The 115,343-nt window shown below is 26.4% G+C and carries 101 protein-coding genes, 6 tRNA genes, 1 rRNA gene and 1 pseudogene (2 of these 109 cut by a window edge); 59 read left to right on the plus strand and 50 right to left on the minus strand.

From position 1 onward, the window contains the following. The 7 genes from EXC66_RS00270 to EXC66_RS00300 all read left to right on the plus strand — a co-directional run. A protein-coding gene (locus EXC66_RS00270; RefSeq protein WP_006886343.1) for an ATP-binding cassette domain-containing protein crosses the window boundary here: on the plus strand, positions 1-1,098 show its 3' portion. It extends 987 nt beyond the left edge of the window; only the last 1,098 of its 2,085 coding nucleotides appear in the window; its start codon lies beyond the left edge, outside the window; the stop codon is at positions 1,096-1,098. Beyond that, the gene (locus EXC66_RS00275) at positions 1,082-2,140 is read left to right on the plus strand and encodes a carbohydrate ABC transporter permease (protein WP_006886342.1); all 1,059 of its coding nucleotides are present in this window, start codon (positions 1,082-1,084) and stop codon (positions 2,138-2,140) included. Before EXC66_RS00270 ends, EXC66_RS00275 begins: the two co-directional genes overlap by 17 nt. Next, on the plus strand, positions 2,079-3,098 hold the full coding sequence (locus tag EXC66_RS00280; RefSeq protein ID WP_006886341.1) for a carbohydrate ABC transporter permease: 1,020 nt from the start codon (positions 2,079-2,081) through the stop codon (positions 3,096-3,098). The genes EXC66_RS00275 and EXC66_RS00280 overlap by 62 nt, the downstream gene beginning before the upstream one ends. Positions 3,099-3,101: 3 nt before the next feature. After that, positions 3,102-3,377, plus strand: coding sequence for a hypothetical protein (locus tag EXC66_RS00285; protein WP_006886340.1), 276 nt, complete (start codon positions 3,102-3,104; stop codon positions 3,375-3,377). A 1-nt stretch (position 3,378) separates the two neighbouring features. After that, positions 3,379-4,770, plus strand: a complete 1,392-nt coding sequence (locus EXC66_RS00290; protein WP_040544298.1) for a hypothetical protein — start codon at positions 3,379-3,381, stop codon at positions 4,768-4,770. 114 nt (positions 4,771-4,884) lie between these two features. Beyond that, positions 4,885-4,959, plus strand: a tRNA-Cys gene (locus tag EXC66_RS00295). Positions 4,960-4,961: 2 nt separating this feature from the next. After that, positions 4,962-5,038: transfer RNA gene (locus EXC66_RS00300), tRNA-Arg, on the plus strand. A 60-nt stretch (positions 5,039-5,098) separates the two neighbouring features. On the opposite strand, the gene EXC66_RS00305 is transcribed toward EXC66_RS00300, so the two are convergent. After that, positions 5,099-5,782 carry a DUF402 domain-containing protein gene (locus EXC66_RS00305; RefSeq protein ID WP_006886338.1) on the minus strand — a complete coding sequence of 228 codons (684 nt, stop codon included), beginning with the start codon at positions 5,780-5,782 and terminating at the stop codon, positions 5,099-5,101. An 11-nt stretch (positions 5,783-5,793) separates the two neighbouring features. Next, a complete protein-coding gene (locus tag EXC66_RS00310; RefSeq protein ID WP_006886337.1) occupies positions 5,794-7,728 on the minus strand; it encodes an MYPU_1760 family metalloprotease in 1,935 nt (644 codons plus the stop codon). A gap of 162 nt (positions 7,729-7,890) precedes the next feature. On the opposite strand from EXC66_RS00310, the gene EXC66_RS00315 reads away from it, so the two are divergent. From EXC66_RS00315 to EXC66_RS00355, 11 genes are all read left to right on the plus strand, one after another. Further along, positions 7,891-8,106 carry an MAG6790 family protein gene (locus EXC66_RS00315; RefSeq protein WP_006886336.1) on the plus strand — a complete coding sequence of 72 codons (216 nt, stop codon included), beginning with the start codon at positions 7,891-7,893 and terminating at the stop codon, positions 8,104-8,106. A gap of 50 nt (positions 8,107-8,156) precedes the next feature. Then, positions 8,157-8,774, plus strand: a complete 618-nt coding sequence (gene trmB / locus EXC66_RS00320; RefSeq protein ID WP_006886335.1) for a tRNA (guanosine(46)-N7)-methyltransferase TrmB — start codon at positions 8,157-8,159, stop codon at positions 8,772-8,774. 181 nt (positions 8,775-8,955) lie between these two features. Next, positions 8,956-11,550 (plus strand): DNA gyrase subunit A, encoded by a 2,595-nt coding sequence (gene gyrA, locus EXC66_RS00325; RefSeq protein ID WP_223213199.1) that lies wholly within the window; start codon positions 8,956-8,958, stop codon positions 11,548-11,550. A 66-nt stretch (positions 11,551-11,616) separates the two neighbouring features. After that, positions 11,617-13,182 (plus strand): MAG5620 family putative phospho-sugar mutase, encoded by a 1,566-nt coding sequence (locus EXC66_RS00330; RefSeq protein WP_006886333.1) that lies wholly within the window; start codon positions 11,617-11,619, stop codon positions 13,180-13,182. Between the two features lie 18 nt (positions 13,183-13,200). Continuing rightward, a complete protein-coding gene (locus tag EXC66_RS04280) occupies positions 13,201-13,362 on the plus strand; it encodes a hypothetical protein (RefSeq protein ID WP_006886332.1) in 162 nt (53 codons plus the stop codon). Between the two features lie 7 nt (positions 13,363-13,369). Further along, entirely contained in the window at positions 13,370-13,504 is a 135-nt protein-coding gene (locus EXC66_RS04460) for a hypothetical protein (protein WP_268812170.1), read from the plus strand. Between the two features lie 49 nt (positions 13,505-13,553). After that, positions 13,554-14,768 (plus strand): IS3 family transposase, encoded by a 1,215-nt coding sequence (locus EXC66_RS00335; RefSeq protein ID WP_129622285.1) that lies wholly within the window; start codon positions 13,554-13,556, stop codon positions 14,766-14,768. Positions 14,769-14,808: 40 nt separating this feature from the next. Further along, positions 14,809-15,411: a hypothetical protein gene (locus EXC66_RS00340; RefSeq protein WP_006886203.1), complete on the plus strand. Its 603-nt coding sequence runs from the start codon at positions 14,809-14,811 to the stop codon at positions 15,409-15,411. A 4-nt stretch (positions 15,412-15,415) separates the two neighbouring features. Continuing rightward, positions 15,416-16,951, plus strand: coding sequence for a hypothetical protein (locus EXC66_RS00345; protein ID WP_006886202.1), 1,536 nt, complete (start codon positions 15,416-15,418; stop codon positions 16,949-16,951). An 11-nt stretch (positions 16,952-16,962) separates the two neighbouring features. After that, the gene (locus EXC66_RS00350; RefSeq protein WP_006886201.1) at positions 16,963-18,267 is read left to right on the plus strand and encodes a hypothetical protein; all 1,305 of its coding nucleotides are present in this window, start codon (positions 16,963-16,965) and stop codon (positions 18,265-18,267) included. A 149-nt stretch (positions 18,268-18,416) separates the two neighbouring features. Next, the gene (locus EXC66_RS00355; RefSeq protein ID WP_006886200.1) at positions 18,417-19,703 is read left to right on the plus strand and encodes an aldehyde dehydrogenase family protein; all 1,287 of its coding nucleotides are present in this window, start codon (positions 18,417-18,419) and stop codon (positions 19,701-19,703) included. 355 nt (positions 19,704-20,058) lie between these two features. Here the strand turns inward: EXC66_RS00355 and EXC66_RS00360 are convergent, their stop codons facing one another. Next, positions 20,059-21,240, minus strand: coding sequence for an IS30 family transposase (locus EXC66_RS00360; RefSeq protein ID WP_129622287.1), 1,182 nt, complete (start codon positions 21,238-21,240; stop codon positions 20,059-20,061). A 145-nt stretch (positions 21,241-21,385) separates the two neighbouring features. Between EXC66_RS00360 and EXC66_RS00365 the strand changes: the two genes are divergently transcribed. From EXC66_RS00365 to EXC66_RS00385, 5 genes are all read left to right on the plus strand, one after another. After that, the gene (locus tag EXC66_RS00365) at positions 21,386-21,850 is read left to right on the plus strand and encodes a hypothetical protein (protein ID WP_129622290.1); all 465 of its coding nucleotides are present in this window, start codon (positions 21,386-21,388) and stop codon (positions 21,848-21,850) included. Next, positions 21,777-22,184: a hypothetical protein gene (locus EXC66_RS00370; protein ID WP_006886680.1), complete on the plus strand. Its 408-nt coding sequence runs from the start codon at positions 21,777-21,779 to the stop codon at positions 22,182-22,184. Before EXC66_RS00365 ends, EXC66_RS00370 begins: the two co-directional genes overlap by 74 nt. Positions 22,185-22,252: 68 nt before the next feature. Continuing rightward, positions 22,253-22,483, plus strand: coding sequence for a hypothetical protein (locus EXC66_RS00375; protein WP_129622292.1), 231 nt, complete (start codon positions 22,253-22,255; stop codon positions 22,481-22,483). A 205-nt stretch (positions 22,484-22,688) separates the two neighbouring features. Next, positions 22,689-22,794, plus strand: a 5S ribosomal RNA gene (gene rrf, locus EXC66_RS00380). A 30-nt stretch (positions 22,795-22,824) separates the two neighbouring features. Then, positions 22,825-23,487, plus strand: coding sequence for a hypothetical protein (locus tag EXC66_RS00385; RefSeq protein WP_006886682.1), 663 nt, complete (start codon positions 22,825-22,827; stop codon positions 23,485-23,487). A gap of 44 nt (positions 23,488-23,531) precedes the next feature. On the opposite strand, the gene EXC66_RS00390 is transcribed toward EXC66_RS00385, so the two are convergent. Beyond that, on the minus strand, positions 23,532-24,650 hold the full coding sequence (locus EXC66_RS00390) for a DnaJ domain-containing protein (RefSeq protein ID WP_006886683.1): 1,119 nt from the start codon (positions 24,648-24,650) through the stop codon (positions 23,532-23,534). A 95-nt stretch (positions 24,651-24,745) separates the two neighbouring features. On the opposite strand from EXC66_RS00390, the gene EXC66_RS00395 reads away from it, so the two are divergent. From EXC66_RS00395 to EXC66_RS00405, 3 genes are all read left to right on the plus strand, one after another. Next, the gene (locus tag EXC66_RS00395; RefSeq protein ID WP_006886684.1) at positions 24,746-25,738 is read left to right on the plus strand and encodes a phosphatidate cytidylyltransferase; all 993 of its coding nucleotides are present in this window, start codon (positions 24,746-24,748) and stop codon (positions 25,736-25,738) included. A 72-nt stretch (positions 25,739-25,810) separates the two neighbouring features. Beyond that, positions 25,811-30,178 carry a PolC-type DNA polymerase III gene (locus EXC66_RS00400; protein ID WP_112579188.1) on the plus strand — a complete coding sequence of 1,456 codons (4,368 nt, stop codon included), beginning with the start codon at positions 25,811-25,813 and terminating at the stop codon, positions 30,176-30,178. Positions 30,179-30,230: 52 nt separating this feature from the next. After that, positions 30,231-30,557: a hypothetical protein gene (locus tag EXC66_RS00405; RefSeq protein WP_006886686.1), complete on the plus strand. Its 327-nt coding sequence runs from the start codon at positions 30,231-30,233 to the stop codon at positions 30,555-30,557. Positions 30,558-30,634: 77 nt separating this feature from the next. On the opposite strand, the gene EXC66_RS00410 is transcribed toward EXC66_RS00405, so the two are convergent. The 4 genes from EXC66_RS00410 to EXC66_RS00425 are packed head-to-tail and all read right to left on the minus strand — an operon-like array spanning position 30,635 to position 34,581. Further along, positions 30,635-31,759, minus strand: a complete 1,125-nt coding sequence (locus EXC66_RS00410; RefSeq protein ID WP_006886687.1) for an anhydro-N-acetylmuramic acid kinase — start codon at positions 31,757-31,759, stop codon at positions 30,635-30,637. Then, complete coding sequence (locus EXC66_RS00415) at positions 31,749-32,840, minus strand: DUF871 domain-containing protein (RefSeq protein ID WP_006886688.1); 1,092 nt, start codon at positions 32,838-32,840, stop codon at positions 31,749-31,751. The genes EXC66_RS00410 and EXC66_RS00415 overlap by 11 nt, the downstream gene beginning before the upstream one ends. Further along, positions 32,840-33,187, minus strand: a complete 348-nt coding sequence (locus tag EXC66_RS00420) for a hypothetical protein (protein ID WP_006886689.1) — start codon at positions 33,185-33,187, stop codon at positions 32,840-32,842. Before EXC66_RS00420 ends, EXC66_RS00415 begins: the two co-directional genes overlap by 1 nt. Before the next feature lie 2 nt (positions 33,188-33,189). Next, the gene (locus tag EXC66_RS00425; protein ID WP_158525047.1) at positions 33,190-34,581 is read right to left on the minus strand and encodes a PTS sugar transporter subunit IIC; all 1,392 of its coding nucleotides are present in this window, start codon (positions 34,579-34,581) and stop codon (positions 33,190-33,192) included. Between the two features lie 100 nt (positions 34,582-34,681). Between EXC66_RS00425 and EXC66_RS00430 the strand changes: the two genes are divergently transcribed. Continuing rightward, positions 34,682-35,896 carry an IS3 family transposase gene (locus EXC66_RS00430; protein WP_112579108.1) on the plus strand — a complete coding sequence of 405 codons (1,215 nt, stop codon included), beginning with the start codon at positions 34,682-34,684 and terminating at the stop codon, positions 35,894-35,896. Positions 35,897-35,964: 68 nt separating this feature from the next. Here EXC66_RS00430 and EXC66_RS00435 read toward each other — a convergent pair whose 3' ends face one another. From EXC66_RS00435 to EXC66_RS00455, 5 genes are read right to left on the minus strand one after another with little or no spacing between them, the layout of a single operon-like run. Continuing rightward, on the minus strand, positions 35,965-36,273 hold the full coding sequence (locus tag EXC66_RS00435) for a PTS sugar transporter subunit IIB (protein WP_006886700.1): 309 nt from the start codon (positions 36,271-36,273) through the stop codon (positions 35,965-35,967). Beyond that, positions 36,273-36,812 (minus strand): hypothetical protein, encoded by a 540-nt coding sequence (locus EXC66_RS00440; RefSeq protein WP_112579184.1) that lies wholly within the window; start codon positions 36,810-36,812, stop codon positions 36,273-36,275. Before EXC66_RS00440 ends, EXC66_RS00435 begins: the two co-directional genes overlap by 1 nt. An 11-nt stretch (positions 36,813-36,823) precedes the next feature. Then, positions 36,824-37,159: a PTS lactose/cellobiose transporter subunit IIA gene (locus tag EXC66_RS00445; RefSeq protein ID WP_006886702.1), complete on the minus strand. Its 336-nt coding sequence runs from the start codon at positions 37,157-37,159 to the stop codon at positions 36,824-36,826. After that, a complete protein-coding gene (gene murQ, locus EXC66_RS00450; RefSeq protein ID WP_006886703.1) occupies positions 37,140-38,009 on the minus strand; it encodes an N-acetylmuramic acid 6-phosphate etherase in 870 nt (289 codons plus the stop codon). The genes EXC66_RS00445 and murQ overlap by 20 nt, the downstream gene beginning before the upstream one ends. Before the next feature lie 17 nt (positions 38,010-38,026). Further along, positions 38,027-39,313: an N-acetylmuramoyl-L-alanine amidase-like domain-containing protein gene (locus tag EXC66_RS00455; RefSeq protein ID WP_006886704.1), complete on the minus strand. Its 1,287-nt coding sequence runs from the start codon at positions 39,311-39,313 to the stop codon at positions 38,027-38,029. Between the two features lie 284 nt (positions 39,314-39,597). Between EXC66_RS00455 and EXC66_RS00460 the strand changes: the two genes are divergently transcribed. Together EXC66_RS00460 and EXC66_RS00465 are read left to right on the plus strand one after the other, a co-directional pair. Next, complete coding sequence (locus EXC66_RS00460) at positions 39,598-40,779, plus strand: IS30 family transposase (protein ID WP_129622294.1); 1,182 nt, start codon at positions 39,598-39,600, stop codon at positions 40,777-40,779. 121 nt (positions 40,780-40,900) lie between these two features. Further along, positions 40,901-42,661, plus strand: coding sequence for a hypothetical protein (locus EXC66_RS00465; protein ID WP_112579180.1), 1,761 nt, complete (start codon positions 40,901-40,903; stop codon positions 42,659-42,661). Between the two features lie 237 nt (positions 42,662-42,898). Here EXC66_RS00465 and EXC66_RS00470 read toward each other — a convergent pair whose 3' ends face one another. From EXC66_RS00470 to EXC66_RS00490, 5 genes are all read right to left on the minus strand, one after another. After that, the gene (locus tag EXC66_RS00470) at positions 42,899-44,326 is read right to left on the minus strand and encodes a transglutaminase domain-containing protein (protein ID WP_129622296.1); all 1,428 of its coding nucleotides are present in this window, start codon (positions 44,324-44,326) and stop codon (positions 42,899-42,901) included. 131 nt (positions 44,327-44,457) lie between these two features. Then, complete coding sequence (locus EXC66_RS00475) at positions 44,458-45,864, minus strand: hypothetical protein (protein WP_129622299.1); 1,407 nt, start codon at positions 45,862-45,864, stop codon at positions 44,458-44,460. Between the two features lie 81 nt (positions 45,865-45,945). Then, positions 45,946-49,620: a coiled-coil domain-containing protein gene (locus tag EXC66_RS00480; protein ID WP_006886957.1), complete on the minus strand. Its 3,675-nt coding sequence runs from the start codon at positions 49,618-49,620 to the stop codon at positions 45,946-45,948. A 243-nt stretch (positions 49,621-49,863) separates the two neighbouring features. Further along, on the minus strand, positions 49,864-50,724 hold the full coding sequence (locus EXC66_RS00485) for an uL4 family ribosomal protein (protein ID WP_006886956.1): 861 nt from the start codon (positions 50,722-50,724) through the stop codon (positions 49,864-49,866). Positions 50,725-50,778: 54 nt separating this feature from the next. After that, entirely contained in the window at positions 50,779-51,990 is a 1,212-nt protein-coding gene (locus EXC66_RS00490; RefSeq protein ID WP_006886955.1) for an Mbov_0401 family ICE element transposase-like protein, read from the minus strand. A 746-nt stretch (positions 51,991-52,736) separates the two neighbouring features. Between EXC66_RS00490 and EXC66_RS00495 the strand changes: the two genes are divergently transcribed. Beyond that, on the plus strand, positions 52,737-53,075 hold the full coding sequence (locus tag EXC66_RS00495; protein WP_006886954.1) for a hypothetical protein: 339 nt from the start codon (positions 52,737-52,739) through the stop codon (positions 53,073-53,075). A 179-nt stretch (positions 53,076-53,254) separates the two neighbouring features. Here the strand turns inward: EXC66_RS00495 and EXC66_RS00500 are convergent. Further along, a tRNA-His gene (locus tag EXC66_RS00500) sits at positions 53,255-53,330 on the minus strand. Between the two features lie 70 nt (positions 53,331-53,400). Between EXC66_RS00500 and EXC66_RS00505 the strand changes: the two genes are divergently transcribed. The 3 genes from EXC66_RS00505 (at position 53,401) to EXC66_RS00515 (ending at position 58,394) form a co-directional block, all read left to right on the plus strand. Further along, a complete protein-coding gene (locus EXC66_RS00505; protein WP_006886953.1) occupies positions 53,401-54,525 on the plus strand; it encodes an Mbov_0401 family ICE element transposase-like protein in 1,125 nt (374 codons plus the stop codon). A gap of 160 nt (positions 54,526-54,685) precedes the next feature. Further along, positions 54,686-55,327 carry a restriction endonuclease subunit S gene (locus EXC66_RS00510; protein WP_112579178.1) on the plus strand — a complete coding sequence of 214 codons (642 nt, stop codon included), beginning with the start codon at positions 54,686-54,688 and terminating at the stop codon, positions 55,325-55,327. A gap of 13 nt (positions 55,328-55,340) precedes the next feature. Then, a complete protein-coding gene (locus EXC66_RS00515; RefSeq protein ID WP_006886951.1) occupies positions 55,341-58,394 on the plus strand; it encodes a type I restriction endonuclease subunit R in 3,054 nt (1,017 codons plus the stop codon). Positions 58,395-58,488: 94 nt separating this feature from the next. Here the strand turns inward: EXC66_RS00515 and lepA are convergent, their stop codons facing one another. Beyond that, the gene (gene lepA, locus EXC66_RS00520) at positions 58,489-60,285 is read right to left on the minus strand and encodes a translation elongation factor 4 (protein ID WP_006886950.1); all 1,797 of its coding nucleotides are present in this window, start codon (positions 60,283-60,285) and stop codon (positions 58,489-58,491) included. 166 nt (positions 60,286-60,451) lie between these two features. On the opposite strand from lepA, the gene EXC66_RS00525 reads away from it, so the two are divergent. After that, positions 60,452-63,739: a DEAD/DEAH box helicase gene (locus EXC66_RS00525; RefSeq protein WP_006886949.1), complete on the plus strand. Its 3,288-nt coding sequence runs from the start codon at positions 60,452-60,454 to the stop codon at positions 63,737-63,739. 143 nt (positions 63,740-63,882) lie between these two features. Here the strand turns inward: EXC66_RS00525 and pfkA are convergent, their stop codons facing one another. The 3 genes from pfkA to EXC66_RS00540 all read right to left on the minus strand — a co-directional run bounded on the left by pfkA (position 63,883) and on the right by EXC66_RS00540 (position 66,271). After that, positions 63,883-64,860 (minus strand): 6-phosphofructokinase, encoded by a 978-nt coding sequence (gene pfkA / locus EXC66_RS00530; RefSeq protein WP_006886948.1) that lies wholly within the window; start codon positions 64,858-64,860, stop codon positions 63,883-63,885. 230 nt (positions 64,861-65,090) lie between these two features. After that, positions 65,091-65,543, minus strand: coding sequence for an IS30 family transposase (locus EXC66_RS00535; protein ID WP_129622301.1), 453 nt, complete (start codon positions 65,541-65,543; stop codon positions 65,091-65,093). After that, the gene (locus EXC66_RS00540) at positions 65,441-66,271 is read right to left on the minus strand and encodes a hypothetical protein (RefSeq protein WP_112579176.1); all 831 of its coding nucleotides are present in this window, start codon (positions 66,269-66,271) and stop codon (positions 65,441-65,443) included. The genes EXC66_RS00535 and EXC66_RS00540 overlap by 103 nt, the downstream gene beginning before the upstream one ends. A gap of 208 nt (positions 66,272-66,479) precedes the next feature. On the opposite strand from EXC66_RS00540, the gene EXC66_RS00545 reads away from it, so the two are divergent. The 14 genes from EXC66_RS00545 to EXC66_RS00610 all read left to right on the plus strand — a co-directional run bounded on the left by EXC66_RS00545 (position 66,480) and on the right by EXC66_RS00610 (position 79,417). Further along, on the plus strand, positions 66,480-67,475 hold the full coding sequence (locus EXC66_RS00545) for a heat-inducible transcriptional repressor HrcA (RefSeq protein ID WP_006886612.1): 996 nt from the start codon (positions 66,480-66,482) through the stop codon (positions 67,473-67,475). A 2-nt stretch (positions 67,476-67,477) separates the two neighbouring features. Continuing rightward, complete coding sequence (locus tag EXC66_RS00550; protein WP_006886611.1) at positions 67,478-68,341, plus strand: nucleotide exchange factor GrpE; 864 nt, start codon at positions 67,478-67,480, stop codon at positions 68,339-68,341. A gap of 54 nt (positions 68,342-68,395) precedes the next feature. Next, on the plus strand, positions 68,396-70,174 hold the full coding sequence (gene dnaK, locus EXC66_RS00555; RefSeq protein ID WP_006886610.1) for a molecular chaperone DnaK: 1,779 nt from the start codon (positions 68,396-68,398) through the stop codon (positions 70,172-70,174). Between the two features lie 120 nt (positions 70,175-70,294). Further along, positions 70,295-71,701 (plus strand): glutamate--tRNA ligase, encoded by a 1,407-nt coding sequence (gene gltX, locus EXC66_RS00560; protein WP_006886609.1) that lies wholly within the window; start codon positions 70,295-70,297, stop codon positions 71,699-71,701. After that, on the plus strand, positions 71,692-72,108 hold the full coding sequence (locus EXC66_RS00565; protein ID WP_006886608.1) for a hypothetical protein: 417 nt from the start codon (positions 71,692-71,694) through the stop codon (positions 72,106-72,108). The genes gltX and EXC66_RS00565 overlap by 10 nt, the downstream gene beginning before the upstream one ends. 1 nt (position 72,109) lies before the next feature. After that, positions 72,110-72,415, plus strand: coding sequence for a 4'-phosphopantetheinyl transferase superfamily protein (locus EXC66_RS00570; RefSeq protein ID WP_006886607.1), 306 nt, complete (start codon positions 72,110-72,112; stop codon positions 72,413-72,415). A 1-nt stretch (position 72,416) separates the two neighbouring features. Beyond that, positions 72,417-73,169: a lysophospholipid acyltransferase family protein gene (locus EXC66_RS00575; RefSeq protein WP_006886606.1), complete on the plus strand. Its 753-nt coding sequence runs from the start codon at positions 72,417-72,419 to the stop codon at positions 73,167-73,169. Next, the gene (locus tag EXC66_RS00580) at positions 73,162-73,893 is read left to right on the plus strand and encodes a segregation/condensation protein A (RefSeq protein WP_006886605.1); all 732 of its coding nucleotides are present in this window, start codon (positions 73,162-73,164) and stop codon (positions 73,891-73,893) included. Before EXC66_RS00575 ends, EXC66_RS00580 begins: the two co-directional genes overlap by 8 nt. Beyond that, positions 73,883-74,458 carry an SMC-Scp complex subunit ScpB gene (gene scpB, locus EXC66_RS00585; protein WP_006886604.1) on the plus strand — a complete coding sequence of 192 codons (576 nt, stop codon included), beginning with the start codon at positions 73,883-73,885 and terminating at the stop codon, positions 74,456-74,458. The genes EXC66_RS00580 and scpB overlap by 11 nt, the downstream gene beginning before the upstream one ends. Next, the gene (locus EXC66_RS00590) at positions 74,458-75,312 is read left to right on the plus strand and encodes a pseudouridine synthase family protein (protein WP_006886603.1); all 855 of its coding nucleotides are present in this window, start codon (positions 74,458-74,460) and stop codon (positions 75,310-75,312) included. Before scpB ends, EXC66_RS00590 begins: the two co-directional genes overlap by 1 nt. Before the next feature lie 15 nt (positions 75,313-75,327). After that, on the plus strand, positions 75,328-75,633 hold the full coding sequence (locus EXC66_RS00595; RefSeq protein ID WP_006886602.1) for an Asp-tRNA(Asn)/Glu-tRNA(Gln) amidotransferase subunit GatC: 306 nt from the start codon (positions 75,328-75,330) through the stop codon (positions 75,631-75,633). Beyond that, positions 75,633-76,964: an amidase family protein gene (locus tag EXC66_RS00600; RefSeq protein WP_006886601.1), complete on the plus strand. Its 1,332-nt coding sequence runs from the start codon at positions 75,633-75,635 to the stop codon at positions 76,962-76,964. The genes EXC66_RS00595 and EXC66_RS00600 overlap by 1 nt, the downstream gene beginning before the upstream one ends. Then, a complete protein-coding gene (gene gatB / locus EXC66_RS00605; protein ID WP_006886600.1) occupies positions 76,951-78,387 on the plus strand; it encodes an Asp-tRNA(Asn)/Glu-tRNA(Gln) amidotransferase subunit GatB in 1,437 nt (478 codons plus the stop codon). Before EXC66_RS00600 ends, gatB begins: the two co-directional genes overlap by 14 nt. Positions 78,388-78,556: 169 nt before the next feature. Beyond that, complete coding sequence (locus tag EXC66_RS00610; RefSeq protein ID WP_223213200.1) at positions 78,557-79,417, plus strand: YhjD/YihY/BrkB family envelope integrity protein; 861 nt, start codon at positions 78,557-78,559, stop codon at positions 79,415-79,417. A 26-nt stretch (positions 79,418-79,443) separates the two neighbouring features. Here the strand turns inward: EXC66_RS00610 and EXC66_RS00615 are convergent, their stop codons facing one another. Beyond that, entirely contained in the window at positions 79,444-80,397 is a 954-nt protein-coding gene (locus EXC66_RS00615) for a DNA-methyltransferase (RefSeq protein ID WP_112579171.1), read from the minus strand. A 102-nt stretch (positions 80,398-80,499) separates the two neighbouring features. Between EXC66_RS00615 and prfA the strand changes: the two genes are divergently transcribed. From prfA to EXC66_RS00635, 4 genes are all read left to right on the plus strand, one after another. Then, positions 80,500-81,576, plus strand: a complete 1,077-nt coding sequence (prfA, locus tag EXC66_RS00620; protein ID WP_006886597.1) for a peptide chain release factor 1 — start codon at positions 80,500-80,502, stop codon at positions 81,574-81,576. Between the two features lies 1 nt (position 81,577). Next, complete coding sequence (locus EXC66_RS00625) at positions 81,578-82,300, plus strand: peptide chain release factor N(5)-glutamine methyltransferase (protein ID WP_006886596.1); 723 nt, start codon at positions 81,578-81,580, stop codon at positions 82,298-82,300. Between the two features lie 427 nt (positions 82,301-82,727). Further along, complete coding sequence (gene def / locus EXC66_RS00630; protein ID WP_006886595.1) at positions 82,728-83,276, plus strand: peptide deformylase; 549 nt, start codon at positions 82,728-82,730, stop codon at positions 83,274-83,276. An 11-nt stretch (positions 83,277-83,287) separates the two neighbouring features. Further along, positions 83,288-84,544: a CvpA family protein gene (locus tag EXC66_RS00635; protein ID WP_006886594.1), complete on the plus strand. Its 1,257-nt coding sequence runs from the start codon at positions 83,288-83,290 to the stop codon at positions 84,542-84,544. A gap of 100 nt (positions 84,545-84,644) precedes the next feature. Here the strand turns inward: EXC66_RS00635 and EXC66_RS00640 are convergent, their stop codons facing one another. The 7 genes from EXC66_RS00640 to EXC66_RS00665 all read right to left on the minus strand — a co-directional run bounded on the left by EXC66_RS00640 (position 84,645) and on the right by EXC66_RS00665 (position 91,729). After that, complete coding sequence (locus tag EXC66_RS00640) at positions 84,645-84,992, minus strand: ArsR family transcriptional regulator (RefSeq protein ID WP_006886593.1); 348 nt, start codon at positions 84,990-84,992, stop codon at positions 84,645-84,647. 2 nt (positions 84,993-84,994) lie between these two features. Next, positions 84,995-88,516, minus strand: a complete 3,522-nt coding sequence (locus tag EXC66_RS00645) for an AAA domain-containing protein (protein WP_006886592.1) — start codon at positions 88,514-88,516, stop codon at positions 84,995-84,997. Between the two features lies 1 nt (position 88,517). Beyond that, positions 88,518-88,877 carry a PTS transporter subunit EIIB gene (locus EXC66_RS00650; RefSeq protein ID WP_040544412.1) on the minus strand — a complete coding sequence of 120 codons (360 nt, stop codon included), beginning with the start codon at positions 88,875-88,877 and terminating at the stop codon, positions 88,518-88,520. A gap of 96 nt (positions 88,878-88,973) precedes the next feature. Continuing rightward, positions 88,974-89,049: transfer RNA gene (locus tag EXC66_RS00655), tRNA-Thr, on the minus strand. 125 nt (positions 89,050-89,174) lie between these two features. Continuing rightward, entirely contained in the window at positions 89,175-89,312 is a 138-nt protein-coding gene (locus EXC66_RS04285) for a hypothetical protein (protein WP_006886590.1), read from the minus strand. A 220-nt stretch (positions 89,313-89,532) separates the two neighbouring features. Further along, positions 89,533-91,017: a glycoside hydrolase family 1 protein gene (locus EXC66_RS00660; protein ID WP_006886589.1), complete on the minus strand. Its 1,485-nt coding sequence runs from the start codon at positions 91,015-91,017 to the stop codon at positions 89,533-89,535. Then, the gene (locus EXC66_RS00665) at positions 91,010-91,729 is read right to left on the minus strand and encodes a PTS sugar transporter subunit IIA (RefSeq protein WP_006886588.1); all 720 of its coding nucleotides are present in this window, start codon (positions 91,727-91,729) and stop codon (positions 91,010-91,012) included. The genes EXC66_RS00660 and EXC66_RS00665 overlap by 8 nt, the downstream gene beginning before the upstream one ends. Positions 91,730-91,793: 64 nt before the next feature. On the opposite strand from EXC66_RS00665, the gene EXC66_RS00670 reads away from it, so the two are divergent. Then, positions 91,794-93,455, plus strand: coding sequence for an IS1634 family transposase (locus EXC66_RS00670; protein ID WP_006886587.1), 1,662 nt, complete (start codon positions 91,794-91,796; stop codon positions 93,453-93,455). A 43-nt stretch (positions 93,456-93,498) separates the two neighbouring features. Here the strand turns inward: EXC66_RS00670 and EXC66_RS00675 are convergent, their stop codons facing one another. Together EXC66_RS00675 and EXC66_RS00680 are read right to left on the minus strand one after the other, a co-directional pair. Beyond that, positions 93,499-95,322 (minus strand): glucose PTS transporter subunit IIA, encoded by a 1,824-nt coding sequence (locus EXC66_RS00675; protein WP_006886586.1) that lies wholly within the window; start codon positions 95,320-95,322, stop codon positions 93,499-93,501. Positions 95,323-95,353: 31 nt separating this feature from the next. Continuing rightward, positions 95,354-96,178 carry a PRD domain-containing protein gene (locus tag EXC66_RS00680; protein WP_006886585.1) on the minus strand — a complete coding sequence of 275 codons (825 nt, stop codon included), beginning with the start codon at positions 96,176-96,178 and terminating at the stop codon, positions 95,354-95,356. A 580-nt stretch (positions 96,179-96,758) separates the two neighbouring features. Between EXC66_RS00680 and EXC66_RS00685 the strand changes: the two genes are divergently transcribed. Then, entirely contained in the window at positions 96,759-97,337 is a 579-nt protein-coding gene (locus EXC66_RS00685) for a type IV toxin-antitoxin system AbiEi family antitoxin domain-containing protein (RefSeq protein WP_006886584.1), read from the plus strand. Between the two features lie 102 nt (positions 97,338-97,439). Continuing rightward, complete coding sequence (locus EXC66_RS00690) at positions 97,440-98,522, plus strand: M42 family metallopeptidase (protein WP_006886583.1); 1,083 nt, start codon at positions 97,440-97,442, stop codon at positions 98,520-98,522. 41 nt (positions 98,523-98,563) lie between these two features. Here the strand turns inward: EXC66_RS00690 and rbfA are convergent, their stop codons facing one another. The 4 genes from rbfA to EXC66_RS00710 are packed head-to-tail and all read right to left on the minus strand — an operon-like array spanning position 98,564 to position 101,231. Further along, positions 98,564-98,902 (minus strand): 30S ribosome-binding factor RbfA, encoded by a 339-nt coding sequence (gene rbfA, locus EXC66_RS00695; protein ID WP_006886582.1) that lies wholly within the window; start codon positions 98,900-98,902, stop codon positions 98,564-98,566. An 8-nt stretch (positions 98,903-98,910) separates the two neighbouring features. Continuing rightward, entirely contained in the window at positions 98,911-99,915 is a 1,005-nt protein-coding gene (locus tag EXC66_RS00700) for a hypothetical protein (RefSeq protein ID WP_006886581.1), read from the minus strand. Positions 99,916-99,961: 46 nt separating this feature from the next. Then, positions 99,962-100,678 (minus strand): CDP-diacylglycerol--glycerol-3-phosphate 3-phosphatidyltransferase, encoded by a 717-nt coding sequence (pgsA, locus tag EXC66_RS00705; protein WP_006886580.1) that lies wholly within the window; start codon positions 100,676-100,678, stop codon positions 99,962-99,964. Beyond that, positions 100,656-101,231, minus strand: coding sequence for an MHJ_0274 family protein (locus EXC66_RS00710; protein ID WP_006886579.1), 576 nt, complete (start codon positions 101,229-101,231; stop codon positions 100,656-100,658). The genes pgsA and EXC66_RS00710 overlap by 23 nt, the downstream gene beginning before the upstream one ends. Positions 101,232-101,410: 179 nt before the next feature. Between EXC66_RS00710 and EXC66_RS00715 the strand changes: the two genes are divergently transcribed. Both EXC66_RS00715 and EXC66_RS00720 read left to right on the plus strand, forming a co-directional pair. Continuing rightward, positions 101,411-101,494, plus strand: a tRNA-Tyr gene (locus EXC66_RS00715). 3 nt (positions 101,495-101,497) lie between these two features. Further along, a tRNA-Gln gene (locus EXC66_RS00720) sits at positions 101,498-101,572 on the plus strand. 300 nt (positions 101,573-101,872) lie between these two features. Here the strand turns inward: EXC66_RS00720 and EXC66_RS00725 are convergent. From EXC66_RS00725 to EXC66_RS00735, 3 genes and pseudogenes are all read right to left on the minus strand, one after another. Further along, complete coding sequence (locus EXC66_RS00725) at positions 101,873-103,054, minus strand: IS30 family transposase (RefSeq protein ID WP_129622304.1); 1,182 nt, start codon at positions 103,052-103,054, stop codon at positions 101,873-101,875. A gap of 298 nt (positions 103,055-103,352) precedes the next feature. Next, positions 103,353-104,311, minus strand: a pseudogene (locus EXC66_RS00730) (IS30 family transposase). A gap of 208 nt (positions 104,312-104,519) precedes the next feature. After that, positions 104,520-104,714, minus strand: coding sequence for a variable surface lipoprotein (locus tag EXC66_RS00735; protein WP_006886499.1), 195 nt, complete (start codon positions 104,712-104,714; stop codon positions 104,520-104,522). Positions 104,715-104,827: 113 nt separating this feature from the next. On the opposite strand from EXC66_RS00735, the gene EXC66_RS00740 reads away from it, so the two are divergent. Next, positions 104,828-106,519, plus strand: a complete 1,692-nt coding sequence (locus EXC66_RS00740) for a hypothetical protein (RefSeq protein ID WP_006886501.1) — start codon at positions 104,828-104,830, stop codon at positions 106,517-106,519. Between the two features lie 380 nt (positions 106,520-106,899). Here the strand turns inward: EXC66_RS00740 and EXC66_RS00745 are convergent, their stop codons facing one another. Next, positions 106,900-107,445 (minus strand): hypothetical protein, encoded by a 546-nt coding sequence (locus tag EXC66_RS00745; protein WP_006886503.1) that lies wholly within the window; start codon positions 107,443-107,445, stop codon positions 106,900-106,902. Positions 107,446-108,083: 638 nt separating this feature from the next. Here EXC66_RS00745 and EXC66_RS04290 point away from each other — a divergent pair. Further along, on the plus strand, positions 108,084-108,242 hold the full coding sequence (locus EXC66_RS04290) for a hypothetical protein (RefSeq protein ID WP_158004704.1): 159 nt from the start codon (positions 108,084-108,086) through the stop codon (positions 108,240-108,242). 540 nt (positions 108,243-108,782) lie between these two features. Here EXC66_RS04290 and EXC66_RS04295 read toward each other — a convergent pair. From EXC66_RS04295 to rnr, 9 genes are all read right to left on the minus strand, one after another. Beyond that, positions 108,783-108,923 carry a hypothetical protein gene (locus tag EXC66_RS04295; RefSeq protein WP_006886507.1) on the minus strand — a complete coding sequence of 47 codons (141 nt, stop codon included), beginning with the start codon at positions 108,921-108,923 and terminating at the stop codon, positions 108,783-108,785. Continuing rightward, on the minus strand, positions 108,917-109,195 hold the full coding sequence (locus tag EXC66_RS00750) for a hypothetical protein (RefSeq protein ID WP_129622308.1): 279 nt from the start codon (positions 109,193-109,195) through the stop codon (positions 108,917-108,919). Before EXC66_RS00750 ends, EXC66_RS04295 begins: the two co-directional genes overlap by 7 nt. Positions 109,196-109,725: 530 nt before the next feature. Continuing rightward, positions 109,726-110,325, minus strand: coding sequence for a transcription termination/antitermination protein NusG (gene nusG / locus EXC66_RS00755; protein WP_112579163.1), 600 nt, complete (start codon positions 110,323-110,325; stop codon positions 109,726-109,728). 13 nt (positions 110,326-110,338) lie between these two features. Next, a complete protein-coding gene (gene secE, locus EXC66_RS00760) occupies positions 110,339-110,566 on the minus strand; it encodes a preprotein translocase subunit SecE (protein ID WP_006886511.1) in 228 nt (75 codons plus the stop codon). Position 110,567: 1 nt separating this feature from the next. After that, entirely contained in the window at positions 110,568-110,717 is a 150-nt protein-coding gene (gene rpmG, locus EXC66_RS00765) for a 50S ribosomal protein L33 (protein WP_083815535.1), read from the minus strand. A 74-nt stretch (positions 110,718-110,791) separates the two neighbouring features. Next, on the minus strand, positions 110,792-111,076 hold the full coding sequence (locus tag EXC66_RS00770; RefSeq protein WP_006886512.1) for a hypothetical protein: 285 nt from the start codon (positions 111,074-111,076) through the stop codon (positions 110,792-110,794). Positions 111,077-111,084: 8 nt separating this feature from the next. After that, positions 111,085-112,620 carry a methionine--tRNA ligase gene (gene metG / locus EXC66_RS00775; RefSeq protein ID WP_006886513.1) on the minus strand — a complete coding sequence of 512 codons (1,536 nt, stop codon included), beginning with the start codon at positions 112,618-112,620 and terminating at the stop codon, positions 111,085-111,087. Continuing rightward, positions 112,613-113,404: a tRNA1(Val) (adenine(37)-N6)-methyltransferase gene (locus EXC66_RS00780; RefSeq protein ID WP_006886514.1), complete on the minus strand. Its 792-nt coding sequence runs from the start codon at positions 113,402-113,404 to the stop codon at positions 112,613-112,615. Before EXC66_RS00780 ends, metG begins: the two co-directional genes overlap by 8 nt. A 1-nt stretch (position 113,405) precedes the next feature. Then, positions 113,406-115,343 carry the 3' portion of a ribonuclease R gene (gene rnr, locus EXC66_RS00785; RefSeq protein WP_006886515.1) on the minus strand. Its footprint extends 264 nt past the window's final position, so the window shows 1,938 of its 2,202 coding nt (coding positions 265-2,202); the start codon falls outside the window, past its right edge; the stop codon is at positions 113,406-113,408.

The raw sequence follows: 115,343 nt of genomic DNA on the forward strand, positions 1-115,343 counted from the left end.
TCATTAGTTATGAAATATAAATACCAAATTAATTCTTTAAAAATTAGAGAAAAATATAAAGAAGAAAAAATAAAAGAAAAAGAAAATTATGAAAAAGCTAAAGAGGATTACAAATTAGCATATTCAGAAAATGAAGAGCTTAAAACATTGAAATCTTATGACAAAACCTTAGCTAAACTAGTAAAGAATAATTATAACCACATTAAAAAAACCTTATTATCAAAATATCCAACATTAGACAAAGTTATGAAGGAAGATGCTTCACAAGGTCGTAAAATGTTAGATATTAAAGAAAAAGAAGCAATTAAAGAATTAACAAAAGACATTATTTCTATTCGTCAAGCTATCCATAATGAAGTTATGGAAGTTGCTAAACGTGTTGAAATAATTCCTATTCTTCAAAAGAAACCTACCCGTTTATCAGGTGGTCAACAACAACGTGTTTCTATTGCACGTGCAATTGTTAAAAAACCACAGATTCTATTAATGGATGAACCTCTTTCAAACTTAGATGCTAAGTTACGTATCTCTACACGTCAATGAATTCGTGAAATTCAACAATCTCTTGGAATTACTACAGTGTTTGTTACTCACGATCAAGAAGAAGCTATGAGTATTAGTGATATTGTTATCTGTATGTCGATGGCTAGAGTACAACAAATGGGTTCACCAATGGAACTTTACAACAAACCTAAAAATCAATTCGTTGCTAGATTCTTAGGTATGCCTGAAATGGGTCTTTTCCCTGCTAAATATGAAAAAGGAAAGATCTTTATCGATCAGACAGTAATATCAAATATTAATATTAAAGATAAAGAAACTGCACAACTAAATGTTGGTGTGCGTTCAGAAGATTTTGAAATAGTTAAAACAAAAGCAACAGCAGACTTTACAGGAATTGTTAAAGTTGTTGAAAACTTCGGAAAAGAAAGTAAATTGATTGTAGAAATTCCTAATATTGGAAAAATTAATTTCCTTCTAGATAATAAAATGCATTATGAATTAGGACAAGAAATTTTCTTTAATCTTCCAAAAAATAGACTTCACATCTTTGATGCTATAACTGAAGAGAGATTAGAATATGAAGTTAAAAAGTAACTCCACTTATGCTAGAATCGGTGAAAAAGTTAAACCATTATTTAACTGATCCGTTAGAAAGCAATCAGTTTCAAAATCAAATTTATCAACAACAGTATTAGATAAAAGGACACCATTTTATGTACCTTTTATACTATTACTACCTGCTTTAATATTAATTTCAATGTTTACAATTGTTCCGATGATCTATAACATAATAAATTCATTTTCGGACAGTGTTACATTAAAATTTACCCTTAAAAACTATATTGAAACATTTACATCATTAGAATATGCTATAGGATTTAGAAACTCATTTATTTATGGAATTTTAGTATTACCATTTGTTTTGATGATATCTTTAGTAGTTTCATCTGTTATAGCTAAACTTTATAGAAAATGAGCTAGAGGATTCTGACAAACAGTATTCTTCATGCCATATATTACTAACGGTGTTGCCATCTCACTTACATTTATTCAAGTATTCGAACAAAAAGGTGTTCTTAACCAAATTATCGGTACAGATATAGCTTGATTAAAAGAAGGTTCACAAGATGGTTTCCATGCAGTTGTTGCATTAATTATTAATGGTGTATGAGGTGGTCTAGCATTTAACATTCTTATATTTACCACAGCTATGCTTTCGGTCGATAAGAATTTATACCACTCAGCTTCAATTGATGGAACTGGAGGAGTTAAACAATTTTTCTCAATCACATTACCATCAATTAAATCAACAATTAATTTCCTAATAACACTGGGAATAATCGGAGGGATTAAAGTCTTCCCACTTGCATTGTTTGAGAATAAACCTACAGACGCTATTGCTAACGGTGCTTCTACATTGATGTTATACATCTTCCAAAAAACTAAAGAAGGAAACTTATATCTTTCAGGTGCATCAAGTATAGCATTATTCGTCATAGGAGTTACATTCTCTTCAATTATTCGTGGAGGATTCTTTGCGGCACAAACTACATTAAATTACTTAGGAGAAAGAAATGTTTGAGTTAAAGTTGAAATGACAAAATCTACTCATAAAGAGACGCTTAAGAAAAAATAAAGAAAGAGTAAGCGGTCAAGTTAGAGAAAGCTCACTTTTTAATGTCGCAACAATTTCACTCCTTAAATTATTATTATTATGTTTATTCGGGGTAATGATCTTATTCCCATTCTTCTTGATGATTTCGTTTTCATTTTTCTCATGAAAAGAAGCAGAAAACTTATCTAACAACTTCAGAATTTTACCTTCGTTTGAACCATCATATTTCAAAGTTGATAATAAAGACGTATTATTAACATGAAGTGAAGGAATAAAATTTAACTATATTTCAGCGATGAGTAACGAAGGATATTGAATCGCTGTTTCACTCACAAGTCTTAACGTATTACTTTCAGTTGTTTTAAAAGTGTTTATAACAATTTTAATGGGTTATGCATTCTCACTTAGAAGTTGAAGAGGTAAAGAATTTGTTTGATTCTGTGCCTTAGCTCTTCTGGTTTTACCTGAGGTTGCACTTCTTTCTGGACAATATAAAGTTGTTCGTGATACTCACATGAATGAAACCACAATAGGATTCTTATTCACAATTGCTTTACCGTTTGTTGCTTCTATCTTTAATGCAACAATGTACAAAAATGCTTTCGAATCAATTCCTGGAAGAATTAAAGAAGTTGCTCTAGTTGACGGTGCTGTTGGTGCTAAATATTTATTCAAAATAGCCATTCCAATGGTAACACCAACTACTTGAACAATTATTATTCTTACAGCAATCGCTTCATGAAATACTTATTTATGAGCTTCAATAGTTGTTTTTGGAGACGCTGACAGTCTTAAGGTTGTATCTGTTTGATTATTCAAAGCTGGTTTAGTACACTACGGTGATGAACAAATTACACTTCAATCTGTTAAAATGGCAGGAGCAATTCTTGTTAACGTTCCAATGTTTCTTGCTTACTTTATTTTTAGAAAAAGAATTATGAATGCAGTTTCTAGACAAGGTTCAACAATTAAAGGATAAAATATGAAAAATTATAAAGTTAAAATTATTATCTGAAGTGTTGTATTACTAGTATGTTTAGTAGCTATTATTCTTCTTTCTATAAGTATTCATCAATTAAAATCTACAATGGATTTATTCAATGTTGTAGAATTGGATAAAAAAATTCAAGATACATATAAACTAATTAGATCATATTGTATAGGGGGGTTAGCATTCGCATTGATTCTATTTGTATTATCAAGTATTATTACATATGCTGGATTCAAATCTTGAAGATATGTCGAAATGTTTGGTTAAGATGAAAAGAAAAATTAATAAATTTTGATTTTTACTAGGAGCAATTTCAGTTTCTTCAACACCTATTATTGCAAGCTCATGTGTCTATGAGAATCATCCATCTGTAATTTATGCAAAAGAATTTGTAAATTCAAATTACTGAAAAAATAATAAAGAGAAAATTGAGAAAAAAGTTTCTCCATTGCTTGTTAATGAACAAATCAAAATGTTTTATAACAAGATGATTAACGAAATTAAATTGCAAGCTACATTTAATAGTTATGATATCTTCACTCCTGAAAACCAAATAGAAATTGATGTAACTGGAATGAGCGAAGAACAAATTCAATCATTATTACATTCAATTGATTTAGTTGTGAAAGCGGTTCTTGAAGATACACCATTCTATTCACTTTATTTAATGAGTAAAAATTCTATTCTAAAACATGAACTAAATAAAGTTATTTTTAACTATAAAAAAGGAGAAGCTCTTTATAACTATATATTAGCATCAGATTTTCTACACTTATTAAAACAATATAAATATTCATCTGATAAAAGTATCGCTAATGTATATAAAAATATAGTGTTTGATTACTTTAAAAATAAACCATTTTCTTTTGCTGCATTTAGTCCATATTATAATGAATATAAACAAGAAATGTTGGTAACTTACTCGATGGTTACAGGATTTGGTCCAGTATACATACTAAGAAATACTGATAAAATTGGTAATAGTTCAGATGAAACAAAAGTATTTGCTCAAGAACTTGCTAATAGCACTGAGTTATCTGAAGAATTTATGAACTCACCAGTTGAATTTGTTGAAGAACATCCTGATTTACTTTACTATGATAGTTATCATGGAGAAATTTCTAGAGTTAAAGCCGGTAAGTCATTATACAAAAAAGATAGATCAGATAAAATGATTAATGAAACTCTTGTAGAAATTGAAGAAATAACAAAAATTGCCCAAAAATATAGAGAACTTAAAGCCGTTAATAACTTAGAAGAAGCTCAAAAAATCAAAACAGAAATGTTTAACTATATCAACAATAGTAAGTATTTAAAATCATCATATAAAAAGCAAATTGAATATGTTAAGGCTAAAAAGTCAGAAACTATTTCAAACATATATCATTACGTAGAAATTTATGCTCTTTCATTATTCTTATTAGGATATGAAAATATTGAACTTATTTCTCTTAACTGACCTGAAGGAATAGAACAAAATAATTTTAATAAAACAAATTTAAGATATTTCGTACTTAAAATAACTGATTCTAACGGTCAAACTAAGTATCTTGATCCTTATAGAGATTATATGAAATATACTGAAGATAAAAACTATGAATACGGTAAGGTTTATGATAACATACCTGAAGGATTCACGATTTCTGAAGAATTTAAATAATATAAAAAACTTACAAGCTTTTGAAGCTTGTATTTTTATTTTCTTTAAAAAAATAACCGATGTGGTAGAATTAATAAGCACAAAAAAGTTTTTATGGTATAATTGCTAAGCAATGGCACCATAGCCAAATGGCCAAGGCATGAGTCTGCAAAACTTTGATTACGGGTTCGAATCCCGTTGGTGCCTCCAGTGCGCTCGTAGCTCAACTGGACAGAGTGTTAGGTTACGGCCCTAAAGGTTGCGGGTTCGACTCCTGCCGGGCGCGCCATATAATTTTTATTACCGATAAATCTCCTTTGGAGATTTTTTTATATAAAAAAATGCCATATTAGGCATTTCTAAGAGTAGAGTTAATGAATTTTTCTCTATTATTAAAATTTCTTCTACCTTGCTTTGAAAATGTTTTATTTGAATTAATATTAGTTTTCTTATTTTTAATTATTGGTGTTAAGTAATTTTTTACATTTAGTAAAATTTTGTCATTTTCAGCAATTTTTAAGTAGTATTTAATAATTTCATCACTAAAAAAGTATTGAAAATTATTGTACATTTTAATAACATTTGATAATTCATCTAAAATTTTATTTTTTAAACTATCTGGATATTTCATTAATTTTCCATTTGTATTAAACTCATCTCTATCAACTATTTTTAATTCTTTTTGTGGATAGCATTTAACATCAAGATCATAATCAATAAATTTAATTGTATCATCTTCAAAAATTGGTGTTGATGCTAAATTTATATATCTATAAAATCCATTTTTCTTAATTAGAATTAAACAGTTGAAATTTTGTTTTTTAGGCATAAATCAAATAACAGGCTCTTTATAAACTCAACCCGACCCATTTAATTCAGTAACTTTAGTTTTATATAAAATTAGAACTATATGTTTTTCATTGTTGTAAATGATTTTAGCTTGATTCCATTGTCTATATAAAAGGCCGTTAAATTTATACGCTTGTACTTTAAGAATAGTACCTACTCTTAAATCATTTATTTTTACATGCATTTTAACATCCTTTAATAGTTAAAGATTTTAACATTTGTACTTAAATCTTTATCATCTAAATTTGTTTTATTTTTTATTATTATATAACTATTTTCTTTCTTGAGGTTATAAACTTCTACGGCAACGTCTCTATTTTCTGGTAAAGTAATTACATCATCCACTATTTCATCATTTTGCAATTTTCCATCATTATTTTTATCTAATCAATAGTGAATCACTGAAGAATTTTTAATTTTAGAAGTATCAACAAATTCTTTTGTTATATAAGATTTAAATTCTTCTGAGAGTTTAACATCAGTTGGACTTAAATTAAAATATCTATCATTGTTGCTCTTATCAAATATAGAACCACTATAACCTTGAAATCTAAAGATTTCATGTGTGTCAAATTCAGCCAATATGTATGGATTTTTAGAATCAGTAGATTCAAAAACAAAACCTTTATATTGCGAATCAGTTGGTAAATAACCAACTAATCTAATTTTTTTAGTCTCTTCAGGTTGTATAGCAACAGTATCATCATAGGGATTGATTTTATTAGTATTATTTTTAGCAACATTAATTACTTGAGAAATGGTTTTTCCATAACCCATTGTTTCAAGTAATAATTTATAAAATTGTTTTGCCTTTTCTTTATTAGTTTGTAAGTAATTTTGATAAACAACTGAAATTTTATCATTAGTGTTAAATCAATTACTTCCAGCATATTTAACAACGGGATTTAAAATAGTTTTAGAATAATCTACATAAAGAGAATTAGGAGTAAAATCATTATAATAACTACCATTTTGGTATATCAATGATTCTAAACCATATCAATTACTTCTATAGATCACATTTTCAAATGTTGATGAATCTTTGATAACAGTTTCCTCATAAGGGAAATAATATGGAATGAAAAAATATTTAGTTAATTCTCTAGGAATTAATTCATCTATTGAGTAGTAATATTTAATTTCCTCAGTGCTAATATCAAATAAATATCCATCTGACTTCTTGTGAGATATTTGAGATACAAAATAATTTTTATTTGGATATACACTACTTGGGCCACCATTTGCTATATTCCACAAATCATTTAGACTTAAATTACTGAATAGACTTTGTTTGTTATTAACTGTTGGATACTTTTTTGTAGAGTTATATCCAAGTTGTTCCTTGAAATTATTAACAAAATTCTTATTTCATGCTGATGTCTGATAACCTTCATCACTTTTAGAACTAATTAGTAAGGTATTTTTATTTAACTCACTATTCTTTGAGTCAATTCCCACTTCAGCATAAGTTTTTGCTCAATAATGGAGATATTCATGAAAAATGGTTGGAATTATATTTTGAACTTTTGTTTCAATATCATAACCATTTTCACTCAAAAAATTAGCATTAATGTAAATAGTATTAACATTAGAAATAAATAGTCCTCTTACTTTATCATCAACAATATTAAAGTCATTAATATGTATAGCATTTAAATTAAAAACTTCAGGTCCAAATGGTACCTTATTCTTAAATTCTCTTGCCAAGTATTTCAATCCCTCTTCCCCTAGAAGAAATCTAGGTCCATTTTTATCCTCATAATAAGCAAAATCGACAAATTTGATTTTTGTATATGGATCAATATATTCAATAACTTTATTTGATTGAATTTGTTTATCATACTTAAATTTAGTGGTTTTAATTTCACCATTACTATCATTAAATATTAAGCTTTCGCTTAAGTAATCTTCAGTGTTTTTATGATTATTATCAAAGATAGGTTTTTTAATTAACTCAGAATCTATATCATAGTTATCTTTTTTATTAACATTTACATTAATCGAAGGTTTCTTTTTATTTGCTAAATCATAAGTAATGAATTTAGCTAAACTAAAACTTATTAATACAATTGATGCACCAATTAAAGTTCCGATTAAAGTTCATAAAATGACTTTCTTACTCTTTTTCATGAAAATATTATAACCTCATTTTTATTAATTAAGCTTATTCTTGTTAAGTAATATTTATTGAACATTAAAAACAAAGAAATAATGTGGAAAAACATGAAAATATAAAATTTTTACACATATTGATTTAAAATTTAAATGTAAAGATATTTATTCGGAGGTTTTATGTACAAATACAAAGCAATTTTAGTTTCATCAAGAGAAAAAGTAGCAGAAGCTAACACACTCATGGAACTTGAAGGACAAATAAAATCTTTTAGAAGAGGACAAAAGAGAGGTGAACATACAAGAGCAAACGAAAAAATTGAAATAATTCACACTGAAAGAAATAATTTAGAAGGTAAGAGAAAATCTAAAGAAGAATTAATTAAAATTGTGTAAAAATATATTAATTAAGTAGCGATTGCTACTTTTATTGTACAATTGTTTCTATGAGAATTAGAAACAATCCTAAAGCAACAGTTATCTTAGACAATTGCGAATTTGTTATTAAAAATTTTCCATTTACAATTAAAGAAGACGATGTTTTAGAAATTGGAGCAGGTAAAGGTGAAATGATTTGCAAACTTGCTCAGTTAAATCCAAACATTCGTTATATTGCATTTGAGAAATTTGAAACAATTGCAGCAATGATAGTTAAAAAAATTAATGAATTAGAGTTAAAAAACCTTTATGTAATTTGTAAAGATGCAGCTACAATAAATGAACTAATAAAAGGTCAAACTAATAATATTTGATTAACTTTTAGTGATCCATGACCTAAAAAAAGACATGCAAAGCGCAGATTAACTAATAGAGAATTCTTAAAACAATATCAAGAATTATTAACTAAAAATGGATTGCTAAAGTTCAAAACAGATAATGATAAATTATTTGAATATTCTATTGAAGAGTTTAATGATCAAAAATGAGATATCATAAATATAACTAATGACTTACACAATTCAGAATTTAATTTAAATAATATAAGAACAGGATATGAGCAAAAGTTCGCCTCTATTGGAAAAAATATTAATTACTTAGAAGCGAAAAAACCTAATAAAATCTAACTGAATAATTCAGTTTTTTTATTGCATTTTTGTGCTGTAATTTTGTGTATGTAATTTAAAAAAATAAGGAAAATGGTAAAATTTAATATATTATATATATTAAATAATCTAAGGTGGTTTTTATGGCTGAGAAAGAAAAAATAATCTACTTGAAAAAGAATTAGAAGTTAAAGAACAAGAATTGGAATTTATAACTGATGATGATTTCGAGGACGAAGAAGAATCAATAGTATTTAAGAAAAAACCAAAAATAATTAAAGAGGAAGATGAAGAAGTAGTTCCCCAAAATAATGAAAATTATGTAGTGCAGTCTCAAATAATCGAAGAAAGCATTGATGGACTCCAACCAAGAGAACTTGATACTGAAATCAAAACATCATTCCTAGAATATGCCATGAGTGTTATTGTTTCAAGAGCATTACCTGATGCTAGAGATGGTTTAAAACCTGTTCATAGACGTATATTATACGATATGTCAGAATTAGGTATTACCCATAATACTCAGCATCGTAAAAGTGCAAGAATTGTAGGGGATGTTTTAGGGAAATATCACCCTCATGGTGACACTTCCGTTTATGAAGCAATGGTTCGTTTAGCACAAGATTTTAGTATGAGATATCCACTTGTTGATGGACATGGAAACTTTGGTTCTATAGATGGTGATGGCGCTGCTGCTATGCGTTATACTGAAGCTAGACTAAGTAAAGTTGCTTCTTTAATGCTTGAAGGAATTAAAAAAGATACTGTTGACTTCGTGGATAACTATGACGCCACTGAAAAAGAACCTACAGTTCTACCTTCTAAATTCCCAAACCTTTTAGTTAGTGGTGTTTCTGGTATTGCCGTTGGTTTAGCAACAGAAATTCCACCTCACAATTTAAGTGAAACTATTGATGCGACTATTGCACTTGCTAAAAATCCAGAATTAAATACTCTTGAATTAATGCAATATATTAAAGGACCAGATTTCCCAACTGGTGCAACAATTTTAGATATTGATGCTATTTATAGTGCTTATGATACAGGTCGTGGTTCAATTCCGATGAGAAGTAATTGTGAAATAGAAGAATTCACTAGTGGTAAGTCAAGAATTATTGTAACTGAAATTCCGTATGGAATTAGAAAAACAACAATAATAGAAAAAATTGCAAAACTTCATAAAGAAAATGTAATTCAAGGTATTAGTGAAATAAGAGATGAATCTAACAGAGAAGGTATTAGATTAATAATTGAAATCAAAAAAGGATTTAATCCTAATATTGTTCTTAATATGCTTTACACAAAATCTGTTTTACAATCTAATTTTAATGTTAATATGGTTGCTTTGGTTGAAGGTGAACCAAGAACAATTACATTAAAAGAAGCATTAGAGATTTACTTGAAACATCAAAAAGATGTTACAACTAGAGGTCTAAAATTTGATTTAAATAAAGCTGAAGATAAGTTACACATTCTTTTAGGTCTAAAAATTGCAATTCAATTTATCGATGAAGTAATTGAAATTATTAAAAAATCAAAAACTGACAGCGAAGCTCAAGAAAAATTATCAACTAAATTTGATTTAAGTGAAAGACAAACTAAAGCTATTCTTGATATGTCTCTTAGAAAATTAACTGGATTAAATGTTGAAAAGAACGATGAAGAAATCAGTGAACTTCAATCAGAAGTTGCAAGAATTAAAGAAATTCTATCAGATGAAACTAAATTGATTGATTTAATAATCAGTGAATTAGAGGAAGTTAAGAGGCTATTTGGTGACACACGTAGAACAAAAGTTGATCCTACAAGTTCAAGAAAAATTTCAAATGAATCATTAATCCCTGAGAGTGATATTGTAATCACTTTAAGTGTTAAGGGATATGTTAAAATATTGAATCTTGAAGAATACCGTGAACAAAAAAGAGGCGGAAAAGGTTCATATTCTGCTAAAACGTATGATGACGATGATATTTCATTAATTTTACAAACAAAAACTCACACTGACTTATTACTTTTTAGTAACTTCGGTAAAGTTTACAAAAAAAGAGGACATGAAATTCAAGAAGGAAACAAGCAATCTAAAGGGATTCCCTTCATTAATTTAATACCAACCTTAAGAGTTAACGAAGGTGAGAAAATCATTTCAATTCTTCCAGTCGATTCATACGAGGAGAATAAATTCTTAACTACAATTACAAAAAATGGAATTATTAAAAAAACTGATTTAACTTTATTTAGTAATATTAATCGTTCTGGTTTAAACGCTTTTAAACTTAAAGACGAAAATGATGAACTTTTAACAGCATTTATAGTGGATGAAGAATCTACAATTCTTGTTGCAAACAATACCAATAATGCAATAAGATTCAAATCTTCTGATGTTAGAGCTATGGGACGTAATGCTGTTGGAGTTAAAGCTATGAACTTAGATGATAACACTATAGTTTCAGCTTCTTCAGAAAAAGATGGTGATTATATTCTTTCGATTGGAAGTGAAGGATACGGAAAATTAACACACAAAGATGACTTTAGAATAATCAAAAGAGGCGGAAAAGGTGTAACAGCTATAAATGGTGAAAAAGCCGGAAACTTAATCTTTGCTAAATTCGTTTCAAAAGAAGACCAAGCTTTAATTATTACTAAACTTGGCTTAACAATTAGATTGAATTTGGAAAATGTTAGTGTAACTTCAAGAAACACTAAAGGTGTAAAAATCATCGACATTAAGAATAATGATGAAATTGTAAGTGTAGAAATTATAAAATCAGATGAAATTTCTGAAAACGAAATGAACTAGAATTAATTTCTAGTTTTCTTTTTTAAAATTAATAAACTTTTTATTTTAATATTTTAAAATATTGATATGACTAAAGAATATTATCAAAAGAAATGACTTAATTTTTACACATCTAACGAATACATGCAAAATAAAGTTAATATCGTATTCAATAATTGAGAATTAAACAAAGAAAGTTTCTTAAAAAGTCCTGAAGTAACTAATAAAGGGATTAAATTTAGTAAAGATTTTGGTTATTCGTACTTTTGCGAGTTTTCGGTAGAAATTATAATAATGATTTTCTGTACTATGTTAAAACCTAATATGAAAATTGGACTAGGCTTTGATATTGAAACACCAGAACAAATAAGAAAAAATGTATTGAATTTATTTGCTCAACAAGGTGTACAAGTATATGTTTTTGAAAAAAATAGTCCTTGTTCGGAAACTAATTTAAGAGATTTATTAAAAATTGATCGAAAACTTAATGGTGGAATTTACTTTGATTATGATCGAATTGAAGAAAGTTGATATATTAAATTTTTAGATGTTGAAGGAGTTTTGGTACCTATTAAAATTCAACAAAAACTTGTTGATTCTTTAAGTGAATTCAACTTAAGTTTAGGTAACTATTTAAATTTAAATAATTCTATTAATGTAAGTTATGATAAAGTTTTTGAAAATAGTTTTTCAAAACATAAATTATTCAATTTTTTACAAGTAGATGATTTCTTTTCAAACCTAAAAATCGAGTATGCAATACAAAATGAAATTTTTGAAAAGAAATTCAATACAGTTACTAAGTTATTAAATTTAAACACCACTAATTCAAAGGTTATGATGTTAAATCATAATATTTCACTATTAAAGAGTAAATTTAAGTCTAATGATGAAAGAAGTGATCTCCTTGTTTTAGTCAACAAAAAAAATCAATTAAAGATTTACAACAAAGTAAGCGGAAAACTAATAGAAATTGAAAATGATTTAATAGCATTTCTATATATTGATTTTATGATTGGTTACTGAAGAAATGCAAAAATTGATAACAAATTAGTAGTTTTACCATTGAATGCTAAAAAATATGTCATTAACCTACTCGAAAGTTATTCAATTAACTATGCTTACGAAAATCAAATTTACAACGAAAGAGATGTTTTATTTTCATACAATCAAGGTCTTTTTAGCACTGGTGTAAATGATGGTTTTAACTACGATAACTTAAAATTCCTTTTTTACTACATTTATATGACAAACGAATATAAGATAAAAGGTGATTTTATAAATTACAAAACTAATCAACTATTAAATGTATATAACCTACATTTATATGATCAAATAAAAATTAGTTTCGATAAAATATTCCTAAAAAAAATGGACTTAATTTTTAGTGTGGGACAAAAATTTACTAAAACACAAGAAATAGTAAAAATTATTAAGCATAATTATGAAAGTTATGGTTATTTCTATCTTTATACAATTATTTTAAGTGACGATTCTAGAGTAATTTATTTTTATGACATCGATGATGCAAAAATGATTATAAATGTTGAATTTATGAATAATATGAATAAAATGAAAGTACAAAATAAGATCAAATTTGAAGAGTTGAAAAATAAAGCTACTGATGCTGTAAAGTTTGCGAAAAAATTTTAATTTAATATGAAAGGAATTATGGAAAAGAAAAAGAATAATAATATCGAGTTTAACTTTAGTTGATTTGCTATTATCATAGCAATAATAATTATGGCTTTTGTAACAACTGTATTAATCTTTTTATATTTAAAATATGATATAAATATATTGGATTTTACAGGTTTACATCAAAATTTATAGGACTATTATGTTTAACAATAAGAAAATAAAATTTATTCTTTTACCAACTACAGTTTTAAGTGCTTCGTTAGCAATAATAACAATGAGTTACAAAAACGATAATAGCAATATTAATAAAAAAAACATTGAAACTATAAACTAGGACACAAAAAGTTGACAAATAAATGTCAACTTTTTTTATTGGAGGAAATATGGGAAAACATTTATCTTCCAATCATTGATTCGAACTCATCAATGATTGGAATAATGGATTATCTAGAAAGATAATCCTTGAAAAATATATTAATTTTTCTGGGCACTGAAAGTTAAAAGCCAACGGGATAAGAACTTTTTTTAGAACATTAAAATATAGAGCAAAAGTTTATAATAAAGGTATGGAATACATTTTAACAAGCAAAAAACATCCTAGTGAGATGAAGAAACGTGGAAGACCCAGAAAAGAAAATAAAGATCAAGAAATTGATTGAAGTGATTTTAAGAGAGAAGAATTGATAGAAATTGCTAAAAGATATGTTGAGATAACTAAAGACATGCCTAAAAGAGAAAAAACAAAAGAATCAAAAGCATTAACTGAAACATCAATTACTAAAATTTCTAAATTATTGAAGATTTCAAGACAATCTATTTATAATACAAGAAAAAGAGATTGTTCAACTAAAAAATGAAATTCTACAATACCTGAAAAATATAGAGAAGAGATTTTAGAAGCTAGAAGAAAACATAAAAATGCAGGCAGAACTAAATTATCAAAAATCATGCAAAATGACTTTAATATAGTATTAAATGAAAGAACTTTAGGGAGATTTCTTAGCAAAAACAACTTAAATTCAGAAATAAGAAAACGTAGAAGAACAAAAGAAATAAAAGATATTAATTACATAGGAGAAGACTTAGTTAAAAGAGATTATAACGATTCTCAAAATCTCAATATTAAGTGTACTGATATAACATACTTACCTGCTACAAAAGATGCAATCCAAAACCACGTTTATCTTTCTGTGATTATTGATCATAGATCTAAATTAGTTGAATCATTTCAACTATCTTTTTACAATGATCTTGACTTAGTTATGGATAATTTAAATAAAAATAATTTCAATAATAAAACTTTTATAGTTCATTCGGACCATGGATTTCAATATACAAACGAAAGATTTATAGATAAAGTCAAATCATTGAATGGAAGAACTTCATACTCAAGAATTGGTAATAGTCTGGATAATAGAGAAGCAGAATATTGGTTCTCGGTGTTGAAAACTGAATTCATTAGAGATTTGAATGTATGAAATTTAACGTTAAAAATGTTAAATGATGAAATAAAAAAATTCATAAATTATTATAATAATGAAAGAATACAATCAAATTTAAATTGAAAAACACCAAAGCAATTTGCAATGATGTCTTAAAATATTTTTTTGTCAACTTTCGTTGTCCTAGTTTACTATTTTGAGTGATTTAAAATATAATAACGAATATGTATCCAAAGTTGATTACAAAAAAGGTAACTTTATTTTTGAAAAGTTAAAAAATAACAAAGGTGTTAACAATTTAATTCATTCATTATCTTTCAATCTTAACAAAAATGAGTTAATTGATGAACTATATAAACTCAAGTTAAATGAAGAAGAAATGCGATTCTTAATTTATAAAGTTTCGCCATTTTTATCTAGTATAAAAAATGATTTCCAAAAAAATACGACAATAATTTATATCAAGAAACAAAATGTTTTCAAATCAAAAAACTTAATGAATGATGTAGAAATCGTAAATGAAAATTTTAATGATCATGTGCTTAATGATTGAGATTTTCAGATGAAAAATAATGAAGAAACCATGTACAAAATAGCATTTAATTTTTCAGATAATTTTAAAAAAGGTATTGTTTGAAAAGTAACAGACGGATGATTTAGTTACCCAGAATTATATATCGCTCCAACTAATGAATATATTAAGGACAGCATTGAAGAACCTAGTGTATCATCCTTTAAACACTTATCACCTGGAACAAGTTTTAATTTTGGAAATAAAATAAAAGAAATTTCGAAATAATAACATGAAAAATATTAAACCTAAATTTAGGCTAATAACATCTCTTTCGTTAGGGATAATAACCGTTCCAGTATCAATTTATTTATTTACAAATTGACCATTAGATCCTACTAATTCTTCAATGCCTAATTCTGCCAAATACAGAGAAAATTTTAAAAAAGCTTCTGAAATTGCTAAAATGTACAAAAATAATAATATTGAAGATATTTTATCGAATGAAAATTATGGTAATTTCTTAAAAGAAATAGGGATAGAGATTGATAAATCTAAAATTATTGACAAAAAAATAAGTGAAATAGATTTTGACATACATGATCTTATTAAATTTAAATACAAAAAAGTAAATTTTAAAATAACAAAGTACTTTAAACTACCCGAGCTAGGTCGTTTGATAGTTTATATAAAAGCCTCTGAGCAAATTATTTCTGATCCAGAAAATAACCAAATTTTTGTAATCATAGATGGCTTTCAACCGGAGAAATTAGTACAAAGTGATGACATTTCTAAAGAAAGTACTAGAAAAATCAAAAACAATATTGGCATTAAAATAATAAATAATGAATCACAAACTATAACCAATAGCAATGGTTTTTTCTTTGACTATGCAATTAATGAAGAAGAAAACTATCCTAAAACATGATATTTGCTTGTTCCAATTCACTCTCTAGAATATTTTAGCAATATAAATAATTATGAGCCAACATCAAAATATTTGAATAATACTTATGAACAGAATTCAGAATTACATTTATTTAATTCAAATGAGTCAATAAGCTTAAAAGATGTTAATTTAGTTTTTGCTGGTTTTGATATATTCAAGTCAAACTTAAATTATCTTAAAAAATTCTCTAACAACTTTAATGAACATGATAATCTAGAAGAGTATATAGATTTTGCTGTTTTGGAAGTTAAATTTGATAATGAAGAAGACGCTAAAAAGTTTACATCTATATCAGAAGTGAATTATTTTTCCAAAATATTCCTCAAAAATGACATTAATTTTAAAGTTTTTGACAAATTTAATTTTCAATTTATAAATAGTGATAAAAACAGCAGAATTTTCAATGCTAAATATTGGCCTGAATCAGTAATATACAAATATAACCCATATATTATTTTTAATTCTGAAACTTTCAATACATCCTTACTTATAAATAATAATTTTATAAGTAAATTAAATTTTAACAATATTAATGGAAGTAAATATATAGACATAACTACTGGTATAGGATTTTCTGAAACAGGATTTAATGATGGTTCATCAGGTTCTATTATCTTTAATAATGATTTCTTCGGGTATAAAGTTTCTAATTATAGAAATCTTAATGTAGGAATCTATGTTCCGTTAATATGAAACAATATTGAAATTTTTAAAAATGATATAGTTGATAAGTTCAGCAACAGCACAGTCTTTGATAATTTTGTATTAGAACCTTACGATCTAATTTATGGAAATGAACAAACTCAAAAGAATTGATATTTAAAGTCATTAAAAATGATAAATCCAACAATAAAAACATACTTATCTAGCTTAAAGTAAAATAGGGGATTATGAGAATAAAAAGTAATAAAACATTGAAATCAATTGTATTTTTTCTGAGTCTAGCAGCATGTATTTATACATATTCATTTATAGTTAGCTCAACATACAATAAAAAGAATTGACTATTGATTAATCAAATTGAAGAGAAATATTTTGAATTTGATGAACAAAAAATTAATATAAATGAGTTAAACAAGCAACCTAAAAATAACTTCTCAATTAAATACGGTTTAAAAGTTGGTAGCAAATTAAATCGTAATCAATTAGCTTCGCAAGTTTCCATAGATGAAATCAATAAAAACGTTAAATTCGATATTAAGGTAAATATTAAATTGATAGATCTTAAACCTTTTGATGATTCTGGTCAATTGATTTTAACTTATAAATTTATGAATAAAGAGATAGATATATTAATTGATGGATTCGTGAAGAAAAAATCAGAGCTTATAATTACTGATGATCCAATAAATAGTGCATATATAGAAGTGCTAAATGATAGTAATGAGTATTTTAATGGCTATTTCATTGACTATGAAGTTGTTGAAAATAATAGGTATCCTTTAAAATGATTTTTATTAATACCGGATGATAAATCAAGAATTATAAATAGCTCTTCAAGTGTGTTTTTATTAAAAGGTGATAAAAAAATAAAAGTAAATAATATTCAAAATATTATTTCAGGAAAAAATGTTGTAATTGGTAATTACGTAAATTTAGCTGTTGTTGAAGTTAATTTTGAAAATGAAGCGGAAGCTAGAGATTTTACTAATAATAACTTTAATTTAATTCCAAGCAATTCATATCCCTTTTTTAAAAAATTTGATGGTAATAATGTTAAGTCTTTTGCGTTTGATGGGAAGATTGAAAAAGAATTTTGGTTTTATACAGATAGTAGAGATTTAAACTTGTATTTATACAATATCTCTACGCATAGATTATCAAATGAGTATAAAGAAGGATTTAACCGAATTAAGAAACTTCGAGTAAGAAATTCTTATTTTGATGGAGATGAAGCTAACGGTAGTTCATTTCTCAATAACGGATATTTATTTTTATATGATAATAAAAAATATGAACATAATAACTTCGATGAAAATAACGTAGGTTTATATACACCAATTTCAACTATTTTTAACAATAAAAATAGTCATTTGGAAAACTATAGCTATGATTTTATTTATGGAAGTGATAATTTATTACAACAGTCATGATATTTGAAATCTCTAGTTGAAAAATATCCTAAAATTCAAACTAAATTGTTAAATGACTATAAATTTAATAACAAAAAATGATTTGTTGGAGAAGAGAAATAAGAACTTTAGTATTTAATATAATAAACTTATACACTAATGAAAAATTTAAAAAATGCATTATAGCGTTATAAAATACGTTATTTTGCATTTTTTCATAAATATTTACGTAGTAAATTATTAATAACCGTTTGATTTGATATAATAAAACTATGAAAGTTCAAATTAAAAAAAGAAAAGAGCAACTAAAATATCTTAAAAATATAATAATAAAATATGAGACTCAATTAATTGATGCGATTTATAAAGATTTATCAAAACCCAAAGAAGAATTTATATTAAGTGAATTATTTGGTGTTTATGATGAATTTAATTTCTTTATAAAAAAGCTAAATAAGTTAATTAAGTTAAAAAAATTAAAAAATGGTTTTTATGACTTATTTTCTGAAACTGGTTATATTTATCAACCAGTTGGTAAAGTTCTTATATTAAATACATGAAATTATCCAGTAAACTTGCTTTTTATTCCCCTTGCAGGTTCATTAGCTTGCGGGAATGAAACAACATTAAGACTTCATCCATTTACACCTATGACTAATGAAGTTATAAAATTAATTGTTGACCAGTATAATAAGCTTTATGCAAATATCCAACTAGTAGATAATAAAGGTGATTTGTTAGAATATATCAAAAGTAATGAATGAAACTTTATTTTTTATACAGGTTCAACAAATACAGGATACCAAATCAAAAAAATTGCTGATAGTAAAAACATTTCTTGTTGTCTTGAATTAGGTGGTAAATCACCTTCTATTATTTTTAAAGATTGTAAAAAAAATAAAGCAATCCAAGAGATTATTTTTGGAAAAGCACTAAATATGGGACAAACTTGTATTGCTCCTGACTATTTGCTAGTTGAGTCTAGTATTTATGATGAGTTTATATTAGATTTACAAAAAGCTTTAAGTAAATTTAATAATACCATTCAAACAAGCAGAATAGTTAATAAAAATTCCGAAGAAAGAATTAAATCTTATCATCATCATATTGTTTTAACCAAATTGCAACTATTAGAATTAAAAAATATCGATTCTCCAATTATGGAAAGCGAAATTTTTGGTCCAATTCTTCCAATTTTAAAATTTGAAAATTTTAGCGATATTAGTGAGATTATTAATAAAAATAAAGATCCTCTATCTATTTATGCTTTCACCGAAAATAAACAAAATATAGAATTTATTAAAACAATCTCGACAGGTAATATTATGATAAATGCGACAATGTCGGTGTTAAACAACAATAGATTATCTTTTGGTGGAATTGGAAGTAGTGGAATTAATAGATACCGTGGCAAAGCATCCTTAGAACTTTTTTCAAACAAAATATCATTCAACAGAAATATTTTTGATCCTTATTTAATTGTTAAAAAGAACCTTCACTCAAAATTTTCTAAATCTGTGATAAAAATAATGCATAAAATTAAATCAAGTTTCACTTAATTAAATTTTATTCTAATAAGAAAATTGTTTCCAATTTATAATTGAAAAAAATACGTAAAATAGAAAAGTCATGCGACCATTATCGCATGACTGTTTTTATTTATTGGGTCTTTTAGTAAAATAATAGTGCAAAAATAAGAAAGGACCCAATATAATTATAGCAAATATTAAAAAATCTTTAGAAGAAGTTGTATGTATAAAAACTATATAAAGTGGAAAAGTCATGCGACCATTATTTTTATTTAAAGAGCTTGAAGTACAATAGTGCTTCAATATTTATAATTATATTGCTTTTTTATATAAAAAAGCACACCAAAAGAATCGGTCATGACCGATTTTAAAATTTTTTTCAATATTATTTTGAGATAAGTAATAAATATTTGTTAATTCTATTGATCATTATTTGAATTTGTTCATCAGAAAATTTGTCCATTGAAATACCTTTAGCAATATATCTTCTGATATGTCTATGAATGTTCTCGATAGAACCTTTTTGATATGAGCAGTACGCGTCACATTTGTATAAATTGTTTTGATTAATAACTTCGTGCAACAACACGTTCTCGGAGCCGTTGTCAATTGTTAAAGTTTTGATTTTTAATGCGTTATTTTCAATAATTTTAATCAATGATTTTTTAACTGCTAATGAAGTTTTTAGTGACCTAACTGAATAGAGTCTTCTAGATTTTCTATCTAAAACAGTAACTAAACAATACTTGTCCTCACGTTTACCAATAACTGTATCAAGTTCATAATGACCTTCCATAGTTCTATTGTTAGCTTCCTCAGGTCTTTGATGAATTGGAATTGCATTTTTAAGAGAACTTTTTTGAGTTTTAACAGTTCTCTTTCGGTATTTTCCTACCGAAAGAAATTGTAAAATATCTATAGATAATGAAAACTCATTTGACTTTAAGCACTTATATACAGTGCTTGTCGTAGGACAAGGACTATTAGGGTAATGTTTTTTAAATTTATTAACAAGTGCTTTAGCAGAAACTTTTATGGCTCTTTTTGTAAAATCCTTACTAAATCGATTTTTTCTAAAATAGTCAACTTCTTCATTTCAAAATCTAATAAAATCTTTTCATTTGTTTTGAATAGTTTTTGAGTGAAGTCTAGTTCTTCTTGACCTATAAAATATCAAATGTTCAGCTAACAAATTAAAATCTATATAGTTAACATAGTTAATATAATTGTCGCAATTGCGACAAACTTTCTTAAATTTCTTAACAAAATCACCTTGATTTGTTGCAGAAATTTTTAATAGTTTTTTAATAGTTTTTGGTTGAAATCTTACAATGTTTGAAACTTGAGAAATGGTTTTATTTTGCCCTATTAACCTTAAACATTCATTAAAATGAAGAATACTCATTTGATTCTCTTTCAATAGTCTTGTTTTTAAGACTTTCGAATGTAATAACCTAATTTCTTCATCAGAATTCTTTATCAAATAATGATTGTTAGGAAGATGTTTTCGTTTAGTTTTTATACACACAACTTTTTCAAGAGAATTTTTAATATTTGCTATAATCATACTGGGTCCTTTCGTATTTTTTGGAGCAATATTATTTTACTAAAAGACCCAATAAATAAAAACAGTCATGCGATAATGGTCGCATGACTTTTCTATTTTACGATGTATAAAAACTAAACAAAAACATCTTTATAATAATCATTATTTGATAAAAAATTCTGACGAAGAAATTAGGCTATTGCATTCAAAAATCATAAAAACGAGATTATTAAAAGAAAACCAAATGAGTATTATTCATTTCAATGAATGTTTAAGATTAATTAAAGAAAATAAAACTATTTCTCAAGTTTCTAACATTATAAAATTTCAACCAAAAACTATTAAGAGGTTGTTGAAAATTTCAACAACTGATAAGGGTGATTTTGTTAAGAAATTTAAAAAAGTTTGTCCTAGTTGTGACAATTATATTAACTATGTTAACTATTTAGATTTTAATTTATTAGCTGAACATTTAATATTTTATAAATCAAAAAGAACTATACTTCATTCCAAAACTATTCAAGATAAATGAAAAAGTTTTGTCAAATTTTGAAATAATGAAGTTAAATACTTTAGAGAAAATCGATTTAGTAAGGATTTTACAAAAAAGAGCTATAAAAGTTTCTGCTAAGGCACTTGTTAATAAATTTAAAAAACATTATCCTAATAGTCCTTGTCCCACTACAAGTACTGTATATAAGTGTTTAAAGTCAAATGAGTTTTCCTTATCTATAGATATTTTGCAGTTTCTTTCAGTAGGAAAATACCGAAAGAGAGTTATTAAAACTCAAAAAAGTTCTCTTAAAAATGCAATCCGAATTCATCAAAGACCTGAGGAAGCTAACAACAGAACAACTGAAGGACATTATGAACTTGACACAGTTATTGGTAAGCGCGAAGATAAATATTGCTTAGTTACTCTCTTAGATAGAAAATCTAGAAACTTTATTCAGTTAAATCCTTAAAGACTTCACTAGCAGTAAAAAACTCACTGATCAAAATTATCAAAAATAATGCATTGCTAGTCAAAACTTTGACAATAGACAATGGCTCCGAGAACGTGTTGTTACACGAAGTTATTAATCAAAATAATTTATACAAATGCGATGCATATTGTTCATATCAAAAAGGTTCAATCGAAAATATTCATAGACATATCAGAAGATATATTACTAAAGGAATTTCGATGGATAAATTTTCGGATGAACAAATCCAAATAATGATCAACAGAATTAACGAATATTTATTACTTATATCAAAATAATATTGAAAAAAATTTTAAAATCGGTCATGACCGATTCTTTTGGTGTGCTTTTTTATATAAAAAAGCAATATAATTATAAATATTGAAGCACTTTCATACTTCAAGCTCTTTAAATAAAGATAATGGTCGCATGACTTTTCCACTTTACAAATTAAAAAAATATTAAAAAAATACTTGGAAAAATTATAAAACATGTTATCATATTATCAGTGGTTATAGCAAGAGGGATCACCTGATACCATTCCGAACTCAGTAGTTAAGCCTCTTAGTGCCGACGATAGCCGAAAGGTGAAAATAGGGCGCCGCTGTTTTTTTATTTTAAATTTTTATATAATTAAAATATGAAAAGAAAAAACAGTTTATTTTATGTTCATTTATTCGCATTATTCTTAAGCACAATAATTATTTTATCTTTCACTATTATCACAATTCTTTACAAAACTGTACTTTTTGATATTAGTAATTTCAATAAATCTATAATTTTATTAATTGTAGAATTTATTTTACTTATATTAATTTGTATAACATTAACAATTTGTTTTATTTTAATTAAGAGAAGCATTTATAAAATAACTAAAGGTTTTAATATCAATCATCACATTAAAATATTAGCTACTTCTTCCCAAGATAACACAATTTCTAGAGATGTATACAATATTTTAGGATGAAATAAAAACAAGTTAATTGTTGTTTCTAAATACATGTTTTACATATCTATAATTTCTTGAACTGTTTTAACGTTTATTTTAGTAATTTATACAGGATTAATTTTTGATAAATCGCTAGTTAGCTCAGATCCGTTATTTTATGTATTTGGTTTAAAAGTGAATTTAGTTATTAATAAATTAAATCTTTTTGTGTTAATTCACATTATTTTAGAAATTGTTTTACTAACTATTTTTAATTTTATTAATAATAAATATAAAAACTTGTATGATTCAATTTTTAAAGATATAAAGAGCAAGGTTAATCAATACAGAGAAAACCCAAATATTCTTTTTTAATGTTATTATTTAAAAATAAATCACAGACTAAACCTGTGATTTATTTATTTTTCTTTAAGTATATTTTCAACTTCTTTTTCTGTTGTTTTATCTTCAAAATCTTTAGAAATTTCAACTAATTTTTTAAAGTCACCACGTTTGATATCCGGCATTTCCAAAATAAATTTAACGTAGAATGTTCCTTCATAAGTAGATGTTTTAATTCCATAACCTTTAAATGGAATATAGGTGTTAAGTTTAAGATTATGCTTTAATTTATATTTAAATGTTCCATGAACAGAAGGAATTTCGATCTCTTTTTCTTGTAATAAATCTATAAAACCAATCTTAAGATCTAAATAAAGGTCCAACCCTTCACGTCTGTAATTCTTACTTGGAATTACATTTAAAACAATATATAAGTCTCCAGGCTCTCCACCATTAAGACCAGGACCACCGTAACCCTTAACAGTTATAATTTTACCTGTTGATGTTCCTTTAGGTGTTTTAATTGTAACTTTCTTCTCAGTCTTGATATATGAATTTCCGTTACAACTTGAACATTTTTTCTTAATAATTTTACCCGTTGATTTACATACATTACATGGTTCATTGTTTATGATTTCACCGATAATTGTTCTCATCTTAACTTTTCTGCTACCAGTACCTGAACAAGTTGAACATGTTTCTATGTCGCTACTTGATTGCGCTCCAGAACCATTACAGTGTAAACAAAGTTCAAATTTATCTAATTTTTCAGTGAATTCAGTACCATGAATCGCTTCCATGAAAGTAATTTTTTTGTTAATTTGATAATCTTCACCTTTAACTGCCCTGTTTCTATTTTTTCTTGAACCACCAAAACCCATTCCACTAAAGATATTTTCAAAGATATCTCCAAAATCAGCACCAAAACCACGTCCGTTAAATCCACCAAAACCACCAAATCCAGCTTGACCGTTTACACCATCGTGACCATAGTTATCATAATTTGCTCTTTTTTGTGGATCTGAAAGAACTTCATATGCTTCATTTATCTCTTTCATTTTCTCATCAGCACCAGGTTCTTTGTTTTTATCCGGGTGATATTTCATAGCTAATTTACGATATGCACTTTTAATTTCTTTTTCATTAGCTTTTTTGTTTATTCCTAATATTTCATAATAGTCTCTTTTGTTACTCATGTTATATATTTTAGCACAAAAATCATTTAATTGCTAATTTTTAAGTGCTATCTCTATATTCTTAGTATAAATTAAAATTTTAATATAATTGAATTATGAAATTTACTGATAAAAGTTTTATTAAAAATAGACTAATACCTGGGATAGTTTTCTTACTGGTGACTTTAATTGTGTTAACCTTAGTTATTTTATTCAACAATCCTAATATTTTGAGTGTTGATAATACTTTTAAAACTATAATTAAGATATTATGTTTTGCTGTTTTTGCAGCATTTGGTGGGTTTATTTTTTATGAATTTATTTCAAGTTTTCACCTCAAAAAGATTGAGAGCATTTTTCTAGCAATTTTAATGTTGATTACTTTAATTTTTCCATTTCATTATTTTATGATAGGTATTGTTCATAATATTTCAAGTAATGATATGGAATTTATAAAAATGGAAAATGTCGCTTTTGTAGTTGTTACTGACTATTATTCAATATTGATATGAATTTTTACTTCACTTTGCTTCTTTGTCATGAAGATTTTTTCAGTAGATAATCCAGATTATAGATCTATATTACTTAAAAGCTTTATTTTTCTTGCAGTAAGTTATTTATTGATGATATCATCTAAGATATTGATTTATTCTGTTTATTCAGAATATCAATACTTTATTTTATTTGTAGTGGTTTCTTTTGTGACAGACACTGGTGGCTATATTGGTGGTTCTCTTTTTGGAGGTAAAATTATAAAGAAAAAACTAGCTCCTAAAATTTCTCCTAAAAAAACTTGAGAAGGTGCTATAGTAGGTTTTGTATTATCAGCTATTGTTATATCAATTTTAATTTACTCTCTAGGATTATTTCAATTACATGATACAACTAAATTAAGTGCAAAAATAATACAAAATTTCTTTAGAATTTTATTAGTTATTTTTTTACCAGTCGCTGCAATTATTGGTGATTTAATCTTTTCATGCATTAAAAGATTAAACAATATTAAAGACTTCTCTAAAATATTAAGAGGTCATGGTGGATTTTTAGATAGATTTGATTCACTTTCATTAATAACTTTTGTAGGATTTACAATCCTATTGTTAATTTAAATGACTCTCACAAACGTGTGAGATTATTTTATTTAATTACATTAAATGCGAAAATATTCAAAAGAGGTAAATATGAACTTTTATAGAGATAATCATTTAGCAAGTTTCTTTAAGATGTTAAATTTGGATGATATGAAGAGTTTTAAGGATTCATTTATTGTAGATGATGAAATTATTTTTAATGAAAATAATTCAGGAATTCCTGTATATAAATTTACCATAGGTTCTTATTCAATGCCCTCTGTTGAGGACTTTTTCACATTATTACTAAAAGTATCAGAAATTAAAAACCAAATTTTCAAAATTAAATTTCATATTACCAGCAAATTTTTTGAACCAAGCGAAATAAAGAAATACATTATACGCATTCATGAAATTTATGGAGGATTAAACAATCTACACGCTTACCTAACAAAAATTGGTGAAATTAAATCTAATATAAATAATGAAAGTTATATTATAGAAGTAAAAGAGACAATAAACAAAGATCAAACCACTAAAATTTATGAAGCAGAGATTGAAAAAGTAAATAATTTTTTACATAAAATTGGATTAAAATGGTTTAAATTAATCCTACATGTGAATGAAGTTATTGATGTTGATGAATATAATAGAAAAATGAATGAAAAGAAAAAAGAAGAACTAGAACTTTTCATGAAGAAAATTGAAGAAACTGAAAAAAAGGATAACTTAATTACTTTTAATGCACCTAAAGTAAAATTTAATAGACCCACAAAAAACTATGTAAAAATGAAAATTAATGAAATTAATTCTGATCAGTCTCTTTACAATAAAACTGATGTTAATACAGTAGGAGAAATTTTTAATACAGATTATTTAGTTTCAAAAAATGGATTTCATATTTACACTTTTGTTGTAACTGATTATAACGATGCTATAGAAGTTAAAAAAATATCTAAAGCTGTCATTGAAAATACCCCTAAAATAGGAGATACTATTGAAATTTTCGGAACAATAGAGAACGACTTTAGAAATAGACGTTTCATAATGTTGGATAATTTTGTGAAAACATCTAAGCTCTTTGAGGATAAAAAAGATATTTATGAAAGAAAAAGAGTTGAATTAAACACAAGAAGTAAAATGAATACAATGGATGGTATTTTGGAAGCTAAGGAAATTTTAGATATCGCTTCAAAATATGGGCACAAGGCTGTAGCTTTGGTTGACAACACCAGTGTTCAAAACTTTCCTAAATTCTTTTATGAATCAAAAAAATCTGGAGTAAAGCCAATTTACGGTGTAACTTTTAATGTCATTCATAAAAACAATATGGCAGTTATAGGAAATGTTCTGGATGCACAATTGAGGGATGTTGAATATGTTTCATTTGATATTGAAACCACACATTTAAGTCCTCATATCGGAGATATAATTGAGTTTGGTGCTTCAATAGTAAAAGATGGTAAAATAGTTGAAAAAATTCAATTTTTCCTAAAAACTGAACAAAAACTATCAGATTTTACTAAAGAACTTACGAAAATTACCGATGATATGCTTCAAAAACAAGGTGTTGAACAAATCACAGGATTATTAAGAATTAGAGAAATTTTACACAATAAAGTAGCAGTAGCTCACAATGTACAGTTTGACTATAACTTTATTTTTGAAAAACTAAGACAAAATAATATCGAATTACCAAATACTACTTTTATTGACTCATTAGTTATTTCTAGATTACTTTTTCCGAATAAATACAAACATAAACTTGAAAACTATTGTTCATATTTAGGAGTTGAGTACTCTAGAGATATAGCTCACCGTGCGGACTATGATGCAGAGGTTTTAGCAAACGCATGAAGAGGGTCATTTCAAAAATTACAAGACTTACAAATAACAAGTTTTAAAGAATTATATGAATATAAGGATAATTCTTTATATGAAAAGACAAGAGCAGCAAATATTACTATTTTAGCCCTTAATCAGCAAGGATTAAAAGAGTTATTTGAATTAGTGACTTTTGCACTAACTGATAATTTTTATAAAGAACCTAAACTTTTTTATGAAGATTTACCTAGAAGCAAAAATTTATTAATTGGTTCATCCGGAATACAAGGAGATTTAATCGATTCATTACTTTATTCTTCAAAGGATAAAATTGATTATTACATCGACCTATTTGATTATATTGAAATACCAGCACCACAAAATTTAAAACATAAAGTTGGTTATGGTGAATTTACCGAAGAAGAAATTCAAAGACTACTAAAATATTTAGTTTTAAGGTCAAAACAAAAACAAAAAATGGTAGTTGCAATTGGTGATGTTAGATATGAATCTAAAAAAGACTTGTCGGTTTATTCTATTTTAGTTAATTCTAAAGGTATAGGTGGAGTTTCTCATTATCTATACAATTACGATAGAGATGTTAAATTACAACTTCCTTATAATGATTTTTTAACAACTGATGAAATGATTCAAGAATTTAAATTTCTAAATGATATTAAACTAATTGAAGAGATAGTGATTGATAATCCAAATAAAATTGCTGATTTAGTTGAAGAAATTGAAGTTATTAAAAAAGATTTATATACACCAAAATTTGATGATTCAACAATCAAATTACCTGAATTAGTATACAAAACTGCTCATGAGATATATGGTGAGAAATTGCCTGAAATAGTTGAAAAAAGAATAAAGAAAGAAATTGAACCTATTCTTAAATATGGTTTTGACGTTGTTTATTGAATTTCTCATATTTTAGTTAAAAAATCTTTGGATAATGGTTATTTAGTTGGTTCGCGTGGATCTGTTGGTTCTTCACTAGTTGCTACTTTGAGTGGAATAACAGAAATTAACCCTCTAGAACCGCATTATATTTGTGAAAATTGCAAGCATTTTGAAATTGCTAATGTTCCTGGTATTACTTCAGGGTTTGATCTAGAAGCTAAAAATTGTCCAAATTGCAGTATCTCTATGAAAAGAGATGGGCAGTCAATTCCTTTCGAAACTTTCTTAGGTTTTAATGCTGACAAAGTTCCTGACATCGACTTAAACTTCTCTGGCGATTATCAACCTGTTATTCATGATGAAGTTAAGAGACTTTTTGGAGATGGACATACATTTAGAGCAGGTACTATATCAACAATAGCTGAAAAAACCGCTTATGGTTATATTAAAGCAGTTAATGAAGAACAAAAATTAAACTATTCTCCTTTATTTATTGAATTTCTTTCTAAGAAACTTGAAGGTGTTAAAAAAACTACAGGTCAACATCCAGGTGGGATTATCATTATTCCTAAAGAATTTAGCGTAGAAGATTTTACCCCTGTAAACTACCCAGCTAATGATATGAGTAGTACTTGAAAAACGACACACTTTGAATATCGTGCTATACATGATAATGTGTTAAAATTAGATATTCTAGGTCATGTTGATCCGATGGCTATTAAAATGTTGGAGAGATTAACTGGTTTAAATGTTAAAAAAGATATACCGGTAAAGGATGAAAATGTTATAGGTATTTTCTCAAATACCAAATCATTAGGAATTAAACCAGAAGATATTGGTGGTGAACCTACTGGTGCTTTAGGAATACCAGAATTTGGTACAGGTTTTGTTAGACAGATGTTAAGTAAAGCAAACCCAAGCAGCTTTGCTGATTTAGTATCTCTATCAGGTCTTAGTCATGGTACAAACGTATGATTAAATAATGCACATGATTTAATAGTTAATGAAGGGCTAACTCTTAAAGACGTCATTTGTTGTAGAGATGACATTATGATTTATTTAATGTCTAAAGGAATTGAACCATCTTTATCTTTCAAAGTTATGGAACAAGTTCGTAAAGGTAAAAGCATAACTGCTGAGCAAGAAAAAGAATTGTTAAGCAAAAATGTTGAAACTTGATATATAGAAAGTATGAAAAAAATTGAATATATGTTCCCTAAGGCTCATGCAACTGCATATGTTTTAATGGCTTGAAGAATTGCGTGGTTTAAGGTTTATTATCCATTGGAATTTTATGCAACATTCTTTACAACACGTTGTGAAGCTTTTGATTTAGTCACGATGATGAATGACTATGGAGCAAATAAAATTAACAATAAAATTACCGAAATAAATTCAAAAGATAAAAAAGATAGAAGTACAAAAGAACAAAATTTAATTCCTACACTTGAATTAGCCAGAGAGATGTATAGTAGAGGTTATAAAATAAGTAATATAAATATTTATAAGTCTCTTGAAATTGAATGAGTAGTTGATAAGGAAAACAAAGCATTAATTCCACCATTTAGTGTAATTGACGGACTTGGATATAACGTTGCTCATACGATAATAAATGCTAGAAATGAAAGACCATTTCTTTCAGTTGAAGATTTTAAAAGACGTACTTCTGTTAATCAAACTCAATTCAAAGATATGCAGGAATTAGGAATTTTTGATGAGTTGGATGAAACTGACCAAATGAGATTGTTTTAACAAAAAATTATTTTTAGTATAATATCCTAGATATTATTAAGGAGACATACAAATGTTAAATACAAAAGAACTCAAACAAACAAGAACAATCTCTCTTGTTCTAATCATTTTAGCAGTAATTTCATTCCTTGTTGTTATTTTAGGATGAATTTTACCTATATTACGGATTGCTTCATGAATATTTTCAATTGTTAATTTAGTTTTAATGATTGTTGCTGCAATAAAATCAAGCAAAATCGATAGAGTGTCAATGATTTTAATTATTGTTGGAATTTTTATCAGTATTGTGGGAATTATTGGATTAATTTTATTGATTTTAAAAATTAACAAACTTTTAAGTGAAAATGAAACAAGCGAACACGTACAAATCACCGAATAATATTAATAATAAAGGTTGGAGTTAAATCTAACTTTTATTTTTATACAAAAAACCGACAAAATTAATGTCGGTCTTGTTTAATAAGATATTTTTCCTAAAATAACCTCTTCGAATGCTCCTGTTGAGCTAGTTAGATTACCACTTTGTTTTGTATATGTAAGGTAACCTAATAAAGCAAACTGAGCAGCCTCTTTTGAATCACTAGTAATACCTAGTTTTCCAAAATCGTATACTTTTATTGGTTTCAATAATTTTTGTAAAGTTTTAACTATAAATGGATTATTCGCTCCACCGCCACATACATAAACTTCATATTTTTTATCATCTTTAATAATAAATTTATTATATGAATCAGCAATTATATATGCTGTAAAAAAAGTAATTGTAGTGATAATATCTTTAGGAGAAACATAATTGAATTTATCTATAATTTGTTTGAAGTATATGTCACTATATTTTTCTCTTCCAGTGGATTTGGGTGGTTTTTGCTCATAGTAAGGATCATTTTTTAAGAATTCAAGAAGCTCTTTATTCACCTTACCACTAAGAGCTATTTTAGCATCCTTGTCATAGTCTTGATTATAAAAGTATTTCATACATTTATCAATTAGAACATTTCCTGGACCGTTATCAAATGCAAGCGGATGATCGCCAATAACTGATACATTACTCATTCCGCCAATATTTTGAAATAATCTAATTTTATTTTTATCTTTATACAAGATTTGATCAAGTTTAGGAACTAAAGGAGCTCCTTGACCTCCAACTGCAATATCTGCAGGACGAAAATCTCCAATAGTAGTAATTTTAGTTTTTTTAGCGATTACACTAATATCACCCAATTGTAAGGTTGATTTCACTTCTGTGTCATTTGGGTCTATTAAATGATAAATTGTTTGTCCATGACTTGAGATAAATTTAATTTCTTCCTTATTTAATTTGTTCTCTTTAATGAATTTATTAACTTCGTTTGCGTAAAAATTTGCTATTTCAAAATTTAATGAACATAAAAATCTGCTGGTGATATTTTGTTCAAATGACTTCATTATTTTATTTTTTAACTGTGATGGAATAGGAACCATTTTGAAGTTTAATAAATTCATTTTTATTTTTTTACCATCGCTAATTTCAACATGAGCAATATCGAGTGCATCAACACTTGTGCCACACATTAAACCGATAGCTTGAATTTTATTTTTCAAATGTAAACCTTTCAAGAGGTTTTAAATAATCTAATAAGATCAACTCTTCATCTACTATTTTACCTACAACACTTTTACCGCTGTCGATATTTTTTTGTTCCTGTAAAATAATTTGTAATTCACCTTTATATTGACCGTAGTTGTTATTGCAAATTACAACATCACCTTTTGTGAGTACCTCTGGTGTATTATGGGCAGGAAAATCTTCAGATTTATATTTAACTCTTGATTGGGTTGATCTAACACTATATGAATTTGTGTCTCCGCGTCTAAAATGTGGATTATTAAATAAAATAGTATTTTCTATTTCTGAATTATTTATTAACGAGTCTCTTTCAAGTCTAAAACTAATGATTGGATTTTGGTGAACTTTTGCAAGAAGTTTTAATTCTTCTTCACTGGCAAAAGAATTACCAATAATTGTGTCATCAATTAAACCTGTAGCTCTATAAAACTTATATTGCGAATCAATTCTCATGTTTCTAAGTAACTCAAGTGATACTAGTCCATGTGATAACACTCATGGACCAACTTTTGCTGAATGAGAAGTAATAAATGCTGCAGTTTTAATATTATTTTCCTTGAATTTTTGGGTAATTTTGTTAAAGAATTCTAATGAAAGACCTGTGTACGCTTGAGGATAGAAATTATGTGATGCAATCAGCATCTCTTTGTTAGGATTGTATGAAAGGATATTATCAAAGTATTTGTTATCATTTGAAATATTAATTTCTATCATTAAATTTTGCGGATTATATGTCATGTCCGCTTCTTTTTTACCGTCAAAGCCCATATCTAAACGAATTCCATCAGCGTTAAGTTTGCTAAAGAATGTTAGATCATCATAAGATGCACCAAATTGTTCAAAAACTCTTGGATTTACATCCAGGATTATGATAAAGCCAAGTTTGTGTGCATATTCATTAATTTCACTAAAGATTTTTATGGTTTCCTCTTTATCTGTTGTAGCAGAAAGAAGACATGAAAAAACTCTTTTAAATCCATATTTATGAGCTAATTCAAGGTATTTGAATATATCATTTTTATCTTGTTTTTCAGGATAAATTGAAATTCCAAGCATTATTTTTTTCCTTTCCTTTCTTTTGTGTCATATTTGGTTCAACCCGCTGCTTTTTTAGCTTTATCAATACGTAATTTTCTTCAGATATCTCAACGATTTAAGAAAACACATACACTAAAACCCATAAATAAACAAGTAGGAAAACCAGCACTATACAAGATGATTTCGCCATTGACATTTTCGATAATCATTGGTGTTGCAATTAATAGTAAAACTATAAATGGAAGTGGAACAATAATTCAAGAAGAAATTTTTTTAATTCATTTTAGTTCTCAAGTGTAGAAACCAATAAAGTAACCAATAATAGCAGTTAACATTAAGGTTATTGTAAATCAAAATTCACTCATTTTTAAGCTTTTACTTTATTTTTTCTTTTGAATATACTTCTTGAATTAATTTCTTTTCTTACTTGTTCACGAATTAATTCTTCATTATATTCAACATTATCTTTTTTAGCTTGTTCAATTCTTTCTTGAGTTTCTTGTTCAATTTCTTCTCTAACCATTTTTCTATCATATGCTTTAGCAAATGGGAATCATATTAATGCACTAACGAACATTAAGAAGAATGTAAATACACAAGCTTGTCAACTAAGCCCAGTTGCCAATAGCGCTCCCACTGGTGTAGGAAGAGTTCAACCTGCTGTTTGTGTTGCAACAGGGATAATATTAAGTTGCATGCAAACAAAGGTTATTGTTCCTAAAGCGATAGGTGAAAGAATTGCTGGTAAAGCTAAATATGGGTTAAGAACTAATGGATATCCAAAGATAATTGGTTCATTAATATTGCAAATACCTGGGATGATTGATGGGTATGTAATAGCTCTTATATATTTAGATTTAGCAAATAACAACATTACTAAAATTAAACCAAATGTAGCTCCATCTCCACCAATTCATACGAATCATTGATAGAATGGTTCGGTAATAATTATTCCACCATCTTTTGCAAATAATTGAGTAACTTTTAATGTTGTAAGTAATTGAGTGTTTTGTCCAATTGCAACTAATCAGAATGGTCTAGCTAGTGCACCAACAACAGATACACCGTGAATTCCAGCGATTCAAAGAATCATAATTAGTAATACAACTAAAACAAATCCTAGATAGTTATTTCCTGCAAATAATCCTTGTAAAGGAGCTAGAATGTAGTTTGCATATGAGTGAATGTTAAATTCCAAGAAGTTGAAAACAACTAAACAAGGAATCATAACAAAAATCATTGGTATTAAAGCGTTAAATGGTTTTGCAACAACTGCTGGAACGCTTTTTGGCAGTCTAATCATAATGTTGTATTTAGTACAAATTCTGAAGATTTCGACTGAAAAAATTGAAATTAAGATTCCTCCAAAAACTGTAGCACTACCAAATGATGCTGTTGTAAATTGTGGGTTTCCTATAGTTTTGTATGTAGGTCCTGTAATACTAATAAGATAAGCAATTAAAGTCATTAAAATTGCTTGTTGTTCATCTAATTTGTATGTTTTAGCTAGGGAACGTGAAATACCCATAACTGCAAAAAGTCCAAGCATTGGATAAGTTAGACGATATGGAAGCATAAGTAAATATGCTCACTTACCACCTGCTTTTTGCATTAAGATATCTATACCTAATGTAGCGGTTGCTCCAATAGGGAAGAAAAAGATAATCATGAATGTAGAACCAATTAGAAGAATAGGAATGATTGAAATCATACCATTTCTAATTGCATTAATGTATCTGTTTTCACCAATTTTAGCCATGATTGGCATAAAAATACGTTCGATAGATTTAAGAAGATTTGTGTAAACTAGGACACAAAAAGTTGACAAATAAATGTCAACTTTTTTTATTGGAGGAAATATGGGAAAACATTTATCTTCCAATCATTGATTCGAACTCATCAATGATTGGAATAATGGATTATCTAGAAAGATAATCCTTGAAAAATATATTAATTTTTCTGGGCACTGAAAGTTAAAAGCCAACGGGATAAGAACTTTTTTTAGAACATTAAAATATAGAGCAAAAGTTTATAATAAAGGTATGGAATACATTTTAACAAGCAAAAAACATCCTAGTGAGATGAAGAAACGTGGAAGACCCAGAAAAGAAAATAAAGATCAAGAAATTGATTGAAGTGATTTTAAGAGAGAAGAATTGATAGAAATTGCTAAAAGATATGTTGAGATAACTAAAGACATGCCTAAAAGAGAAAAAACAAAAGAATCAAAAGCATTAACTGAAACATCAATTACTAAAATTTCTAAATTATTGAAGATTTCAAGACAATCTATTTATAATACAAGAAAAAGAGATTGTTCAACTAAAAAATGAAATTCTACAATACCTGAAAAATATAGAGAAGAGATTTTAGAAGCTAGAAGAAAACATAAAAATGCAGGCAGAACTAAATTATCAAAAATCATGCAAAATGACTTTAATATAGTATTAAATGAAAGAACTTTAGGGAGATTTCTTAGCAAAAACAACTTAAATTCAGAAATAAGAAAACGTAGAAGAACAAAAGAAATAAAAGATATTAATTACATAGGAGAAGACTTAGTTAAAAGAGATTATAACGATTCTCAAAATCTCAATATTAAGTGTACTGATATAACATACTTACCTGCTACAAAAGATGCAATCCAAAACCACGTTTATCTTTCTGTGATTATTGATCATAGATCTAAATTAGTTGAATCATTTCAACTATCTTTTTACAATGATCTTGACTTAGTTATGGATAATTTAAATAAAAATAATTTCAATAATAAAACTTTTATAGTTCATTCGGACCATGGATTTCAATATACAAACGAAAGATTTATAGATAAAGTCAAATCATTGAATGGAAGAACTTCATACTCAAGAATTGGTAATAGTCTGGATAATAGAGAAGCAGAATATTGGTTCTCGGTGTTGAAAACTGAATTCATTAGAGATTTGAATGTAAGAAATTTAACGTTAAAAATGTTAAATGATGAAATAAAAAAATTCATAAATTATTATAATAATGAAAGAATACAATCAAATTTAAATTGAAAAACACCAAAGCAATTTGCAATGATGTCTTAAAATATTTTTTTGTCAACTTTCGTTGTCCTAGTTTAGTGACTTTTGAGTTTTTTATTTTCTCTTTTTCATTATTCCTCCATTAATCTTTTAATATTTGTTAATAATTTATTAGCTCCAAGCGGAGTATACTCAGCCATTTGGATTTGATAAATTAATTTATTTTTGCTTTTAGCGAATTGCTCTACTTGATCGTATCTATATTTCACTTGTGGAGCTACTAAAACAATGTCAAAATCATTTTGATATTCATCCATTTCAGGTAGTCCAATTGCATTAGCACTAAAATTATTTATTTGAAGATTTTTTGCCTCTTTTTCAAGTGAATTTATTAGTATTTGTGTACTCATTCCACCTGAACATATTAATAAAACTTTCATTATTTTACTTCCTCTTTTTTAGATTTTTTAAGTACTATTAATAAAATTAGAAGTACTGCTACAAAAGCGAAGTAAACGAATACAACTGATAAAATGATATATTTAATTTTATCGTTATTAGCTGTTAAAACACTTAGCTGGCTATCAACTAAAGGTTTACCATTTTGTAGTAGATCATATACTAAACTTGGTTCAAAAGCCTTATAGCTTATAGCACTAAAGATTGCTGTAATAACTGCAAGAACAGTTAAAAAGATTACTAAAATAGATAAAATATTATCTTTTTTTGATACAGTAACGTTATCTTTTTTGTTTTTAATTAAGGCTTTAAGAACATAATAAAGAGCTAAAGCAGCAAAAAGAATCATGATAATTACTGTAACATTCATATTCATATCACCATATTTGTGTGCTTGAATTGCAAAATCAGTTTTTCCCGATTGAATAATTTTAGGAATAAAAGATAATGTCCCAGTTATAGAAAATATCACACTTAATAATGAAAGCACGAATGGACGGATCATTTTCCCTTTTAACATGTTTTTCCTTTCTATTTACTATTTAATTTTCTAAATATTTTTATTGTTTTTTCAGCACTTATTAATGCACTTTCAGCTTGCATGAATTGATCCTCTGCATGAATTAATAATAAAGGTATATTATTAATTTGTTTATTAGCTTCAGCTGTTAGTAATTCTGCATGTGAGCTGTGTACATTTTGTAATAATTGCTTTCCTTCTTTTATTTTTTGTTCTGCTAGTTCAAAATTGGATTCAATTGCAGCGTCTAACGCTTCCAAGAATAGAGCTTTTGCTCCACCACTATTCGCAATTAGTTCAAAGGCAATTAATTCTACATTTATTTCTTTATCCATAAATTTTTTCATATTCCTTTTTAGCTTGTTCATAATTTCAGTTATTTTCAATCATTAAAATTGATATTTTTACGTTGTTTGCAACCTTGAAAATTTCCTCAACAAAATCACGAGGTTTTTTTGTTATTTGCATAATCATGTTTATACATCTTTCACGTAACTTTTGATTTGAAGGAACTACGTTAATCATAAAGTTTTCTTCAACATATCCCAGTTTAATCATTACTGATGATGAAATTATGTTGCATACTAATTTTTGAGAAGTACCAGCTTTTAATCTAGTTGAACCAGTTATAGTTTCTGCTCCAGTTTCGATTTCAACAGCAACATCTACTAATTTAGAAGTTGGTGAATTAATACTGTTACATACAAATGCTGTTTTGGCTCCAATTTTTTTAGCATACTCTAGCCCAGAAACAACATATGGTGTTCTTCCTGAAGCTGTTAAACCGATTAAAATATCGTTCTGTGTTAAATTTATATTTTGTAAGTCTTTTATCGCTTGTTCAGTATCATCTTCTGAGCCTTCTTGAGGTGTGATAATTGCGTCCATTCCACCAGCAATTATTCCTATAACTTTATTTTTAACCCCAAAAGTTGGATATATTTCAGAAGCATCAAGAATACCAATTCTTCCACTAGTACCAGCTCCAATGTAAATAATTCTTCCATCGTGCTCCTTAAGCTGTTTATAAGCAATTTCAATTATTTGAGAAATTTGTTCTTTATTTTTAAGTACAAGTGGGGGTACAAGCGAATCTTCGTAATTAAATTTTTCTACAATCTCAATAGTAGAAACTTTCGATAAATTTGTGGTTCTTTGATTCCTTTGTTCTGTATCAAGTTTAGAAATTTCATTCACCTCAAATTCCTCCGATTCTACACAGCTCTATAAATTAGAATTCCAGGTACTTTTGCTGGATCATAATAGACTGTTTTACCTTGTGCATTACTTTCTTTAGAGTTGATATTTCTATCTTGTAGGTATTCTACAAGTGGTGTATCAACAACTTTCATGTTTTTAGAACTTGATGAAGCATTTCTATAGTATGCTTTTTTGAATGTTTGACCATTTTGATCAACTTCATCCTTAAACACTAATAAACCACAGTGTGTTACATCTAATCAATCATTAAGTGATGAAGGAGCAGCTAATGTAATGATGTCTCCTTCCTTAAAGTGTTCATAAAGTAATGCATCTGTAACACTATTGTAGTTAATATAACTTATTTCTCTTTCTTCACTTCCAGCACCCGCAAGAACTTCTTTACCTGTTGATGCTTTAATATTTCTATTAAATCTTAGTGTAGTAACTTTATCTGCACCTATAACATTTTTATCAATGACATTAGTCATTTGTAGTCCTGTTGGTGAGAATTTTTCACTAGCTCAGTCTGTGAAAAAGTGTTTTCTAGTATTGTAACTTACCTTTCCACCGACATATCTAGTATTAACTAAATTTTTAATAAACTCATCTTCTGTAGTTGAATTTACTAGTGCATAAATATAATCTAAATATGTAAAACAATCTAGATTATCAAGATCAACAACTAGAATTTCTGCTGTATCTGGTGAACCGATCAATCTTTCAGCGGTATATTTCACGTTCATGAACTCATTAGAAACCTTTACTAATAATTCATTCTTTGAAATATTTTCTTTTTTTCATTCTGTTATTTTACTTAATACTTCTTTAACCTTATTCATTGTAGATGGATAAGTTAAGATTGCATAATCGTTTTCACTAAGATATTTTGAATAACCATTTACTAATTCAAATGATGCTCTAGCTTTAACACTTTGAATGAATTTGTCAAATTCATCAATTTTTGTTTTAAGATCAGCGTTATTTTCATAACTTTTATGTTCAGCGATTGCAGCATTTACTAGATTTAGAAGCTCTTTTGCTTTTGCTATTTCTGCTCTAGATTCTTTAAGTAAATGTGCTCTTTTTCCACCACCTAAACTTTCTTTATTGAATTTTTCAATGTCATCAATTTTAGCCTTTAATTCGTTTGAATAAGCTATTGATACATTTATTTCTTTGTTAGAATTTTCAATATTTTTTACTTGTTCAGATTTTTGGACGCATGATACTAATGGTAAAGTTGTTAGTATTGTAGAAGCTCCAAAAATTAAAGTGGTAATTTTTTTGTTTAACTTCATTAAACCTCCCTATCTCTACAACTAAATTTTAATATTTAATAGCATGAAATTAAAAATATTTTTACAAATCTTTTAATTATGTTAAAATATTTTGAAATTTATCTAAAAAAGCAATTTTGGTTATCTTTTGTAGTAGAAAATCGATTTTTTATACAAAATCAAAATTTATGGAAATATGTTTTTCCGTAAAATAGAAAAGTCATGCGACCATTATCGCATGACCGTTTTTATTTATTGGGTCTTTTAGTAAAATAATAGTGTCCAAAAATACGAAAGGACCCAATATGATTATAGCAAATATTAAAAATTCTCTTGAAAAAGTTGTGTGTATAAAAAATAAACAAAAACACCTCACAAATACTCATTATTTGATAAAGAATTCTGATGATGAAATTAGACTATTACATTCAAAAGTTATAAAAACTAGACTATTGAAAGAAAATCAAATGAGCATCCTTCATTTTAATGAATGTCTAAGATTAATCAAAGAAAATAAAACCGTCTCTCAAGTTTCAAGTATTGTCGGATTTCAAACAAAAACTATTAAAAAACTATTAAAAATTTCTACAACAAATAAAGGCGATTTTGTTAAGAAATTTAAGAAAGTTTGTCGCAACTGCGACAATTATATTAACTATGTTAATTACATAGATTTTAATTTATTAGCTGAGCATTTGATATTTTATAAATCAAAAAGAACTAGGCTTCATTCAAAAACTATTCAAAACAAATGAAAAAATTTTGTTAGATTTTGAAATGATGAGGTCAACTATTTTAGAAAAAATAGATTTAGTAAGGACTTTACAAAAAGAGCTATAAAAGTTTCTGCTAAAGCGATCGTTAATAAATTTAAGAAACTGTATCCTAACAGTTCTTGTCCTACTGCAAGCACTGTATATAAGTGCTTAAAGTCAAATGAGTTTTCTTTATCTATAGATATTTTGCAATTTCTTTCGGTAGGAAAATACAAAAAAAGAATTAAAAAAACTCAAAAAAGTTCTCTTAAAAATGCTATTCCGATTCATCAAAGACCTGAGGAAGCTAACAATAGAACTACAGAAGGCCATTACGAACTTGATACAGTTATTGGTAAACGTGAGGACAAGTATTGTTTAGTTACTGTTTTAGATAGAAAATCTAGAAAACTTTATTCAGTTAGATCACTAAAGACTTCTCTAGCAGTAAAGAAATCGCTAATTAAAATTATCGAAAATAACAAATTGAGAATCAAAACTTTAACGATTGACAATGGCTCCGAGAACGTGTTGTTGCACGAGGTTATTAATCAAAACAATTTATACAAATGTGACGCATACTGCTCATATCAAAAAGGTTCTATTGAGAACATTCACAGACATATCAGAAGATATATTGCTAAAGGAATTTCTATGGATAAATTTTCCGATGAACAAATTCAAATAATGATCAATAGAATTAACGAATATTTATCACTTATCTCAAAATAATATTAAAAAAATTTAAAAATCGGTCATGACCGATTCTTTTGATGTGCTTTTTTAATTAAAAAATCAATATAATTATAAATATTGAAGCACTATCGTACTTCAAGCTCTTTAAATAAAAATAATGGTCGCATGACTTTTCCACTTTATAGAATTAAAAACATTCATTAATAATTTTGATGAATTAGAATATTTTGTTAAAATCAATTTATATAATTGCTTTAAATTTATTTGTGAAAATAAAAATATAAATGATATTAAAAATGAAATTGTTGAATATGTCAATTCACACAATAAATTAATATCCAAACAAATCAATTGTATTAATCTTGATAAAATCACAGTGCCTTTTGATAATTTATTTTTATTCTCTTTGTATAGTATTCATAATTGCTTTAAAAAACAAGTAATATTTGAATACCTAAACAATATTAACGAAAATAAACTTGATAAAGAAATTGTTGATATTTTAATAAATTATTTTCGCAATTATGAATTAGAATTTATAATATATGAAACACAAAATGAAATAAACAATGAATTAATAAAACCATTATTTAAAAAATCAAAAAGTTCATTTAAGCTCAATTTTGGTGTGTTTTCTAATATGTTTAATAAAAAAATTTCAACGCATCGATTAAAAAGTATGCTAGAAATTGAAAAATATGTACTGGAAAACAAGAATAAATCATATTTATTAAGTATGGAAAACAATACAAAAGAAATATATAAAATTGTACAAAATCATTCTTTTGTGTCACATTTTTTATCTCCAAACACTATTAAAAATGCTAAGAAATATTTATTGAGTAAAAATTACTGAATGAACATTTTTAAAATTTTAATTGATTCATTACCTTTTGATATACCTGAAGATGATAAGGAAATAAGTATTAAATATGATGAGAGTAATTTTAAAATAGTTGAAATTTCATCAAAAATAATAAATTTTAGTGGTTCAATTCAAAAATCCATAGAAAATTTAATTTCAAATAAAAATATTAATTCAAAAGGTATCGATATACAAAAAACTTTAGAAATTTTTGTTTTAGATAATATTATTGATATAGGTAATTTTATTAAAATATATAAATTTAATAATAGTAAATTGGTTAATTGTTCATATAAAGTTTTAGATAAAATAAAAATATTAAATAATAAATTTGAATCTGAGGTTAATTTAGAAATTACTAATAAAAAAATAACTAACAAATTAGAAGAAATAAATTGACTTTCAACAACTAAATTAAATTTTTTAGAGCACTCATTAATCGTCGGAAATAAGAATGACATTGATATATTCTCGACAGCTAGGTCAGTTAGAACCTTTATTGAATTAGTTTCCAAAATGTTTATTATTGATCAAATTTTTAAGTGTTATAAAGAAGGTATTAATAATAAATATCCTAAGAGGATTGAAGAAGTTTCTAAAATTTTAGATGTGGATTTATCCATTCGTTTACTTGAATTTTCTATAAACACTAACCATAAAAACTTAGAAAATGTTAGAGAAAAAATAGATGCAAATAAACGATCATTAGAAATATTACATTTAAAATATCATTTATTTAAGTTTGATAGAAAATTTCACTTTCCTGAATTTAGATTTAGTTTTACTGAAGAAGTATATGAAAACTTTATAAAAAAGTTAGTAAAAATATTTGATAATGAAATACTAAATATTTTTGCTCACTCTTTTCATTGACTTCATAATAGTGTTGAAATTGATGAATTAACAGATGAATTTATTAATGGATTAAAAAATCTCATAAATTTATTAAAAAGCGATTTGTATAATGATTTTATATATCAATTAAACTCTATATATGAATTTGTATCAAATAAAGACAATTCTTTAGAAAAGTTTTTTAACACAAAAAAATAAGTAATTCATTGAGATAATAAATTTTTTATTATATAAAGCACAAAAATAGAATGAATTTAATCGTCTAAAAAGCTTAACATTCACCTAAAAATATAACATAATTGGGAGAATGGAACTTTTAATTATGATTTTGGAATCACAAAAGTAAAATTCTTCAATAACTCCTATTAAAACATGAGTTTTATTTTTTATTATTATTTAATTGAGACAAATAAAAACACCCAAATGGTGTTAATATTAGTTAGTTTTGTATTGCTTACGTAAAATTGGTAGCATATTTTCTCATTTTAGTTCATTTTCAGGGTCTGTTGAATAATGAGTAGGTAAGGCAACGTAATTATGCACATAATTACCATTCTCATCTTTATTTAGGTATTTAATGATAGTTGTGATGTATGAAGTGTAATCAAGTCTAAATTTTCTTCTGCTTCCAGCATCACGGTCTAAGAAGATTTCGTTAAGATTAAGTTCACCTATGAAATTTGGGTTAGTTTCACTATAATCAGCAAAAGTTAAATCTACACTAACTCATTTATTATCAACAAATACTTCATTTCAAGCATGCTCACCTGAAGCTACTAAAGAATTTGGATCACCATAATAACTTCCACCAACTATTCTTACTGGAATATTAAGTAGTGAAAGCGACATACTAAGATTTTGACTGTATCCATAGCATTGAAGCGTTCTATCAATTTCAAAAAGGGAAGACGGATTATAAAAATCATTACCGTCTGTATTGAAAGGATATTCAAAATTATTATACATATAATTTACGTTAGATGTTATAAAGAAAGACAACGCTTTAATAATTTGTTTAGTGTTTCAATTTTTAGAGATATATTTAGGTAAAAAGGTAATTCAGTTTTGCAGTCATTGTTTCATTTGATTTTTTACTACTTCCTTATCTTCTCTTATTGAATAATCAGCATCATTATTATCATTTAATTTCGATGGTTTAGGGTAATCGAAATTCTTTTCTGCTATTTTTAAAATACCTGTAGCTTTAATTTTTAAGGTTCCAATAGGATTTTGTTCAAAGATAGAAAAATAATTAGGTTGTTCAGTTAATAATTCATAGTATAAGGTTGGTCTAGATACTTCAATTGTTCTCCTTGGTTTTAAAGTATATTTTTTATATAAATCAAAATCTAGTTTTGGTGTCATTGGATTCAAAATAAAATCAATTATAGAGTCTCTATTATTTGGTTGAAAATTATTCATACCATATATTTCAGATAATTTATTGAATTGCTTTTCTAATTCAAATTCAGCTTTATTAACATCATATTTTGGAAAGTGATATTTTCAGTTATTTACATTAATATTAAAATTTTCGTAATCTTTAAAAGTTTCAGCAATATAGCTATCACTAAAATCTTTATAGTGATTAAACATTTTAACATTTGCTAGATTAATTGATTCGATTTTAGGATCATCATTAATGACTCACAGCCATTCATCATAACTTTTCAATCAACTAAATATATAATCAATGTTTAACGATAAATCATTTTCTAGTAAATATGGTAGACGTCATTCTATATTTTCTTCATTTCCTGGATTTAGTGTATAGCGTTTATCTTTAGTGATAAATCATTGACGTCTATGGTTTTGGTTATTGTCTAGATTGTTTTTAAAATAATTTAATCTATCTACTACCAATGGAAAATAGTCTACTTGATTAAAATAATCTATGTATTTTTGGATTTGTTGTTTAGTGATTTCATTTTTAAAAGTATTAATACTTTTGTAATTAATATATAAATTATTGTCTATAAAGTCATAAAAAGTTGTTAAATCTGGGTTATAAAAAGTTTTAGTTGACTAAGTTGAGATTTAAATTTACTTATAAGGTTATTGATTTCATTGATTTTGTTCTTTAATTTTATATATTCATAATATAAACTACCAATATTCCCATTATCATTAAAATCTTTTAATATTTTGTTAGTTGTAGTTGAAATAACATTTGCAATGTTAGTATTTAGATTAATTTCTTTAATAAAGTCTTCAGATAAATGTTTTTTGATTGATTGTTCAATTGTTGCATAAATATGCTTTGATTTATCAAAAAGATCATTTAATTTATTAGTATCAAAAGAATTTGTTTGGTTAATTATAAAAGTAAATAAGTCAAAATATGAGTCATCATTAATAATGTCTCTTGGAATTTTGTTGCTTATTAATTGATTATTTATTTCAAAAATATATTTATATTTATTATTTATATTTCTTAATGTAATATCATCAGTAGTAATATCTATTATTTTTTTAATTTCAGTAGGAATAAATTCATACTCTGCAAATTTATTTAATCGATTTTCTTGTCTTTGAGATTTTGATAAAGTAAGTGTAAAAACAGTCGCACCTGAAGCAATTGAAGCTGTTGAAAGTAAAAAAAGTATTAAATATAAAAATTTACTTATTTTATTTTTACGATTTTGCCTTGCTAGAATAAAAAAGAAGTTATGTATCTGATCAAAAACTTGAATTTCATTTAAATCACTTTTTTTATCTTTAATAAAGTTTTTGATATCTTTAATCAATGAGATTTTATTTTTATTTATATATTTATATAATTTATTTATATTAACACTAGTTTTTTTAAAAAATAGATTATTAATGTTAATTTTACTTTGAATTACTCAAAAGTAAAACTCCATCAAATTATTTATTTCAAAATTTATTAAATAATTATTTATAGTCTCTATTAATATATTTTTATTGATTTCTGTAAAGATATTTATAGATTTATTATCAATTGTTTTGTAGGGGTATGTAATTTTGAAAAAATCTATAGTTTCTCTAGGTAAAATATTGATTGTTAATTTTGTGTTATGTTCAGAAAACACTATTTCAACTTCTAAAGATTTGTTGAGAGTATTGGATTTATAGTTTGTTTTTAAAGAGGTATTTAAATAATCAGTATTAATTAATTTTATTACTTTGTTTAATTCGTTTAAGATATTTTCAACTTGATAAATGTCAGTATCATAATACATTTTAAGTTCATTAAATGAATAGTTTTTCATGAAGCAATTATCATCTATAAACTGATGATCTATTGTTAAATATTTCAAATTTTCAGACTTATAAACTTCAGAAATTAAGGTATCTAAAAATAATCTCTTAATAGCTTCTTCACTGCTAAGTTTATTCATTGTAGATATTTGACTAATATTAATTAGCGATTTTTCCATTTTGCCTCCAATTTAATTATATTATTTTATAAAAAAAGAAACTGGGATTATACATAATATTGTAAATCTCAGTTTCTAAAATTATTCTCATTCTAAATCTAATAATACAACTGAACCTAAGTCTTCTAAAGGTTTTAACATAGAATCAACTTGTACTATTTTTTTACCAGCTCCGGTTTGACCTGCAACATCTAATTCTAAATTATATCTAAGCTTAATTCGTCATGTCGATGAATCGGTTTGTAAGAATTGAATAAGTCGATCTTTTACAATACCATTTCAATACGCTTCTTCAACAATCCCTGGTATAGTTTGGGTTGATGATCCACTATAATTTGAGAAATAGTTATATCCAGTACTTACAGTACTTGAAGATTTGGCTTCATATTTTACTTTCAAAATATTAATTTTTGGAGAGGAAAATGGAATTGATAACTGTCCAAATCAACCTTTTTCAGTTTTTTTAAATTGAATTGTTTCAAGACGAGAATTTACTATAACATGTGCAGTTAAACTTGTTGCTGAAGAAGGAATACCTGAGAATATCTCTTGTATTGGTGCAAGTTCTTCAGGACTGTTATCATACAATCAATGAGTTAATCTGTTTATTGGGGATTGACCTGGATTATATGTTGAATAAGGATCCATTTCATAATAGATAGGTTCTAAGCTTTCATTATCAAATCAATTTTCGAAATTACGGTATGAATGATTTTGTAAGTTTTGATTAATTCATTTTTTTGCTTCTGTTGGATCATGTAATAAGGTTGATGGTTGCTGTCTGTAACCAACGAAATCATAAATTACTAGTTTTTTATTCTTTTTAGTATTTTTGGATTGAATGTTGTTTAATTTTTTTAATGCTGTTTGAAGTTTATTTTGGAGTTCTTCAATTATTTGATCCTTAGCTAGGTTATCTGCTTTTACTCTAGATAATTCACTAGTTAATCTAGTTTTTTCACTTTCTAAAGTTCTTTTTTCGGATTCTAGTGTTGAAATTTGTGAATTTAATCTTTGAATTTCTTCAGAGTTGGAACTAGAACTTATTAATTCTTGAATACGTCTTTCTTTTTCTGCAACTAATTGACTTTGTCTTCTAGTTTCTGCATTAGCATTTACCAATTGAGCTTGTAGCTCTTGAACCTTAGTGCTTTGATTTTTCTTTAGTTCTGTGTTTTCGTCAGAAACCCTAGTGAATGCTTTGTTTAACTCTTCCTTAGCATAATTAGCTGCATTTAATTGGGTATTTAGCATCTTAGCATAATCATCTTTTGCCTCAATTTTTTTATCATAGTTAGTTTTAATTAACTCTTTCATTAATCCAACTAAAGATATATTGAAATCACTAATATTGTTATTTTGTTCGACTATACCTGATAATTCTTGAGATTTATCTAAATTAACTGTTTCACTTAATTTATTTTGTAATTGAGTTTTTTGTTTAGATTCTTCTGAATTTTTTAATAATTCCTCTGCTTGTTGTCTTAATTGATTGTATTTAGAAACTAATTCATCAAATTTAGTACCTTGACTTTCAATAATAGTGTTTTGTGCTTGAATTAAATTTGTTAATTCTTCAGAAATTGAAGTATTCTCTGCAACTTTAGTTCTTAATTCATTTTCTAATGAATTTTTAGCTTGCTCGATTTGATCTTTTTGTGCTGATATTTGTTCAAGTTCTGAAATTTTTTCACTTAATTTATTATCATAATTTGCTTTTAATACTTCGTTGAATTTATTAATCAATGCAAGAGATAACTCAGTGTTAAATTTAATTCTTGCATTAACTGTATTGATATCTACTGGAATTTCAGTAGTAAATTCACTATTGATTAAGTTTTGAAGTTTAGTTTTTGCTTCACTTTCAACCGAATCGATTAATAATTCATTTGACTTAGTGATTAATGTTTCTAATTTGCTGTTAACTTTTGCTAGTTCATCTTGTTGAGAAGCTAATAAAGAAGCGTTAGCAACTTTAAGTGAATTTAATTCGCTATTAGTTTGATTTAATTGCTCGATAGTACTATTTAATTGGGTTGTTAAACTCTCTTTTTCTCTCTGAAGTTCAGCAATTTGCTGTTCATATTGTTTAATAAGTTCATTTTTTGCTTCAAGATTTTTATTTAATTCAGCAATAGTTGTATCCAATTTTGTAATTTTAAGGTTTAACTCAGCAATTTCCCCTTCAAGAGGTATTATTCTTGTGTTTTGATAATTTAACAATAAATCACTAATTAATCCTAAAGCGTTTTTACTACTATCTTGATAGTTTTCCACAAAATTCTCTTCAAATGAATGAGTAAGAACTTCAGTGATGAATTCTTTTTGTTCTTTTAGTGGTTCTACTAATGAACTGTTATCCACAGAATCATTTTCTAAAGCATTAATATTTGAATCTAACAATGATTTAACTTCAATTAATGAGTTAATTAATTTATCTTTAAGTTCTGTTTTTTTAGCTTCAAGTGCATTTTGAAGGTTTTTTATATTTTCGTTTGCATTAGAAAGTTGAGTGTTTAAATTACTAATCTTATCTAAATTAGATTTATTTTCTAAATCTAAATCTACTAATTCTTTTGATTTTAGTGAATAATCTTTCATAAGAGAAATATATTTATTGTATAGTATCTCAAAATCTTTATTAACTAATGAATCAAACTCATTTAACAAGTTTTTATTTTTGATGCCAAAACTTTCAACATTAATACTTGTGAAGTCTTGAATATTCTTAGTTTTAAGAGCTCTATCATAATCTAGTTTTGCTTGTTCAATTGCAATAGTTAATTCACGAATATAACTATTGATATCATCAATAAGTCTTTGAGCACTTGATTTGATATTATTAGCAAATTCAACAGTAGCATATTGAGTATAATCCTTGTTTAAGTAAGAACTAATTTTATCTCTTAAAGAGATAACATATTCAATTTGATTATCTGAAGCAGTAATGATTTGTTTAATTAATCCTTTTGCATTTTCGAATGCATTTTCTAATTGAATTTCTTTGTTCTTAATGCTTTCTTTTTTATTTGCAATTTCACTAGTTAATTGAGCTACTAAATTAAAGTATTGTTTATTAATTTCAGTTTCAGTATCATTGATATTATTTATTAAATCAGTAATAGTTTCTAAACTGTTAGCACTTAAACTATCAATTAAAGTTTCCTTAACATTTAAGTTCTTGATAAATTCATCAATGTATCTTTGAGTATCAGAATCATTAGATTCACCTTTAAGAATGTTAAGTTGTTCTTTTAATTCATTTAACTTAAGTTTATATGCTTCTTTTGATTCAGTTGCTTTTGTTTTAAGAGTTGAAACTTCTTCTTCAAGAGAGATATCTGTTGAATTTTCAGGATTTTCTGGAGTGATAGTTGGTTCAAAGCGATTATCAGAGCTATTAATTTTATTATTTAACTGATTAATTTTATTTAAGTAGTTATTGGTTGTACTCTTTCAAGCATTTCTACTTTTATCATATTGTGATTGTAAAACACTTAAACGTTCTCTTAAAATTCCTAATTCTTTGTTTAATTGTTCTTTCTCTTCTTTTAATTGTTGATTTTGCTTTTCTAAGTCAGAGATTTTGAGTTTAAGAAGAATTATTTCTTTTTCTTTTTCTCTAACTTGTTTAACAGAACTGCAATATTGTGCTGTTAATGCAATAAAACCTATCGAAGCAACACCTAGAGCTGCTCCGCCTCCAACAATTAACCATTTTTTCTTATTTTTTTGGTTTTCTGTTTTTAAATTCATATTTATATATTCCTTTCTAAGATATTATAAACTAAAATGGAAATGTTTTCATATTATTTATAAATAAAAATTAATAACATTTGCGATTTTCTAGATGACAAATTTTATACATATCATTACGACGTTTTTGTCTAAATGTCGTAATTCTTCTTATATGTTTAATGTGTTCATTAGCAAAGTTATTAATATTAAAAGCTCTATTAAATGAATCAGAAATTAGAGCTTCATACCACAGTTAGTCTTTTATTTCCTTTTATTAATTTCGGTTTTAAATAATTTTATAAATTCTTTTTCATATTTATTTTTTGTCAAATTATCTAATTGAATTAACTCATTTAAGCAATTCTTAATTATTTTTATTGATTCAGTTGGACTAGACATATTTTTAACACCATTAACAATTTTAACTATGTTGCTTCAATTTTCTTCGCTGAATTTATATCCATTTGCAAGTTTATAAACATTCTCAAGATTTCAATTTATTAATTCTTTCCTTGGTAAGTTATTTAAGTCAATAACTTGATCGATGTATGGGATATAATGACTTTCAAATGTTGAAGTATCATATGAACTGAAAATTAATAAAATGTTTTTCCCTAATGAATTTAACTCATTTTTTAAATAATTCATAATTTCTTTATCATAGATATTGATCTTATTAAAATTTTCTAGTAAAACTATTATTGGCTTATCAGCATTAGCTATTTTAATTTCATCAATTAATTTTTTGATGTTTTTAATTGAAGATTTATCATTATCGCTAAAAATAGATTTTAAATTAACACCATAAAACTCATAAGATTTAGTTAAATTAGCGTTCAGAATATAAATAAACTCGCTAAAAATATACATATCTTTAGAAATAATTAAATACTTATTTTTATGTTTATTTTTAACATTTAATCTTATACTTGAAATTGAATTATTAATAGTTTCTGAAACAGATTTTCATCTAAATTTGTCTTGAAAGATAATCAATTTTTCTAAAAAGTTTTTTCCATTTATTTCATAAGTTTTAAATGCTGATGGTTGCCGAGAATTGGTTAATAAGTACTTTGATATTTGAAATGATAAAAAGTCAATTTCCTTTTTATATTTAGTCATATATTTCCTTTTTTACATAAAAAATAACTGTATATGCATACAGTTATAAACTTATTATCTTAATTTTAGAATTTTCTTTATTTTATCTTCATCATAAAGTTTATAAAAGTTATTTTCATTGCACTTAAATTTCAACTTAAACTTTATATTATTTAAACTTGGACAACCTTTATTATTAAAGCAATCTGTTTTAAATTTTGAAATTATTGACTCAGCTTTTGCAGTTCTATTTTCAAAATGCGATTTTAATGTTGGTGTTTTAACTAAAAAGTTGTATGCCTTAATCAAGTCATAAAATAAAATTTCTGATTTTAATTCTTTAATTTTATTCAATAACTCAGAAATAATTTTTAATAAGATATTATAATCTTGAACTTCTAAAGCATTAATAATTTGCCTAAAAATTTCCTTAAAATTAATGTATTGACCTAAGTAGGTTCAACGTTTATAATTCTTAGAACTTTTTCAACGCCGATCATAGTTAAAAATGTTTAGAAAGTATTTTTTTAAGTGATATCAGTCATAAATCAGTGTGAAATTATTATTTACACACATATTTTTGAAAATTCTTGCACCATCGCAAAATAAGTAGATTTTGGAATTATTTTTATCATAGTTAAAATGTTCTTCCAAAATATTTTCGATTAATTTATGTGTTTGTTTGGAGTTAATATTGAAATCATTAACTCTTGTTGCAACTGCTACAGTTAGTTGTTTTTTAATACCTTTCTGTTCGATATTAATAACTCTAAAGCGCATTTTACTTGTCTTACCATTTTTTCTTATTGTCTTAAAAGTATCATCAATATTGATAAAATAAACGCAAGGAGTAAATAAAACATTTAATGGTGCTGTTTCAACTTTTATTCAATTGGTGACTTCGAAGAATTCAGAATGTTTTTTTAAATAGTAATCAATCATGCGATAATCAATTTTAGGAATAACTGTTAATTTGTGCAATGCAGTTGTGTTAAGAACATATCTAAGCTCAACATATAGTTTTAATAAAGAAATATCAATATTACATTTATATAGATATTCAAAATTTTCAACTTTATATGTAAAAACTTTATTTGTATTTTTATCTTTATAACGATATATGTCTAAACTTGCATAACCATCAATCAATAATATTTTTTTAGATTTTTTATCGTGAAAGATGATTCCTTTTTGTTTTCTAAGATCTTTATCATCATAAAATTCTTTTGATAATAAGTTTAATTTTTCTATTTTTTCTTTAGATAGAAATTTTGTGGAATTATTCATTCGCAGATTCAAAGATTTTTTGAGATTTCACTATTACCCAGAACTGGAACTATTTCCATAATTAATTTTAATGCAAATTTACAAAATCAGAAATAAATAATTTAAATTTTTAATTTGTACAAAAAATATTATGTCTTTAGTTATTTTCATTTAATTAAACATTCTTGAGCTAGTACTTGTGAATACACGAAATAAAATTAATTATCTATTTTGATTTATTTTTAATTATGGTATTTTTTTATTTTTAAAAATTTCTTTTAAATACTTATATTTAATAAATTAGAATATAAATATTATTTAAAATAACAATATATCTATTATTTAATAATAATGTTATTTTTAATAATATCTTTAAATACATTAATAATATATGTATTATTTAATAATATTATTACTATTTATCAATATAGATTTATTACTAAATAATATATGTATTATTTAATAATAATGTTATTATTTATCAATATAATTGATATTACTAAATATAAGATTATGATTGAATAATAGATGTATATTTAAAACTGATATATTTACTTTTTGATAGTAAATATATCAGTTCATAATAAATATATTATTTAACAATATTGTTATTATTCATCAATATTACTGAAAATAATAATTAGATATTTTTAAACAATACTAATATCTTTACACGTAGAAAAATATAAAAAATAATTCTTTTTAACAATTTTTGTTGTATCATTATTATGGAAATATTTCCAGTATATATACATTTAAAGGAGAATATGAATAAATTCGCTAAAATTGCTAAATATTACTATAAAAATTATAAATATCCAATTTCACTTTTTGAAATTCTAAAAAAATTAAGAATGAAGATAGCTCTAGCAAAAAATGAGACGATAGATTTTATACTTAAAAATTTAGTGTGAACTGAGATCACTGATTTTAATGATAATTTCAGTGTTCGAAATGATATTAATTACATAGACGAAATAGATACAACTCCTTTAATTGATGAGCTATCCTATTCTCTAAAAGTAGGAGCAATTATGTTAGAAGATGTAAAATATTTATATGCTCAATATTTAGAGAGAGTTTTTGACGTCAAATATAAACTATAGTTTTCAAGTAGTCTAAACTTAATTCCTCAAGCTTAGTTATGTTTTCACATGTAAAATTGGAGTTAGATTACTAAAAAAGATAGAAGAGAAGTCTTTATCATTCCACTCAGTATTCTGAGTGGTTTTTATTATTCGGAATCTTAAACAAAAAAGCAACCTTTAGAGTTGCTCTTATGAAATGGGGTGAACGACGGGATTCGAACCCGCGAATGACAGGACCACAACCTGCTGTGTTAGCCACTTCACCACGTTCACTATGTAAATTTTACAAATTAATTATAATGCGTAATTTCATTTATAAAAGCTTTTCTATTAAAATTTAGTTATGAATAAAATAACTGAGTTAAATAAAGCGATTGTTAAAAGCTTAAATAAAATCCAAAAAAATTTTTATTCCAATAAAACTAAGAGAAAACAACTTAATTATTGATTCCACCACAAGAAAATTAAGTCAATAATTAATTCTTCAGGTGAAAAACTGTATTTAGAAATTTATTTTTATTATGATAAAGTAAATAAAAAACTTGTTAAGTTCTTACCAGAACAAATTAAAGATTATAAATATCTTTATACAACCAAAACACACTTTACAAATGAATTAATAAACTTATTATTAAAATGTAATAAAGAGTCTGCAAAAAATATTATTGAGCATTTTAAAATTAAAATGAGTGTTAAGAATTTAAATTACTATCTTAACCTATCAAATTTACAAACACTAAAAGATGAAATATCAAAAGTTAATGATGTTGAAACAGTTCAAATAGACATTGATGATTTTTATAAATATACTTACAATTCAAAAAATAATAAAATAAAACTTACTTTAGTTAAGATAAATTTAATAAACAAACATAATAAACTGCTTAAGTCGCAAACGTTTATTGTATGTGATAAAAATATTAACTATATTTTGAAAATGCTTTTAAAACTGTATAAAACCTGAATTTCTAACAGAAGATGTAAGGTTGTTGTCTATTCTGACGGTGCTAGCAGTTTTAGAAACTTAGCAAAGAAATTAAATGCAATTTGAGTTTATGATGCCTTTCACTATAGTAAAAATCTTTTTCAACTTATCGGTTATCGAACAAAATGAAAGAATAGTCTTAACTATAAAATTTTCCATAATACAAAATATTCAAACATTTTTTATAAATTAAAAGACTATGTTAAATTAAATGATAATACTTCAATTATTAATTTACTTACCGAAATATCACATGATGAAAATATAGAACTTAACAAAAGAATTGAAATAATTAAGTTCATAAAAATTAATAGGAATGTTAAGTATTTTTATTATCAAAATCGTACTGGTCAATCTGAAGCTAATATTTCTGTTATCAAAAGAAAACTTACAACTGAAACTAACAGAATTAGTATTGATGAAATAAAAATGAGAATTTTTAATTGAAATAAACAAGGTAAAGTAAATGTAAGTTTTGTTTAATAATCTTTTTTGTTTTTAATAAAAATAAGGATTTTGAGTCCTTAGATTTTTGATTTTAATTTTTTGGGTTAATGTTATATAATTTGATTAGTAATAAATCGTTTTATTAAATGTATTTATTTTTCCACACATTTTTTACCAGACCCTAAATTATTAGTATTTGATAATACACATAACCCAGAGAGAGAGAGAGAGAGACGTTGCGAGGCAACTAAGTAAAGAATATCTTTCTATACTTGAAGAAGCAGAAAAAGTTGAGTGAAAAACTATTGGAGAAGTTTGTGATATAAAAAGAGGAACGAAAATAACTAAAAAAATTATGGATGAAAATAAAGGTGAATATCCCGTTTACTCATCTCAAACAACCAATAATGGGGAAATAGGCAAACTTAATTATTATATGTTTGATGGTGAATATGTTACATGAACAACGGATGGCTATTATGCAGGTACTTTTTATTATAGAAATGAAAAATTTTCTGCTACAACACACTGTGGTGTTTTAAGTGTTAAGCGTGGGCAAAAATTATTGCCAAAATTTTTATATTATTATCTTACTTACGATTCTGTTAACTTAAAGAACTCAATAGTTGGTACAATACCTCTTTTTACATCTGAAATGGTTTCATCAATTAAAATCCCAATTCCTTCCATAGATACACAAAACAAAATCGTAAAAATACTTGATAGATTTTCAGAGTTGACAGAAGGAACTAAAAACTCTTTACCTAAAGAAATTAAACTTAGAAAACAACAATATGAATACTATAAAAATAAATTATTAGATTTCCCTAAACAATAATAACGGAGGATTTATGTCTAATCCTATTGATAATAAAGTTAAAAAACTAGCTACAATCGCAGAGTTAAATACTGGGATTATTTTAGCACAGTATAAACCCGTTGGTAATGAGAGTCAAAGTTACCAAAGTGAGGAAGCACTTGAAAACTATTTAATTAAAGCACTCAAGAGCCAAGGTTATCAATACTTAGAAAATCTTAAGGAACCAGAGCAACTTCTTGACAACCTCAAACTTCAAATTGAGAAATTAAACAAAGTAGAATTTAACTCAAACGAATGAAAAAGATTTAGTGAGGAAGTTTTTACAAATCCTAAGCATACACTAATTGACAAAACTAGACAAATTCAAGAAGATCACATTGTAACCTTTACTTTTGATGATGAAAGAAAAGTTAATATTAAATTAATTGATAAAAATAACTTAGCAAACAACACCTTACAAGTTATCAATCAATTTAAACAGTATGGTATACATCTTAATATATACGATGTCACAATATTAGTTAATGGTTTACCACTTGTTCATATTGAATTAAAATCAAGAGGAAGACCTATTTCAGAAGCTTTCTATCAAATAAATAGATATAGTAAAGAAAGTTTTAATTCAACAAACTCATTGTATAAATATGTACAAATTTTTGTTATATCAAATGGAACTATCACAAAGTACTTTTCTAACAACTATAGCGATGGTAGAAACAGTATGGATTTTGCTTGTGAATGAGCAGATTCAAAAAATAGTGTTATTCCTGATTTAGTCGATTTCACAAGAACATTCTTTGAGAAAAAAGTTTTACTTGAAATTATTACTAAATATTGCATTTTTACTTCCCAAAATAAGTTATTAGTAATGCGACCATACCAAATTGCAGCAACTGAACGAATATTATGAAAAATAAAATCAAGTTTTGAAAATAAGAGATATGGTAGTGTTGAAGGTGGTGGATTTATTTGGCATACCACTGGTTCAGGTAAAACCTTAACTTCATTTAAAACAGCTAATTTAGCTAGAAATTTAGATTTTATTGATAAAGTATTTTTTGTTGTAGACAGAAAAGATCTAGATTATCAAACTGTAAATGAATATAAAAAATTTGATAAGGATAGTGTTGAATCTATTCGTGATACAGTTGCACTTAAAAAATCTATTGAATCAACAGATAAGAAAATTATTGTTACTACAATTCAAAAACTCAATCATTTTATTAATAAAAATTCCAATCACCCAATTTTTAACAAACATTGTGTATTGATTTATGATGAATGTCACCGTTCACAATTTGGTGAGATACAAAAAACTATTACCAAGAAATTTAAAAAGTATTACCAATTTGGTTTTACAGGTACACCAATATTCCCTGAAAACGCTTTAGGTAATGAAATAACTAGTACTGTTTTTGGTCAATTATTACATTCATACGTAATTACTGATGCGATTCGAGATGGTAAAGTATTAAAATTTAAGGTAGATTATTGTAATGTTTCAACCACATATAAAGATAGTGAAACTGAAAAAAATGAAGAAAAGTTAAAATTACTCGAAAAAGAAGTTTTAGGTAATTTAGAAAGAATTACTAAGATTAGTGAACACATTCTAAAAGTTTATAATGAAAAAACTCACCGTGGAGTTACTTACACATATAAAAACAGGAAGCTAACTGGATTCAATGCTATGTTAGCGGTTGAAAACATTGAAACAGCTAAGAAATATTATGCTATATTGAACAATTTACAAAAAAATAAATCACCGAATGAAAAACTTAGAATAGCAACGATCTTTAGTTTTTCATCAAATGAGAAACAAGATGCTATTGGTGAGTTATCTGACGAGGAGTTAGATGAACCAACAAAATTTCTAGATAATTCTTCTAGAGAATTTTTAGAAAAAGTTATTAGTGACTATAATGTAATGTTCTCTAATGAAAAACTAAACTTCTCTACTGATTCTAAAGGTTTTCAAAATTATTATTCTGATCTCTCTAAAAGAGTTAGAAATAAAGAAATTGATTTATTAATTGTTGTTGGTATGTTTTTAACAGGTTTTGATGCTCCAAGTTTAAATACGCTTTTTGTTGATAAAAACTTAAGATATCATGGATTAATTCAAGCTTTTTCAAGAACTAATCGTATATTTAATGAAGTTAAAAGTTTTGGTAACATTGTTTGTTTTAGAGATCTTCAAAAAGCTACTGAAGATGCTGTTATGACCTTTGGAGATAAAAATAGCCTTAATGTTATGCTTGAAAAAAGTTATGAGCAATATATGAAAGGTTTCAAAGATGAACTTACCAGTAAAAATGTAGTTGGTTATGAAGAGGTGTGCAACAAACTTAAAACACAATTTTCTGAACCTACTAAAATTGAGTCTGAAAAAGAAAAAATTGAATTCGTTAAAACATTTGGTGAATTTTTAAGATTAGAGAATATTCTAAGAAACTTCGATGACTTTCATAATAGTGAAGCGATTATTTCTGAACGTGAAAAGCAAGATTTTAAAAGTGTTTACCTTGACATAAGAGAATCTTTTATTAAAGAACGAGACTATAAGCAAAAAGAGAAAATATCTGGTGATATTCCGTATTTAGAGTTTCATCTTGAATTATTGAAAACTGATGAAATTAATTTAGATTATATTTTTAATTTAATTATTGAAAAGTCAAAAGATCATGAAGATATTACAACTCTTAAAGAAGAAATTAGAAGATATATTAAATCAAGTGCTGGTTATAGAGCAAAAGAAGAACTTATAATTGAATTTTTAGATACTCAAAATTTACTATCATTACGTGGAAAGCAAAGTATTTTAACCGAGTTTTATGAGTTTGCATCTAAAAAACGTGAACAAAAAATACAGAACCTTATCGTTGAAGAAAATTTGAACAATAAAAATGAGGAAGCATTAAACTTTATTGTTCAATCAATCGAAAAAGGTCAAGTTTCTCCTAATGGAATTCAACTAAACAACATTTTACCTAAATTATCAAGAATGAATAATGATAAACAAAAGAAAAAAGAAAAGGTAATAGATAGACTAAAGAGATTAATTGATGAATTCTTCGGTTTATAATAATGAATAGATCACAATTAATGAAATTGTGATTTTATTTATGCTGCTAAGTGGGAAAGGATTTAAGGATATAAAAAAAGCAGTATAAACTGCTCTATTTCTTGTCGATGTTAGTTTTAAGAATTGAAAGGAATGCCTCTTGCGGAACTTCAACAGAACCAAGAGATTTCATACGTTTTTTTCCTTCTTTTTGTTTTTTAAGAAGTTTTTGACGACGTGTGACGTCACCTCCGTATAATTTAGCTGTAACATCTTTTCTATAAGCTTTAATTGTTTCTCTAGCAATAATTTTTCCACCAATTGTTGCTTGAACGGGAATTTCAAAATTTTGTCTTGGAATAGCCTCTTTTAACTTTTCACATAATTCTCTACCTGAAGCATAAGCGTTATCTTTGTGAGAAATAATTGAGAATGCATCAACTTTATCACCATTAAGAAGAATATCAACTTTAACTAAATCGCTTTCTCTATAACCGATTCATTCATATTCGAATGAAGCATACCCTTTAGTAGTGCTTTTTAACCTATCAAAAAAGTCAAAAATAGTTTCAGCTAGTGGCATTTCATAAATAACTTTAGATCTTTTTGAGTCAATATATTCAAGATTTTTATAAATTCCTCTCTTACTTTGACATAATTCCATTACATTACCAATATATTCATTAGGAATAAAAATATTTGCTTCAATGTATGGTTCTTCAATAAATTCAATTATAGATTTATCAGGTAAAAGTGTAGGGTTAGAAATTTTTTCAACTTCACCGTTAGTTAAATGAACGTTATATTCAACTGAAGGACTTGTTGCGATAATACCAACATTATATTCGCGATCAAGTCTTTCCTGAAGGATTTCCATGTGTAACATTCCTAAGAATCCAACTCTAAAACCAAAACCGAGGGCTTTTGATGTTTCTTGCTCTCAAGTAATTGATGAGTCAGAAAGTGAAATTTTTTCAAGACTTTCTTTTAGTTCTGAATAATCACGAGTATCGATAGGATAAAATCCAGTGTATACAACTGGTTTCATTTTTTTATATCCGGCCAATGCATGTGAAGTTGGATTATCGACGTGTGTGATTGTATCCCCAACACTAACTTCTTTTGCATCACGAATTGCAGCACTAACTCATCCAACTTCACCAGCTTCAAGAAACTCTTTTTTTGTTTCAACTGGATTTTTAATACCAAGTTCAATTACGTGATATTCTTCATTGTTAGACATAAATTTGAATCTATCTCCAACACTTAATTTACCTTCGAAAATTCTTACTAACATAACCACACCACGATAAGGGTCGAAAAAACTATCGAAAATTAATGCTTTTAGTGGTTTGGTATCATCTGCGTCTTTTGGGGATGGAACATATTTAACAATTGCTTCAAGTACATCAGGAACTCCAACTCCTGTTTTAGCAGAAACTAGAACAGCATTTTCAGCACTAATTCCTATCACTTCTTCAATTTCTCTTTTAACTTCTTCAACGTTTGCAGAAGGTAAATCGATTTTGTTAATAACAGGAATTATTTCAAGATTGTTCTCAATTGCTAAATAAACATTTGCTAATGTTTGAGCTTCAATACCTTGAGAAGCATCAACAATTAACAATGCTCCCTCACTAGCAGCAAGCGATCTAGAAACTTCATAGGTAAAGTCAACATGTCCGGGTGTATCGATTAGATGAAAAATATAGTCCTTATACTTTAGTTGGACCGCATTTAATTTAATAGTTATTCCACGCTCTTGTTCAAGATCCATTGAATCAAGAAATTGTTCTTTTAAATCTCTTTTTGCAACAGTGTTAGTTAATTCTAAAATTCTATCTGCCAAGGTACTTTTACCATGGTCAATGTGAGCGATTATTGAAAAATTCTTTATTTTTGATTTATCCATAGTTATTTATTATTATAAATTAAATTTTGATATTACAAAAACAGAAAATTAGTGTATTAATGAGTTTTAAATTTGAGAATGTGAAAGGAAAAATTAACTTTTTTTAATTAATTAAATTAGTTAAAGATTTTCATTTATAATATAGATACAAAGTATAGGGGGGACAATGTTGAAGTTAAATAAAAAAGATAATAAGATGCCAATAAACACAGAAAAATACAATTCATTATTGAATAATTTACTAGATATAAAATCACATGGTGATAATGCAATTTTTTATCACTTATCAAAAATTAACCAAGATTTATTAAAGATTGTTAAGAAAGAACATATTCAAACGATTTTTAACAATGCTGAATTTAATATCGAAATAACTTCAATGTTTAATGATTCACAAATCAGCAGAATTAATGAACTTAAAAATTATGAAGAATTTACAAAATGAGCAGAAGAATGTGGTTATAAACCAAGTAAAAAAATTGATGAAGATCTAAAAAAATCATTTAAGAAAAATTTAGCACCAGTAGCTGAAAAATTGACTAACGCTCACAATAATTTGATTAAAGAGTGAAAATTAAATGACAACAAAATTCAAGAAATTTATACAGAAGTAGGAGTTTGACCTTTATACATAGGAACATTCTTTATTGGTTATGCCAAAAATGATCAATATTGTTATGCTCCGCTTGTTCTTAAAGAAGTTAATATCAAAATTAACAAAGGTAAGATTTACTTAGTTAATAGAAGCAGCGACATTTTACTAAATGAAAAGATGCTTTTTGCTATTAGTAAAATGTTGAATAAAAAAATTGATGTTTCAGATATCAAATTAAGCGACATGTCTATTAAAAATGCTGTTATTGAACTTAGAAAACATTTAACAGAATTTGTCTTAGATGATTTGATAAAGGAAGAAGATTTACTATTACCATTTAAGGAAAACGATAAGGAAAGTTTAAGTAACAAGTTTGTAAGTCCTACAGTTACAAAGGGTATTGTACTTTCAGTTTGCCATCCTCAAGGAACAAAACTTCGTTCAGCATTAGAAAAGTTAATTTATGATGGGAAGATAGACAATCTTGTAGAATCAGATATTTTAACAAACAAAGAAAGTGTTGTTGAAAAGGACATTATTGAAAAAGCTAAATTGATTCGTGTTGCAAAAACTGACTTTTCACAGGAAAAAGCAATTCAAATGTCATTGAACGATTCAGTTATTATTGCAGGTCCTCCAGGTACAGGTAAATCTCAAACTATAGCAAATATTATTGTTAATATCTTAAATAATGACAAAAAAGCTTTATTTATTTCACAAAAGAAATCAGCATTAGATGTTGTTCTAAAAAGAATGGGTAAATATTCTGATTTAGTATTCCAATTTAATGAATCAAATAGAGCTAATAAGTTTGAAAAAGAATTTTTCTACAAACCAATTATGAGACTTTGAAGAGAAGTTCAAGATAGTAATGAAAATGAAAAACTAGTAAAAAGTCATGAAAAATTCATTTTTGATGAAGAACTTGACTATTTTGAAGCTAAAAATGCTCTAGGCCAATTTACCGAAAGAGAACTTGATGCATATTTCAGAATTAAAAAAGTTGATACGTTAAACGAAGATAAAAAAGATATCAAAAAACTTCAAAGAACAATTAATAACTATGAATCAATGATTCAATTTAGAAGTGTTTATAATTGATATATCAAGACATATCTAAAAACAAAATTATTCAAGAAATTCAATGAAGCTAAAATATTCTTTAAAAATAGTAAATTATTTAAATTTAAAACTGTTATCAAAGATAAACCCGAAACAATTATTCAAGATTGATTCAAAATTAGAAAATACTTAAAATGAATCAAACAAATTTACAGATTACAAAAAAGATTGTACAAATATAACATTGAAGATTTAATTGTTATTTCTTCAATTAATAAATTTAATACCTTTAAATCATTTGATAAAGTTCAAGCTAGATTCAAATCATTTAATGATTCAAGAAATGATTCAAATGTCACATGAGATGAACTTGAAAATATGTATAAGAGAGTAGTTGCAAACATTAAAAAAACCGCTAATAATTTCTCACAAACTGAAAAAAATGAATTAACAGAATTCATTGCAAAAGTAAATAGAGGTATTAGCTCTCCACAGTTATTAACAAGTGAATATAATGTTTTAATTAAGAAACTATACAACGTTTTTGTTGGTAACCCTGAAATATTATCAAACTTTATTGATTTTGAGAAAGATAAATTTGATTACATTATTTTTGATGAATCCTCACAAATTTTCTTTGAAAAAGCATTACCATATATCTCATGCTTAACACAAGATGCAAAAGGTAGAGTGACAGGTAAGGTTATCATCGCTGGTGATGATCAACAAATGCAGCCAACTAATTGATTTAACTCTAGAGATGACTCGGATGATGAATATTCAAAACAAGAAGTAAAGTCTCTTTTAGATTGAGCTAGTTCGATGGCTATACAAAAAATATTCTTAGAAATGAATTATAGAAGTAATTCAAGTGAATTAATTCTATTCAGCTCTAAAGAATTCTATGAATCTAAACTTAAAGGTTTAGATAAATATGGTTACACAGAAAAACACTGTTTTGAAGTAGTGAATGTAAACGGTAAATGAAAAGATAATATAAATGCTGAAGAAGCCAGAAAAGTTGTTGAATTAGCATCAGAAAATATTCATAAATATGATTCAATGATTATTTTGGCTTTCAATAAAAAACAACAAAATTATATTAGAGAAATTATCGCAGGACAACACCCAGAACTTTATAGTCAACTAGAAGATAAAATATTGCTTAGAAACTTAGAAAATATTCAAGGTGATGAAGCGGATTTAGTAATAGTAAGTGTTGGATATACAAAAGATTCAACATTAAGCAGCACTTACATTGGTACAAAAGGTGGAAGAAATGCATTGAATGTTGCTATTACACGTGCTAAAGATAAAATGATTGTTGTTAAATCGATTTATGAGTCGGATATTTTAGTAGATAATACAGGTTCAACTAACCTTTATACATTTAAAAAATGACTTAAATTCCTTGATCTTAGTTCAGCTGAGCAAAAATCGTACACAAGTCTAAATAATAAATTAATTCAACATGTTTCTCCTAATTTTAAAAATACAATTATAAATTGACTCAAAACAATTCGTTTCGATAAAAATGTTGAATTTATATCAGATTATAGAGTTGGTTCATATACAATTGATATTGCTATTATCGATACTGCAACACGTAAGTTGCTAATTGGGTTAGCTCTAGATGACACAAGTTGTTACATCGAAGTTGAAGATGTCTTAAAACTTAAACTTAAAGATGATTTTATCAAATCTAAAGAATACCCCATCTATACAATTAGTAATTTTAGATTCAGAGAAGATGCAAATGCAATTCAAAAATATTTATTGACAATTGTAAATCAATAATTTATTCATAGTCTTAATGACTATGATTTTTATTTTAAATAAAAAAATACAAACGCTAATACGTCTGTACCGTCAAAGTATAACTAAAGAAGGCAAGATTATTTTGGAAATTTTTGTGTGTCTTTAGTAGTTTACTTTAATAATTATTTAGCTGAGTTTAATTTAGCAAATGCTATAGCTCTTTCTTTTTCTTTTTCTTTAGATGATGATTTCATCTTTAATGCTTCTAAAATAGGTGTTGCAACAATATCATTATGTAAAATTCCTAATGCAATACCACTCTTTCCGCTAATTAAGTATGAAACAGCTTTCATTCCTAAAAGTGAAGAAAGAATTCTTTCTTGTGCTGTTGGTTTTCCACCTCTTTGTGTGTGAGCAAGAGAGTTTGCTCTTGTTGTTCAACCTGTTCTCTCTTCAATTTTTTTAGATAAGTCAGCAATATCGTATCTTTTTTCACTAACAACAATCATTACTGAACGACGTTCTTTATCTTGAACTAATTCATTAGCTCTTTCTACAATTTCTTCTACAGGAAGTGTATATGAACTTGTTGAAATAATTTCAGCACCAGTTGCTAAACCACTTCAAAGTGCTAAATCACCACATTGATTTCCCATAACTTCAACAATCATGATTCTTTTGTGTGAATTTGCTGTATCTCTAATTTTATCGATTGATTCAACAACAGTATTTAAGGCTGTATCATAACCAATAGTGAAATCACTTGAAGCAATGTCATTATCAATAGTACCAGGTAAACCAATGGTTTTAATTCCAGATTCATGTAATAATTGAGCACCCATGTAACTTCCATCACCACCAATAACTACAAGAGCATCAATATCATTTTCTTTAAGATTTTTTATTGCTGTTTCTCTTACTTGAGGATCTTTAAATTCTGGGAATCTTGCTGAGTAAATACATGTACCACCGATTGAATTATAAAAATCTAAATCAATTTTATTTGCTTTCACAATATTATTGTGGTAAAGACCTTTAAATCCTTCATAAACAATGTAAGGTTCAATTCCGTTATTTCTGGCTGACTTAACAATTGCTCTAATTGCACTATTCATTCCAGGTGCATCACCACCAGAAGTTAAAATAGCTATTTTTCTCATTTATCACTCCTTTAATTTTGCAAAGTATTTAAGTTTAAATATTCTACTATATTTAAATAATTAATTGTTTAAATTATAATACATATAAAGTGGAAAAGTCATGCGACCATTATTTTTATTTAAAGAGCTTGAAGTACGATAGTGCTTCAATATTTATAATTATATTGATTTTTTAATTAAAAAAGCACATCAAAAGAATCGGTCATGACCGATTTTTAAATTTTTTAATATTATTTTGAGATAAGTGATAAATATTCGTTAATTCTATTGATCATTATTTGAATTTGTTCATCGGAAAATTTATCCATAGAAATTCCTTTAGCAATATATCTTCTGATATGTCTGTGAATGTTCTCAATAGAACCTTTTTGATATGAGCAGTATGCGTCACATTTGTATAAATTGTTTTGATTAATAACCTCGTGCAACAACACGTTCTCGGAGCCATTGTCAATCGTTAAAGTTTTGATTCTCAATTTGTTATTTTCGATAATTTTAATTAGCGATTTCTTTACTGCTAGAGAAGTCTTTAGTGATCTAACTGAATAAAGTTTTCTAGATTTTCTATCTAAAACAGTAACTAAACAATACTTGTCCTCACGTTTACCAATAACTGTATCAAGTTCATAATGTCCTTCAGTTGTTCTGTTGTTAGCTTCCTCAGGTCTTTGATGAATTCGGATTGCATTTTTAAGAGAACTTTTTTGAGTTTTTTAATTCTTTTTTTGTATTTTCCTACCGAAAGAAATTGCAAAATATCTATAGATAAAGAAAACTCATTTGACTTTAAGCACTTATATACAGTGCTTGCAGTAGGACAAGAACTGTTAGGATACAGTTTCTTAAATTTATTAACGATCGCTTTAGCAGAAACTTTTATAGCTCTTTTTGTAAAGTCCTTACTAAATCTATTTTTTCTAAAATAGTTGACCTCATCATTTCAAAATCTAACAAAATTTTTTCATTTGTTTTGAATAGTTTTTGAATGAAGCCTAGTTCTTTTTGATTTATAAAATATCAAATGCTCAGCTAATAAATTAAAATCTATGTAATTAACATAGTTAATATAATTGTCGCAGTTGCGACAAACTTTCTTAAATTTCTTAACAAAATCGCCTTGATTTGTTGTAGAAATTTTTAATAGTTTTTTAATAGTTTTTGTTTGAAATCCGACAATACTTGAAACTTGAGAGACGGTTTTATTTTCTTTGATTAATCTTAGACATTCATTAAAATGAAGGATGCTCATTTGATTTTCTTTCAATAGTCTAGTTTTTATAACTTTTGAATGTAATGGTCTAATTTCATCATCAGAATTCTTTATCAAATAATGAGTATTTGTGAGGTGTTTTTGTTTATTTTTTATACACACAACTTTATCAAGATAATTTTTAATATTTGCTATAATCATATTGGGTCCTTTCGTATTTTTGGACACTATTATTTTACTAAAAGACCCAATAAATAAAAACGGTCATGCGATAATGGTCGCATGACTTTTCTATTTTACGAAATTATAATACAATTTGTTTTCTAACTCACTTATAACACAAATAATTATTAGTTAGCAATGTTTAATAAATGCTGCTAAATTTTATAATTTAATATATAATTTAATCATGGAAAAATTAAAAACTCAACATGAAGAAATTTTAAAACATACTATAGAAATATATATTGAAAATTCTCAGCCTGTTAGTTCTAATTTAATTTTAGACAGAGGATATGTTGATTTTTCAAGTGCAAAGGTTAGATATTTAATGAATGAGCTGGAGCAACTTGGATATTTAGAAAAAGCTCATGTAAGTTCAGGAAGAATTCCAACAATTAAAGGACTTGATTACTATGCTAAATATCTATCTTTAACAGACGAAGATAAAATGATCAAAAGACTAAAGCAACTTTTTAACAAAAGAAATATAAATATAGATAAAACTGTTGAAGATGCTGCACAAATAATAAGTGAATCAACTGGTTTAACGCTAGTTACTGGTTCTGATAATTCAAGAGCTTTACTTAAAACAATTCAATTTGTTCCTATTAGTAATAATAGCGCAACTATAGTACTTGTTATTTCAACTGGTGAAGTATTTTCCAAATTTATAACATTAGATACAACTAAGCATTTAATGGATGATTTAAGAATTGCAGTTAGATTATTTAATGAGCGTTTGATAGACTCACCAATTTACGAATTACCTCAAAGAACATATGCACTTAAGGATATTTTAGCTCAAGCAGTTAAAAATTATGAGGAATTAATTCAAAGCTTTGTTACTGATATTTTTATGATTAAAACTGATTTTAAAAATAATATATATGGTAAGCAAAACATTATTTTAAGTGATAGTATTTCAAGGGTTGATTTAAATGAGATGCTAAATGTTATTGAAAATCATTCTATTTGAGAATTTATTGAAAAAGAATCTGAGTCTGATGAAAAACTTAAAATTTCGGTTTCACGTCAAGGTACATACATATCTAAAAGAATAGATTGTGAAAGTCCTATCCGTGAAGTTAGTGTTGTTGGTTCAACTGTAAGCGACTTTACTCAAATGAGAGCAGTAATACATATATTGGAAGAATTATTGCGTAAAAGAAATGGAGATAAATAATTATGAAAAAAATGCAAAAAATTCAAGCGAATGACATTTTGGAAGGAAATTTTTCACTCTTTATAGAAGATGTTGAAATTCCTGAATATACAAAAACTACAAAAATAACAGTAGGTAAAAATGAATATTTAGATAATTTTGATTCATATTTAATTAATAGAAAATCTTTTCCTAATTTAGAAGTGAGATTAACATTCCCTAAATCTTATAGAAATGAAAATTTTGCAGGTAAAAATGCCGTTGTTAAGATAACTGATGCTAAATTAACAAAAGCCCAAAACATGCTTAAGAAAATTGAAGAAGAATTAATTAATCTTAACATGAAAGCAATTAAATTAAGCGAAATAAACAAATCTCTTCAAGAACAAATTGCTGAAAAAGATAAAGAAATTGCATCATCTCGTGAAGCATATATGTTAAAAATTCAAGAAATGACTGCAAAAGCTGATCTAGAATTAAAAAACAAAAAAGAGCAAAATGATGCTAAATTAGCTGAAGAAAAAGAGAAAATTAAAAACTTTGCTCTTCAAGGTTTTGTTGAAGATTTTATTAGCCCATTTAATAATTTTATATTGGCAATAAAAGCTACCGAGAATACAGATAACCAAGTATTGAAGAATTTTATTTATGGATTTAAAATGATTGAAAATCAATTCATAAATACATTAAATGATCATAATATTGATTTAATTATTCCAAATGAAAATGAAGAATTTAATCCTGAATTCCATTATGCAATTGATTTTATTGAATCAAGTGAAAAAGCAACTAATAGTATTGCAAAATTAAATAATTATGGATTTAAATTAAATGGTAGAGTTATAAAACCAGCGACTGTAACTTTATATAAAAAAATTAGCAATTAATTATTTTGATTGCTAAAAATGTGATAGAATATTATTGTCTAAAAGGAGATAAACATGAAAAAAGAAATTATTTTAGGAATTGACCTAGGAACAACAAACTCAGTTGTTTCATACATGGATGGAACTAATCCAGTTGTTTTAGAAAACCCTAATGGTAAAAGAACTACACCATCTGTTGTAAGTTTTAAAAATGATGAAATCATCGTAGGTGAAGTAGCAAAAAGACAAATTGAAACTAATCCAAATACTGTTGCCTCAATTAAAAGATTAATCGGAACAAGTAAAACAGTACATGTAAATAATAAAGATTATAAACCTGAAGAGATCTCAGCGATGATCTTATCTTACATGAAAGATTATGCTGAAAAGAAATTGGGACAAAAAGTTTCAAAAGCTGTTATTACTGTTCCTGCTTACTTTGATAATGCACAACGTGAAGCTACAAAAATTGCTGGTAAGATTGCAGGTCTTCAAGTAGAAAGAATTATTAACGAACCTACTGCTGCTGCACTTGCTTTTGGATTAAACAAAACTGATAAATCAATGAAAGTTCTTGTATACGATTTAGGTGGTGGTACATTTGACGTTTCAGTACTTGAATTAGAATCAGGAACGTTTGAAGTATTATCAACAAGTGGAAATAACCATCTTGGTGGTGATGATTGAGATAATGAAATTGTTAAATGATTAATTGAAAAAATTAAAGCTCAACACAAATATGATCCATCAACTGATAAAATGGCTTTAGCAAGACTTAAAGAAGCTGCTGAAAAAGCTAAAATTGACTTATCAAATCAATCAGTTGCAAACATTAATTTACCATTCTTAACAGTTACTGCAGATGGTCCAGTTAACGTTGATTTAGAACTTAAAAGAAGTGAATTTGAATCAATGACTGCTTATTTAGTTGATAAAACTAGAAAACCTATTGAAGATGCATTAAAAGAAGCTAATATTACAGCTAGTGAACTTGATGAAGTTTTACTTGTTGGAGGTTCAACAAGAATTCCTGCTGTTCAAGATATGGTTCAAAGAACTTTAGGTAAAACTCCTAACCGTTCAATTAACCCAGATGAAGTTGTTGCTATTGGTGCTGCTATTCAAGGTGGGGTATTAGCTGGTGATGTTCAAGACATTCTTTTACTTGATGTTACACCTTTAACTCTTGGAATTGAAACTTTAGGTGGAATTAGTACACCATTAATACCAAGAAATACAACTATACCAGTCACTAAATCACAAATTTTCTCAACAGCAGCAGATAATCAAACTGAGGTAACAATTATGGTTGTTCAAGGTGAAAGACAAATGGCTAGCGATAACAAGAGATTAGGTCAATTCAATCTTTCAGGAATTGAACCTGCACCTCGTGGAGTTCCTCAAATTGAAGTTAGTTTCTCAATTGATGTTAATGGTATTACAACAGTAACAGCTAAAAACATGAAAACTAATGAAGCACAATCAATTAAAATTGAAAATTCTTCAAAATTAAGCGAAGAAGAAATAGACAGAATGGTTAAAGAAGCTGAAGAAAATAAAGAAAAAGATAATAAACGTAAAGAAGAAGTTGAAACAATCGTTAGAGCTGAAGCACTAGTAAATCAAATTGAAAAAGCAAACCAAGAACAAGGTGATAAAATGGATGCTAAAGCTAAAGAAGAATCAGAAAAAATGGTTAAAGAACTTAAGGAATTAATTGAGAAAAAAGACATTGCACAATTAAAGGAAAAATTAGATCAAATTGAAAATGTCATGAAGAATTTTGCTAACTACGCATCACAACAATCAAGTAGTTCAGCTAATGAAGATGAACCAACAATTACTGAAGAATAATATATGATTAAGTCAGCTTATGCTGACTTTTTTTATATTCCTAATATTAATAAAATAATATATAAAAATTTAATATAATTTAAAAACTTAATTAATATAGGGTAGTTTAGGAATGTAATTATGAAAAAAATTAGAACAAGATATGCACCAAGTCCAACTGGATATTTACACATTGGAGGTGCAAGAACAGCGCTTTTCTGTTATCTTTATGCTAAACATTTTAATGGAGATTTTATTTTTAGACTTGAAGATACCGATGTGAAGCGTAATGTTGTAGGTGGAGAAGAGAGTCAACTTAAAAATTTAGCTTGATTAGGAATTATTCCAGATGAGTCTCCACTTAAACCAAATGAAAAATATGGAAAATATCGTCAAAGCGAAAAATTAGAACGCTATAGACAAGTAGCGGATATTTTACTTGAGCAAAATTTAGCCTATAAAGCTTATGATACAACTGAAGAATTAGAAAAACAAAAAGCTGAAAGTGATGCTAAAGGAATTCCATCATTTAGATATGACAGAAATTGATTAAAAATTTCTGAAGAGGAAAGACAAAAAAGAGATGCTGCCGGAGAGTATTCAATTAGATTATTTATGCCCGAAAATGTTGAATATGCTTGAAATGATATTGTTAGAGGTCCAATAAGTTTTAATTCAAATGATTTGTCTGATTGAGTTATTTTTAAATCTGATGGATATCCTACCTATAATTTTGCTGTAGTTGTTGACGATCATGATATGGAAATTACTCATGTTCTTCGTGGCGAGGAGCATATTGGTAATACTCCAAAACAATTGGCAATTTATAAAATGCTAAATTGAGAAGCACCTAGTTTTGGACATATGACTATTATTACAAATATGGAAGGTCAAAAGCTTTCTAAACGTGATCTTAGTTTAAAACAATTTATTGAGGACTATAAAAATGAAGGATACTGACCACATGCAGTATTTAACTTCCTATCACTTTTAGGTTGAACTAGTTCTGACGCATCTGAAAAGATGACTAAAGAAGAAATTATTGCTAAATTTGATCCAAATAGATTGAGTAAGTCACCATCAAAATTTGATATTCAAAAAATGCAATGATTTTCAAAACAATATATCAAAGAAATTGATAATTCATTATTAAAGTCACTGATGAATAGCGAAATAAATGAATTTGATCAAGAGTGAGTTGATTTATTTATTGATACATATAAACAAAATGCATACTGCATTAATTCACTAAATGAAAGTTTAGAAATGTATAAAAATCCAGCTCTAGAATTTGGCCATGAATTTAACGAAGAAGAAATGAAGGTAATCAAAACTTTTAGTTCGCTAATTAATAAATCTAATTTTAATGTTGATGAAATTCAATCAGCTATAAACAAAACTCAAGAAATTTGTGGTGTTAAAGGTAAAAAATTATTCATGCCAATAAGATTAGCTGCTACATATTCAGAACATGGACCTGAATTAGCTAAGGCAATTTATTTATTTGGTGAATCTCAAATTAAAGAAAGGTTATCAAAATGAAAATAAAGTTTTTATCTGTTGCTCAGCCTGTTAATTCAGATGAATTAGTAACTAATTTTACAGCAAGTGTAGAAAAAGATAATGATTTTGGTTATGAAGCATACACTTTTGTTGAACCTTCTCAAGGGGTTTCTAATCGAATTGAATTTAATGAAAATGAAATAAACATTTTTGCTGGTGCAACTACATTAAAACTTCGAATGAATGAATGAATATTAAATGTTTTTAATATTCAAGCTACACCAAATTCTCCAGTATCAAATTTTGATATTTGAACATATCTAACAGATTTTAATGTTTCAAGAGATAATCAAATTGACGTTATTGAATTTAAATATATTTTAACTACTAAGCAAGAAGATTTGGATTCTAAAGTCGGAGATTACAAAATTACTTTAACCATATCTAAATAATATGATAGGTGTTGATATTGTAAAAATTTCACGTTTTATTAACAATCATGAAAAAATTGCTAATAGAATTTTAAGTGTTGATGAACTAATTGAGTATCAAAAAATTAGTGAAATCAAGAAAAAAGTTAAATATGTTGCAGTTCATTGAGCGATTAAGGAAGCGATATTTAAATCTGATAATAGTTATTCAACCTTTAATAAAATAAACATAACTAAAGAAAAATTAACCTACAAACATGATAAATTTCATATAAGCACTAGCGACGATGGAGATAATCTTGTTGCTTTTGTAATTAAGAAAGGATAAAATGAATTTAATTACATTAAAGAAAATATTTTTTGCGCCAGTATGATTAGCAAGATTTCATAAAATTAACTCTTTGGCAAGAAAATACCGTAAAACCCCAGAGTTAGCAAGTCAACAAGTTAGACTTGATAAAATGATTAAATATAGTAAAAAAATGCTTAAACTCCTTAGAATTGATGTGGAAATTGAAGGTATTGAAAACTTACCAAACACTGGTGGAGTAATTTTAACACCTAATCATAAATCAAATATTGATTCAGTAGTATTAATGAAACTCTTTGAGCTTAACAAAGAAAAAGGTGATGAATTACACAAAATGCCAACCTTTGTTGCAAAAAAAGAATTACTTAAAAAACGTTTAATTAGAAATGGACTTAGCTTGCTTGATACTTTTTCTATTGATAGACAAAATTTCAGAGATTCTTATAAAACTCTTCAAGATTTTGGTGAATATGTAAAAAGATCATCAACTTACGGTGTTATTTTCCCTGAAGGTACTAGAGTTCCAAATTCAAACGAAATTGGTGAATTTAAAGCAGGTGCCTTCAAAATCGCTGCTATGAAATATTTACCTATCTTACCTATTACAATCATAAATAGTGAACAAGCTTTTGATAAAAAAAGAAAAAATAGATTAACAATAAAAATTATTGTTCACTCACTAATTAAAGCCAACGCGGTAATAACTCAAGATCCAGTTGCTGTTGGTAAAAGAATTAGAGATATTGTATTATCAGGATTAAACAATGGATAATTTTGATATAAAACTTGACGATTTTGATGGACCACTTGATCTTTTATTATCATTAGTGCAAGATAAAAAAATTAGTGTTTTTGAAATAAATATGGCTGAATTAGCCACTCAGTATTTACAAATAATAAATAACTTAAAAGATTCAGATATTAATATTGCATCCGAGTATTTAGTAATGGCTGCAACTTTAATTCAATTAAAGTCTAAATTGCTCTTAAATAGTCCTGAAGAACAAGAAGAAATTGAACAAGAAAAAAGTAATCTTTTACAACAAATCTTAGAATATAAACAATTTAAAGAAGTAAGTAAAACTCTTAAGGAAAAAGAAGAATTACGTGACGATATTTTTATTAAAGAAATGAGTAATCTAGATCAATTCATTCTAGAAAAGGACAATTCAAAATTAGATGGTACATCTAATCCAGTAAAGTTAATTATTGTGCTAAGAAAGATGTTTGAGCGTAGATTTGCACAAAAATTAGCTCTAGCTAAACTGGATACATTTAAGTTAACTCCAAAAGATCAAGAAAGTTACATTAAAAATATTTTTGATAAACATGAAAATGTAACCTTTGATCAAATATTTAATTTACCTTCATTAAATCATTTTGTTATAACTCTATTAGCATTATTAGACATGGCTAGAAGACAAATAATTATTATCGAACAAGATGATCAATTTGCTGAATTAAGATTCAAAAGAGGACCCGAATATGAAAGATAATATTTTAGAAGCTGCATTATATGTTCAAGGAGATGAAGGATTAACTCTTGAACAAATTAAAGAACTTTTTTCGTTAAATAATATTGTTGAAGCAAAAAAAGTTATTAATGATTTTATTAAAAAATATAATGAGTCTAATAGAGGACTTAAAGTGGTTGAATTTAATGAAGTTTATAAATTAGCAACTCGTGAAAGTGTTAAGGAGTATATTTCTAAAATTGTTAACGTAATCAGAAAACAAAAACTTTCGAATGCAGCAATTGAAGTAGCTGGGATTATTGCTTATAAACAACCAATTACTAGAGGACAAATCGCAAGTATTCGTGGTGTCTCATCCGATCAAGTTTTAAATACCTTACTAGCTAAAGGAGTGGTTGAAGAAGTAGGGATTTCTCCAACTGTTGGACATCCAGTTCTGTATGGAGTTACTAATAAGTTTTATGATTACTTTAGAATTAAATCACTTTCTGAATTACCAAAATTAACAGAATTTAATTTTGTTGAAGGTACTGAAGAAAACGCAACCGAATATGATTTATTTGAAAGTCAAAGAGAAGAGTTCTAATGGAATACATAAAATTTAATGCAACAAAAAATGATCAAGGCAGAACCGTTTTTAAGCTTTTGATAAAATATTTTGATAATGTACCTGTAAGTAGAATAGAAAGAGTTTTTCGTCAAAAAGACATTAAAATAAATGGCTTAAGAAATGTTAATAAAAACCAAGTTATTAAAGAAAAAGATTTAATTGAGGTTTACGGACTTTCAGATCTAAAAAATGTTGAAGAAAAAAATAAAAAAGAAATAAAAATACTTTTTCATCCTATTTATGAGGATGAAAATATTTTATTAGTACATAAACCTGAAAAAATTGCAATTCACAGTGAAGATAATTGTTTAGATGAACAAGTTTTATCCTATTTAAAATATAAAAAAGTTGACAGTTTTATTCCAAGTCATGTAGGAAGACTAGATAAAGAAACTAGTGGAATAATGCTTTATGCTAAAAATTATGAAACACTTAATTATTTAAATGAAAATGCAAAAAATATTGAAAAGACTTATATTTTCAAGAGTGATTTTAATATGGATAATTTGATAGTGAATGGCTATATTTTTCATGATAACTCAAAACAAAAGATGAAAGTAAGTAAAGATTATGTTGAAAATGCAAAAAAATTCACTACAAAGCTCTTCATGATTAGAGACAGAAAATTTGCACAAATCATAACAGGAAGAAAACATCAAATAAGAGCAACATTATCATATTTGGGTTATCCAATTTACGGTGATCACAAATACGGTGGGAAGAAATTTAATCGTTTAATGCTTCATGCTTATTCTATAAAATTTAAAAATATGACAGGGAAATTCGAGTATTTAAATGACCATGAATATCTTAAAGAACCTAATTGATAGTCAGAAAGGAAAGAAATGAACAAAAGCATAACAAAAGAGGAATTGTATAAAATTGCAGAAAGCTTAATGCTTAAACCTACTGAAGAAGTTGTTGAAGAAATTCTAAAAGATTGAGAAGTTTTGCAAAAATACATTCAAATGATGAGTTTAATTAATACTGATAATGTTAAACCAATGACTCATATTAATGAGAACTATCAAGTTGACTTTTTTAGAGAAGACATTGAAGATGATTCATGAGCAATTAAAAAAGAACACATTCTTACAAATGCAGCTCAATCAGACCAAGATTTTATTATAACTAAGAAGGTGGTTAAATAATGAGTGTTAAAGTTTTAGGAAATTTTGAAAAAGCTAAAGTTGAATTAGCAAACAACAAAAATAATGCAGTTTCATACATATACGATCAAGCTAAAAACTTAAATCCTCAAGGAAATTTATCAAACTCAGTTTTTACAATTAAAAACGTTTTTGCTACTGATGATGCAGTCACAAATGCATCAAGCAGAATTTTGGAAAATTTTCAACCACATTATAATGCAGAGGTAGTCCAAAAATTATTAAACGCAGGAGCTACTCCAGTTGCTAAAGTTCATTCAGATGAATTAGCTTTAGGCGGTACAGGAACATACTCTGGTTTTGGTTTGATAAGAAACCCACTAGATCCAGAAAGACTTAGCGGTGGTTCTTCATCTGGTTCTATTGTTACACTAACTGATAATGTTTCATTTGCCTTAGGTAGTGATACCGGTGATAGTGTTAGATTACCAGCATCATATAATGGAAAAGTAGGTTTTAAACCATCTTATGGTGCAATATCACGTTATGGAATGTTCGCATATTGTTCATCTTTAGACACTGTTGCATTTTTTGCTCATAATGTTAATGACATTTTTGAGGTTTCAAAAGCAACTTTTGGCATTGACAACAAAGATATGACTACAATTAAGGTTAAAATGGAGGAACTTAATTCTCTTAAACCTAATATTGTGGTAGCTCTAGAATTAGACGGGTTCTTAGAAGAATATGTTTTAAATTCATATAATAATTTGATCCAAAAATTGATAAATAATGGTGTTAAAGTTAAAAAAGTTAAACCTGACTTAACAATTTTAAGAAATATTAAACCAGTTTATGATATTGTAAGTTACTCTGAAGCATCTGCTAACTTAGCTAATTTAAATGGTATTGCATTTGGTGAGAGAAAAACAGGTGAAGATTGAAATGAAATCATGACCAATACTAGAACAAGCGGTTTTGGTAAAATGGTTCAGAGAAGATTAACTCTTGGAAGTTACTATTTATATAGCAAAAATCAAGAAGAAATCTTCAAAAAAGCTCAAAAAGTAAGAAGAGTAATTAGAGATTATTTAACTAGTTTACATAAAAGCGCTGATGTTGTTATTTATCCAGCAAGTGCAGCTATAGCTCCATTTATTGACTTTTCAAAAAATAAGAATTATGATTTTATGGAATACATTTTAACTGGTTCAAACTTAGTTGGTAACCCTTCAATTACAATACCTCTTGGAAAAAATCAAGAGTTACCTTTTAATATAACCATTGATTCAGAGATTTATACTGATGAAAAACTGCTATCAATTTCATTATGATTTGAAGAAATTTTAGGAGGAAATAATGAATTGAAATAATTATTTTGATGTTGTTATTGGTGTGGAAATTCATGTTGAATTAGATACCAAGACAAAGATGTTTTCTCCTGCTAAAAATATCTTTGATGCAGAACCTAATACAACAGTTAATCAAATAGATCTAGCATACCCAGGAACTTTACCACTAATTAATAAACAAGCAGTTAAATATGCAATTGCATTAGCAAAAGCTCTTAAGATGGAAATTGATAGCGAGATGCACTTTGACAGAAAAAACTATTTTTATCCAGATTTACCTAAAGGTTTCCAAATAACACAATTTTATAGACCAATCGGTCAAAACGGTGTTATCGATGTTATCTTTGGTGATGGCAAAATTAAACAAGTGACTATTGAAAGAATTCATTTAGAAGAAGACACTGCTAGACAACATCATGATGAAAATGGTACAAAACTTGATTACAATCGAGCAGGTGTTCCTCTGATTGAAATTGTTTCAAATCCAGTGATGAGTTCAGCTGAAGAAGCTGCCGCATATGTCGACGCTATTAGAAAAACAGCACTAGCATTAAAAATAAGTGATGCAAAACTTGAACAAGGTTCACTTAGAGCTGACATCAACATTTCATTAAAACCAAAAGGTGTTAAAGAATTTGGTACTAAAGTGGAAATAAAAAACATGAACTCGCTTAATAATATTAAAAAAGCAATTGAATTTGAGATTATAGATCAAGCTAAAAAGTTATTCAAAAATGAAAAAATTCTTCAACAAACTAAGCGTTTTGATGATCAAAGTAATTCAACAATTACAATGAGAGTTAAAACAGGTCAAACTGATTATAAATATTTTCCAGAACCAAATATTCCATTTATTAAAATTTCAGATGAGTTTATCGAATCTATAAAGTTACCAGAATTACCTGTTGAAAGATTCAAGCGATATAAGTCTTATGAAATACAAGATATTTATATCCAAAGTCTAAACAATGATTTAAAACTTGCTGATTATTTTGATAGCATATCTTACCCTGATAAAACTAAGTTAGCAAAAATTTTCTTTGCTGAAGTTGTATCATTAGCTAATTCAAAATCGTTAAATGCTTATGAATTGAATATTAATCCTGAAAATATTACAAAAGCTATTGAATTATTAGAACAAGAAATTATTTCAGGGAAATCAATCAAAAAATTAATACCACTTCTACAAGATTTCAATGGTGACATCAATGATTTACTTGATGAACATAAATTGAAGCAGATCTCTGACTTGGATTTAATCAATCAAATAATTTCTGAAATCATTTCACAAAGTGAAAATATCGTAATAGAATATCCAAATCGTCCCGAAAGAGTTCTTAAAATGATTTTAGGATTGGCGATGAAAAAAACTGATGGTCAAATTTCTCCAACTATAGCTGATGAAGTTACTAAAAAAATTCTCCAAAAAAAATTCAATTTATAAAAAATATCTTAAAAATAACTGTGATTTTACTAAAAGTTTATTTAGAGAAGTTAAAAAAGAAAAATTTAATCATAATATAATTTGACCACCAAGATTTAAAATAAATATCTATGAAATTATTTGTAAATTTATAATCAAAATAATATTATTTATTACAATGTTTCGAACAATGCATAGAAACAAACAAAAAAGAGAAACAATAATTAATAGGACATTTTTAAAATTTTCTTCAAAAGAATTTCAATTTATTCCAATATCTTCTTGCTTTTATTTCTTACTATCATTTGTTCCAATTGTAATTATTGTTTATTTTATTCTCTCGATATTTTCTTGACATATCCAATTTAATAAATATTTTTATGAAGAAATTCTATCAAATTTAATACCTGGAATTCTTAGTGTTATTGATTTTCTTCCAAGTAGTTTTGATAGTTATTTAAGCTATATTCCGCTTGCTGTTTTATCATTATCTTGTTTATGACTAAGCAGCGCAGGTTATGGCAAAATGATAACGTCATACAACTATATTTATGGTCATAAATATTTAGGAACATTTTTAGGTAATAGAATTAAAGGCTTGTTAATAGTTCTTTTAATTTCCTTATATATTTCCATTTGAGTAATAATTCTTAAATTATTAAATTCTTTATTTATTACTTTTAATGACGATCTAGAGTATAAAAAATGAGAATCGTTTGTTCTTTTCCAAATAAGTTCATTAGTATTTTTATACATTGGTTTTATTTTTCTTTATAAATTTGTCCCATCATTTAAATTAAAAGTGTCGCAAGTTTACTCGGGTTCATTACTTGCTACCATACCAATTTGAATTTTAGTATTAATTTTTGGTTCACTTAATACAACATTTAAATACGAAAAATACGGACCACTAGGAATATTTTTATACATTTCAGTCTTTATAAGTTTTTACAGTTATTTCATTTATTTAGGAATCATAGTTAATGAATCATATTATAAGATTTTTGTATCGCAGAGAACGTTACAAAAAAAAGCAATATGAAAATTTTAAAATTAAAGTGTATTTTATACAATGCACTATTTTTTAAATTTTTTTATTACACTTAAAGAATTACGAGGCCAAAAAACTCCATCTGCATAACCTTGAATAGTTTTATCATGATCAGCTTTTTCAAGTCTATATTCAGCTCAAGCGCAAAATTGTTGATCCAATTCTATTCCTATGTATTTTCTGTTTAATTTTTTAGCAACAACCGAAGTAGTTCCCGAACCTAAAAACGGATCTAAAACTACATCATTTTCTTTTGAAGATGCTAGAACTAACTTGGCTATTAATTTTTCAGGTTTTTGAGTTGGGTGTGCCGTATTTTCAGGCATTGATCAATATGGAATTGATATATCTGTTCAAATATTTGATGGATAAGTGTTTCTAAAATTACCGATTTCAGTTTGATTCCAATCTTTTGGCTTACCATTTTCTTTGTATGGAGCAATAACTTTTTTGCGATGCATGATTGAATCAACATTAAAGTAGAAATTCTTGCTTTTAGTTAAAAAATAAATATCTTCCATACTATTTTTATAGTTATTTTTTGAACCGCGACCCTTTTCTCTTTCTCATGTTATCCTATTTTGTATATAGAATTTTTCAGCTAAAATTGGTGCGATTATCATACTTGTTTTTCAATCACAACAAACATAAATAGTTGCAGTTTCTTTTAATAATGGATAAATTAAATTGATTCATTTTCTTGTGTATTCAACATAACTATCGTCTTTCATTCTACTAAAGTTTAATTCATTGAATTTTTTAGAAATGTTGTAAGGTGGATCAATAATGCATAAATCAATTGAATTCTTAGGTAATTTTTCTAAAATTTTAAATGTATCACCATTGATTGTTGAATTAATAACATTATCCAATTTTTCTATATCGCTGTCAATATTTTTAACTCTTATTAATTCTTTTTCTAGTTGTTTCACAGTAAAATCAATAGTTTTATTTCTTGTGGATCTCTCTTTGTTTAACATAATTAAACAAATTATAGATTAATTTAATTATTTTTTACTAATTTAAGAGTCATACTCATTTTATAATATTAAAATTTTTGATTTTGCTATAATAAAATAACTATGGAACAAACAATGTATAACTCATTATTAAAAATTAAAGAAAAACACGATGAAATGGAAAAACAACTCCTTGACCCTGAAGTTGTTTCAGATATAAAAAAATACACAAAAATAACAAAAGAAATCAACTCAATTAAAGATATTGTCGAAGCATTTAATTCATATTTACAAGCAGAAAACAATCTTATTTTATCTAAAGAGATGTTACACGAAAAGGATGAAGAGTTAGTTAGTTTAGCTAAAATGGAAATTGCTAGTTCTGAAGAGATCATGTCTAAATTAACTGAGGATCTTAAAATTCTAATTTTACCTAAGGATGAAAATGATAATCGTGATGTTATCGTTGAAATCAGAGGTGCAGCAGGTGGTGATGAGGCTAATATCTTTGCTGGTGATTTATTCAGAATGTATACAAAATGATGTGATCAAAATAATTTAAGATGAAAAACACTTGACTCTACACCAGCAGAGGCTGGGGGATTTACATTGATAACCTTTTCTGTCTCAGGCGAAAAACCGTATTCAAAACTAAAGTTTGAAAGTGGTGTACACAGAGTTCAAAGAGTACCAGTTACAGAAACTAAAGGAAGAGTTCACACGAGTACTGCAACCGTTACAGTTATGCCTGAAATTGATGATGATGTTGAAATTGAAATTAAACCAGAAGATATAAGAGTAGATGTATTCCGTTCAAGTGGTAATGGTGGTCAATCAGTTAATACAACAGATAGTGCTGTAAGAATTACACACTTTAAAACTGGTATTGTTGTTTCATGTCAAGAAGGAAAGTCTCAAATACAAAATAGAGAAATCGCACTTAGAATTCTTAAGTCAAAACTTTATGACTTAGAGATTCAAAAGAAATTGGAAGAAGAATCAGGATATAGAAAACTTGCAGGATCAGGTGCGAGAAGTGAAAAAATTAGAACCTATAACTATCCTCAAGATAGAGTTACTGACCATAGAATTAGTTTCTCTACAAGTTTATCTCCAGTTATGGACGGAAAAATAAACTCAATTATTGATGCTTTATTAACAGAAGAACAAAACGAAAAAATTAAAGAAGCAGGTTTATAAGATGCCAACTAGGGAAGATTTATTATTAGAAAAAAGAAGATATGGACTAGAACAAGTAATTACTGATGAAGAACAAAAAAAGCTAGATTTAGGAATGCCTGTTCAAAAAATTATGGGGTATGTTGAACTAGCCGATGTTAGAATTTATTTAGATTTTAATGTTTTAATTCCTAGATACGAAACAGAAGAATTGGTCCTTAAAGCTATTAAAGAAATTCCTCAAAATGCAAAAGTTTTAGAAATAGGTTGTGGTTCAGGTTTTATTTCTATTGCTCTTAAAAAACATCGTCCAGATTTAAAAATTATAGCAGTTGACGTTGATAATAATGCTATTTTGCAAACAACAGTCAATGCACAAACTAATAAAGTTGATATTGATATTAGACTAAGTAACTTGTTTTCAGGTGTATTTCAATTAATTTTTGAGGAACCATTTGATGTTATTATTTCTAATCCTCCTTATTTATCTGATTTGGAAGAATTACCTGAGTCAGTTGAAAAATTTGAACCAGCAATTGCTCTAAAAGCACCTAATGATGGTTTCTTCTTTTATAAAGAAATTCTTTCAAAATCAACATGAGCATTAAAAAGGCATGGACAAATTTATTTTGAGATTAACCCAGAACATATGCATATTTGAAATGAACTTAAATATGCATATAATCTAGAAATTACTAAAGATATCAATGGTAAAGAAAGATTTGCTAAAATTATTATAGATTAAAGTAAGGTGTGAATTTAATTATTCACATTTTTTATAACTTTTTTAATATCACTAGCTATTTTTTAGTGAGTTTGATATCTTTATAGATAAAATTGCTCAGTTTTAGTTTTACATAAAAAAAGTTTATAAAGAGTATAAGTATGTATCAACATTGATTGTTGTAATCTTCTTGGGTTTTATATGTTTTGATAATCTATAATATTTAATAATCATGTCTATGATTAAAAATAAGCTAGATAGAGCATATTTATTTTTTTATAAATTAATTCACTGTAGTATTTTAATAAAATGTATCTTTAATTAAATCATTTCGATTATAAAACAATGTTTAATGTGAACGATGTAAAAATGGTTTCTAATGTCTAGATTTTATTAAACTGAAATTTTATTAGATTGCAATTTTGTAATTATTTAATATAATTAAAGAATGTATGAGATAAATTTAGTTAAATTACCAAGGAAAGTATTAAGAGAAAAATCGTTAGATGTACCAATTCCTCTTTCAGATGAAGATATTGAATTAGCTGAGAGAATGATTTATCATGTTGATGATAGTCAAAAACCTAATACAAAATTCAGGCCTGCTGTTGGAGTTGCTGCCGTGCAATACGGTATATTAAAGAGAGTGTTTTATATTCATGTTAAGGATTATCAAGATAAAACTATTTTCAGAGATGTTTTATTTAATCCTATAGTTTTAAATAAATCATTATTATTAAATGCACTCGCTGAAGGTGAAGGTTGTTTAAGTGTTGATGATAGTTGACCAAATCAAGAAGGTTATATCCATAGAGCGAATCGTATAGTTGTCAAGGCTTATAGTTATTTTCAGCAAAAAGAAGTTACCTATGATGTATCAGACTACGTCGCTATTGTCATGCAACATGAATTAGATCACTTGGATGGCAAACTTTTTATCGATCATATTAGTAAAAAACATCCTTGAAGAAAAAAAGAAAAATGTAAATACTTATAGAAAGGAAAGATATGCAAGATTTAATTAATACATTAAGCAAAATTGTTGAGTTTAAATATACTACAGCAATAATGATTATTTGATTTATTTTAGTTCTTGTTTTAGGTTATTTATGAGGATTTAAACGTGGACTAATCGCCAACATTATTAATGTTGCTATCATTTTTGTGGCTTTAGTTGTTGCAGCTATAATCTCTGTTCTTGTTAAACCATCTATTTCAAACGCATTAATAAAAGCCGATGAGAGTGGAATGCTTAAAGATTCTGGATTAGTCAATACCCTAGTAGGTTATTTAGCATTATTTATTCACTTAATTTGCCTAATATTATTTATGGTTGCTTCTGGTATATTAGGATTGTTTAGAAAAAAAGTTAAAAGATCTACCATGAGACCATTTTATGGTTTAATAAGTATGGCTGGAGCAGTTCCATTAGCTGCGATTTCAACAGCTGCAATTAGCCCAATTACTAAATATGATAATGGAATGAGTAAATTTGTTGGAGCACTTAGTTTAGGAGTTACTTTTAGTACCGCTAACAGTGCTGAAGGTGTTGTAGAAGCTTTAGTTAAGTTTCAAGAAAATATGAATAAAATAAATAGTGATAACCCTAAAGAAAGGGAAGAAGGTGCAAAAAATCTTTTAAATGATCCTTCAATCGGGAACTTGTTAGATAAATTGATTGAAGAAAATAACAAAAAAGAACCAAATAAAACTGATACCAACACAAATGTTGATAAAAATCAACCTTCTCAACCAAACACTCCAAATAACCCTAAACCACAACCATCTAACCCAAACAACCCTGAACCACAACCATCTAACCCAAACAACCCTGAACCACAACCATCTAATCCAAACAATAGCACTATTATAGATAATAAAATTCTTGAAGAGTTAATTGGTGATAACAAAGAATTTTTTGAAGAACTTAAAACCAATAATCAAATAGCAGAAAATATCAACAAATTTGTTGAGATTGATGTTAATGAAATAACAAAAGAACAAATTCAAGAAATTACTTCTGAATTAGTTCAAAATGCTAGAAAACACTTTGGTGAATCAAAACAAATTGATGCTATATTATCGGTTGTTGAAAAAGAAGGAATTGAATCTCTTTCAAATAATGGTGTTAAAATCGTTGATTTAGGAATTACTTTAGTTAAAAATCAAATTGGAGAAAATACAAATATTCAGTTTGATAAAATCGGAACAAAACTTAAAGATATTATCAATAAAGCAGCTGAATTAAAAAATATAAATAACTAATTACTGTTGTTCAAAAACCAAGATACAAGCTCTAATAGTATTGAGCTTGTATCTTGGTTTTTAATATAAAACAAAAATAAAAATCAACCATAATGGTTGATTAATGATTATGCAACATATTTTCTTTAATGTTTTTTCAATCTATACAATCACATGCAAATTTTGAGTAATTTTTATCAAGTGATATATGATCAAGGTATTTGGAATAAGTTTTTTTAAATTCTGGATGTAACTTATAATATACACTAGCACCCTTTTTGAATGATTCAACTAATTTTAGTTTTCTTAAGTACATGAAATGTTTTGATACATTAGCTTGTTTTTGACCTGTAAGTTCGATAAGAGATTGTACATTACACTCATTTTCTTCACATAAATATAAATGAATTAATAATTGTAAATTTAATTTAGACGAACAAACCTTAAAAAAATCTTCTAATTTAATCAATGTTATTTGTCCTTTGTACTCTTATTATTCTTTTTGGTTGAATTTTTCTTGGTAGGTCTTAAAACATTATCTTCCTTAGCTTTAGTAGCTTTTTTTATTACTTCAGGAACAATTGTTTCATCATTTTGTTCTTGTTTATCATCTTCATTAAAATATAGTGCTCACTCTTTGGATAATTCGTTAATATCTCTGCTATTTTCATTATAAAAGTCATCAGAAAGATTTAATTCAATTTCTTGGTCATCATCATTTCTGACAAAATTGTTTGCACCATAATTTGAATTAATGAATTTTAATATTTCTGAGTCTTCGTATCACTTCATTTCATTGTTCTTAATTATTGATCAATTGATTATATTTACCAACTTAACATCATAATTCTTTGATTTTAAGAATTTATATTTATCCTTAAATTCTATAAAGTTGTTCACATTTTTAACATAACTAAAATCATCGAAAATGTATGCTTTATATGGCTTTTTATCAACTAAAACCATTAAGCCGATATTTAATGTACCAACTGAGTAATTTTGAATCAATTCAACATTGGTTTTATTTCTAGTAACTTTATCAATATCGTTAACAACTATGTCAGAAATGTTATTTTCATAATTAGAAACTACAGAGTTTTTACCACGATTAATTGCGATTTTTACAAAATCACGTCTTTCTTGATCAGTTTTTTCTAAGAATTCCAATCAAAGTCTAAATATCATTGTATCTGTGCTGTTAGTATTGTTAGATATATCAGTTGATTTAATTGTCTTGATAACAATCATTTTATCTTTAGCACGAGAAATAGCTACATTTAGTGCATTCATACCACCTGTACGACCTACGTATGTAGAGAAAATTTTAGCTGTTTTATCATATGCAATAGTAGCTACAACTAAATCTGCCTCATCTCCTTGAATATTTTCAAGGTTTCTAATCATAAGTCTATTTTCACGCATTGCCATTTCTAAATCTGGATATTTTTGAATAATTAAGTTAGTAATGTAATCACCTTGTTTAGCGTTGAATGAAAGTAAAATTATTTTTTTGTATTTTTCAATATTTTCTTTAAGAATCTCTATTGCCTTATTAGCTTCAACAATGTTTCTGTTATCTTCCCACTTACCATTCACTTGAATAACTTCGATAGCATCTTGTTCATTTGCTCCAGCTACATCAACAACATCAAGTTGAGATTTATAGAAGTGTTTTGAAGAGAATGTCATTAATGATGCATGATTTGCACGATAGTTTTTATCAAGTAAGATTTTGAATACACCTAAGCTTAACGCATAATCAAGAAGTGATTCAACGTTTCCAAAAATTGTATCATCGCTACTTCTAACACCGAATCAGTTTGTTGGACGCATTTGATTTTCGTCACCAGAAAGAATCTTTGTCTTACCTAAATATAGTAATGGAAGTCCTTTTTCAATAAATATTTGTGAAGATTCATCAAGGATTACATAGTCAAATTCTCCTCTTTCTCAAATACTTAAGTCTGTATCAGGAGTTGTTATAACAACAGGAATTATTTTTTTAATAATTCTTCCATAGTTTTTAATAAATTTATGTGGGTCCATATTCGCAAGTCTAATTGTAGCGGCGAATTCCTTATACATTTGTAAATCTTCAGCACTGAAACGCGTAATTTTCTTAATCGTATTAATAGTCATCATTTTTTTAATGTTTTCGATTTCTGTTAACTCATTACGATTATAATCAGGTTGTCTGCTTGAAATTGATTCTACTCATTCTAGTTGTTCATAAGAAACAGAAGCAGTTTTAATAAAGAAATCACTAATTTGACCTGAGTAATTACGTGGTAATAAGTTTTCGATTTCTTTAGCACGTTTTTTTAGCTGTCTGTAGTGTTTAAAATTCTCTGGATTTGTGTATCTAGTGAAAGTATTTGATTTATCATTTAGCCTCATGAACTCTCTTTTTCATGGGCCAAATTCCGTTAAATCTACTGTACCGCTTTGTGATACACTTTGAGGCATCTCAACATTTTTTGCTAAAGCTCTTAAAGTATCATAATCAGTTTTATTAAGTCCAGTTTCGCTTAAGCAAGTAGCTGATTCTTTGATATTTGAGCTGAATGTTTTATAACAATTAGACATTAAAAATCTATAGGTATCAAGAATTTTTTCAACTGATTGACTCTTATTTATGTCTTTTGTTAACTCGATTCATCTTAATTCATCTTCTTGAATAATTTGGTTTCCGCCTGCAGGAAGAGATTTAAATTCACTAAAGTATTCTAAATAGTCAATAAAAGCCTGAAGAGGTTCATAAAAACTTCTTTTACTAAAATCTTTGCTTGTCAATAAGCACAAACAAAACATTCTTAGATCTTGAAGACGGTTTCTAATAACTTCAAGAGCAGCCTTTTTTTGTGAGGCTACTAAAGCAGTTCTACCAACAAATAGAATATTAGCTAGTAAATTAACAATTGTTTGTGATTTACCTGTACCTGGTGGTCCTCAAATAACAGTATCTTGGATTAATGATGATAAAATAGCTCTATCTTGTGAGAAGTTAGTTTTAGTTATATTAAATAATTTAGGTTTGTCAGTAAAAATTTGTTTATCCAATTTTTTTGCATAAGCAGATTTAAGGAAATCTATATTAAAGATTTTATCGATCTCATCATTGTCGATAATTTCTTTCATTCTTTTACGTGAATAACCACCACCAGGAAGAAATATCCCTAGAACCATACCTGTATGGAATTGAATAGTTTTGTTATTGATACTATCCGGATTTTTCTTTTCAAATGGTGAAACGATATTCTCCGGAAGAGGGAAGACATTATTTCAGTCTCTACTTAATCTAAAAATAATTTGATCAATAGACATTCCTGAGTAATCAAAAGTAATATTAATATTAAAACCAGCATTATTAAGAATAAAGACAAGTTTTTCATTTAACTTAATATTTTTATGAACAATCAAAAATGGTCTACCATTCTTAAATTCAATACTTACTTCATGAAAAAATAACGGTGCATAGATTTTTTTCTCATCGATAGAAACAGAAACATATAAAAACCCTAAATGCATTGGTCAAATGTTTGTTTCATCTAAAACTGAAAGAGCTTTTCTTTCTAGTAATTTTCATTTTAAAGCAGACTTTTGAATATCAACTCTAATTTTTTCGATTAATTTTGGTTTAGTGTTCTCAAAGTTTGAAAATAATTGTGATTTAATGTTATCACTTAATTCAAGGTCGTTGTTTTTGAATAACTCAAGCATTAAACTTGGTTCCTCGATACTTTCTGCAGCTTTTCTAATTCTTGAGAGGTTAGACTCAATGAATGGTAGTTCAATTTTAGCACCACTAGTTGCACTAACTCTAACTAAAGCACTAAAGTATTCCCTACCAAAAATTTTATAGAAATCATAAAAATGATTTGTGTTAAGAGAAGTAAAAACTGAAGGATCATTTTGAGTCACTTCAAGTAAGTTATCTAAAATTGCCGCGTATCTTTGAGCTGGATCTTTTACAAAGCTATTTGATTGATTCATATTATTTACCTCTTAATGTTTCTAATTCTTCTTTAGCTGCGGAAGTGTATTCATTTAATATAATTGAAAGTTTTTTAGAATTTAACATAATTCCATTAACTTTATTCATTTTTTTAATATTTTCAATTTGTACAATTTCAGGATTAATTATTTCAACAATTAAACGTGAATTGGTATTTGAAATTTGCTTAATATTATCTTTTCCAATATAATCAAGCAGTTTATTTACGTTTATTCCACTCTTTTTAGATTGATAAATTGTGTTATCTTTAGTCTTGTTTTCCTTATTTCACTTTATTCAAATTAGACCTAGTGTTATTATGCTTAAAAAAGCTATTTTTAACTTCATCTTAAAATTCATATATTAATTATATTATTTAAAATAATTAGTAAAAATATTTAATGTATTTAGTGTGCACAAAATAAAATAAAAAAAGTTTGACACATGTCAAACATATGGTGCCGACAACTGGACTTGAACCAGCGACCCCATCCTTACCATGGATGTGCTCTACCTGCTGAGCTATGACGGCTTATGTATAAATAATATCAAATTTTAAGTTAGATAGTAATATTTTTATTATATATGTGTTAGTTTTTTATATTTTTGCTATAAAAATTTAGCAAAAAAATAACGTAACTAAATACGTTATTTAAATTATATTTTATCTAGTCATTCAGTTAGAGTTTTTTCAAATTTTTTAATTGTATTTTCTTTACTATCTAATTTTTTAACAGTGTTGAATTGTTTTATATTATGTTTTTTGGTATCACAAGTGTCATTTATGGGTGACATTTTATTATCAGAATTACTATTTTGAGTTACATTTTATTAACATCAAGGCAAAAAAACGTGTGGAGAAATTATTCTCTACATTTTTTGATCAATTAAGGTAAATCTTTCATAATCGCTTGCTGTAAGAAACACATTAACATAGCATTCTAATTTTTAACATTTCCTTAAGTTTAAATAATAAAAAGATATAAGCTAAACACTTATACCTTGTATATTTATATTAATCTAGGTCTGAACCGTTAGATTCAATAACTTTTTTATATCAGTAGAATGATTTTTTCTTACTACGTGAGAAATCACCTGTTCCATCGTCATGTCTATTTACATAGATAAATCCATAACGTTTAGCAAATTCTCCTGTACCAGCCGAAACTAAGTCAATAGGTCCTCATGTTGTATAACCTATAAGTGGAACACCGTCTTTAACTGCTTCGGACATAGCATTAATGTGTTGTCTTAAGTAGTCGATACGGTAATCATCATTAATTGAACCGTCAGCTTCAACTTTATCAATTGCTCCAAGTCCATTTTCAACAACCATTAATGGCTTATCAGGATAACGTCCATGAAGTTTGTTTAATGTATAACGAAGTCCGTCTGGGTCAATTTGTCATCCTCAATCACTTGCTTTTAAGTGTGGGTTAGCAATACCAAATGTGAAGTTTCCAACTCCTTCATCACTTTTGAGTGTTGCACTAACACAACTTGTTTGATAGTATGAGAAACTAATAAAGTCTACTGTTCCTTTAGAAAGAATTTGTTTGTCTTCTTCGGTTATAAAACTGTAATCAATGTTATTATCTCTAAAGTATCTATACATATATTCTGGATATGCACCTCTAGCTTGTACATCATTACAGAAATGGTTGTATAAATTATCTTCAAATTGAGTTAATAAAACATCTTTAGGATCTGGTGTAAGCGGATAAGCTGTTGATTGAAGTACCATATTACCAATCATAAAGTTAGTATTAATTTTCTTAGCTTCAATCACAGCAAGAGCTGAGGCAACAAATTGGTTGTGTAATGCCAAATAACTTCTTCTTTTATCTGTTTTTAATTTGTTCAAGTCGATTTTTTCTTTTGAAGACTTATCATCTTTATCCATTACTCCAAGTGAGTATAAATCACCAATTCCAAGTTTTCCGTTTAATTTAACTGGTGCATTAATTTCATTAAATGTAAGTCAGTATTTAACTTTGTCTTTATATCTAGTAAATACTGTTTTTACATATTTAACAAAGAAGTCGATAACTTCTCTGCTTTCAAAACCGTTATAGTTTTTTACAAGTGCTCAAGGCATTTCGTAGTGAGCAAGTGTAATAAGAGGTTCAATATTGTATTTTAAACATTCATCAATAACGTTTTCATAGAATTTCAAACCTTCTTCATTTGGTTTTTCATCATTACCATTAGGAAAAATTCTTCCTCAGTTAATACTGAAACGGAATACTTTAAATCCCATTTCAGCAAAGAGAGCGATATCTTCTTTGTAACGTTCATAGAATTTAATAGCGTCGTGAGATGGATAGAAAGCGTTTTGATCAATTACTGAAGAGAATCTTCTTGGTGTATCTTTATTACCACCAAGAAGCATATCAGGAATTGAAAGTCCTTTACCTCCATCTAAATAAGCCCCCTCAGCTTGGTTAGCTGCAATAGCCCCACCTCAAAGGAAACCTTCTTTGAAAACTGATTTATTCATTTTTATCCTCCGAAATTACTGAAACCATTTTATCAGCAAATTTGTGTTCTCCTAATTCAGAGAAGTTGATGTTATCAAATTCTTGTGCATTTGTAATAATAATTGGAGTTGTTAATTCATAACCTTCTTTTTTGATAGCTTTAATATCAAATTTAATTAGATTATCACCTAATGAAACTCTATCACCAACTTTAAGATTTGATTTAAAATGTTTTCCATTTAATTTTACAGTATCTATACCGATGTGCATTAAAACTTCCATACCATCATCTGATTTTAGACCAATAGCGTGTTTTGAATCCATAACCACTTGAACAGTACCGTTAAAAGGAGCTCTTAAAATTCCTTCTTTAGGTTCAATTGCATAGCCTTTTCCAAGAACTTCTGAAGCAAAAGTTGCATCATTAACATCTTTAAGTGCAATAGTTTTTCCGCTCATTGGGTTGTATAAAGTTAATTTTTTAACTTTAATTTTGTTTAAAATCATAGCTTTTTTAGAGAATTGAATTTTATCACTTGAAATTATAAGAGTTAGTACAAATGTTAAAATAATAGCAATTCCCGCAATAATAGCGGTGTAAGTAATATTCTCTCAACTTCCATTTGGACTAATAAATTCAGCAATACTTAATAGCGCCGGTGTAGCACCTGCATAAGCAGTAACTCCCCCACATTTCCCACTTAGCGTGATAAATGTGGGTATTTTTTTCACTTATATTTATGAAATAAATATAAAAAATAATACTATTATGCTACTAATATGGTATAATATGTGTATGAAAAAGACTAATAAAAGAAACTGAATTATTTCTCGGTCAAAAAGAAATAAAGGAACATATATTTCGATTGGATATAGAAAATTAGATTCTGCAGGTTATGAAACCAGATTTGGTATTGGATATGAAGAAGAATTTGATTCTTATCAGCCAAATTCAATTAAAATAATCCAAGAAATTATCAGAGAAATACCACTAAGTTGAACAAAAGAAAAAATAATTGAAATAATTGATAAAAAAATAAAACAAAAAATTGTTAAAAAACCTGAAATTTACGAAAGATACAAAGGTCTTGAACTTATACAAGATATGGTAAATTACTTTAATATATTTGAAAATTGTACTGAGACAAAGTCAATAAGTCTAAATTCAATTGTTGTTCAACAACTTTACCAAAAAATCACAAATCCAATAAGTGTTTTTGCAACGTATAAAGAATCATTAAAACATAATATAAATAGTTTTAAGAAGAATTCTTTTTACAGATCGCTTGATTATTTAGCAATAAATCAAAATCAAATTCTTAAAAACGTTAACAAAAAAATTATTGAAAATTATAAAAGGGATATTTCTATCGTTTGATATGATTCTACAACATCATACTTTGAAACCTTTGATAGAAAAGGTTATAAAAAACCCGGATTTTCAAAAGATGGTAAGTTCAAAGAAGATCAAATTGTTATTGGATTAGCAACAGATTCTAATGGAATTCCAATTCATTACAAAGTATTTCCAGGAAATACTGCAGATTCAAAAACTTTCATACCTTTTGTCCTGGATTTATTAAAAACTTATGAAATAAAAAATGTAACAATAATTGCTGATAAAGGTATGAGTGTAAATAAAAATATAAGATTTTTAGAAGATAAAAAATTGAATTATGTTATTTCTTATAGATTAAAATCTTCAAGCAAAGCATTCAAAGAATACGTTATTAATGATGAAGATTATATATCTGAAAATGGAATGCTAATTAAGAGTAGAGAAATTATTTCAACTTATAAAAAAGGAAGAAGTAATGGTAATTACAGAAAACAAATAATTACTTTTAGTCAAAAAAGAGCATCAAAAGATAAAAAAGATCGCGAACAATTAATTGACAATTTTAATAAAATAGCAAACAAAGAAGGAAAAGTTTCTTTTGAAGATATGGCTTCAAATAAGAAATATAGATTTTTCAAAGCTGTCGAAAATAAAGCTTACTATGTTCTTGATACCGAAAAAATTGAAGAAGATCAAAAATATGATGGATACTATATTTACGAAACAAACAGATTTGATTTACAAGAAACTGAAATCGTTTCATTGTATGCAAAACAATGGCAAGCAGAAGAGAATTTTAGAGTTCTAAAAGGTAATTTATCTTTAAGACCAATGTATCTTTCAACTTGAAACCACATCAAAGGTTATATTTGTCTTTCGTTTCTAAGTTTAGTTATTATTAAGTTTTTAGTTTATAAAGTTAACAAGTACACTGGACTTTCAGAAAAAGATAGATTCACAGTAGAAAAAATAACTTCTATTATGAAAGATGTTAAAGAAGCAGAAAGATATTATGATGGAAAATTAATAGAAAGCTTAGAAATTAAAAATTCAATCACTGAACAATCATGAGATGATTTCAATCTCATAAAACACATTTTTAGTGAAATTAAAAAATAACTACCAAACATTAAAATTGTTTGATAGTTTTTTATTTATGCTACTAAGTGGGAAACATAGGAATAATTGGAGTTGTTAATTCATAACCTTCTTTTTTGATAGCTTTAATATCAAATTTAATTAGATTATCACCTAATGAAACTCTATCACCAACTTTAAGATTTGATTTAAAATGTTTTCCATTTAATTTTACAGTATCTATACCGATGTGCATTAAAACTTCCATACCATCATCTGATTTTAGACCAATAGCGTGTTTTGAATCCATAACCACTTGAACAGTACCGTTAAAAGGAGCTCTTAAAATTCCTTCTTTAGGTTCAATTGCATAGCCTTTTCCAAGAACTTCTGAAGCAAAAGTTGCATCATTAACATCTTTAAGGGCAATAGTTTTTCCGCTCATTGGGTTGTATAAAGTTAATTTTTTAACTTTAATTTTGTTTAAAATCATAGCTTTTTTAGAGAATTGAATTTTATCACTTGAAATTATAAGAGTTAGTACAAATGTTAAAATAATAGCAATTCCCGCAATAATAGCGGTGTAAGTAATATTCTCTCAACTTCCATTTGGACTAATAAATTCAGCAATACTTAATAGCGCCGGTGTAGCACCTGCATAAGCAGTAACTCCTAAAATTCCGTATGCTATACCACCTAAGAATGATACAAATGAAACTACCATAATAGGTTTTTTATATTTAAGGTTAACACCATACATAGCTGGTTCAGTAATTCCTGTTAAAAGAGCAAGTACCCCAGCAGAAATAGCTTGAGATCTTTCTGATTTGTCTTTTAATTTAAATGAATATGCAAGCGCTGCTGAACCTTGCGCTAAGTTAGCAAGCAACATAGCTGGTAATGTGAATGGATCGTTACCTGTAGCTGGATCTGCTAATAATATAAGTGTAACAGCATAGAAAGCTCAGTGCATACCTGACATAACTAAGAATGGCATAGCCCCACCGATAATTCCAATAGCAAGTCATGGTGCATATCCATATACTCATTTAAGAGCGATCATTATTCATTTACCAATGATATTTCCTAATGGAGCTAAAGCAAATAATGTTATAACTCCAGCAACAATTAATACCAATGGAGGTTTTAAGAAACTCTTAATAATATTAGGTATTATTTTATCAAACACTCAGTCAACATATTTAAGTGAAATAACAGCGAATAAAGCTGGTAAGAAACTGGATGAATATGTACCAGTTACAATAGGTAAAAATCCAAATAATTTAATACCATCTTGTGTTGCAAATTTTGCAGCATTTTCTGAATCGAATAATGCAATTAAATTAGGGTGAATTAATAAAGCCACGACTGCAAGCGCCATTGCCATATTTACCTTTAATTGTTTAGATGCAGTGTATGCTAAACCTAAAGGCAAGAAGTAAAAAGCTGTATCAGCTAAGGCACTTAAAATTACATAAGTGTGATTTGTTTCAGAAAGAACATTAGTTAATGAAGGTCCAAGAATTAAAACAAGAACCTTTAATAATCCTCCACCAATTAAGGCAGGGAATAATGGTGAGATACATGCAGAAATAAATGGCAATATACTTCCAAAAAATTTCTTAATATCGAATCCAGTTTTAGTAGTTTCTTCTTTGTGACCAAAACCAGATAGTGAGTTCATTTCATCATAAAGTTTGTTTACATGGGTACCAATAATTATTTGATATTGATTCCCTACTTTCATGACACCTTGAACCCCTTTAAGAGATGAAATGCTTTTATCATCTACTTTAGAGTAATCATTAAGCTCAAATCTTAATCTAGTCATACAGTGTGTAAGAGACTTAACATTCTCTGTCCCACCAACTTCATTAAGAATAGATTGAGCTAATTCTTTATTAGTCATTTTTCCTCCTATCATTTATTTATATGGAAAGTTAAAATTCTCGGTTTAGTTTTTCAATGTAAAGTATTAAATATGCTTTTTCTTCAGTTGAAACATCTTTTTTATATTTCAGTGAAATCATCTTTACTACTTTTTCAACACATTGAGCGGGTTGTGGATATGAGTTACTTATAGTTGTATATAAATTATCGTCATTATTAAATGGTTTATTTAGATAAATGCGACTAATCAATCCTCGTAGATGCATGATAAAGCGATAATATGAAAAGGAATTTATATCATAATGTCTAGAGAAAAAAGTTTCTACAATTTTAATAATATCTTTAATAAAACTTAAAGTAGTTTGAATTTCTTCACGTTGTTCAACTTGAGCATTAACAAAGTGCATTGCGATAAATGTAGCTTCATCGTCAGTTACTTGTATATTAAGCTTATCATTCATTAATTTACATGCATATTGGCCAATTAAGAATTCTTTATCAAAAAGTCGTGATATTTCAAGAGTAAGACTATTTGTTAGCTCTTGATTGTTTTTATATCTAGTAACTACCCCAGCTATGTGGTCTGGAACAGTTAAATGAATAAACTCATTTAATGGAGTACGAAGAATTTGTTTACCATATTGAATAACTGTTTCAGAAATATCTAGTATTTCAGAATCAATATTCTTAGTTAAATTTATATATTTTTGATAAAACTCATCAGATAAAATAAATACTTGTTGATTTTGATTTTCGTTTATTTTATCCCCAACTTTGTGGTTAAATCCTAAACCTTTTTCTAAGATAATTTTATCTTTGCCATCATTATCAGTTACAATAACAGCATTGTTATTTAATATTTTTTTAATTTCCACAATACCTCCAAAATACAAAAAAAGACAACACCTTAAAAGTATGTGCGTATAAACACATTACTTATATGAGGTATTGCCCTTATGGTAACAAGCCTTTATTGTAAAAAAAATATATCAATTATATATATAGAAATTAAAAAAACTTTTATAACTATTTTATAGTACTAAACGTCAATTTTTGGAGGTAATCAATCTAGTGTTAATATAACTAAATTCACAAAAATTAAATTTTTAATTAAATAAAGATATTAAATTTTCTAGTCTATTAAAAATCAGAAAAACGTCTTTAAAATGAATATATCAATCATAAAAGTGTTTGTTATTTATCTTTTGACTTCAAGTTTTTTAATGCTATTAAAGTACATCGAAGAAAAAAGTATATACACTTGTGCTTTCTTAATATGATCATTGTTCATTATTTGACATAAGTTTACGGTAGTCTATATTGATCTTCAAATACAAATATTATAATAATCATATTTTATATTTTTTGGAGTTATTTAATATGTTATAAATCATTTAAATTGCAAACAAATACTCTTTAATTTTGTATAATTAAAGAGCAAATGTTGGAGGTATTATGTTAGAAGTATTTTTTAGTAAAAATGATCTATTAACAGTAAGAGAAGCTAAAAATCTTGGAATAAGTAGATATAAGCTTTTTAATTTAGTTAAAAAAGGATATCTAGAAAGATTAAAAAATGGAATATATAAGAAAAGAGAAACACTCAATGATGAATTTGCAGCTATTTCAGTAAAGAATGAAAATGTTGTTTTTTCATATCATACTGCTTTATTTTTATACGACCTATCTGATAGGGTTCCGAATATATTTCATATAAGCGTACCACAAGGTTATAATGTAAGACATATTAAAAAGCATACGAATTCTATTAGAGTGCACTATATCAAAAGAGAAAATTTCGAATTAGGAATCTCAGAAATTAAAACTCCGTATGGTAATAAGGTTAAAATTTATGATTTAGAGAGAACAATATGTGATATTGTTTCTCAGAGAAGAAATATTGATAGACAGATATATGTAGATGCACTAAAAGGTTATTTTAAGAGAAATGATAAAAATTTAAGAAAGCTTATAAAGTATAGTGTTATTCTAGGTGTTGAAGAAGAAATAAGAAAATATATTGAAATTTTATAAGGATGGTAGAAATACGCGAATATCGCTACAAATTTTTTCATCATCCAAAATATTAAATTATTTGTATTATAATTTAGTTAGATTATTATTAAGGAGAAAATGATGGTTAAATATAAAGATTTATTTGATAGATTAAATGTTTACATGAACATTGAAGCTATGTCGCGTTTTGAAGAACCTGTTGTGGATGAATTAAAAAGAAACATTTCAAGCTCAAAATTTGAAATCACTAGAGATGGTTTTGGTTCATTTATTGCATTAAAAAAATCTAAGAAAGCAAATGCACCAAAAGTTATGGTAGCAGCACATATGGACGAGGTTGGATATTTAGTTAGAATGATTAAAGATAATGGGAATATTCTAGTTAGTCCAGTTGGGGGAGTGTGACCTACAACAGTTATTGGTACTAAAGCTAAATTAGTAACTAATAGTGAAAATAAGATTTTTTATGGAGTTTTTGGTCACACATCAATTCACATTTTAGAAGCTGAAAAAGTAAATAAAGCAATTACAAGTAAGGAGTTATTTGTTGACTTTGGTTTCATGTCTAAAAAAGAAGTTGAAGAAGCAGGAATTGAAATTGGTGATAGAATTTATATCAGTGGTGAAACAATTCAATTCCCGAATAATATCGTTGGTGGAAAAGCAATGGATAACCGTGCTGGTGTAACTGCTATGGAATTTATTGCTAAAAATATTGAAGATCTTGAACTTGATTGTGATGTATACTTAGTAGGTACTGTTCAGGAAGAAGTAGGAACACGTGGTGCTAAAACTTCAGTTTCAATTATTAATCCAGATGTTGCTTTTGCAGTTGACACTGGAGCTAGTCATGATACTAGCGACTGTATACCTGGCGTACCAGTTTTAGGTAAAGGAGCTGCTATTTTAATTAAAGATGGTGGAACTCTTACAGATCCAATGTTAGTAAATGATTTAATGACTATTTCAAAAGAAAAAGACATTAAAGCTTATAAATATATTGCTGAAGGTGGTGGAACTGATGCTTCACAATTACAATATGGACAAGGTGGAGTTTCAACAGTAACGGTAAGTATTCCACAAAGATATTTACATTCACCAATAGGTTTAGCTAGCTTAGTTGATATTGAGGCAACAATTGATTTAGTTAGCGAATTTATTAAATCATTTAATAGTGAAAAATTAAAAGAATACAGAAAATAATTAAAAAATATGAGAGTTTAATTCTCATATTTTATTTTATTTTATTCTTCATTCTTAATATCTCTAAGAATTTTGTCTATTCTACTACCGTTTTGGCTAACAGTATCAAGTTCAAAAACAACTTGAGGAACTTTTCTTCAATCTAAACTTTTAGATAAAACAGTTCTTACATATCCAGCAGCATTATTTAAAGCTTCTAAACCTTTAGTAGTATTACCTGAAAGATTTACATATACCTTAAGATGTGAAAGATCATTACTTAAATACACGTCCATAACCACTGGATCAATAATATTTGAGTTAGTTAATTCGTTAGTTACGATATCACTAACTAATAAATGTACTCTTGCTTGTTTTCTTTGTAAATTAATATTATTCATATAACCCCCTATTTATTAACTAAATACTTTTTTAGTTCGTTGACTTTATTTTTAAGTGAACTACTTAATTCAGAAACTAAATTTATTTGTTCATTGGAATTATCAATATAATCCAAAAGATTTTTAATTTTAATAGTTTCTTTTCTATAAATGATAGCTTTATTTTTATCGAGTTTTTGTTTGGTTAAGTATGTAATCAATTGTTCATTTCTTTTATTTAATTTTTCAATTAATTCACTTATTGTAGTTTCATCGACATACCCAATAAAACTTAAATATTTTCTTAAGTTTCTTAGGAAATTAAATTCCCTAATAGACTTATTTTTTAAATTACGCTTATTTATTTCTTCTTCAATAATTCTTTGTACTTCTATTTGATGTTTTTCCATGTAAATTAAACGTTTAACATCATCTTTGTTATATTTAACTAATTGTTGTTTTAATATGTCAAAATCAATTTTGTTTAACTCGGAACTTTTGAAATAACGTTTTTTGTAATTGCAATAAAGTAAAAAACCTACATAATTTGCTTTTATACCTGTTCGTGTTGAATCAAGAATTTTTCTATAGAAAGAATCATTAATGTCCAATTTATCAAAATATTCAAAGTATTTATCAGTATTTAAAAAATGTTTTGTTGCAACACTTAGAGAAAGTTGTAAATTGATGTTAATTATATTTTTTGTTGGTAAATTGAATATTTTCTTAGTAACTTCGTTTTCTAATTGAGGATTTCAACCAATAAATTGAATATTATTTTCATTAATCTCAATTTCTTGCTCTAGAATTTTTTGAATATCTTTAGTTAAATATTCCTTCAAATCATGATAAAGTTGTTTTATGTTCATTGATTTTAATTTAATGATTCTTGTTTTGTAATATTCTTGATAATATTTATCTATATATCCAATAGTGTAACAAAACGGATAATTACTTTTTACATGAGAACCTAATATAGTTGTAAATGGAGGTGTAATCGCCTCAAAGTCAATGTAGATCTTATACTTCTCCATTTATTCCTTTCTAATAATATTATAAATTAAAAATAAGCCTTTTGGCCTATTTCATAAATTTAATTGCAGCACTTATATATTGATACCCACTAATTACATTAAATATTGCGGCAATCATGAGAGGAATGCTTAAGCAATATATGAACGTTTCGTAATTAGTTTCAATTAGTGGGGTTTTAAAAGTGAGGGGATCAAAAAATGAAGTAGTTTTAATATTGTAAGTAATTAGGAAAATAAACATAATCACAATTCCGACACTCATTAAAACAGTTTTAATCTTTCCATTAATATTTGCTTCAACTGATACATTATTTTTTGCTAAAACAGTTCTACATCCAGCAACTACTAAATCTCTAGCTAAAAAGATAATCACAACAAAAAGAGGAATTGCTTTAAGTCCCAATAAAAGTAATAAAGAAATTGTTGTAATCATTTTATCAGCAATAGGATCTCAAAGTTTTCCAAAATCGCTTACTAAGTTTTTTTCTCTAGCAATTTTTCCATCAAAGAAATCAGTAATCATAGCAACAATAAAGATTATTAAGATAAACAGTAAAAATACTACTAATGCAATTTTGTATGGATTATTTATTCAACCCCTGTATAAATCATTTGAATTAGGAATATATTTATTTGCTAAAATATTCATTAAAAACGCTAATAGTGAAAAAATAAAGAGTGGAACTGATAAAAATAATCTAATTACCGTTAATTTATTAGGTAAATTTAATTCATTGAATTTATTTAAATAATTTGTTTTCATAGTATTTTAAAACCCTTTCTTCGAAGTTTTTTAATTTATCTTCATCATAAGAATCTTTGTTTTGCTCAAAAAGTCTTTCAATTTCTAATAGTGAATTATTACATTTTTTAGCTCAGTTATTACTTTTATTATCCTTTAAGGTTATTATATGATTTACATATTTTTTATAATCAATGTTAAATAAAATTAAATCTTTAAAATATTGCTCACTAAGTAAATCTGTAATAATACTGTGAGTAGTATTTGTTAAATCACCCATATTATATCGACCAATACTTACAGTGAATTCATTTAAATATTTTTCATTTGTTTTAATAATATAGTGCATTTTAGCAAGTGATTCATTATATTCATCCTTAGATTTCATTTCTAAGTCTAAAGCTTGTTTTTTAAGTTTTTTCTTATCTAATTGACCTTTAATATATGAATAAGAAATCCAAGCTAAAAAAATAACTCCAACTACTGCTAAAATAATTCAGGATACTGGTGTGTTAAATATCTGAGTGAATCCCCCTTTTGAACCAGATGTTTCAAATGATTTTATTAATTGCACAAATCCTCCTAAATATTAATAATATTAATTTTAAACTAATTTTAATAAAATCATAATAATCAATGTGAAGTTAATTGATCTATTGAAATTTAATAAAAAATATTTAAATTTTCTAATAAATTTTTAGTTAATTTTTTTTGGAAAAATATTTAAATGCTATATAATATTAAAGCAAACACGGGGGGATAGCAAAGCGGCCAAATGCGGGTGGCTGTAACCCACTTTCTTAGGATTCGGGGGTTCGAATCCCTCTCCCCCCACCATATTGTCCCATCGCCAAGCGGTAAGGCAACGGGTTTTGGTTCCGTCATGCGTTAGTTCGAATCTAACTGGGACAGCCATATCACCAGTAAGTGGTGATTTTTATTTTAAAAATTACAGAGAATTAATCTCTGTATTCCTTTTTTAAACCTTCAAGTGCAAACACTTCTCTTATGTTTATTTTACATAAAAATTAAATATTTTTTATAAAAAGCCTTGCTGTGTTTGAGTTGTAAAGTGGAAAATTCATGCGACCATTATTTTTATTTAAAGAGCTTGAAGTACAATAGTGCTTCAATATTTATAATTATATTGCTTTTTTTAAATAAAAAAGCACACCAAAAGAATCGGTCATGACCGATTTTAAATTTTTTTCAATATTATTTTGAGATAAGTAATAAATATTCGTTAATTCTATTGATCATTATTTGAATTTGTTCATCAGAAAATTTGTCAATTGAAATACCTTTAGCAATATATCTTCTGATATGTCTATGAATGTTCTCGATAGAACCTTTTTGATATGAGCAGTACGCGTCACATTTGTATAAATTGTTTTGATTAATAACTTCGTGCAACAACACGTTCTCGGAGCCGTTGTCAATTGTTAAAGTTTTGATTTTTAATGCGTTATTTTCAATAATTTTAATCAATGATTTTTTAACTGCTAATGAAGTTTTTAGTGACCTAACTGAATAGAGTCTTCTAGATTTCCTATCTAAGACAGTAACTAAACAATACTTGTCCTCACGTTTACCAATAACTGTATCAAGTTCGTAATGGCCTTCTGTAGTTCTATTGTTAGCTTCCTCAGGTCTTTGATGAATTGGAATTGCATTTTTAAGAGAACTTTTTTGAGTTTTAAGAGTTCTCTTTCGGTATTTTCCTACCGAAAGAAATTGCAAAATATCTATAGATAATGAAAACTCATTTGACTTTAAGCACTTATATACAGTGCTTGTCGTAGGACAAGGACTATCAGGGTAATGTTTTTTAAATTTATTAACAAGTGCTTTAGCAGAAACTTTTATGGCTCTTTTTGTAAAATCCTTACTAAATCGATTTTTTCTAAAATAGTCAACTTCTTCATTTCAAAATCTAATAAAATCTTTTCATTTGTTTTGAATAGTTTTTGAATGAAGTCTAGTTCTTCTTGACCTATAAAATATCAAATATTCAGCTAATAAATTAAAATCTATATAGTTAACATAGTTAATATAATTGTCGCAATTGCGACAAACTTTCTTAAATTTCTTAACAAAATCACCTTGATTTGTTGCAGAAATTTTTAATAGTTTTTTAATAGTTTTTGGTTGAAATCTTACAATGTTTGAAACTTGAGAAATGGTTTTATTTTGCCCTATTAACCTTAAACATTCATTAAAATGAAGAATACTCATTTGATTCTCTTTCAATAGTCTTGTTTTTATGACTTTCGAATGTAATAACCTAATTTCTTCATCAGAATTCTTTATCAAATAATGATTGTTAGGAAGATGTTTTCGTTTAGTTTTTATACACACAACTTTTTCAAGAGAATTTTTAATATTTGCTATAATCATATTGGGTCCTTTCGTATTTTTTTGTTCACTATTATTTTACTAAAAGACCCAATAAATAAAAACAGTCATGCGCTAATGGTCGCATGACTTTTCTATTTTACGGCTGTGTTTGAGTAGATTAGTCCGTCAGAGCGTTTCGCTATTATAATTAGAAAACAAAAGACTAAGCGTCGACTGAGCGGAGAAAAAAAGAACCATATTTTATTTGTGGGTGAACAACAAAAAATCAAAAGCCTCCACGGCGCTTGAGTGGATAAAAAAGATAAAGATTTATGAATTATTGTGGTTATATTACACTCTATCATTCAAGATCAGGTAATTGGTTTAATAAAAATAGTTCTATTTCGTATTCTTGTTCGGCTATTTCTTTAGAGGATTTAAAACCAAAAATTTTTCTCGGCATATTGTTTATTTTATCTTGAAGTTCCTGGATTTGTTCATCTGTTAAATTAGTAAAATCAAATCCTTTTTTATGTTTTCTTCTTATTAAACCATTTATATTTTCATTAGAACCTCTCTGAAATGAACAATATGTCTGTGCTTTATAAATTACTAAATCATTTTCGTGAGCTACTAGTCCGAGAGATTGAAACTCAAAACCATTATCAGAAGTTATTGATAAAAATGGGTATTTTGATTCTTCAATTATTTTCTTTAATACTTTGTTTATTTCAAGAGAAAATTTACTTTTAACCCTTTTTATATAGGTAAAACGTGTTTTTCTTTCGGTTAATGTTAATAAATTATGATGTCCTTTCATTTTTCTTCCGATGACTAAGTGTATTTCTCAATGACCTCATTTTTCTCTTTTATCAATATCTTTCGGTCTCATAGCAATAGGGTAGACATATTTATTTCCATTTGTTAATCTAACTTTATAATCTGTTTTTCTTTTACCGTTTTTAACATACGCCTTTCTTAGTCTATTATTCATTTTAAGAACTCAAATATTCGACTTAATCCATTTATAAATAGTTTTTACAGAATAACCTTTTTTATTAGTTTTTTCTTGATAAAGTTTAAGAGTTGCTTCAACCCCGTGATAATTTTTTTTGTAATTTTAAAAAAGAAATCGTTAAATGCTTTGTCTGAATACGCATTGTGATTTCTTGAATAGCACATTGTCTAATTCTCATTTTTTATGTGCATATGATGCATCGTAACATCCATAAATATCAGAATTTCTTTTAATGTTTTAATTCAATAATGAATTTGAATTATTAATCTCTCTTCTGGTTTTAATTGTGTATAATTCATATGACCTCATTTCAAATAAATGGTTAAAAGAGAAACTGTTTGCAATCTGTTTGTTTCTCTTTTTTTATTTTAAATCAAAAAAGTACAAACGCAAATACGTTTACACTTCAAAGTTAATCTAGGGTCATTCGAATATAACATAAGACTCTATGAATTTACAAAATAATGCAAAAGAAAATTACTTATGCAATATACTAATTAATATTATTTAGTTCCCGGGATTCACACTATCACCTGATCCGGAAGTATTTAAACTTCCATTTTTGTTGTCTTGATCATTTTTATTAGGATTTTCAACCTTATTTTTATTTTCATTTTTCTTTCCACACGAAGCAGAAATAGCAATTGTTGGAAGTATTAAACTAATAGTTCCTAATGTGAAAAATCATTTATTTTTTTTCATATTTTACACTCCTTTCTTTAGGATTTTACTTGTTTTTATAAAAAAAAAAAAAAGCTAAAATTTAAACAAAATATAAAAAAATACTATGTTTTTAAGTATTGAAAAGGAGTAATATGAAAAAAATTAACTTAATATTTAGTACTTTAACAACTCTTGCTTTACCTTTGATTTCTATAAGTTGTAATGTCGAGAAGCAATCAAAAACAAAGTCTTTGAATTTAATTGATACTAAAACTTTTTATGATGTCATAAAAGAAAGTAGTCAAAATAAATACCCTTCTGTTTACATAACTCGTAATGCTGCTCAAGTTTATAATAGTGTATTTAACTTAATACTTTCACAATTGATGTTAAGTGAAAATAAAAATGATTATAATGATCAAATTCTTCTCATTGACCAAGCAGTACAAAATAATGAAATTAAAGAAAATCAAAGATTCAATTTTAAATCACTTATTAAAAAATATGGTAGTGTTCTTGATAAAGGTGTTGAGAAAGGAAGAGTATTAATACTAAATAACACAAAAACCATAGAGCAATCTAAAGATATTCCCTATAATATTTTCCCAAGAGAAATCCATGAATATGAAACATATTTAAAAATGTATTTAGAAAAAGGTGTTAATAAATTTGATTTCTATATACCTGATATTTCATTTATAGGTATGAAACCAGAAGTAAGAAATTGAATTTTAAAAAGAGCAAATAGTATTACACTATTAAGTGACGGAAATGCTCAACAATACAAATTCATCAGAGACAATTATTTAAGATGATTAAAAAATCAAAAAGTCACTTATTCTAAAAAAGAGTTGGAACAATATTGAAATAACTTCCAAAATAATCCTGAACTAACATCTCCTGAAATTGATTATCACTTTTTCTATAAATTAGAAGATAAATTGAAAATATTTAATTTTGATGGTAGATATTCACTTGCTTTTAACGCAGAATTAGAATATATAAAAAGTCCTTGAGCTAAGATTAACATAAATAATTATCCGTTGGATTACACAAAAATCCCTGAAAAATTAAATATTTCTGTTGATGATTATTTAAATGAATATGAGAAATTAAATAATTTATACGGTAAAAAATTCGAGGATTTAATAGTTTATGGCAACGATAATTTAGATAAAGCAAAAAATAATTTAATCTTCATGGGAAGTTCTTTATTCAGACATTATGAGCCTGGTAAAGAATTTGAAGGGGATTTACGTTTAGACCATAATCCCAAAGCATTGAACGAAATCAATCAATATTTTGCAACTTTGCTTAAAAAATATCCAAGTGATAAATATAATTACATTTTTAAACTACATCCATATTACAAAGATCAACAAGCACTAGAATATATTAATAAAATGCTTGGTTCACATAAAATTAATCCGGTTATAATCGACCCAGGGATCTCTTGAGAAAATTTAATTGCTATGGAATTCAAGAACTTACGAAATAATACCTCAGTAATTTTTGATAGGAATGACTTTAAAAATAATAAATCTAAAACTATTATAACAGGTCTTCAAGCTACAACTACTGTATTAAACTCAACATACTCATTCTTAACTGAAGCGTTTGGAATAAGATTGAGGGAGGCATATAGTTTTGTAGACCCTAAAAATTTCCCATTGTCAAATAAATTTAATATTGTTATTAGAGATGTTAAACACGAAACAGATGAAAAAACATTTAACGCTAATGTTGAGGAACTCAAAAAAGCAAATTTATGAAATATGATATCAGAAAGTTTCCCATGATATGAAGAATTCATCTCGATGAACGAATTCCTTTCAAAAAAATAGACCACAGAATTAAACTAGGACACAAAAAGTTAACATTTATTTGTCAACTTTTTGTGTCCTAGTTTAAATGTAAAAGCTTTGTTTTAATTAGTAAACATATTAAATTAGGATACAAAATATTGACAAAATAACGTTAACTTTCTGTGTCTTAATTTATTGTTTCTTCTTTTTATTTTAAATCAAAAAAGTACAAACGCAAATATGTTTGCACTTCAAAGTATAATCAAGGTTACAGAGAATTAATCTCTGTAATTTTACTTTTATACTGTCTATTAAATCATATTTATTTTCTTAATGATAATTTTAAATATTTTTCTTTGTATTTAGTGAGTTTTTCTTCGTTATTAATAGTATTTTTAGCAAGATATACAATCATATTTTTAATAAATGTTGAAATAAATTCAAATTCAATTTGTGATTACGGATGTAGTTCATAAAATAATTCTAAAAATGTCAAAAGTTGAATTTACAGAAAATAAAGTTCTTCAATTTTTAATATCACTTCCTATGCTTGTTAGAATTCAAATTACACACATAACAATTAATAAAATTACATTTCTTTTACTTTGAACATAATTTGCAAACGACTCATTGGTATTAATAGAGCTATTTAATATTTCTTCATCATTATCACATTTTTTATTGCTATTGAATGTTAAAAATTTTCACAATTTAAATGCTAAACCTATATTTTTACCTTTTTGTATCATGTTCAATAAACAAACTTGAATTAGAATTAATCAGATTAATACTATAAAGTTAATTGTGTATGCTACAACAAGCGCAAGTCATGTTTTTATTGGTTGATGAAAGTCAATTTTATTGCTAATTAAACTTAAAATCAAGGTTAATGCAAATATTAGTAACATAACACAAACAAATATTAATTTTAATATTGTTGCCTTTTTATCTTTAGTCAAAAACATTTTCCTCCCTATTAAATCTTGTAAAGATTATTTACATTAATTTTTTTATTCAACATACGTTTCGTAGCATTTTCATATTAGTAATAATTAAAATTTAAAATGTAATGACAAAACAGACGTAAAAAGTAAACCAGAACACAAAAAATAGGTGAATAATACTAACTATTTTTGTATTCTAGTTTTAAATTTTTATTTAAATATTTTGATATGTTTATTTTGAAATTTAGTTATCTTTTTTATATATTTGATAATTTTAATTTTTTAATATTATTAAATTTCAAATTTGAATAAATATAATATTTCTTTATTTTTTCAATTTTAGAAGATATATTGATATTTTCCTTAGCTACAATTAATGTTATTAATTTATTTATTTTCTTAATTGTCAATAATCAAAAAACAAATGATAAAATAAAAAGAATTAAATAAAATGGAATTTTTAAACTTAAAATAATAAGAAAAACTGTAATAGGGCTTAATCATAGTATAAAAAACAGAATAAATAAAACAAGCTTGGGTACTAAAAATTTTTGATTTTGTACAAATTTCTTAAAATTATTTGTTAAATATAAATTTGAGAACTCTTGATTGCCTAATATGATTTTATTTTTTTACTATAAATAACAAGTTTAATGTTAATGAAAGTTCTAAAACTAAATCAAGCTATAGCTGAAGCTAAAATTAGAACTAAAAATAAATTTGGTCAAAATTGGTTAGCATTGTATTCATTATTAAAATTCAATTTTAATAATGTAAAAATAATTAAAATTATTGCAGAAATTACTATAATTGGGTAAAAAATTAACTTACTTAGAATAGCTCATTTCACTTGTTTATCATTTGTTATCATTAGTACCCACCAAAGTTCCTTTCATATTATCTTCAATTGATTTGAACTTTTTGTAATCTTCAAATATTTCTTTTTTGTTAATTGTTTCTATAGTTGTGTTCACATTGCCTCTTTCTGTTTAATATAAATTATTAAACTTATATATATTTTGATTATATTATAAAGTTTAAATAATTAGAAATATTTTCATATTCCCTATATTTGTATGTTTTACAATTCATGAAGTTATTTTGCAGCGAATAATGTTAAAAACATCATTTTTCTTATATCTATTGATGATTCTAATTTATCATCAAAAGTATCTAAAAATATTTTGCAATGTTTATATTTATCAAAATTTAATTTGAAACTACTAATATATTTTCTAATTGTTCGTAATTATCAAAATCTTGCTTGAATTCATCAATTTTTAAAAACATATTTTCATTAAATAAATAATATTTTTCAATAAAAGATTTTCTATTATTTATAAATACTTTAATTTTGTCTAATAAATCAATTCATTTAGTATTGTTAAAATCGTTTCAATTATTTTAATTATTCTTTTGTTATTACTATTAGATACAAGTTCAGTTACTTTTTTCTTTATATTAAATCATTCTGTTCCGATATTATCAACTGTTAACAAACTGCTTGGCTTGTAAAATCAAAAAATGATGAAGAAATTAAAACAATATCTGCAATTTGCATTAATTTTCTCTTGTTTAAACTTAATAATTTAATATAGTGATCGTTATACATTAGCGACAAATCGTTAAAAACTTTATTTATCTTTTCTTCTATAGTGTTATCTAAAATTAAACATATCAGTTGAATAATTTCGCTTATAAATGTTCAATTTTTCTTAACTAATTTAATTCCATCTATTTCCTTAACATACTTTTTAGGAATTAAACTCATATATATTATTTCAAAATTCAAATAATCTTTCAATATGGCTTTTGTTACAAAATTATCATTAAAAACCATTCAATGTTGGGATCTTTTGAAAAATCTATAAATTTATGATTACCTAAAGAAATAAAATCAATATCGTTAAATTTAAATTTATTTTTCTTAAAATTCATGTTATATAAATAACTACAAGTTAAAACTAAGTTATTATCGGTTATATTTTTTATAAAATCATTATATATATTCTTCATACTTGTTTATATCTTTATGTATAAATCAGTTTCAAATTAATATTTGGATTTTAGTAATATTGAGATTATGTTGTATAAAAATAAATACAAAATAAAAACTCAACAAAATTATGTATTTATATTTATTGAAATTTCAAATAGTAATAATCATATTAAAAAAGCGGTTAACCGCTAAATTAATTAGTATTAATTAATACAATCTTGATTTTACCAATTTCAGTGATTGTAATTTTTCTAAAAGTTCATTTTAAATATAAACATAGACGTAAGTCTATGTCTAAATTATTATAATTCATCAACTTGAAGTGAAGAACAACTAATTGTTACAGGAACTTTTTTACCAAAACTTTCAATTTCAATAACTGCACTTAAAGAGTTGTCAGAAATTTCTTGCACAATTCCTCTTTCACCTGTATAAGGTCCTTCGATAATTTCAACAACATCTCCAACTTTAAATGTAACAAAGTATTTACCTTGGTTAAATTCTTCTAAAGCCATTTTTTCACGTTGTAATGATTTTCTAATTTCTCTTTCAGTAACTGGAGTAGGTTTTGCTCCTTTACCTGATGAACCGATAAGACCTGTAACATATTGAGTGTTACGGATAACAAATCAAGCTCTATCGGTCATATCCATTTTTATAAATATGTAACCTGGATACATATTTACTCATTTGATTTTATAATCTTTACCCTCTCTTTTTTTCTCTAATTCCTTTGGAGTTAAAACAGGTTTTTGAAAAATTTTAAAAGGCCCGTTTTCAGTAGCTTCAGGATCGAAGTCTCCATCAACTTGCTCAGCTATAATACGGTTAGCAAGAGCTTCGATAACAACATTTTCCTTTCCGGAAATTGTTGAAATCATGTATCAATTCATTTTTCTCATAAATTCTCCTATTCTAAATTCCAATACCAAAGTAATTTCATAAATAAGTAAATGCGATCGAAACAGCAAACGCAAAAATCATAAACACTATGCTAAAAATAATAATTTGAGTCATTGAAGAAATATTTTTTGATTTATCAGGTCATCTAACTCTTTTAATTTCTTTAATGGTTTTTCTTAAAAGATATTTTTTATTTCTAGTTTTCTTAATTTTGATTTGTTTTTGTTGCTGTTCTTTCATATTATTTCTCTTCTCTATGTTCTGTGTGAGTCTTGCAATTTGTGCAGTGTTTGTTAATAACAATTCGCTCTAAATTACCGCTACTTTTATTTGTTTGGTAATTTTTTCTCCTGCAAATTGAACAAGAAAGTGTAATTTTTTGTTTGCTCATATGTTATTTAATTATATAAAAAATAACTCATTATGTATTTATATTTTGAGTTGTTTTAGATAAAAAATCAAAAACTATCTAATTGTATCTAGAGAGTAAAGTATTTCAGTTTTTGTTGCCATTTTTGATAAGGTATCAAGTTCTTTTTTTATTTCTTCTTTTTTCTCAAAAAAATCTGAGTCTTTTTGTGAACTTCATCTTTCAAGAACAATAATTTCTTTAGATAAATTAAGTCCATATTCAAATGATAGATTTTGCGTTTCCATTCTAGCTCTTTTAACAAAAACGTATAAATAGTCTACAAAACCTTTTAATTTTTCCTCTTTTACAATGTATTTGGTAGCTTTAGAGTATATCATTTAGTCTCCTATTTTAGTCTTTCAAAGAAAATAAATTTTCTTTCCGTATGTATGTTATCAAATTTAGAGAAATTTTCAATGTTTTTAAGTGAAAATTCGATATTTGATAATTGTTGAGAAACATCATTGATTTTTTCAGGTAATACTACTGAAAGATATGTTGACACAGCATAAATTCCATTTAGTAGTCTAATCAAAACTTTTTCTAGTTCATCTTTATTTTCTTTAAGTGTTCATGGTTTAGTTAAATCAATGTATTTATTTAATTCGCTCGAGAGTTCAATGGCAGTTTTTAGAGCCTTATCGATTTCCAAATTATCAAAATATTGAATGTATTTATCTTTACTGTTGATAATTTTGTTTTCAATTTCTTCATGAATTTCTTCATTGGTTTGAGAATATTTAAGCGGTCTATCAAACGAATTTGAAATCATTGTCAATGTACGTGAAACTAAATTTCCGTAATTATTGATTAAATCTGCATTAATAACATCTTTAAATCTTTGTTCATCATAAATACCATCTTCACCAAGTGCGATTTGACTAGTAAAATAATATTTTATCATTTCATGGTGGTATTTATTTAGTAAATCATATGGGTCTACTACATTATTTTTAGATTTACTCATTTTTCCGGTAGGAGTTACGATTCAACCGTGACTTTGAATTCTACTTGGTTGACGTAAGTTAAGTCCCTTAATAAAAATCGGTCAGTAAACAAAGTGAAATCTAGCAATTTCTTTTCCTAAAAGATGAATAATTTCATCTCCATTTTTTCAATATTTATCAAACTCTTCTGAAGAATTTTTAAAATCAAATCCTAAAGCTGTTATATAACTGCATAAAGCATCTAATCAAACATAAATAGTATGTTTTGGGTCTTTATTTGATTTAATTCCCCAATCAACATTAGTTCTAGTTACCGAAAGGTTGTTTAGATTTTTTAAGAAGTTATTTTGCATCTCATTTACTGATTTTTTAGGTGCTAAAAATTCAGGATTTTCTTCAATGTAATCAATGATTCATTGATTAAATTGATTCATTTTAAAGAAATAACTTTCCTCCGAAACATTTATTAATTTATGTCCACTTTCAGGGTGATAATAATTACCATCTTCTTTAAGAATTGCTTGTGTTGGTGTTAGAAATTCTTCATCACTAACTGAATATAAACCATCATATTTATCTTTGTAAATAAGTCCTTTTTCGACAAAAAAGTCAAAAATTTTATTTACTACTTCTTCATGTTTTTTATCTGTTGTTCTGATAAAGTCAATATCAATTTTAAAATCACTTCATAGTTTTTTAAATAGTTCAGATTTTTGATTAACAAATTCTTGAGGACTTAATTTTTGTTCAAGTGCCTTTTCATAAATTTTTTGTCCATGTTCATCTGAACCTGTAATTAATTTAACATCATAACCTTGAAGTTTTTTGTAATTTGCTAACACTCAAGCAACTGTTGTTGTATAAAGATGTCCGATGTGTAAATTTCCTGAAGCATAGTAAATAGGTGTAGTAATATAACAAGTTTTTTTATTCATTATTTTCTCCTACAATTTTTGGCTTATATAATTCTTTTATTTCTGGTAAATATTCATGTGAGTTTTTATCTTCTGAACTGTGCAAATATAAATTTGGTAAGAAATGAACTCCTCAACCTGCGTTCATTCTACCTTCAATTAGAACTAATTTTGGTTTATCTTGAATTCTCGGAATGATGAATTGAACTCTTTTTGGTTCGATGTTGTAATTACGCATGTATTGAAAACAATCAACAAGTCTTTCAACAGGTATAACTAAATTTAAATATCCTTTTTGTTCGAGTAATTTTGATGAACCTTTAATGATTTGCTCTAAATTTAAGTGAATTTCGTGTGTTGCAATTAGTTTTTCAACTGAAATTTTACTGCTAGCTTTAGTTTTATCATATGGATAAAATGGAGGATTACATACAATAACTTGGAACTTTTTATTAACAGTTTTATTTCATTCTTTTCAAAAAATGTTAAAGTCTTGATTTACAACACTTATTTGTTCCTCCATATTGTTTTTAGCAATATTAATTTTAGCTAGTTCACAAGCTTTTGTTTGAATTTCTAAAGCAGTGATTTGCATATTTTTGTGTCTAGCTGCTAGAAAAATTGATAATGCACCATTATTAGTACCAATTTCTAGTAAAGTGGAAGTTTTATTATTTAATTGAACAAAATTACCTAATAAAATTGTATCTACCGAATAATTAAACATTGTTTTGTCTTGGTAAACATATAAATTTGAATCAAAACCAAGCGAATTAATTTCTCAATTTTTGTCAATATTTTGCATTTTAATTCTTTCTTATTTGTTCACTTTTTACGCTTCTAAAGTTCTTTTTATTTTTATCATTGTTTAGAAAATCGTTATAAAATTCTTCTAGAACCGCATCAACTTTTCCTTCAACTAAGTCAACTCCAGTAACTATAACGTCAATAAATTGTCCAATTTTGAATTTTCTATTACTTGAAGCTAAAACAGTCATAGTTTCATTAGCTTCATATTCGCCGTCAAGTAATGTGCTTTTGTGAACAAGTGCATCAGTTTTATTTGGAAATTCAATAAACATTCCAAATTTAGTAACACTAATAATTTGAGCATGAAATTTTTGACCGATTTTATTCTTAAAATATTCAGCATAAAATAAATCATTTGAATTACGTTCAATATCAACGCTTGATTGCTCCATTGAAGAGTTTTGATTTGCAATTCCTTCGATAATGTCATTAAAATGACTTAATTTATCCATATTTTTATTAAACACTAATTCTCTTAAAATTCTGTGAATCATTAAATCTGGATATCTACGAATTGGGCTAGTAAAGTGGCAATAAAATTCGCTTGCCAAACCAAAGTGTCCAATATTTATTGAAGTATATTTAGCTTTTTGCATTGTCCTTAAGAATAAAAGTTTTATGAATTCATCATATTTATATTTTTTAATTTCAGTAGCGATTTGTGCAAATTTTATTGGGTCTAAAATTCCCTGAGGTTTTTTAAATGGTATATCTAACACATTTAAAACATTCTCTAAGTTTGATAGTTTTTCTTCGTCAGGTGCATCATGAACACGATACATAACTGGAAGTTTTTTACTTGTTAAAAATTCAGCAACTTGTTCGTTAGCTCTAACCATAAAATCTTCAATTAATACTTCAGAAACTCCCCGTTCACCAACAACAATATCTTTTACTGTCCCATCTTCGTTAAGATAAATTTTTGGTTCTTCAATTTCAAAATCAATGTAACCTTGCCTAGTTTTGTATTCGTGAAGAATTTTTGAAAGTTCATATGAAAGATTGATCATATTTGTTAATTCTACATTCTCATTTAATAAAGTTTTCTCTTCCAAAAACTTGTTAACTTGTTTGTATGTTAAACGATATTTACTTTGGATTATTGATGGAAAAATTTCAGTTTTAACATTATTTCCGTTTCTATCAATTTCCATTAAGGCACTAATTGCAAATCTATCTTCATGTGGATTTAATGAACAAATTCCATTAGAAAGTTCAAAAGGTAGCATTGGAATAACTCTGTCAGCAAGGTAGATACTTGTTCCTCTTTTCAAGGCTTCTTTGTCAATTTCAGAGTTTTCGGTAACGTAATATGAAACGTCAGCAATGTGCACTCCAAGAAGATAATTTCCGTTTTCTAACCTTTTAACATTAACTGCGTCATCAAAATCTTTAGTATCATCACCATCAATTGTAACAATTAGTTCATTTCTAAGATCGATTCTATTTTCAAAGTTTTCATTTTCAATACTTTTAGGAATTTCTTTTAGCTCACTATCCATAACTGAGCTAAATTCTTTAGGAACTTTAACTTTTTCTAAAAAAGCTTTAAAAAAAACTTTTGGATCAGTCTTATTTGTGATAATTTCTTCAATAGTTACATAAATAAAATCACCTTGGATTTTAGAAATTTTGGCAATAACTAAATCATTAATTTTAGCGTTAACTTTAACATCAGAAATACGATATTTAGCGTTATTAAATTTATTATCAAGTGGTTTAAAATCTACAAAAGAGTTTTTTGAAACTAAAAAACCTATTAATTCTTCAGTTTTACGCTCAATAATATTAGTAATTACACCAAAAGTTTTTTCTTTAGTTTTATCTTCGAAGAAAACTTTAACGTGAACTAAGTCATCATGCATTGCGCTATTAAAAAAATACTTGGCAACAAAACAGTCACGAATTTCTTCTGCTGGAATTAACTCATTTTC

This window comes from Mycoplasmopsis anatis, from assembly GCF_900660655.1.
In the GTDB taxonomy this organism is placed as follows: domain Bacteria; phylum Bacillota_I; class Bacilli_A; order Mycoplasmatales; family Metamycoplasmataceae; genus Mycoplasmopsis; species Mycoplasmopsis anatis.